This window comes from Microbacterium sp. SY138 (genome assembly GCF_039729145.1).
GTDB lineage: Bacteria > Actinomycetota > Actinomycetes > Actinomycetales > Microbacteriaceae > Microbacterium > Microbacterium maritypicum_A.
The window spans coordinates 1,756,147-1,871,489 of record NZ_CP155793.1 but is presented as its reverse complement, the minus strand read 5'-3'; the positions used below and the strand labels follow the sequence as shown (position 1 = coordinate 1,871,489).

At 68.2% G+C, this 115,343-nt stretch carries 106 protein-coding genes and 5 tRNA genes (2 of these 111 only partly in view); 31 read left to right on the top strand and 80 right to left on the bottom strand.

What is annotated here, in order from left to right; all coding sequences use genetic code 11:
• Together ABDC25_RS08880 and ABDC25_RS08875 are read right to left on the bottom strand one after the other, a co-directional pair.
• A protein-coding gene (locus ABDC25_RS08880) for a GNAT family N-acetyltransferase (RefSeq protein WP_021200577.1) crosses the window boundary here: on the bottom strand, positions 1–480 show its 5' end (the start). Its footprint begins 579 nt before the window's first position; 480 of the gene's 1,059 nt are visible here — the first part of the coding sequence; its start codon is at positions 478–480; the stop codon falls past the left edge of the window.
• Between the two features lie 47 nt (positions 481–527).
• The gene (locus tag ABDC25_RS08875) at positions 528–896 is read right to left on the bottom strand and encodes a VOC family protein (protein ID WP_031207654.1); all 369 of its coding nucleotides are present in this window, start codon (positions 894–896) and stop codon (positions 528–530) included.
• 77 nt (positions 897–973) lie between these two features.
• On the opposite strand from ABDC25_RS08875, the gene ABDC25_RS08870 reads away from it, so the two are divergent.
• Positions 974–2,299: an MFS transporter gene (locus tag ABDC25_RS08870; RefSeq protein WP_167254110.1), complete on the top strand. Its 1,326-nt coding sequence runs from the start codon at positions 974–976 to the stop codon at positions 2,297–2,299.
• 7 nt (positions 2,300–2,306) lie between these two features.
• On the opposite strand, the gene ABDC25_RS08865 is transcribed toward ABDC25_RS08870, so the two are convergent.
• The 7 genes from ABDC25_RS08865 to polA form a co-directional block, all read right to left on the bottom strand.
• The gene (locus ABDC25_RS08865; RefSeq protein WP_021200580.1) at positions 2,307–3,119 is read right to left on the bottom strand and encodes an arginase family protein; all 813 of its coding nucleotides are present in this window, start codon (positions 3,117–3,119) and stop codon (positions 2,307–2,309) included.
• A 79-nt stretch (positions 3,120–3,198) separates the two neighbouring features.
• Positions 3,199–3,945, bottom strand: a complete 747-nt coding sequence (locus tag ABDC25_RS08860; protein ID WP_167254108.1) for an SUMF1/EgtB/PvdO family nonheme iron enzyme — start codon at positions 3,943–3,945, stop codon at positions 3,199–3,201.
• Positions 3,946–3,976: 31 nt separating this feature from the next.
• On the bottom strand, positions 3,977–4,732 hold the full coding sequence (locus tag ABDC25_RS08855; RefSeq protein ID WP_021200582.1) for an SGNH/GDSL hydrolase family protein: 756 nt from the start codon (positions 4,730–4,732) through the stop codon (positions 3,977–3,979).
• A gap of 34 nt (positions 4,733–4,766) precedes the next feature.
• On the bottom strand, positions 4,767–6,119 hold the full coding sequence (locus tag ABDC25_RS08850) for an MFS transporter (protein ID WP_347125849.1): 1,353 nt from the start codon (positions 6,117–6,119) through the stop codon (positions 4,767–4,769).
• Between the two features lie 47 nt (positions 6,120–6,166).
• Positions 6,167–7,201 carry an LLM class flavin-dependent oxidoreductase gene (locus ABDC25_RS08845; protein ID WP_136024896.1) on the bottom strand — a complete coding sequence of 345 codons (1,035 nt, stop codon included), beginning with the start codon at positions 7,199–7,201 and terminating at the stop codon, positions 6,167–6,169.
• Between the two features lie 54 nt (positions 7,202–7,255).
• Positions 7,256–8,932, bottom strand: a complete 1,677-nt coding sequence (locus ABDC25_RS08840) for a DUF885 domain-containing protein (RefSeq protein ID WP_347125847.1) — start codon at positions 8,930–8,932, stop codon at positions 7,256–7,258.
• Between the two features lie 41 nt (positions 8,933–8,973).
• Positions 8,974–11,607 carry a DNA polymerase I gene (gene polA, locus ABDC25_RS08835; protein ID WP_031207658.1) on the bottom strand — a complete coding sequence of 878 codons (2,634 nt, stop codon included), beginning with the start codon at positions 11,605–11,607 and terminating at the stop codon, positions 8,974–8,976.
• 45 nt (positions 11,608–11,652) lie between these two features.
• On the opposite strand from polA, the gene ABDC25_RS08830 reads away from it, so the two are divergent.
• A complete protein-coding gene (locus ABDC25_RS08830) occupies positions 11,653–12,081 on the top strand; it encodes a hotdog fold thioesterase (protein ID WP_021200587.1) in 429 nt (142 codons plus the stop codon).
• On the opposite strand, the gene ABDC25_RS08825 is transcribed toward ABDC25_RS08830, so the two are convergent.
• Entirely contained in the window at positions 12,056–12,631 is a 576-nt protein-coding gene (locus ABDC25_RS08825; protein ID WP_347125844.1) for a GNAT family N-acetyltransferase, read from the bottom strand. The genes ABDC25_RS08830 and ABDC25_RS08825 overlap by 26 nt on opposite strands.
• Before the next feature lie 2 nt (positions 12,632–12,633).
• The gene (locus ABDC25_RS08820; RefSeq protein ID WP_017830602.1) at positions 12,634–13,254 is read right to left on the bottom strand and encodes a response regulator; all 621 of its coding nucleotides are present in this window, start codon (positions 13,252–13,254) and stop codon (positions 12,634–12,636) included.
• A gap of 100 nt (positions 13,255–13,354) precedes the next feature.
• On the opposite strand from ABDC25_RS08820, the gene ABDC25_RS08815 reads away from it, so the two are divergent.
• Positions 13,355–13,437, top strand: a tRNA-Leu gene (locus tag ABDC25_RS08815).
• 83 nt (positions 13,438–13,520) lie between these two features.
• On the top strand, positions 13,521–14,780 hold the full coding sequence (locus ABDC25_RS08810; RefSeq protein WP_347125841.1) for an alpha/beta fold hydrolase: 1,260 nt from the start codon (positions 13,521–13,523) through the stop codon (positions 14,778–14,780).
• Positions 14,781–14,802: 22 nt separating this feature from the next.
• Here the strand turns inward: ABDC25_RS08810 and ABDC25_RS08805 are convergent, their stop codons facing one another.
• The 43 genes from ABDC25_RS08805 to ABDC25_RS08595 form a co-directional block, all read right to left on the bottom strand.
• Entirely contained in the window at positions 14,803–15,489 is a 687-nt protein-coding gene (locus ABDC25_RS08805) for an alpha/beta hydrolase (protein WP_167254099.1), read from the bottom strand.
• A 79-nt stretch (positions 15,490–15,568) separates the two neighbouring features.
• Positions 15,569–17,017, bottom strand: coding sequence for a pyruvate kinase (pyk, locus tag ABDC25_RS08800; RefSeq protein ID WP_021200591.1), 1,449 nt, complete (start codon positions 17,015–17,017; stop codon positions 15,569–15,571).
• A gap of 58 nt (positions 17,018–17,075) precedes the next feature.
• The gene (locus tag ABDC25_RS08795) at positions 17,076–18,542 is read right to left on the bottom strand and encodes a glutamate synthase subunit beta (protein WP_021200592.1); all 1,467 of its coding nucleotides are present in this window, start codon (positions 18,540–18,542) and stop codon (positions 17,076–17,078) included.
• The gene (gene gltB / locus ABDC25_RS08790) at positions 18,535–23,058 is read right to left on the bottom strand and encodes a glutamate synthase large subunit (RefSeq protein WP_347125971.1); all 4,524 of its coding nucleotides are present in this window, start codon (positions 23,056–23,058) and stop codon (positions 18,535–18,537) included. The genes ABDC25_RS08795 and gltB overlap by 8 nt, the downstream gene beginning before the upstream one ends.
• A 143-nt stretch (positions 23,059–23,201) precedes the next feature.
• Positions 23,202–24,227, bottom strand: coding sequence for a prolipoprotein diacylglyceryl transferase (lgt, locus tag ABDC25_RS08785; protein WP_021200594.1), 1,026 nt, complete (start codon positions 24,225–24,227; stop codon positions 23,202–23,204).
• Between the two features lie 10 nt (positions 24,228–24,237).
• Positions 24,238–25,041, bottom strand: coding sequence for a tryptophan synthase subunit alpha (trpA, locus tag ABDC25_RS08780; protein ID WP_029259243.1), 804 nt, complete (start codon positions 25,039–25,041; stop codon positions 24,238–24,240).
• Positions 25,038–26,306, bottom strand: a complete 1,269-nt coding sequence (trpB, locus tag ABDC25_RS08775) for a tryptophan synthase subunit beta (protein ID WP_347125969.1) — start codon at positions 26,304–26,306, stop codon at positions 25,038–25,040. The genes trpA and trpB overlap by 4 nt, the downstream gene beginning before the upstream one ends.
• Complete coding sequence (gene trpC / locus ABDC25_RS08770) at positions 26,306–27,076, bottom strand: indole-3-glycerol phosphate synthase TrpC (RefSeq protein WP_029259244.1); 771 nt, start codon at positions 27,074–27,076, stop codon at positions 26,306–26,308. The genes trpB and trpC overlap by 1 nt, the downstream gene beginning before the upstream one ends.
• A 2-nt stretch (positions 27,077–27,078) precedes the next feature.
• Positions 27,079–27,309: an HGxxPAAW family protein gene (locus ABDC25_RS08765; RefSeq protein ID WP_021200598.1), complete on the bottom strand. Its 231-nt coding sequence runs from the start codon at positions 27,307–27,309 to the stop codon at positions 27,079–27,081.
• A 48-nt stretch (positions 27,310–27,357) separates the two neighbouring features.
• Positions 27,358–27,945: a Trp biosynthesis-associated membrane protein gene (locus ABDC25_RS08760; RefSeq protein WP_021200599.1), complete on the bottom strand. Its 588-nt coding sequence runs from the start codon at positions 27,943–27,945 to the stop codon at positions 27,358–27,360.
• Positions 27,942–28,322 carry a phosphoribosyl-AMP cyclohydrolase gene (hisI, locus tag ABDC25_RS08755; RefSeq protein ID WP_347125836.1) on the bottom strand — a complete coding sequence of 127 codons (381 nt, stop codon included), beginning with the start codon at positions 28,320–28,322 and terminating at the stop codon, positions 27,942–27,944. Before hisI ends, ABDC25_RS08760 begins: the two co-directional genes overlap by 4 nt.
• Positions 28,319–29,080 carry an imidazole glycerol phosphate synthase subunit HisF gene (gene hisF, locus ABDC25_RS08750; RefSeq protein WP_021200601.1) on the bottom strand — a complete coding sequence of 254 codons (762 nt, stop codon included), beginning with the start codon at positions 29,078–29,080 and terminating at the stop codon, positions 28,319–28,321. The genes hisI and hisF overlap by 4 nt, the downstream gene beginning before the upstream one ends.
• Positions 29,080–29,922 (bottom strand): ATP phosphoribosyltransferase, encoded by an 843-nt coding sequence (gene hisG, locus ABDC25_RS08745; protein WP_021200602.1) that lies wholly within the window; start codon positions 29,920–29,922, stop codon positions 29,080–29,082. The genes hisF and hisG overlap by 1 nt, the downstream gene beginning before the upstream one ends.
• A gap of 38 nt (positions 29,923–29,960) precedes the next feature.
• Entirely contained in the window at positions 29,961–30,224 is a 264-nt protein-coding gene (locus ABDC25_RS08740) for a phosphoribosyl-ATP diphosphatase (protein WP_017202142.1), read from the bottom strand.
• Positions 30,221–30,901: a ribulose-phosphate 3-epimerase gene (gene rpe, locus ABDC25_RS08735; RefSeq protein WP_021200603.1), complete on the bottom strand. Its 681-nt coding sequence runs from the start codon at positions 30,899–30,901 to the stop codon at positions 30,221–30,223. Before rpe ends, ABDC25_RS08740 begins: the two co-directional genes overlap by 4 nt.
• A 4-nt stretch (positions 30,902–30,905) precedes the next feature.
• Positions 30,906–32,294 (bottom strand): transcription antitermination factor NusB, encoded by a 1,389-nt coding sequence (locus tag ABDC25_RS08730; RefSeq protein ID WP_292774857.1) that lies wholly within the window; start codon positions 32,292–32,294, stop codon positions 30,906–30,908.
• A 107-nt stretch (positions 32,295–32,401) separates the two neighbouring features.
• A complete protein-coding gene (locus ABDC25_RS08725) occupies positions 32,402–33,322 on the bottom strand; it encodes a methionyl-tRNA formyltransferase (RefSeq protein WP_167254094.1) in 921 nt (306 codons plus the stop codon).
• Between the two features lie 18 nt (positions 33,323–33,340).
• Positions 33,341–35,299 carry a hypothetical protein gene (locus ABDC25_RS08720; protein ID WP_029265354.1) on the bottom strand — a complete coding sequence of 653 codons (1,959 nt, stop codon included), beginning with the start codon at positions 35,297–35,299 and terminating at the stop codon, positions 33,341–33,343.
• A 16-nt stretch (positions 35,300–35,315) separates the two neighbouring features.
• Positions 35,316–36,509 carry a methionine adenosyltransferase gene (gene metK, locus ABDC25_RS08715; protein WP_029259250.1) on the bottom strand — a complete coding sequence of 398 codons (1,194 nt, stop codon included), beginning with the start codon at positions 36,507–36,509 and terminating at the stop codon, positions 35,316–35,318.
• A gap of 88 nt (positions 36,510–36,597) precedes the next feature.
• Positions 36,598–36,852: a DNA-directed RNA polymerase subunit omega gene (rpoZ, locus tag ABDC25_RS08710; RefSeq protein WP_017204385.1), complete on the bottom strand. Its 255-nt coding sequence runs from the start codon at positions 36,850–36,852 to the stop codon at positions 36,598–36,600.
• Positions 36,853–36,917: 65 nt separating this feature from the next.
• Positions 36,918–37,829: a guanylate kinase gene (gmk, locus tag ABDC25_RS08705; protein ID WP_347125831.1), complete on the bottom strand. Its 912-nt coding sequence runs from the start codon at positions 37,827–37,829 to the stop codon at positions 36,918–36,920.
• Positions 37,822–38,667, bottom strand: coding sequence for an orotidine-5'-phosphate decarboxylase (gene pyrF / locus ABDC25_RS08700; RefSeq protein WP_029259251.1), 846 nt, complete (start codon positions 38,665–38,667; stop codon positions 37,822–37,824). Before pyrF ends, gmk begins: the two co-directional genes overlap by 8 nt.
• Positions 38,664–41,951 carry a carbamoyl-phosphate synthase large subunit gene (gene carB / locus ABDC25_RS08695; protein ID WP_029259252.1) on the bottom strand — a complete coding sequence of 1,096 codons (3,288 nt, stop codon included), beginning with the start codon at positions 41,949–41,951 and terminating at the stop codon, positions 38,664–38,666. The genes pyrF and carB overlap by 4 nt, the downstream gene beginning before the upstream one ends.
• Positions 41,951–43,129: a glutamine-hydrolyzing carbamoyl-phosphate synthase small subunit gene (carA, locus tag ABDC25_RS08690; RefSeq protein ID WP_021200611.1), complete on the bottom strand. Its 1,179-nt coding sequence runs from the start codon at positions 43,127–43,129 to the stop codon at positions 41,951–41,953. Before carA ends, carB begins: the two co-directional genes overlap by 1 nt.
• Positions 43,126–43,638 carry a hypothetical protein gene (locus tag ABDC25_RS08685; protein WP_021200612.1) on the bottom strand — a complete coding sequence of 171 codons (513 nt, stop codon included), beginning with the start codon at positions 43,636–43,638 and terminating at the stop codon, positions 43,126–43,128. Before ABDC25_RS08685 ends, carA begins: the two co-directional genes overlap by 4 nt.
• A complete protein-coding gene (locus tag ABDC25_RS08680) occupies positions 43,635–44,939 on the bottom strand; it encodes a dihydroorotase (protein WP_029259254.1) in 1,305 nt (434 codons plus the stop codon). The genes ABDC25_RS08685 and ABDC25_RS08680 overlap by 4 nt, the downstream gene beginning before the upstream one ends.
• Positions 44,936–45,901 carry an aspartate carbamoyltransferase catalytic subunit gene (locus ABDC25_RS08675; protein WP_021200614.1) on the bottom strand — a complete coding sequence of 322 codons (966 nt, stop codon included), beginning with the start codon at positions 45,899–45,901 and terminating at the stop codon, positions 44,936–44,938. The genes ABDC25_RS08680 and ABDC25_RS08675 overlap by 4 nt, the downstream gene beginning before the upstream one ends.
• Complete coding sequence (gene pyrR, locus ABDC25_RS08670) at positions 45,898–46,428, bottom strand: bifunctional pyr operon transcriptional regulator/uracil phosphoribosyltransferase PyrR (protein WP_021200615.1); 531 nt, start codon at positions 46,426–46,428, stop codon at positions 45,898–45,900. The genes ABDC25_RS08675 and pyrR overlap by 4 nt, the downstream gene beginning before the upstream one ends.
• Before the next feature lie 84 nt (positions 46,429–46,512).
• On the bottom strand, positions 46,513–48,090 hold the full coding sequence (locus ABDC25_RS08665) for a Rieske 2Fe-2S domain-containing protein (protein WP_021200616.1): 1,578 nt from the start codon (positions 48,088–48,090) through the stop codon (positions 46,513–46,515).
• Between the two features lie 81 nt (positions 48,091–48,171).
• Complete coding sequence (locus ABDC25_RS08660) at positions 48,172–51,132, bottom strand: SNF2-related protein (protein WP_347125826.1); 2,961 nt, start codon at positions 51,130–51,132, stop codon at positions 48,172–48,174.
• A 48-nt stretch (positions 51,133–51,180) separates the two neighbouring features.
• Complete coding sequence (nusB, locus tag ABDC25_RS08655) at positions 51,181–51,591, bottom strand: transcription antitermination factor NusB (RefSeq protein WP_021200618.1); 411 nt, start codon at positions 51,589–51,591, stop codon at positions 51,181–51,183.
• Positions 51,592–51,594: 3 nt separating this feature from the next.
• Complete coding sequence (gene efp / locus ABDC25_RS08650; protein ID WP_021200619.1) at positions 51,595–52,155, bottom strand: elongation factor P; 561 nt, start codon at positions 52,153–52,155, stop codon at positions 51,595–51,597.
• Between the two features lie 55 nt (positions 52,156–52,210).
• Complete coding sequence (gene aroQ, locus ABDC25_RS08645; RefSeq protein WP_021200620.1) at positions 52,211–52,648, bottom strand: type II 3-dehydroquinate dehydratase; 438 nt, start codon at positions 52,646–52,648, stop codon at positions 52,211–52,213.
• Positions 52,645–53,733 (bottom strand): 3-dehydroquinate synthase, encoded by a 1,089-nt coding sequence (gene aroB, locus ABDC25_RS08640; protein ID WP_021200621.1) that lies wholly within the window; start codon positions 53,731–53,733, stop codon positions 52,645–52,647. Before aroB ends, aroQ begins: the two co-directional genes overlap by 4 nt.
• On the bottom strand, positions 53,730–54,248 hold the full coding sequence (locus ABDC25_RS08635; RefSeq protein WP_021200622.1) for a shikimate kinase: 519 nt from the start codon (positions 54,246–54,248) through the stop codon (positions 53,730–53,732). Before ABDC25_RS08635 ends, aroB begins: the two co-directional genes overlap by 4 nt.
• A complete protein-coding gene (gene aroC, locus ABDC25_RS08630) occupies positions 54,232–55,461 on the bottom strand; it encodes a chorismate synthase (RefSeq protein WP_021200623.1) in 1,230 nt (409 codons plus the stop codon). The genes ABDC25_RS08635 and aroC overlap by 17 nt, the downstream gene beginning before the upstream one ends.
• Positions 55,462–55,524: 63 nt before the next feature.
• Entirely contained in the window at positions 55,525–56,367 is an 843-nt protein-coding gene (locus ABDC25_RS08625; protein ID WP_046398998.1) for a shikimate dehydrogenase, read from the bottom strand.
• Positions 56,342–57,862 carry an endolytic transglycosylase MltG gene (gene mltG, locus ABDC25_RS08620; RefSeq protein WP_021200625.1) on the bottom strand — a complete coding sequence of 507 codons (1,521 nt, stop codon included), beginning with the start codon at positions 57,860–57,862 and terminating at the stop codon, positions 56,342–56,344. The genes ABDC25_RS08625 and mltG overlap by 26 nt, the downstream gene beginning before the upstream one ends.
• Before the next feature lie 2 nt (positions 57,863–57,864).
• Positions 57,865–58,338 (bottom strand): Holliday junction resolvase RuvX, encoded by a 474-nt coding sequence (gene ruvX / locus ABDC25_RS08615; protein WP_021200626.1) that lies wholly within the window; start codon positions 58,336–58,338, stop codon positions 57,865–57,867.
• A complete protein-coding gene (gene alaS, locus ABDC25_RS08610; protein WP_021200627.1) occupies positions 58,335–60,995 on the bottom strand; it encodes an alanine--tRNA ligase in 2,661 nt (886 codons plus the stop codon). The genes ruvX and alaS overlap by 4 nt, the downstream gene beginning before the upstream one ends.
• A gap of 55 nt (positions 60,996–61,050) precedes the next feature.
• A complete protein-coding gene (locus tag ABDC25_RS08605) occupies positions 61,051–61,239 on the bottom strand; it encodes a hypothetical protein (protein ID WP_021200628.1) in 189 nt (62 codons plus the stop codon).
• A 111-nt stretch (positions 61,240–61,350) separates the two neighbouring features.
• Complete coding sequence (gene rpsD / locus ABDC25_RS08600) at positions 61,351–61,980, bottom strand: 30S ribosomal protein S4 (protein WP_017830546.1); 630 nt, start codon at positions 61,978–61,980, stop codon at positions 61,351–61,353.
• Positions 61,981–62,162: 182 nt separating this feature from the next.
• Positions 62,163–63,551: a replication-associated recombination protein A gene (locus ABDC25_RS08595; protein WP_029265345.1), complete on the bottom strand. Its 1,389-nt coding sequence runs from the start codon at positions 63,549–63,551 to the stop codon at positions 62,163–62,165.
• A 102-nt stretch (positions 63,552–63,653) separates the two neighbouring features.
• On the opposite strand from ABDC25_RS08595, the gene ABDC25_RS08590 reads away from it, so the two are divergent.
• On the top strand, positions 63,654–63,956 hold the full coding sequence (locus tag ABDC25_RS08590; protein ID WP_029259264.1) for a hypothetical protein: 303 nt from the start codon (positions 63,654–63,656) through the stop codon (positions 63,954–63,956).
• A 42-nt stretch (positions 63,957–63,998) separates the two neighbouring features.
• Here the strand turns inward: ABDC25_RS08590 and ABDC25_RS08585 are convergent, their stop codons facing one another.
• Together ABDC25_RS08585 and ABDC25_RS08580 are read right to left on the bottom strand one after the other, a co-directional pair.
• On the bottom strand, positions 63,999–64,757 hold the full coding sequence (locus ABDC25_RS08585; protein ID WP_347125819.1) for a winged helix-turn-helix domain-containing protein: 759 nt from the start codon (positions 64,755–64,757) through the stop codon (positions 63,999–64,001).
• Entirely contained in the window at positions 64,757–66,649 is a 1,893-nt protein-coding gene (locus ABDC25_RS08580) for an FAD-dependent oxidoreductase (RefSeq protein ID WP_347125817.1), read from the bottom strand. The genes ABDC25_RS08585 and ABDC25_RS08580 overlap by 1 nt, the downstream gene beginning before the upstream one ends.
• A 213-nt stretch (positions 66,650–66,862) precedes the next feature.
• On the opposite strand from ABDC25_RS08580, the gene ABDC25_RS08575 reads away from it, so the two are divergent.
• The gene (locus tag ABDC25_RS08575) at positions 66,863–68,215 is read left to right on the top strand and encodes a DUF349 domain-containing protein (RefSeq protein WP_021200632.1); all 1,353 of its coding nucleotides are present in this window, start codon (positions 66,863–66,865) and stop codon (positions 68,213–68,215) included.
• Positions 68,216–68,279: 64 nt separating this feature from the next.
• Positions 68,280–68,831 (top strand): type IV toxin-antitoxin system AbiEi family antitoxin, encoded by a 552-nt coding sequence (locus ABDC25_RS08570; RefSeq protein ID WP_021200633.1) that lies wholly within the window; start codon positions 68,280–68,282, stop codon positions 68,829–68,831.
• Here ABDC25_RS08570 and ABDC25_RS08565 read toward each other — a convergent pair.
• The 8 genes from ABDC25_RS08565 to ABDC25_RS08530 form a co-directional block, all read right to left on the bottom strand.
• The gene (locus ABDC25_RS08565; protein ID WP_347125814.1) at positions 68,818–71,070 is read right to left on the bottom strand and encodes a bifunctional (p)ppGpp synthetase/guanosine-3',5'-bis(diphosphate) 3'-pyrophosphohydrolase; all 2,253 of its coding nucleotides are present in this window, start codon (positions 71,068–71,070) and stop codon (positions 68,818–68,820) included. The two genes, ABDC25_RS08570 and ABDC25_RS08565, sit on opposite strands and share 14 nt — an antisense overlap.
• A 66-nt stretch (positions 71,071–71,136) precedes the next feature.
• Positions 71,137–72,126 carry a protein translocase subunit SecF gene (gene secF / locus ABDC25_RS08560; protein ID WP_021200635.1) on the bottom strand — a complete coding sequence of 330 codons (990 nt, stop codon included), beginning with the start codon at positions 72,124–72,126 and terminating at the stop codon, positions 71,137–71,139.
• Positions 72,126–73,874: a protein translocase subunit SecD gene (gene secD / locus ABDC25_RS08555; RefSeq protein ID WP_021200636.1), complete on the bottom strand. Its 1,749-nt coding sequence runs from the start codon at positions 73,872–73,874 to the stop codon at positions 72,126–72,128. The genes secF and secD overlap by 1 nt, the downstream gene beginning before the upstream one ends.
• 55 nt (positions 73,875–73,929) lie before the next feature.
• Positions 73,930–74,328, bottom strand: a complete 399-nt coding sequence (locus tag ABDC25_RS08550) for a preprotein translocase subunit YajC (RefSeq protein WP_021200637.1) — start codon at positions 74,326–74,328, stop codon at positions 73,930–73,932.
• Between the two features lie 78 nt (positions 74,329–74,406).
• On the bottom strand, positions 74,407–75,432 hold the full coding sequence (gene ruvB, locus ABDC25_RS08545) for a Holliday junction branch migration DNA helicase RuvB (protein ID WP_021200638.1): 1,026 nt from the start codon (positions 75,430–75,432) through the stop codon (positions 74,407–74,409).
• A complete protein-coding gene (ruvA, locus tag ABDC25_RS08540) occupies positions 75,425–76,045 on the bottom strand; it encodes a Holliday junction branch migration protein RuvA (protein ID WP_029259270.1) in 621 nt (206 codons plus the stop codon). The genes ruvB and ruvA overlap by 8 nt, the downstream gene beginning before the upstream one ends.
• A gap of 9 nt (positions 76,046–76,054) precedes the next feature.
• Positions 76,055–76,639: a crossover junction endodeoxyribonuclease RuvC gene (gene ruvC / locus ABDC25_RS08535; RefSeq protein ID WP_167254068.1), complete on the bottom strand. Its 585-nt coding sequence runs from the start codon at positions 76,637–76,639 to the stop codon at positions 76,055–76,057.
• A gap of 45 nt (positions 76,640–76,684) precedes the next feature.
• The gene (locus ABDC25_RS08530; RefSeq protein WP_021200641.1) at positions 76,685–77,446 is read right to left on the bottom strand and encodes a YebC/PmpR family DNA-binding transcriptional regulator; all 762 of its coding nucleotides are present in this window, start codon (positions 77,444–77,446) and stop codon (positions 76,685–76,687) included.
• 86 nt (positions 77,447–77,532) lie between these two features.
• On the opposite strand from ABDC25_RS08530, the gene ABDC25_RS08525 reads away from it, so the two are divergent.
• Together ABDC25_RS08525 and ABDC25_RS08520 are read left to right on the top strand one after the other, a co-directional pair.
• The gene (locus ABDC25_RS08525; RefSeq protein WP_347125810.1) at positions 77,533–78,243 is read left to right on the top strand and encodes a PHB depolymerase family esterase; all 711 of its coding nucleotides are present in this window, start codon (positions 77,533–77,535) and stop codon (positions 78,241–78,243) included.
• Positions 78,240–79,163, top strand: coding sequence for an aminoglycoside phosphotransferase family protein (locus tag ABDC25_RS08520; RefSeq protein ID WP_347125808.1), 924 nt, complete (start codon positions 78,240–78,242; stop codon positions 79,161–79,163). The genes ABDC25_RS08525 and ABDC25_RS08520 overlap by 4 nt, the downstream gene beginning before the upstream one ends.
• On the opposite strand, the gene pdxT is transcribed toward ABDC25_RS08520, so the two are convergent.
• Positions 79,164–79,784, bottom strand: coding sequence for a pyridoxal 5'-phosphate synthase glutaminase subunit PdxT (gene pdxT / locus ABDC25_RS08515; protein ID WP_021200644.1), 621 nt, complete (start codon positions 79,782–79,784; stop codon positions 79,164–79,166). It lies immediately after the preceding gene.
• Positions 79,774–80,667 carry a pyridoxal 5'-phosphate synthase lyase subunit PdxS gene (gene pdxS / locus ABDC25_RS08510; RefSeq protein ID WP_021200645.1) on the bottom strand — a complete coding sequence of 298 codons (894 nt, stop codon included), beginning with the start codon at positions 80,665–80,667 and terminating at the stop codon, positions 79,774–79,776. Before pdxS ends, pdxT begins: the two co-directional genes overlap by 11 nt.
• Positions 80,668–80,757: 90 nt before the next feature.
• Between pdxS and ABDC25_RS08505 the strand changes: the two genes are divergently transcribed.
• Positions 80,758–82,065, top strand: a complete 1,308-nt coding sequence (locus tag ABDC25_RS08505) for an aminotransferase class I/II-fold pyridoxal phosphate-dependent enzyme (RefSeq protein ID WP_347125806.1) — start codon at positions 80,758–80,760, stop codon at positions 82,063–82,065.
• 46 nt (positions 82,066–82,111) lie between these two features.
• Positions 82,112–82,963 carry a pyridoxal kinase PdxY gene (gene pdxY / locus ABDC25_RS08500; protein WP_029259275.1) on the top strand — a complete coding sequence of 284 codons (852 nt, stop codon included), beginning with the start codon at positions 82,112–82,114 and terminating at the stop codon, positions 82,961–82,963.
• 81 nt (positions 82,964–83,044) lie between these two features.
• Here pdxY and ABDC25_RS08495 read toward each other — a convergent pair whose 3' ends face one another.
• The gene (locus ABDC25_RS08495) at positions 83,045–83,599 is read right to left on the bottom strand and encodes an HIT domain-containing protein (protein WP_021200648.1); all 555 of its coding nucleotides are present in this window, start codon (positions 83,597–83,599) and stop codon (positions 83,045–83,047) included.
• On the bottom strand, positions 83,596–85,521 hold the full coding sequence (gene thrS, locus ABDC25_RS08490) for a threonine--tRNA ligase (protein ID WP_347125966.1): 1,926 nt from the start codon (positions 85,519–85,521) through the stop codon (positions 83,596–83,598). The genes ABDC25_RS08495 and thrS overlap by 4 nt, the downstream gene beginning before the upstream one ends.
• A 181-nt stretch (positions 85,522–85,702) precedes the next feature.
• On the opposite strand from thrS, the gene ABDC25_RS08485 reads away from it, so the two are divergent.
• The 6 genes from ABDC25_RS08485 to ABDC25_RS08460 all read left to right on the top strand — a co-directional run bounded on the left by ABDC25_RS08485 (position 85,703) and on the right by ABDC25_RS08460 (position 90,683).
• Entirely contained in the window at positions 85,703–86,116 is a 414-nt protein-coding gene (locus ABDC25_RS08485; protein ID WP_021200650.1) for a hypothetical protein, read from the top strand.
• 34 nt (positions 86,117–86,150) lie between these two features.
• Complete coding sequence (locus ABDC25_RS08480) at positions 86,151–87,503, top strand: deoxyribodipyrimidine photo-lyase (protein ID WP_347125803.1); 1,353 nt, start codon at positions 86,151–86,153, stop codon at positions 87,501–87,503.
• A 64-nt stretch (positions 87,504–87,567) separates the two neighbouring features.
• On the top strand, positions 87,568–88,173 hold the full coding sequence (locus ABDC25_RS08475) for a hypothetical protein (protein ID WP_297553803.1): 606 nt from the start codon (positions 87,568–87,570) through the stop codon (positions 88,171–88,173).
• Between the two features lie 121 nt (positions 88,174–88,294).
• Positions 88,295–88,912, top strand: coding sequence for a copper resistance CopC family protein (locus tag ABDC25_RS08470; RefSeq protein WP_347125800.1), 618 nt, complete (start codon positions 88,295–88,297; stop codon positions 88,910–88,912).
• Entirely contained in the window at positions 88,909–89,457 is a 549-nt protein-coding gene (locus ABDC25_RS08465; RefSeq protein ID WP_347125799.1) for a copper chaperone PCu(A)C, read from the top strand. The genes ABDC25_RS08470 and ABDC25_RS08465 overlap by 4 nt, the downstream gene beginning before the upstream one ends.
• Entirely contained in the window at positions 89,457–90,683 is a 1,227-nt protein-coding gene (locus ABDC25_RS08460) for a Dyp-type peroxidase (RefSeq protein WP_347125797.1), read from the top strand. The genes ABDC25_RS08465 and ABDC25_RS08460 overlap by 1 nt, the downstream gene beginning before the upstream one ends.
• A 160-nt stretch (positions 90,684–90,843) precedes the next feature.
• Here the strand turns inward: ABDC25_RS08460 and ABDC25_RS08455 are convergent.
• The 3 genes from ABDC25_RS08455 to ABDC25_RS08445 form a co-directional block, all read right to left on the bottom strand.
• Positions 90,844–90,915 (bottom strand) — tRNA-Val (locus ABDC25_RS08455).
• Positions 90,916–90,941: 26 nt separating this feature from the next.
• Positions 90,942–91,012: transfer RNA gene (locus tag ABDC25_RS08450), tRNA-Cys, on the bottom strand.
• Between the two features lie 54 nt (positions 91,013–91,066).
• Positions 91,067–91,139, bottom strand: a tRNA-Gly gene (locus ABDC25_RS08445).
• Between the two features lie 151 nt (positions 91,140–91,290).
• Here ABDC25_RS08445 and ABDC25_RS08440 point away from each other — a divergent pair.
• From ABDC25_RS08440 to ABDC25_RS08430, 3 genes are all read left to right on the top strand, one after another.
• Positions 91,291–91,366 (top strand) — tRNA-Val (locus ABDC25_RS08440).
• A gap of 463 nt (positions 91,367–91,829) precedes the next feature.
• Entirely contained in the window at positions 91,830–93,476 is a 1,647-nt protein-coding gene (locus ABDC25_RS08435; RefSeq protein ID WP_347125964.1) for a sodium:solute symporter family protein, read from the top strand.
• The gene (locus ABDC25_RS08430) at positions 93,476–93,607 is read left to right on the top strand and encodes a putative transporter small subunit (protein WP_029259283.1); all 132 of its coding nucleotides are present in this window, start codon (positions 93,476–93,478) and stop codon (positions 93,605–93,607) included. Before ABDC25_RS08435 ends, ABDC25_RS08430 begins: the two co-directional genes overlap by 1 nt.
• 141 nt (positions 93,608–93,748) lie before the next feature.
• Here the strand turns inward: ABDC25_RS08430 and ABDC25_RS08425 are convergent, their stop codons facing one another.
• A complete protein-coding gene (locus ABDC25_RS08425) occupies positions 93,749–94,906 on the bottom strand; it encodes a PQQ-dependent sugar dehydrogenase (RefSeq protein ID WP_347125795.1) in 1,158 nt (385 codons plus the stop codon).
• Between the two features lie 90 nt (positions 94,907–94,996).
• Here ABDC25_RS08425 and ABDC25_RS08420 point away from each other — a divergent pair, with 90 nt between their 5' ends.
• On the top strand, positions 94,997–95,434 hold the full coding sequence (locus tag ABDC25_RS08420) for a GIY-YIG nuclease family protein (protein WP_021200659.1): 438 nt from the start codon (positions 94,997–94,999) through the stop codon (positions 95,432–95,434).
• A gap of 75 nt (positions 95,435–95,509) precedes the next feature.
• On the opposite strand, the gene ABDC25_RS08415 is transcribed toward ABDC25_RS08420, so the two are convergent.
• Positions 95,510–95,896: an SPW repeat protein gene (locus tag ABDC25_RS08415; RefSeq protein WP_021200660.1), complete on the bottom strand. Its 387-nt coding sequence runs from the start codon at positions 95,894–95,896 to the stop codon at positions 95,510–95,512.
• A 276-nt stretch (positions 95,897–96,172) separates the two neighbouring features.
• On the opposite strand from ABDC25_RS08415, the gene ABDC25_RS08410 reads away from it, so the two are divergent.
• Positions 96,173–97,330, top strand: a complete 1,158-nt coding sequence (locus ABDC25_RS08410; protein WP_021200661.1) for a DUF1611 domain-containing protein — start codon at positions 96,173–96,175, stop codon at positions 97,328–97,330.
• Here ABDC25_RS08410 and ABDC25_RS08405 read toward each other — a convergent pair.
• The 3 genes from ABDC25_RS08405 to zapE form a co-directional block, all read right to left on the bottom strand.
• The gene (locus tag ABDC25_RS08405) at positions 97,296–97,880 is read right to left on the bottom strand and encodes a type II toxin-antitoxin system PemK/MazF family toxin (RefSeq protein WP_021200662.1); all 585 of its coding nucleotides are present in this window, start codon (positions 97,878–97,880) and stop codon (positions 97,296–97,298) included. The two genes, ABDC25_RS08410 and ABDC25_RS08405, sit on opposite strands and share 35 nt — an antisense overlap.
• Before the next feature lie 20 nt (positions 97,881–97,900).
• The gene (locus tag ABDC25_RS08400) at positions 97,901–99,139 is read right to left on the bottom strand and encodes an ammonium transporter (RefSeq protein ID WP_021200663.1); all 1,239 of its coding nucleotides are present in this window, start codon (positions 99,137–99,139) and stop codon (positions 97,901–97,903) included.
• 134 nt (positions 99,140–99,273) lie between these two features.
• On the bottom strand, positions 99,274–100,311 hold the full coding sequence (zapE, locus tag ABDC25_RS08395; protein ID WP_347125791.1) for a cell division protein ZapE: 1,038 nt from the start codon (positions 100,309–100,311) through the stop codon (positions 99,274–99,276).
• Positions 100,312–100,457: 146 nt separating this feature from the next.
• On the opposite strand from zapE, the gene ABDC25_RS08390 reads away from it, so the two are divergent.
• Positions 100,458–101,351 (top strand): sulfurtransferase, encoded by an 894-nt coding sequence (locus ABDC25_RS08390; protein WP_021200665.1) that lies wholly within the window; start codon positions 100,458–100,460, stop codon positions 101,349–101,351.
• 19 nt (positions 101,352–101,370) lie between these two features.
• Entirely contained in the window at positions 101,371–101,802 is a 432-nt protein-coding gene (locus ABDC25_RS08385; protein ID WP_021200666.1) for a SufE family protein, read from the top strand.
• On the opposite strand, the gene ABDC25_RS08380 is transcribed toward ABDC25_RS08385, so the two are convergent.
• Positions 101,786–102,940: an alpha/beta fold hydrolase gene (locus ABDC25_RS08380; protein WP_021200667.1), complete on the bottom strand. Its 1,155-nt coding sequence runs from the start codon at positions 102,938–102,940 to the stop codon at positions 101,786–101,788. The two genes, ABDC25_RS08385 and ABDC25_RS08380, sit on opposite strands and share 17 nt — an antisense overlap.
• 25 nt (positions 102,941–102,965) lie before the next feature.
• On the opposite strand from ABDC25_RS08380, the gene ABDC25_RS08375 reads away from it, so the two are divergent.
• The 4 genes from ABDC25_RS08375 to ABDC25_RS08360 all read left to right on the top strand — a co-directional run bounded on the left by ABDC25_RS08375 (position 102,966) and on the right by ABDC25_RS08360 (position 108,164).
• The gene (locus tag ABDC25_RS08375) at positions 102,966–103,547 is read left to right on the top strand and encodes a DUF3000 domain-containing protein (RefSeq protein WP_021200668.1); all 582 of its coding nucleotides are present in this window, start codon (positions 102,966–102,968) and stop codon (positions 103,545–103,547) included.
• Positions 103,540–104,733 carry an HRDC domain-containing protein gene (locus ABDC25_RS08370; protein ID WP_031207679.1) on the top strand — a complete coding sequence of 398 codons (1,194 nt, stop codon included), beginning with the start codon at positions 103,540–103,542 and terminating at the stop codon, positions 104,731–104,733. The genes ABDC25_RS08375 and ABDC25_RS08370 overlap by 8 nt, the downstream gene beginning before the upstream one ends.
• A gap of 72 nt (positions 104,734–104,805) precedes the next feature.
• Positions 104,806–106,011, top strand: a complete 1,206-nt coding sequence (locus ABDC25_RS08365; protein ID WP_021200670.1) for a thiolase family protein — start codon at positions 104,806–104,808, stop codon at positions 106,009–106,011.
• An 8-nt stretch (positions 106,012–106,019) separates the two neighbouring features.
• Entirely contained in the window at positions 106,020–108,164 is a 2,145-nt protein-coding gene (locus ABDC25_RS08360; protein ID WP_031207681.1) for a 3-hydroxyacyl-CoA dehydrogenase NAD-binding domain-containing protein, read from the top strand.
• Positions 108,165–108,378: 214 nt separating this feature from the next.
• Here ABDC25_RS08360 and ABDC25_RS08355 read toward each other — a convergent pair whose 3' ends face one another.
• The 3 genes from ABDC25_RS08355 to ABDC25_RS08345 are packed head-to-tail and all read right to left on the bottom strand — an operon-like array spanning position 108,379 to position 112,532.
• Entirely contained in the window at positions 108,379–110,010 is a 1,632-nt protein-coding gene (locus ABDC25_RS08355; protein ID WP_347125787.1) for a GMC family oxidoreductase, read from the bottom strand.
• On the bottom strand, positions 110,003–110,908 hold the full coding sequence (locus ABDC25_RS08350; RefSeq protein WP_021200674.1) for a YegS/Rv2252/BmrU family lipid kinase: 906 nt from the start codon (positions 110,906–110,908) through the stop codon (positions 110,003–110,005). The genes ABDC25_RS08355 and ABDC25_RS08350 overlap by 8 nt, the downstream gene beginning before the upstream one ends.
• Position 110,909: 1 nt before the next feature.
• The gene (locus ABDC25_RS08345; RefSeq protein ID WP_235045239.1) at positions 110,910–112,532 is read right to left on the bottom strand and encodes an FAD-binding oxidoreductase; all 1,623 of its coding nucleotides are present in this window, start codon (positions 112,530–112,532) and stop codon (positions 110,910–110,912) included.
• Between the two features lie 20 nt (positions 112,533–112,552).
• On the opposite strand from ABDC25_RS08345, the gene ABDC25_RS08340 reads away from it, so the two are divergent.
• From ABDC25_RS08340 to ABDC25_RS08330, 3 genes are all read left to right on the top strand, one after another.
• Entirely contained in the window at positions 112,553–113,131 is a 579-nt protein-coding gene (locus ABDC25_RS08340) for a TetR/AcrR family transcriptional regulator (RefSeq protein ID WP_021200676.1), read from the top strand.
• Positions 113,128–114,579, top strand: coding sequence for a glycerol-3-phosphate dehydrogenase/oxidase (locus tag ABDC25_RS08335; RefSeq protein WP_347125784.1), 1,452 nt, complete (start codon positions 113,128–113,130; stop codon positions 114,577–114,579). The genes ABDC25_RS08340 and ABDC25_RS08335 overlap by 4 nt, the downstream gene beginning before the upstream one ends.
• Positions 114,580–114,776: 197 nt before the next feature.
• Positions 114,777–115,343, top strand: partial view of an SPFH domain-containing protein gene (locus ABDC25_RS08330; RefSeq protein WP_347125782.1) — the 5' portion only. Its footprint extends 129 nt past the window's final position; only the first 567 of its 696 coding nucleotides appear in the window; it begins with the start codon at positions 114,777–114,779; its stop codon lies beyond the right edge, outside the window.

The window sequence follows — 115,343 nt, the reverse complement described above, 5'->3', positions numbered from 1 at the left end:
GATCGCTCCGCTGTGCGGATCGACGAGATCACGGCGATAGGTGATCATGGGCTCGCCGCCGAGCGGGTGCGGGACAGGCTCCGAGACCGCCGCGAAGCCCTCCGATTCGTAGAGCGGGATGGCGGCGTTCCCTCGCCGCACCGCGAGTTCGAGGCTGAAGAAGCCGGCACCCGTCGAATACTGAATCGCATCGCGCAGCAGGGCACGACCACGTCCCTGCCCGGCGGATGACGGCATCACGGCGATCCGCTCCAACACGGCCGTCGTCTCGTCGTGTGTCTTCGGCGTGGTGAGAGCGAAACCCGCCAGAGGCTCCCCCGTGAGCGCGAACCGGAGGACATGGCCATCGAACAGCTTTCGCATGCGATCGGCGATCGAGCGGGAGTCGACATCCCCGTCACGGTGCCGGAGCGCGTGAATCCAGACGTCCACGCATCTCTCGATGTCCTCGGGGATGTCGCCCGCCACGATGTCCGTCATACCGGCAATAGTCGCACGCGCGACACCGGCGAAGCCACGGCTGACTCCTACTGCGTCGACCAGACTCCGAGCTCCGTGCCCGTCGGGTCGGCGAAGTGCAGGCGTCGCCCCCCGGGGAACGCGTACGGCTCTTGGAGGATCGTTCCGCCGGCCTTCTCGATAGCCGCCTTCGTGGCGTCGAGGTCTTCCGAATAGAGCAGTACGAGCGGACCTCCGACGGGACGCGGCTCGTCGGCCAGCATCAGACCGCCGGCTTCGTTGCCGTCGCCTCGTGGCGACACGATCCCGGCGTATCCGGGGCCGTAGTCGTTGAAGCTCCAGCCGAAGGCGTCACCGAAAAAGCTCTTCGACGCCTCCAGATCGGTGACGACGAGCTCGACGTAGTCGAGTGAGTGGTGCAAAGGGGAACTGGTCATGGCGCCACCGTAGCGACCCCGACCGACATCGAGCGGAGGTCGCCGAATGCGCGCCGTCGGAGGAGTAGCGTTGAGGCGTGCCGCAGGTCTCCCCCTCCCCCGTCTCGACACCGGGGTGGAGAGCCTGGGTGATCTGGTCGGTCGGAGTCGCCGCTTACGTGTTGGCCATCACGAACCGCACATCGCTCGGCGCTGTCGGCGTCGAAGCGGCCGACCGCTTCCAGGCGGATGCATCGACGCTCGCTCTTTTCGCCGTGGTCCAGCTCGCCGTGTACGGCGGAATGCAGATCCCGATCGGAGTGCTCCTCGATCGCTTCGGCTCGCGCCCGATCATGACCGTCGGCATGCTGCTGATGGCCGCGGGCCAGCTGACCATGGCCCTCTCCCCCAGCATCGGCATCGCGATCTTCGCGCGTGTCCTGCTCGGTGCCGGTGATGCCGCTATCTTCCCCGCGGTGCTACGACTCGTCGCGACCTGGTTTCCCGCTCAACGCGGGCCGCTCATGGTCCAGTTCACCGGCATCATCGGTCAAGCCGGCCAGCTGATCGCCCTGGTCCCGCTGGCCGCACTCCTGCACGCCACCAACTGGACCATCACCTTCGGCAGCATCGCGGGCCTCGGTGTGCTGTTCACCATCCTCGTGGCGCTGGTGATTCGCAACCATCCCGCAGAGCGCGGCGCCGACGTCACGGTGAACACCGATACCGGTGTCGTCCGCGTCGTCACCTCCGCCATAGATACCGGTGTCGGCATACGTGCCGCCTGGGCACACCCGGGCACGCGGCTGGCCTTCTGGTCGCACTTCACGACCCCGTTCGCGGGTACCGCGTTCGTGCTGCTCTGGGGAATGCCCTTCCTCACCGCGGCGGAAGGGCTCGACACGGCCCACGCCGCGGGAATCATCTCCGTATATGTCGTGGCCGGCATGCTTCTGGGACCCCTCATCGGCGACCTCTCCCGGCGGCTTCCGAATCACCGGTCGCTCGCGCTGGTGCTCCCCGCCGTCGGGGTGCAGATGGCAGCGTGGGTCGCTGTCATCGCTGTGCCCGACACCGCGCCCATCTGGCTCCTCTATGTGCTGGCGATCGCCCTCGCGACCGGAGGGCCCGCCTCCATGATCGCGTTCGACCATGCGCGGACGCACAACCCCACCCACCGTCTGAGCACCGCCACCGGTGTGACGAACGCGGGAGGGTTCATCGCCGCGCTCATCGCCATCTTCCTCATCGGCCTCGCACTCGACCTGCAGGGCGCCGGCACTCCCGAGACATACTCGCTCGGGGCCTTCCGGATCGCGTTCCTGATGCCGATCCCCCTCTGGATCATCGGCACGGTGTTCATCCTCATCGAACGCAAGCGGACGCGCATCCGGATGGGCCTCGATCCGGAACGTCGGCACTGAGCGCACCCTATCGGAGCAGGTGCTGCAGCGTCTCCACGATGAGCTCGACGCTGACGCGCTCCGGCACCTCATCGTCGCCCGCTTCGAACTCCGCGAGTTCGATCCCCCGGACCGAGTCGGACGGCAGCGCCGCGAAAATCGCCGCCACGTGGTGAGGCAGCAAGCCGCCTCCGACCCGGTAGGCGGCGGGGATGTACCCGGGTTCGAGCACGTCCCAATCGACGTGGATCCACACGGGACGTCCGGCGACGAGTTCGAGGACGCGCTCCGGCGTGCTCTCGGAAGGAGCGAGAACGGTGACCCCCGCTTCGGCGAGCAACTCACCCTCAGCGACGTCGATGTCGCGACCGCCGACCACGATCACCTGCTTCGGATCGATGCCGTCGCCGTGCCCACTGTCCCAGAGTCCGCACGCCGCGGCCAGGACCATACCGCCGAGATAGCCCGAATCCGTCGTATCCGGAGTGTTGAAGTCGCCGTGTGCGTCGATCCAGAGCACGACGGCGTCGGGATGATGCTCGGCAGCAGTGGGAAGAGTGCCGAGGCTCGCCGCGCAGGTGTTCGTGATCAGGAGGGGTGTCGCGCCCGTAGAGATGGCGTCGTGCACCGCTGCGCGCAATCCGCTCAGAGTCGCCTCCGCTTCGGGAAGAGCGACGGACCAGTCATCGACCAGGCCCGGTGTCGGGGTGCCGACGACGTGCGGTTCGATCTCCAGCAATGCCGAGACCGCGTCACCCACGCGTCGTGCCCCCACGAGCGCTCCGTCGGTGCGATCGGCCACTCGGCCTTGGGAGACGATGAGCGCGTAGGAAGGTGCCATGTCCCCAGCTTTCCATCCGCGGGATGTCAGGACAAAACGTGGACTGATGCGGACACCGAGGCCGCGCGGTACCGGCGTCTCAGCTCCGACGAGGCGTCCATCCGGAAGGCAACGGTCCATTCCGGACAGCACGTTCGCGGTCCGCGCGCGCGGACCAGCCCTGTGCACCGTCGACCGTGTCGAACGCACCCCGCGCCAGTCGGAGCCCGACATCCTCGTGATGCATGCGCGGCGCGCCCCCGCGACGCACCGATGCCCGCACGCTCCACGCGTCGTCGGCGAACCCGCCGCCGCGGAAGACACGGTAGTCGTCATAACGGGCGGGATCCAACAGGTCCCAGCACCACTCCCAGACGTTGCCGAGCGTGTCGAAGAGACCGTTGAGGTTCGGCAGCTTGCCGCCGATGTCCTGCGGAGAGGACACCCCGTCCGCACTCGTCCATGCCGCATCGGCAAGAGGCGCATAGTGCGGACCTGTCGACCCGGCGCGGCAGGCGAACTCCCACTCCGCTTCTGTGGGGAGCCGGTACCCGTCGGCGGTCGTGTCCCAGGTCACCTCCTCGCCATCGAACAGATAGACCCGATCCAGGCCCTCCCATTCGGATGCGGCGTTGCAGAAGTGGACCGCGCGCAACCAACTGAGGTCGGCGGCGGGGCGACGCGGGTGGCGCACCGGGATGCCCAGCACCTCGGTGAGCTGCTCCTCCGTCACCGGATACACACCGATCCGGAACGGCTCGAGTGTCACATCACGCCGCTCGTCACGACGCGCATCGTGCAGCGTCAGAACACCGGCGGGTATACGCGCCAATTCGAAGTCGCTCACCGATCCCCCGCAACCGAGGAACCGCTTCGCATCACGAGGGCACTCGTTCGACCCAGGACGGGTACTTCGCCGTGCGGCCATCGCCCGACGAGGTGCGCGTCACGCGTCGGCGGACCCAGGGACCGACGAACTCCCGGTAGTAGGCGAGCCCCGATGGCCCGGTACCCAGTCGATCATTCGGGGCCCACCATGTCGCCGGGGGCTCGAAACCGAGCGCGTGCAGCACGCGGGCAGCGACACGGTGGTGACCCGCAGCGTTCATGTGCAGACGGTCATCCGCCCAGTACGCACCGCGCGAGAGCTCACGATCCGGCCAATTGAGTGCTCGGACCACGTCGGGGCGCTCTTCGATCCGCCGGAGCACCGCGTCGGAGAGCAGATCGCCGCGCCGCTGGACGAGGGAGCCCATCGGGAGCTGCCCGCTGGGATTGGCACCCGAGAGCAGGATCATGGTCACGCCCTCCTCATCGCACCGACGCAGCACTCGGCTGAAGGCATCGGCGATGTGCTCGACATCGGTGCGCGGGCGCAGCATGTCGTTGCCACCGCCGTTGAAGGAGAGATGCGTCGGGCGCAGGGCGAGCGCGGGTTCGAGCTGCTGCTCGACGATCGGCCAGGCGAGCTTGCCCCTGATCGCGAGGTTCGCGTACTGGATGGAGTGGCCCGCCGCGTCCGCCCAGCCTTGGGCCGCGAGATCGGCCCAGCCGCGCTCCCGCCCATCCGGAAGAACGTCACCGACCCCCTCGGTGAACGAGTCGCCGATCGCCACGAACCGCACATCTGCCATCGTCCCAGCCTATTGCGGCTCACGACGCGCGGCGTCAACGGTCGTCGAGAGCCTGACCACCCCGATCGACGAGCCCCCATGCCGCGGCGGCCGCACCGAGGAAGCACACGCCGAACACGGCGAACAGCAGCGGAGCCCCACCGGCGATCAGAAGGACCGGTACGGAAAGCGGCGCCACGATCGATGCGATGCGGCCGACCCCGGCGGCCCAGCCCGCGCCCGTTCCCCGCAACGACGTCGGATAGATCTCGGGCGTGACGGCGTACAGCGCGCCCCAGGCACCGAGGTTGAAGAAAGACAGAGCCATGCCCGCAGCGATGATCGCCCCCTCGGTCGTGGCCGTGCCGAAGATCACAGCCGAGACGGCCGACCCCAGAAGGAACACCGACAGGGTCAGCCGTCGCCCCCAGACCTCGATCAGCCACGCGGCGACCGCGTATCCCGGAAGCTGCGCGAGCGTGATGATCAGTGTGAATCCGAACGAGCGGACGAGATCGAACCCGGCGTCCACGAGGATGCTCGGAATCCAGATGAACGCGCCGTAGTAGGCGAAGTTCACGCCCAGCCACACCACCCAGAGGCAGAGGGTGCGCAGGCGGAACTCGGGGTTCCAGAGCGTGGCGAGGCGGGCCCGAGCCGTGACCGCGATCGCGCGGGACGCCGGCTCCTTCCGAATGGCCGGGGCCGTCCCCACACCGGCATCAGCCTCGAAGGCCGAGACGATTCGTTCAGCTTCCGCGATGCGTCCGCGCGAGGCGAGCCATCGCGGAGACTCGGGCATCCGCCACCGCACGAACAGGGCATACACGGCAGGAATCGCGCCGAGCGCGAAGGCCCAGCGCCAACCGTCGTCGGACGCCGGGATGACCAGGAACCCGATGACGGCGGCTGCCGTCCATCCGAGCGCCCAGAAGGCCTCCAACACGACGATCAGACGACCGCGGATTCGAGCAGGAGCGAACTCGCTCACGTACGTCGACGCGACCGGGAGCTCGGCACCGAGACCAAGCCCGACGAGGAATCGCAGCACGAGGAGTGCTGCGATTCCGCCGACGAGCGCGCTGGCCCCGGTCGCGATGCCGTACACGAGCAGGGTGAGGGCGAACACCTGGCGGCGACCGAAGCGATCGGCCAGCAGACCGCCGAGCGTCGCACCGATGGCCATCCCAATGAAACCGACCGAGGCGATCCACCCCGCCTCGCCCTTGGTCAGTCCCCACTGCTGCGTGAGGGCCGCGAGGATGAAGGAGATCAGACCGACATCCATCGCGTCCAGGGCCCATCCGAGCCCGGATCCGGTGAGCAGCCGGAGGTGTCGACGCGTGAACGGCAGGACGTCCAGGCGCTCGGCCAGCGATGAGCGGCTCGGCAGGGCGGTGTTGGCCATGCTCCTCATCGTAGAGCCGAGCGCCGGACAGGCCGCGCGAGATGTCGTCAGTCGTGCGCGGCGAGGATCTTGCGCACCCGCGGGATGACCTCGGTGCCGTACAGCTCGATACTGCGCATCATCGACTCGTGCGACAGGGTACCTGTCGCGTACTTCAGGTCGAACCGTCCGAGACCCAAGGTCGTGATCGTGTCGGCGATCTTCGCGGCGACTCGATCCGGTGAGCCCGCGTAGATCGCCCCTTCCGGACCGACATCGTTCTGGAAACGCGCGCGGCTGTATGCCGGCCAGCCGCGCTCGCGGCCGATGGTGTTGTTCATCGCCTCGAATCCGGAGTACGCCGCGTCCCAGGCCTCCGCGTCGGTCTCGGCGATGTGGCCCGGGGAATGAACGGAGACGGGGTGCGAGGTCGTGCCGAACGACGCCACGGAGCGGTGGTAGAGGTCGACGAACGGCTTGAACCGATGGGCCGGTCCCCCGATGATCGCGAGCATCAGCCCCAGGCCGTGACGCGCGACGCGCACGACGGACTCCGGGCTTCCACCGACACCGACCCAGGTACGCAGGCCCTTCTCGGTCTTGGGGAACACATTTGCGTTGTCGAGCGACGCCCGCATCGTGCCCGACCACGTCACGGGCTCTTCCTTGAGCAGCTCGACGAAGAGCTCCAGCTTCTGCTCGAACAGTGCGTCGTAGTCGCGGAGGTCGTAGCCGAACAGGGGGAAAGACTCGATGAAGGATCCGCGCCCGAGAACGACCTCGGCGCGACCGTCCGAAAGCGCGTCCAGCGTCGAGAAGCGTTCGAACACGCGTACCGGATCGTCGGAGGACAACACGGTCACCGCGGTGCCCAGTCGGATGTGTTCCGTGCGAGCCGCGATCGCGGCCAGCACCATCTCCGGCGCGGACACCGCGAACTCGGCGCGGTGGTGCTCCCCCACCCCGAAGAAGTCCACGCCCACCGTGTCGGCGAGCTCTGCCTGCTCCACGACGTTGCGGATGGTCTGCGCTCCGGTGAGGAGCTCTCCGTCTGTGTCCCTCGTGATGTCCCCGAAGGTGTCCAGCCCGAATTCGATGCCCATGTCATCCCTCTCTATTCAGGTGAATGAACACGCGGCGATCGAATCGCATTCCCGTCAGCGCGGAAGCAGCGCGCTGCGCAGCGTGTCGAGGCCGACCCCGCCCATGTCGAGCGCGCGCTTGTGGAAGCCCTTGAAGGAGAAGGCGTCGCCCTCCGCCGCACGGACGCCGTCACGCACCTGCTCCCAGATGCGCTGACCGACCTTGTACGACGGAGCCTGCCCCGGCCAGCCGAGGTAGCGGTTCACCTCGAACTGCACGAACTGATCCGACATGTTCACGTTCTGGCGCATGAAGTCGAGCGCATACTCCGCATCCCACACTCCCGTGCCATCGAGACGTGGCTTGCCCAGGTGTACGCCGATGTCGAGCACCACACGGGCCGCCCGCATACGCTGCCCGTCGAGCATGCCGAGTCGATCGGCGGGATCGTCGAGGTAGCCGAGCTGCTCCATCAGACGCTCGGCGTACAGGGCCCACCCCTCGGCGTGGCCCGAGGTGCCGGCCAACAGCCGGCGCCAGGAGTTGAGCTCGGCCCGGTTGTACACGGCCTGGGCGATCTGCAGGTGGTGGCCCGGCACGCCCTCATGAAAGACGGTGGTGAGCTCTCGCCAGGTGTCGAACTCCGTGACGCCCTCGGGAACGGACCACCACATACGACCGGGACGCGAGAAGTCGTCGGTCGGGCCCGTGTAGTAGATGCCACCTTCCTGGGTGGGCGCGATCATGCACTCGAGCGTGTGGATCGCCTCGGGGATGTCGAAGTGGGAGGCTCCGAGTTCGGCGACCGCGCGATCGCTCGTCTCCTGCATCCACTTCTGGAGAGCGTCGGTGCCCACGAGCTTGCGGGCGGGGTCGGCTTCGAGGTGGGCCACGGCCTCTTCGACGGAGGCCCCCGGCAGGATCTCATTCGCGATCGCGGTCTGCTCCGCCACCATGCGCGCGAGCTCTTCGCGGCCCCACTCGTAAGTTTCGTCGAGGTCGATCGTCGCCCCGAGGAAGCGACGGGAGTTGAGCGCGTACAGGTCGCGTCCGACGGCGTCGACCTCTCCGGCGGCAGGGGCGAGTTCCTCCGCGAGGAAGCGGCGCAGCTCGTCGTACGCGACGCGTGCGGCGGCGGAGTTGTCGGCGAGAGTACGCGCGAGCGAGGCGGGCAGCTGGCCTTCTTCGGGGTCGGCCTCCGCGACGAACGCGGCGAAGAATCCGTCATCCGCGGTGTAACGGTCGATCTGCGTCGCGACCTCGATCACTTGACGACGTGCCGGCGTCACCCCCTCGGCGATACCGGTGCGCAGCGTCTCGACGTAGCCACGGAGGGCGTCGGGAACAGCGGCGAGCCTCGTCGCGATCACGTCCCAGTTCTCGACGGTCGCGGTCGGCATCAGATCGAAGGCCGCGCGCACATCCTGCGCCGCCGAGGCGATGACGTTGAGATCGCGCAGATGCCACTTCGCGTCGTGCAACTCGAGATCGAGACGCAGCTCCGCGCCCAGGTCGGTCTTGGTCACCTCGTCGATCGCGTCGACGGGCTCGAGGGCCGAGAGCCTGTCGAGTGTCGCGCGAGTCGCAGCGGCGATCTCTTCCTGCCCCGCGGGACTCAGGTCACCGAAGCGATCGTTCACCTCGTCGCGGCCGATGTAGGTCCCGAGAGTGGGCGCCAGTACCGCGATCGTGTCGACCCATTCATCGGCGACGGCGTCGATGGCGGAGGGAGTGCGGGGAGCTGAAGTCATAGTTGTCAGCCTAATCCCCGACCCCCTCTCGCCGCCGGGTCTCAGTGCGCTGCTTCGTTCCAGTCGCGTCCGCGTCCGACCTGCACGTCGAGCGGCACCGAGAGCTCGGCCGCATCCCCCATCCGGGCGCGCACGATCCGCTCCGTGGCATCCCACTCCCCCGGAGCGACCTCGACCACGAGTTCGTCGTGGATCTGCAGCAGCACGCGAGAGGAGAGCTGCTCGGACCGGAGATCGTCGTGGATGTGCAGGAGCGCGATCTTCATGATGTCGGCCGCACTGCCCTGGATCGGAGCGTTGAGCGCCGCACGCTCGGCGTTCTCGCGCAGCACCCGGTTCGGACTCGCCAGGTCAGGGAACGGGCGACGGCGACCGAAGATCGTCTCGGTGTAACCGACCTCCTTCGCCTTCATCACCGAGGCCCGCAGATAGTCGCGCACGGCGCCGAAACGTGCGAAGTACTCGACCATGAGCTGCTTGGCCTCGGACTGCTCGATACGCAGCTGCTTGGAGAGACCGAAGGCGGAGAGGCCATAGACGAGACCGTACGACATGGCCTTCACCTTGGTGCGCATGGCCGCAGTGACGTCGCTCGGCTCGACGCCGAACACCCGCGCGCCGACGAAGCGGTGAAGGTCTTCTCCGCTGTTGAACGCTTCGATCAATCCTTCGTCACCGGACAGGTGCGCCATGATGCGCATCTCGATCTGCGAGTAGTCAGCCGTGAGCAGAGACTCGTACCCCTCGCCGACTTCGAAAGCACTGCGGATGCGGCGAGATTCCTCGGTGCGCACCGGGATGTTCTGCAGGTTCGGATCGGTGCTGGAGAGACGACCGGTCTGGCTTCCGGTCTGCACATAGGTCGTGTGCACACGGTGGTCGTCGCCGATGGCCGTGTCGAGCGACTCGATGATCTGGCGCAGCTTTGTGGCTTCGCGATGCTGCAGCAGAAGGCTCAGGAAGGGATGGGGATTGCTCTCCTGCAGGTCGGCCAGCACCGCGGCATCCGTCGAGTAGCCGGTCTTGGTCTTGCGGGTCTTGGGGAGCTGGAGGTCTTCGAACAGGACCTCTTGGAGCTGCTTGGGCGAGCCGAGGTTGAACTCCCGTCCCACGACGGAGAACGCCTCCTGCGCGAGCCCTTCGGCTCGGGTGGCGAGCTCACCGGAGAACGTCGACAGCACGTCGTGAGAAACCGCCACGCCCGCGACCTCCATATCGGCGAGGGTGAGCAGTGTCGGGAGCTCGATGTCGACCAGGACCGCGGCGACCGGCTCGGGGATGTCTTCACGAAGCGCATCGGCGACGCGAAGCGCGAACCATGCCTCCTGCGACGGGGTGGCCCCCTCCGTCTCGGGGACGAGCTGCGTCGGATCGGCCTCGGGAAGCTTCTCGCCGAGGTAGCGTTCGACCAGATCGGAGAGCGTCTTGTCGGGGAAGCTGGGGCGCAGGAGCCAGCCAGCCAGGCTCGTGTCGTAGGCGAGCCCGCCGAGGCGGATGCCCTGGCGGATCAGCGCCTTCACCTGCGGCTTCGCATCGTGGAGCACCTTCGGCGCGTCGGACTCGATCCATCCGCGCAACGCTTCGGCGGCGGCGTCTGCCCAGTCGGTCTCGCGGAGCTCGGTCAGCGTGGCGGCACCGATGCGCACGGGGACCCCGCCTTGGGTCGTGATGCGCAGAGAGACGTCGCCTTCCTGGGCCGCGGCCCACGTGGCGAGATCGGTCGGCGTCACCTCAGCGGGGACGGGAAGGACGACGACGGATGCGGGGTCGTCGGCGACCTCGCCTGCGCCCACGGCCTCGAACACGCGAGGCAACAGGGTGCGGAACTCGAGGCGCGCGAAGATGTCACGCACAGCCTGCGGATCGATCGGTGCCACCGCGAGATCGGCGGGGCCGACCGGAAGCTCGACGTCGGTGAGCAGGCGGTTGAGCTTGCGGTTGCGACGGACGTCCTCGATGTGGTCGCGGAGGTTGCCGCCGACCACACCCTTGATCTCATCGGCACGGGCGATCAGCTCATCGAGCGAGCCGAACTGCGTGAGCCACTTGACCGCGGTCTTCTCGCCGACCTTCGGCACGCCGGGGAGGTTGTCGCTCGTCTCCCCGACGAGTGCCGCGATGTCGGGGTACTGCTCTGGTCGCACCCCGTAGCGCTCCTGAACGGTGGACGGGTCGTAGCGCTTGAGCTGGGAGACACCCTGCACCGACGGGTACAGCAGGGTGACATCGTCGTTGACGAGCTGGATCGTGTCGCGGTCGCCGGAGACGACGAGCACTTCGAAGCCCTGCTCCGCGCCCTGCGACGCGAGGGTCGCGAGGATGTCATCGGCCTCGATCCCCTCTTTCGTCAGGACCGGGATGGACATGGCGGCGAGGCAATCCTGAAGGAGAGGGATCTGACCCTTGAACTCCTGCGGCGACTCCGACCGCGTCGCCTTGTATTCCGGGTACTCATCCGTGCGGAACGAATGACGCGAGGTGTCGAAGGCGATCGCCAGATGCGTCGGCTGCTCGGCCTTGATGAGGTTCACCAGCATCGACAGGAAGCCGTAGATGCCGTTGGTGTGCTGATTGTCCTTGGTCGTGAAATTGTCGACCGGGAGGGCGAAGAAGGCACGATAGGCGAGCGAGTGGCCGTCGACGACCATGAGGGTAGGCTTTGCGGAGTCCGTCACCCTGTCAGCCTAACGAGGACGACAGACACCCGCTGAGGAGGATGCATGAGCGACGTCGCGATGAGCGAGGGACTCGACTGGGCCACGGCCCGTGGAATGGGTGCTCTGGCCGAGAAGATGGGCATGGAGTTCGTCGAGTTCAGCGTCGAGCGCTGCGTCGCGACCATGCCCGTCGAAGGCAACACCCAGCCGGTGGGACTCATGCACGGCGGCGCCTACGTGGTGCTCGGGGAATCCCTCGGATCGATGGCGGCGAACCTGCACGCCGGTGCCGGCCGACTCGCCGTCGGTGTCGACATCAACGCGACGCACACGCGGTCGGCGACCTCGGGTGTCGTCACAGGAGTGTGCACGCCCGTGCACCTGGGCAGGAGCATCACCGTTCACGAGATCGTGGTCACGGACGATCAGGGGCGCCGCTGCTCGACGATCCGCATCACCAACATGATCAAGGACCTTCCCGCCGAGCGCTGAGCGGTTCCTCCAGCAGTCGCTGGAACAGCAGGTGGTCCTGCCACTCCCCCGCGATGCGGAGGTAGTTCGGCGCCATACCGATGCGCTCGAAGCCGTTTCCGAGCAGCACCCGTTGTGACCCGAGATTGTGCAGCAGCGTCGCCGCCTGCAGCCGATGGAGGCGCAGTTCCGCGCGCGAGTACTCGATGATCTGCGCGACCCCGCGGCTCGCGAGCCCACGGTGCAGCCTCGACCTGTCGACCCAGTATCCGAGGTCGGCGCTCCAGAACGCGCCACGGACGATGTTGTTGATGTTCATCCGTCCGCGGATCTCTCCGTCATCGGATTCGATGACGAAGCGGATGCTGCGGCCACTGGCCGCATCATCCACGCATTGCTGCACATGCTGCTCTTGCGAGTCGACGGAGAAGAACGCCTCGCTGCGGGTGGGTTCCCACGGTGCGAGATGCTCGCGGTTCGCGAGATAAGCGCGTGAGAGCGCAGCGCCATCGCCCCGCCGTACGGGCCGCAGGATGTGCTCGGTATCGAGCCGGAGGATCCCGGCGTCCACCGCTACTTCTTGGGAGCGAGCTGTTCGATGATCGCCTTGGCGACGTCCTGCATCGTCAGACGGCGGTCCATGGACGCCTTCTGGATCCATCGGAACGCCTCGGGCTCGCTCAGGCCCATCTTCTCGTTGAGGAGGCCCTTTGCACGGTCGACGAGCTTGCGGGTCTCGAAGCGCTCCACCATGTCGGCGACCTCGGCCTCGAGCGTGATGATCTGCTCGTGGCGGGCCAGCGCGATCTCGATCGCGGGCAGGAGGTCGTTCGGGGTGAACGGCTTCACGACGTACGCGAGAGCACCCGCCTCGCTGGCGCGCTCGACGAGCTCCTTCTGGCTGAATGCCGTGAGGAGGACGACGGGGGCGATGTTGCCCTTGTGCAGCTTCTCGGCGGCACTGATGCCGTCGAGCTGAGGCATCTTGACGTCCATGATGACCAGGTCGGGACGCAGCTCGGTCGCCAGAGCGACAGCGGTCTCTCCGTCACCGGCCTCACCGACCACATCGAAGCCGTTGTCGCGGAGGATCTCGACGATGTCGAGACGGATCAGCGACTCATCTTCGGCGACGACGACGCGTCGGGGTGCGGATGACGTGGGCTGCTCAGCCTGCTCTTCTTGCTCTGTCACACAACCATCCTAGTGGAGTGCCCCTGTCCGCAGGCCCTCGGCGCTCGGCGCGGACGTTCACGCGCCTCGCCTGCGCTAAAGTCGTAAACGCGACACACGAGCCGGCGTGGCGGAATGGCAGACGCGGAGCACTCAAAATGCTTTGTCCGAAAGGGCGTGTGGGTTCGAGTCCCACCGCCGGCACCCTCGATGAGACTCCCTCCGTCGTCTCCTCCGCGCCCACCGGCCCCCTCCCTCGAAACGGCCCCGTGCGCTAGAAAGTCCTTATGCACGAAGGCGACGACCTGCCTGCCGCACACGCTGCGCGTCCGCGACGTCGGCGCCGTGCCCTCATCGCCATCGGCGCCGTCCTCGCCGTGGCTCTCATGCTCCTCGCCGCCGAGGTGACACGGAGAACCCTCGCCGAGCAGGACGAAGCCCGAGCGGATCCCGCGTTCTACACCCTCCCCTCTCCCCCACCCCGGGGAGATCCGGGCGAGATCATCCGCATCGAGTCGATCGAGAGCGCACCCGCGGGCGCCGTCGCGTGGCGCGTGATCTACCACTCCCGCGATCTCGTGGGGGCGGACATCCCTGTCTCCGGCGTGGTGATCGTCCCGGACGGGCCTGCTCCCGAGGGCGGACGCACCGTGATCTCCTGGGGCCATCCCACCACCGGTGCGGCATCGACGTGTGCGCCTTCACGCGACCTGGATCCGTTCCAGTACATCGAGGGGATGCATGAGCTGCTCGCCGAGGGCTACGCGGTCGTGGCCACCGACTATCCGGGGCTCGGCGTCGAAGGCGCGTCGTCGTATCTGCTCGGCGTGCCCGAGTCCAACAGTGTGCTCGACATCGTCCGGGCGGCGCGACGGATCGACGACGCACACGTGAGCGACCGGGTCGTGCTGTGGGGACACTCGCAGGGCGGGCAGGCTGTGCTCTTCGCTGCGGAACGTGCAGCGGAGTACGCGCACGAGCTCACGATCGAAGGGGTCGCCGTGGCGGCCCCGGCGGCGAATCTGAACGCCCTGATGACCGACGACATCGTGAACCTCTCCGGCGTCACGATCGCTTCCCTCGCCGTTCCGGCCTACGAGGCCGCCTACGCCGAGCAGTACGGCGCCACGGAGATCACCGGCATCCTCACCCCCGCCGGGCTGAAGGCGACACCGGCGATGGCCGCCCTGTGCCTGCTCACCCAGAACGATGAGATCCACGCGATCGCCGATCCCCTGGTCGGCGGATACGTCCGGAGCGATCCCGCCACGACGGAACCGTGGCAGACGATGTTGCAGGAGAACAGTGCGGGGAACAGTCCCGTCAGAGTGCCCGTCTTCGTCGGCCAGGGAGAAGCCGACGAACTCGTGCTGCCGAGCGCGACCGAGGACTACGTGAAGCTGCTGTGCACGCAGAACGCCGAGGTGACGTTCCACCGCTACCCCGGCGTCACCCACGGCCTCGCCGCCTATGCCTCCCTGCCGGACCTGCTGCTGTGGCTCCCGACGCTGGACGGAGACCGCGCAGAGGCTGACGGCTGCCGGTGACCTTCTGATCCTCGGCGACGAACTATTCCGCGAGGACCGCGAGTTCCGCCAGGACCCGAGGATTCGCGAGGATCCGGAAGTGCCCGCCCGTGTCGAGGCGGACGTTCTTGGCTCCGGCGAGTTCGCTCCCCTCCGGGATATGGGGGTCGAACGTCGCATAGACCGACACGATCCGCCCGTTCACCGTGAGCTGCTGCGCGAGGCTCACGATCGACGGGTCTTCCGGTGAGAACTCCCGCAGAGTGCGCGACAGCATGAGCCGGGCATAGCGCGAACCCCCGAACGGGGTCGCGATCGCGAGCATCGAACGCACTCGCTCGCCCGCGGGACCCGTCATCACGACCTTTCCTGCGAGACCCCCTTTGCTGTGGGCGACGAGGATCACATCGTCGAGCCCGTTCTCCGTCAGGAACGCCTCCACGGCTCGCGCCATGTCCGCCACCGGTCGCTGATTCCGGTGAAGCGTATCGACGATGTGGACCGGATGCCCGCGGTCGTGCATGGCGGCGACGAGCGGCTGCAGGAACCGCCACGTCTCATAGACGCCCGGGAGGACGACGATGTGCGCCGCACTCCCGGATGCGAAGGATGCCGGATCGGTGCGGTCGAACATCGCGCGCACCTGCCAGTACCCGGCGTACACGTAGTCGGCGATCCACCACCCCGCGTTCTTCAGCACGCCGATGACGGGCTCCTCCGACGACACCACGGCTCCATGAGTGAAAACTACCCGATGCGCATGACAGAGGGGGCGGGACCGAAGTCCCGCCCCCTCTGGATGCTGTGCGTCAGACGCCGGCCTTGTAGATCGGAGCTGCACCGCGGATCGCATCGCCGACCTTGTGCACACGAAGGTCGTTCGTCGATCCGACGATTCCGGGAGGGGAGCCGGAGATCACGACGACCTTGTCCCCTTCCTCGGCGAGACCGTTGCCGAGCAGATACTCGTCGACCTGGTGATACATCAGGTCGGTGTGCTGCACCATGTCGACCAGGGTCGAACGGATGCCCCAGGTCAGCGCCATTCGGCGACGGATGCCCGGCTCGGGCGTGAACGCGATCATCGGGATGCGCGAGCGCAGGCGCGACAGACGACGCGCGGAGTCGCCCGACTGGGTGAACACGCAGAGGAACTTCGCGTCGACGAACTCGGCGACCTCGAGAGCAGCAAGCGTGATGGCACCACCCTGGGTGCGGGGCTTGGTCGTGAGGGGCGCGATGCGCTCCAAGCCGTGCTCTTCCGTGGACGCGATGATCCGCGCCATGGTCTCGACGACGACCACCGGGTAGTCGCCGACGCTGGTCTCACCCGACAGCATGACCGCGTCCGCGCCGTCGAGCACGGCGTTCGCGACATCCGAGGTCTCGGCGCGGGTCGGCACCGGGCTGCTGATCATCGACTCGAGCATCTGCGTCGCGACGATGACCGGCTTGGCCATGCGACGCGCGATCTCGACGGCGCGCTTCTGCACGATCGGCACGGCCTCGAGCGGAAGTTCCACACCGAGGTCGCCACGAGCGACCATGATCGCGTCGAACGCGTCGACGATCTCTTCGAGCGCATCGACGGCCTGCGGCTTCTCGACCTTGGCGATGACAGGGACGCGGACGCCCTCTTCCGCCATGATCTCGTGCACACGCTCGACGTCGGCGGCGTTGCGCACGAACGACAGGGCGATCAGGTCGGCACCGATGCGCAGACCCCAGCGAAGGTCGTCTTCGTCCTTCTCGCTCAGCGCGGGGACGTTGACGGCGACGCCGGGCAGGTTGATGCCCTTGTTGTTGGACACGGCACCGGCGACGATGACCTTGGTCGTGACGGTGACGCCGTCGGTCTCGACGACCTCGACCCGGACCTTGCCGTCGTCGATCAGGAGGAAGTCTCCCGGCTTGACGTCATGCGGCAGCCCCTTGAAGGTCGTCCCGCTGATGTCCTTGTTGCCGATGATGTCCTCGGTGGTGATCTTGAAGATGTCGCCCTTGGCGAGTTCGTAGGGGCCGTTCTCGAACTTGCCGAGACGGATCTTCGGACCCTGCAGGTCGACGAGGATGGCGACGGCACGGCCGGCGTCTTCTGCGGCACGACGCACATTGGCGTAGTTGTTCTCGTGCACGGAGTAGTCGCCGTGGCTGAGGTTCAGTCGAGCGACATCCACCCCCGCATCGATCAGTGCGCGCACCGTCTCATAGGTGGAGGTGGCGGGGCCCAGGGTGGCGACGATTTTCGCGCGTCTCAAAGATTTCTCCAGGGTAGAAGTGGGGGAAGGTAAATCAGGCGACGGTGCCGGCCTCAGCCTACGCGGGCTGGAGACCGATCGCGACATCACTCGGGCGCACCGGCTCGGGGAGCACGGTGGTGCCCATCAGGAACCGGTCGACGTTCGCCGCCGCCGCACGCCCTTCGGCGATGGCCCACACGATGAGCGACTGTCCGCGTCCGGCGTCACCGGCCACGAACACGCCGGGAACCGTCGACTCGTACGAGGAGTCGCGACGGAACGCACCCCGGTCGGTCACCTGCGGAAGCGTGTCCTCGGTGTATCCGCCCTGCTCGGGACCGGTGAATCCCATCGCGATCAGGATGAGGTCGGCCGGGATCTCCCTCTCGGTGCCGCTCTTGGGCACACGGCGTCCATCGACGTACTCGGTCTCGGCGACACGCAGGGCGCGGACCTCGCCGACCTCGTTGCCGAGGAACTCGACGGTGGATGCGAGGAAGACCCGCTCGCCGCCCTCCTCATGCGCAGACGACACCTCGAACACGGTCGGCATCATCGGCCACGGCTGGTGGTCGGGACGCGTGTCACCCGGCTGCTTGCCGATCGCGAGGTTGGTGACGCTGAGTGCGCCCTGACGGTGAGCGGTGCCGATGCAGTCCGCTCCGGTGTCACCGCCGCCGATCACGATGACGTGCTTGCCCTCGGCGCTGATCTGATCGGCGACCTTGTCTCCCGCGACCGCGTGGTTCGACTCCACGAGGTACTCCATGGCGAAATGCACCCCGTCGAGGTCACGGCCGGGGATGGCGAGGTCACGCGGCACGGTCGAGCCGGTGGCGATGACGACCGCGTCGTACCGCGCGCGCAGATCGGGCCAGGAGATGTCCTTGCCGATCTCGACACCGGCACGGAAGCGGGTGCCCTCCTCCTGCATCTGACGAAGACGCGACTCGAGCTGGGTCTTCTCCATCTTGAAGTCGGGGATGCCGTAGCGGAGCAGACCTCCGATGCGGTCGTCACGCTCGAAGACCGCGACGGTGTGCCCGGCACGGGTGAGCTGCTGCGCGGCGGCGAGACCCGCCGGTCCCGATCCGACGACAGCGACAGTCTTGCCCGTCAGTCGCTCCGGCGGCTCGGGTTCGACCCAGCCCTTCGCGAACGCCTCGTCGATGATCGAGACCTCGATCTGCTTGATGGTCACGGCCGGCTGGTTGATGCCAAGCACGCACGAGCTCTCGCACGGCGCAGGGCACAGCCGTCCCGTGAACTCAGGGAAGTTGTTCGTGGCGTGCAGACGCTCGATCGCCGCGCGACCCTCACCGCGCCACGTCAGGTCGTTCCACTCCGGGATCAGGTTGCCGAGCGGGCACCCCTGGTGGCAGAACGGCACACCGCAGTCCATGCAACGGCCGGCCTGACGACGGAGCACCTGCTTGTCACCGGGCTCGTAGACCTCTTTCCAGTCCATGATGCGCACCGGCACCGGACGTCGTGCGGGGAGTTCCCGCTCGGTCACCTTCAGAAAGCCTTTGGGATCAGCCACCGGTCACCTCCAGGATGCGGTTCCACACGATGTCGCCGTCGGGGTCGATCCCCTCGGCCAGCGCCTCCTCGCGCATGCTCCGCACGGCGGCGAAGTCACGAGGCAGCACCTTCACGAACTCTGCAGCGGTCTCCTCGAAGCTCTCGAGGAAGGACGAGGCCAACGGCGACGCCGTGCGCTCGACATGCGCGACCAGCAGGCTGCGCAGTACCTCGAGGTCCGCTCGATCGAGCGGTTCGAGCAGCAGCTCTCCACTCCCGAAGGATTGCGCGTTCACCTTGCTCGTGTCGAGCGCGTGCACATACGCCACTCCCCCGGACATGCCGGCGCCGAAGTTGCGCCCGGTCGACCCGAGGATCACGGCCAGACCACCCGTCATGTACTCCAGAGCGTGGTCACCCACGCCCTCGACGACAGCGGTCGCACCGGAGTTGCGCACGAGGAAGCGCTCGCCGACGACGCCCGAGATGAACATCGTCCCCGAGGTCGCGCCGTAGCCGATCACGTTGCCGGCGATCACGTTCTCGTGCGGAGCGATCGCGGAGCCGCGCGGCGGGCGGATCGTGATGTCGCCGCCGGAGAGCCCCTTGCCGACGTAGTCGTTCGCATCGCCCTCGAGGCGGAGCACGATCCCCGGCGGCAGGAACGCGCCGAGCGACTGTCCGGCGGTGCCGTGCAGCGTGACGTCGATCGTGCCCTGCGGCAGACCCGCCGCCCCGTGCCGCGAGGTCACCTGGTGACCCAGCATCGTGCCCACGGCGCGCTCGGTGTTGGCGATGGGCAGCTCCACCACGACGGGTTCGCCGTTGAGGAGCGCCCCCTTCGCGATGTCGATGAGCTGCACGTCGAAGTGCTTCTCGAGCTCGTGATCCTGTGTGCGCCCGCTGCGACGCGGCTCACCCGCAGGGAACACCGGTCCTTCGAGCACCGGAGTGAGGTCGAGCCCCTCGGCCTTCCAGTGCTCGACAGCGGCGTTCACCTCGATGAGGTCGGCACGGCCGACGATCTCGTCGATCGAGCGGTATCCGAGTTCGGCGAGGAGCTCGCGCACCTCCTCCGCGATGAACTCCATGAAGTTCACGACGAACTCGGGCTTGCCCGTGAACCGCTCGCGCAGCACCGGGTTCTGGGTCGCGACGCCCACCGGGCAGGTGTCGAGGTGGCATACGCGCATCATGATGCAGCCGCTGACCACGAGCGGAGCCGTGGCGAAGCCGAACTCCTCGGCTCCCAGCAGGGCTCCGATGATCACATCGCGACCGGTCTTGAGCTGCCCGTCGACCTGCACGACCACACGGTCGCGCATGCCGTTGAGCATGAGCGTCTGCTGCGTCTCGGCGAGACCGAGCTCCCACGGCGTACCCGCGTGCTTGAGCGAGTTCAGCGGGCTGGCACCCGTTCCCCCATCGTGACCGGAGACCAGGATGACGTCGCTCAGTGCCTTCGCGACACCCGCCGACACCGCACCGATGCCCGACTGGCTCACCAGCTTGGTGTGGATGCGTGCCTCGGGATTCGCCCTCTTCAGGTCGAAGATCAACTGCTTGAGGTCTTCGATCGAGTAGATGTCGTGATGCGGCGGCGGCGAGATCAGGCCCACCCCGGCGGTCGCGTGACGCGTGCGTGCCACCCAGGGGTACACCTTGGTCGGGGGCAGCTGACCTCCCTCGCCGGGCTTGGCACCCTGCGCGAGCTTGATCTGGATGTCGTCCGCCTCGGTGAGGTAGAGGCTCGTGACGCCGAAGCGTCCGGAGGCGACCTGCTTGATCGAGCTGCGGCGCTCGGGGTCGACCAGCCGATCGGGGTCCTCGCCGCCCTCGCCCGTGTTCGACTTGGCCCCGATGCTGTTCATCGCGATCGCGAGGGTCTCGTGCGCTTCCCGGGAGATCGAGCCGTAGCTCATCGCCCCCGTGGAGAACCGCTTGACGATCGCGGAGACCGGTTCGACCTCGTCGAGCGGCACGGGCTTGCGTGTGCCGGTGCGCAGGGTGAAGAGTCCGCGCAGGGTCTTCAGCTCTGCGGCCTGCTCGTCGACGAGCTTCGTGTACTCGCGGAAGATGTCGTACCGCCGTGTGCGGGTCGAGTGCTGCAGCTTGAACACCGTCTCCGGATTGAACAGGTGCGGAGAACCGTCCCGACGCCACTGGTACTCGCCGCCGGTCCACAGACGCTCGTGCGCACGTGCGGCCGCATCCTCGGGATACGCGTAGTCGTGGCGCGCCTGGTTCTCGGCGAAGATCTCCTCGATGCCGATACCGCCGAGCTTTGATTCGGTGCGCGTGAAGTACGCGTCGATGAACTCCTGGCTGAGGCCGACCGCCTCGAACACCTGAGCGCCCGCGTACGACGACACCGTGGAGATGCCCATCTTCGACATGATCTTGAGCACGCCCTTGCCGAGCGCGTAGATCAGGTTCTTGACCGCCTTCTCGGGCGTGATGCCGTTGATGTAGCCGGTGCGCACGAGGTGCTCGACCGTCTCCATAGCGAGGTACGGGTTGACGGCGGAGGCGCCGTAGCCGATCAGCGTGGCGACGTGGTGCACCTCGCGGACGTCACCCGCTTCGACGATGAGACCGACCTTCATGCGGTTCTCGCGCCGGATGAGATGGTGATGGATCGCCGACACCATGAGGAGAGACGGGATCGGGGTGAGGTCCTTGTTGGAGTCGCGGTCCGACAGGATGATGAACTCGGCGCCGTTCTCGATCGCCTCGTCCACCTCTGCGCACATCTCGGAGAGCCGGTCCTGCAGCGTCTGGGGGCCGGCATCGAAGTGGTAGAGACCCCGGATGGTCGCGCTCGACCGGCCGGGCATGGCCTTGTCGATGTGGCGGATCTTCGCGAGCTCGTCGTTGTCGATCACCGGGAAGTCGAGCGAGACCGTGCGGGTGTGCTCCGGCCCCCACGACAGCAGGTTGCTCTCCGGGCCGAGGCCCAGCTTGAGGCTCGTCACGACCTCTTCGCGGATCGAGTCGAGAGGCGGGTTGGTCACCTGCGCGAACTGCTGCGTGAAGTAGTCGAACAACAGCCGCGGACGCTTGCTCAGCACAGCGATCGGCGTGTCCGATCCCATGGCGCCGAGCGGCTCGACGCCGGTCTGCCCCATGGGGGTGAGGAGGATGCGGACCTCTTCCTCGGTGTAGCCGAAGGTGCGCTGACGGCGAGTGATCGATGCCGGCGGGTGCACGATGTGCTCGCGCTCCGGCAGCTCGGCAAGACGCACGGCACCGGCGTCCAGCCACTCCTGCCACGGATGCATCGTGGCGAGGTCGTGCTTGATCTCGCTGTCCTCGACGATGCGGCGCTGCGCGGTGTCGACGAGGAACATCTTCCCGGGCTGCAGGCGACCACGGCGCTTGATGCGCTCCGGCTCGAACTGCAGCACGCCGGTCTCGGAACCGATGACCACGAGCCCGTCGGTCGTCTCGGTCCAGCGTCCGGGACGCAGGCCGTTGCGGTCGAGCGTGGCACCGACGAGCGTGCCGTCGGTGAAGATCAGAGCGGCAGGGCCGTCCCACGGTTCCATCTGGTTGGAGTGGTACTCGTAGAACGAGCGCAGCTCCGGCGTGATGTCGGCCTGCTTCTCGTAGGCCTCAGGAACCATCATCATGATGGCGTGCGGCAGGCTGCGGCCGGTGAGGGTCAGCAGTTCGAGCACCTCGTCGAACGAGGCCGAGTCGCTGGCACCGTCGGTGCAGATGGGCAGGAGCGGCGTGATGTCGCCCAGCAGTTCGGATTCGAGCTGAGACTGGCGGGCGCGCATCCAGTTGCGGTTGCCTCCGACCGTGTTGATCTCACCGTTGTGGGCGAGCATGCGCAGCGGCTGCGCGAGCGGCCACGAGGGGAACGTGTTCGTGGAGTACCGGGAGTGCACCACGGCGAGTTCGGACGCGAAGCGCTCATCCTGCAGGTCGGGGTAGAACGGCTCGAGCTGCAGCGTCGTGACCATGCCCTTGTAGCCGAGCGTGCGCGCCGAGAGCGAGACGAAGTAGGCGCCGAGTTCGTGACCGGCGCGCTTGCGCAGACGGTAGGCGACGCGGTCGAGGGCGATGCCCGTGAGCGGCGCATCGGTGTGGGTCGCCCCGCCGGCGCTCACGAAGAGCTGCTCGAAGGCAGGACGGGCCTCATCGGCGAGCTTGCCGAGGTTCTCGTTGGCGGTGGGGACGTCGCGCCAGCCGAGGACCCGGAGGCCCTCGGAGCGGGCGATCTTCTCGATCCCGGCCTTCTGCTGGCGGCGCTCGCTCGAATCGCGGGGCAGGAACGCCAGTCCGGCCGCGTACTCCCCCACGGGCGGCAGTTCGAAGCCGACGACGGCGCGGAGGAACGCATCGGGCATCTGCGTCAGGATGCCGGCGCCGTCCCCGGTGCCCGCATCCGAGCCGATGGCTCCGCGGTGCTCCAGGTTGCGCAGGGCCTCGAGGGCCAACGCGATGATGTCGTGCCCGGCTTCGCCGCGCAGGGTCGCGACCATGGCGAGGCCGCAGGCGTCCTTCTCGAACGCCGGGTTGTACATGCCCTGCTTCGGGGGGTATGCGCCGGAGGCGCCGTAAGGGGGCTGGAAGTACACCAGTTACCGTCCTCAGATCTTCGAGTGAAACCCGGGGACGACGTCGGCCCGCTCGTTCAGTGCAATGGTTCTCCCGCCACGAGGCGGCGTTATCGAGAGCCGTCCTCGCTCGTGGGAGCAGTGCTTGTGGCGGTGGCTCCTGCGGTGACTTCTTCGGTCGGAGGCTCGCTCACGTCCACGAAGTCAGAGGGATTGTTCTGCGATTGTACATCAGCGTCCACGTCCGTCCGTTCGCGGCCCGGCTGGTACGGCGAAGGCTCGAGTCCGGGGTGTCGACGTGTCTGGACGATGAGGATCGCGAGACCGACGAGGACGCCGATGATCGCGGCAAGGACGTTGCTGCGCAGGCCGAGGATGATCTCGCTCGGATCGATGCGGATCGACTCCCAGACGATGCGGCCTGCGCTGTACCAGATCAGGTAGATGGCGAACAGACGGCCCCACTGGAAGAAGAGCTTGCGGCCGAGCCAGAGCAGGACGATGACTCCCAGTCCGTTCCAGAGAACCTCGTAGAGGAAGGTCGGGTGGAACAGCGTGCCCTCGGGCAGCCCCGGGGGGAAGGCCGAGTTCGTGGACGGGATCTCCAGCCCCCAGGGCAGGTCCGTGGGAAGACCGAAGAGCTCGTTGTTGAACCAGTTGCCGAAGCGGCCCATGGCCTGCGCCAACAGCAGGCCGGGGGCCAGGGCGTCGGCGAACGTCCAGAAGCGGATACCGGTCCAACGGCACCCGAGGTACGCACCGATCGCACCGCCGATGAGGGCACCGAAGATCGCGATTCCGCCCTCCCAGATCGCCCACACCGAGCCGGGCTGGAAGGGGTTCCAGGTGTTGATCCCCTCCCCGAAGTAGTCGTTCGGGTGGGTCAGGACGTGGAAGATGCGCGCACCGATGATCGCCAGGGGCACGGCCAGGATCGAGATGTCGATGACGACCCACGGCTCCGCGCCGCGCTTGGTGAGACGGTGATTCGTCAGGAAGGTCGCCACGATGATGCCGGCGATGATGCACAGCGCGTAGAAGTGGATCCGAATGGGCCCGAGGTCGAAGTACGAGACCGTGGGGCTCGGGATGCTGGCGAGCACGTTCGTGAAGGTGCTGTGGAGCGCGAGTGACATGAGTGCGATTCTAGTTCTCGTGATCGGGGCGTGCCGACGAGGTGCCGGAGGCCAGGTTTCGGGTGACTTCCGCAAGGGCGGGCACGCCGCCGTCACGCAGGGCGCGGACGAGCGCGGTGCCGACGATCGCGCCGTCGGCATACTCCGACACCCCGGCGATCTGCTCGGCGGTGGAGATGCCGATGCCGACGCATGCACGGTGAGCGCCGTGCGCGCGAAGACGCCCGACCAGGGTGCGGGCGGCGCGATCGAGCTCAGCGCGCTCCCCGGTGATGCCCATGGTCGAGACCGTGTAGACGAACCCGGTGGACGACTTCACCACAAGGTCGAGACGCTCGTCGGAAGAGGTCGGAGCGGCGAGGAATACCCGGTCCAGGCCCGTCCGCTCGCTCGCGGCGATCCACTCCCCTGCCGCGTCGGGTGTGATGTCGGGCGTGATCAATCCGGCGCCGCCCGCAGCGAGCAGGTCGTCCGCGTAGCGGTCGATGCCGTACTGCATGACCGGGTTCCAGTACGTCATCACGAGGACGGGCACATCGGTCGCCGCCGTGATCGCGCGGATCGCCGTGAAGAGGTCGGCCATCCGGAAACCCGCCGCCAGGGCCTTGGTGGTCGCCTCCTGGATGATCGCGCCGTCCATCACCGGGTCGCTATACGGCGGGCCCAGCTCGATGATGTCGACACCGTTCTCGGCGAGGGCGATGGCCGCCTGGATGCTCGTCTCGAGGTCGGGGAAGCCCACGGGCAGATAGCCGACGAAGGCACTGCGCCCGGCGTCCTGTGCGCGCTGGATCGCCTGTTCGACGCGGCTCATAGCTGCGGCTCCCCCTTCGCGGCCAGTTCTTCCTCTTCGCTCTCCGCGGCGACATCGTGGGCCAGAGCGGCCTCGTCGTAAAGCTGGAAGTAGCGCGCCGCGGTGTCCATGTCCTTGTCGCCGCGGCCGGACAGACACACGGCGATCAGTCCGTCGGGGCCGAGCTCGCGGCCGATGCGCAGGGCACCGGCGAGAGCGTGCGCCGACTCGATGGCGGGGATGATCCCCTCTGTCCGGCTGAGCAGACGCAGCGCCTGCATCGCCTCGTCGTCGGTGGCCGGGATGTACTCGGCACGACCGATGTCGGCGAGCCACGAGTGCTCCGGACCGACGCCCGGGTAGTCGAGTCCGGCGGAGATCGAGTGCGACTCGACGGTCTGACCGTCGGCGTCCTGGAGGACGTAGGTCTTCGCACCGTGCAGCACACCGGGGCGGCCCCGCTCGATCGACGCCGCGTGCTTCTCGGTGTCGACGCCGTCGCCCGCCGCCTCGACGCCGTAGAGCTTGACGCCCTCGTCATCGAGGAACGCGTCGAACATGCCGATCGCGTTGGATCCGCCGCCGACGCACGCCATGACGGCGTCCGGCAGACGACCGACCTCGTCGAGCAGCTGGGCACGCGCCTCTTCGCCGATGATCTTCTGGAAATCACGGACCATCACGGGGAACGGGTGCGGTCCCGCCGCGGTACCGAAGATGTAGTTGGTGGTCTCGACCGACGCCACCCAGTCGCGGTAGGCGTCGTTGATCGCGTCCTTGAGCGTTCGCGAACCCGAGGTGACCGGAACGACCTCCGCGCCCAGAAGGCGCATGCGGGCGACGTTGAGCGCCTGACGCTCGGTATCGACCTCGCCCATGTAGATGGTGCACTCCAGACCGAACAGCGCCGCTGCGGTCGCCGTCGCGACGCCGTGCTGACCGGCACCGGTCTCGGCGATCACGCGGGTCTTGCCCAGACGCTTGGTCAGCAGCGCCTGACCGAGCACGTTGTTGATCTTGTGCGAGCCGGTGTGGTTGAGGTCTTCGCGCTTGAGGAAGATGCGCGCACCCCCGGCGTGCTCGGCGAACCGCGGTACCTCGGTGATGGCGGAAGGGCGGCCGGCGTACGAGCTGAGCAGGTGCGCGAGCTCGGCTCGGAACTCCGGATCGACGATCGCCGCCTCATAGGCCACCGTCAGCTCATCGATCGCGGCGATGAGCGACTCAGGCATGTAGCGCCCGCCGAACTCGCCGAAGAACGGGCCGTGCTGGTCGCGCAGGCTCATCATGCCTCCAGGAAACTCTTGAGGGTGGCGACCGGGTCGCCGGTCACGAGCGCCTCGCCGATCAAGACGACATCGGCGCCGGCGGAGCGGTAGTGCACGACATCGGCGGGCGTCAGCACCGCGGACTCCGCGATCTTCACCGCCGTGTCGGGGATTCGATCGACCAGGCGCCCGAAGAGGTCGCGGTCGAGTTCGAGGGTCTTGAGGTCTCGCGCGTTCACGCCGATCAGCGGCGCGCCGAGATCGATCGCGGCCTCGAGCTCATCCGCGGAATGCGTCTCCACGAGAGGGGTCATGCCCAGCTCGCCGATGAAGCCGAAGAGATCACGGAGCACCGCGGGCTCGAGGCCCGCGACGATCAGCAGAACGAGGTCGGCACCCGCCGCACGGGCTTCGAGCACCTGGTAGCGGGTGGCGATGAAGTCCTTGCGCAGCACCGGCAGCGACACCCGGGCCGTGACGGCCTCGAGGTCGGCGAGGCTTCCGCCGAAACGACGCTCCTCCGTGAGGACGCTGATCGCGGAGGCGCCGCCCGCCTCGTACAGGGAAGCCTGCAGCGCGGGATCGGGGATGTCGGCGAGAGCTCCTCGCGAGGGGCTCGCGCGTTTGACCTCCGCGATGATCTTCACCCGATCCGACGGTGCGAGGAACGACAGGGCGTCCTTGGCCGCGGGGCGTGCGAGAGCGTCTCGCTCGACAGTGGCCAGCGGGCGCGACAGGGAGCGACGCTCAGCGTCTGCGACAGCGCCGGCCGTCAGGTCGGCGAGCACCATTAGTGCGCCTTCGGAGCGTACTTCGGACCCTTCACGCCGTAACCGGCCTTCGCGAGCGCCCAGCCGACGATCGCACCGATCGGGATGAGCGCGACCGAGGCCACGACGAGGGCGGGCTGCTCGAAGCAGAAGGCGACGGTGCCGGCGGCGACGCCGACCAGCATGATCACGACGGCGGTCCAGGCGGCAGGCGAGTGTCCGTGGCCGGGGTCGGCGATCGGGTTGGTCATGTTCTCCTCCGGGGGGACGACGTGCGGTTCGGAATCAGTCTATCGGGGTCAGCGCGTCGGATCGGTGCCCCGGGACAGCTCGTCCCAGGAATCCACGGCGTCGACGGGACCGTCATGCGCGACCTCGACGTGTTCGGTCCGGTAGCGCCGTCCTCCAGCCTTCCATCCCCGCCACGTGATCAGGACGACCAGGGACGCGACGAGCAGGATCGCCCAGCCCACGAGGGCGATGTACGGCCAGGCGGACGGCACGATGCTCGCCACGACCTCGTGGACGGCGAGTCCCCCGGCGAGACCGGTGACCTCGGTCACCGTCGCCGCGACCGCGTCGAAGGGTTCGGCGATCAGCAGCTGGAGAGTCGACCAGCCGAGGAACAGCGCCGTCGCCGCCGCGAGGACACCGAAGATCAGGCGCACGACCTTGCCGGAGATCGACAGCGCCGCGCCGAGGGCCAGAACCGCGAGACTGAGCGGAGCGAGCAGCACCATGGCGGAGGCACCGGGTACCAGGATCGCCTCGCCCGCATCCGCGCGCTCGACCGTCAGCCAGGTCTGGGTCGACGAGATGATGCCGATCGCACCGGCGAGAAGGAATCCGGAGACGGAGAGGGCGCGACCGCGCTGCGCGAAGCTCACGACTGATCCGTCCCGACGATCGCCTCGAGATCGTTCGTGTCGAAGCACGTGCGTGTGCCGGTGTGACAGGCCGGTCCGGTCTGCGCGACGAGGAGAAGGATCGCGTCCCCGTCGCAGTCCAGACGCGCCTCGTGCACGACCTGGATGTTCCCTGACGTGTCCCCCTTGCGCCAGTACTCCTGGCGGGAACGCGACCAGTACGTCGCCCGTCCGGATGTCAGGGTGCGTCGAAGCGCCTCCGCATCGACCCAAGCCATCATGAGCACCTCGCGGGTGTCCCATTGCTGCACGATCACGGGGGCCAGGCCGTCGGCGTTGAAGACGACCTGTGCCATGCGCTCCTCCACCGAAGCCGCCTGCCCGTCTGCATCGCTCATCGTACGAGCACTCCTTCCGCGCGAAGCGCGTCCTTGACATCTCCGACCGTGAGCGCGCCGGTGTGGAACACGCTCGCCGCCAGGACGGCATCCGCGCCCGCTTTGATCGCGGGAGCGAAGTCGGAAGCCCGCCCCGCACCGCCCGAAGCGATGACCGGCACGGAGGCTGCTTCGCGCATCAATCGGACGAGCTCCAGATCGAAGCCGTCACGCGTGCCGTCGGCGTCGATCGAGTTCACCAGCAGCTCACCCGCGCCGCGTTCCGCAGCCTCCCGTGCCCAGTCGAGCGCATCGAGGGTGGTCTGGGTCCGACCGCCGTGTGTCGTCACGACGAAGCCCGAGCGCGTTGTCGGAGCACGCTTAACGTCCAGCGACAGCACGAGCACCTGTGCACCGAACCGGTCGGCGATCTCGCCGATGAGCTCAGGGCGCGCGATCGCAGCGGAGTTGACCCCCACCTTGTCCGCACCCACCGCGAGGAGACGTGCGACATCGTCGACGCTGCGCACGCCCCCGCCCACGGTCAGCGGGACGAACACCTGCTCGGCGGTGCGCTGCACGACATCGTAGGTCGTCGCACGGGCGTCGACCGTGGCGGTGACGTCGAGGAAAGTGATTTCGTCCGCGCCCTGGGCGGCGTAATGCCGGGCGAGCTCGACCGGGTCGCCCATGTCGCGCAGGTTCTCGAAGTTGACTCCCTTGACGACGCGGCCATCGGCCACGTCGAGGCACGGGATCACCCGACTGGCGAGCGTCATCAGAGTCTCGCGTTGTGGATCGCGGTGACCAGGATGGCCCGCGCACCCAGCGCGTACAGCGCATCCATCACGGGGTTCACGCGGGAGCGCGCCACCATGACCCGCACCGCCACCCACTCGGGGTCGCGCAGCGGAGAGACGGTCGGCGATTCGACGCCGCCGGCGATCTTCACGGCGTCATCGAGGAGGGCGACCGGCAGGTCGTAGTCGATCATCACGAAGCGACGTGCGACCATCACGCCGCGGAGGCGACGAAGAAGCGTGTCCGCGCCCTCGGCATCCACCGGTCCCGCGATGAGTACCGCCTCGGATTCCAGGATGACCGGACCGAAGACCTCGAGCCCGGCCTGGCGCAGGGTCGTCCCGGTCTCGACGACATCGGCGACCGCGTCGGCGACGCCGAGGCGGACCGCGGACTCCACGGCTCCGTCGAGCGGCACCAGATCGACGGCGATGTCGCGTTCGTCGAGGAAGGCGTCCACCAGGCCGGGATACGAGGTGGCGATGCGCAGACCGTCGAGCTCGCTCACGTCGGTGTAGCGTCCGGTCGGAGCGGCGAAGCGGAACGTCGAGCCGGCGAAACCGAGCGCCTCGATCTCCCGCGCACCCGGCATGCGGGCGTCGAGCAGCAGATCACGTCCGGTGATGCCGACATCGATCGCGCCGGAGCCGACATAGGTGGCGATGTCCTTGGGGCGGAGGAAGAAGAACTCGACGTCGTTCTCGGCGTCGATGACGTGCAGGGTCTTGGGGTCGCGGCGACCGGCGTAGCCCGCCTCGGCGAGCATGTCGGCGGCGGTCTCGGAGAGCGAGCCCTTGTTGGGAACAGCGATGCGCAGCATGGATGGCTTTCAGTTCGAGGAGATCGGAACGGAGCGCATCACAGATGTCGGTAGACGTCCTGCAGGCTGAGGCCCTTCGCGAGCATCATCACCTGGACGTGGTACAGCAGCTGGGAGATCTCCTCGGCGGCGGCTTCGTCGGACTCGTACTCCGACGCCATCCACACCTCGGCGGCCTCTTCCACGATCTTCTTGCCGATCGTGTGCACGCCGCCGTCGAGTTCGGCGACCGTCCCCGATCCCTCAGGACGGGTCTCGGCCTTGACGCTGAGCTCGGCGAACAGCTCGTCGAAAGTCTTCACGGTTCCAGGCTAGCGGCTCTGGCGAGGTCTCTCAGCCGGGTGACGGCCGCCTCGATGTCATCGGCGCCGTATACGGCCGAGCCCGCGACGAACGTGTCGGCGCCCGCATCGGCGGCGATCTCGATCGTGCGGTCGGAGATACCGCCGTCGACCTGGAGCCAGACGCGGGATCCTCGCCGACGCGCCTCGTCTGCGAGGGCACGGAGCTTCGGCATCGTCTCGGGCATGAAGCCCTGTCCCCCGAAGCCGGGCTCGACCGTCATCACGAGGATCTGATCGAACTCGTCGAGCACGTCGTACAGCGATTCCACGGGAGTCGCCGGCTTGACCGCGACCCCCGCCCGCGAGCCGATGTCACGCAACCGGCGTGCGAGGGCCACGGGATCGCTCGACGCTTCGAGATGGAAGGTCACGCTCGCCGCGCCGATCTCGGCGTATCCGGGAGCCCAGCGCTCCGGGTCGGTGATCATCAGATGCACGTCGAGCGGAATCGGACTGGTCGCCTGGATGCGTTCCACCATCTGCGGGCCGAACGTCAGGTTGGGGACGAAGTGGTTGTCCATGACATCCACGTGCGCGAAGTCGGCTGTCGCGATCCGGGCGAGGTCCGCCTGCATGTTCACGAAATCGGCAGCGAGGATACTCGGGTTGATGCGCGGGGCGCGGGGCAGTTCCACGGTCCTAGTCTTCCTTCCCAGATGAGTGGTTCCCGGTCGATGAGCGTTGCAGGAGTGCGAGGAACATCGCGTCCGTCCCGTGTCGGTGCGGCCACAGCTGGGCGCTACCCGACCCCTCCCGCCCCTCCTCGGCCAGATCGATCGGTGAGCGAGCGACATCGGCGATGGCCGCGCGCGCATCGAGTTCGACGACGTCGGTGCGGTCGCGCAGGACCTCCTTGACGACGCCCGTCGTCTCGGCGAGGTGAGGAGAGCACGTGACGTACGCGACGATCCCGCCCGGGGCCAGAGCATCGACGGCGGAGGAGAGCAGCTCCACCTGGAGCGGAACGAGCTCGGCGACGTCGGCCGGAGACTTGCGCCACCGTGCTTCCGGACGGCGGCGCAGCGCACCGAGGCCCGTGCAGGGGGCGTCCACGAGGATGCGGTCGAACTCGCCCGGCCGCGATGCGGCGAGGGTGCGCCCGTCCTGCTCGTGCACCACGACGTCACCGGGAACCGCCCTGAGCGCCTTGCGGACGAGTCGCGCGCGGACCGGGACGATCTCGTTCGCCTCCAGCGTCGCCTCGTGCTGACGCGCGATCGCGGCGAGGAGTGCCGTCTTGCCGCCGGGACCGGCGCACAGGTCGAGCCAGCGCTCCCCCGTCTTGATGGGCGCGGCGCCCGCGAGCGCGAGCGCGACGAGCTGGGACCCCTCGTCCTGCACGCGCACGGTACCGCCCGTGGCTTCCACCGGCCGACGCGGATCGCCTCCGGGAGACGCGAAGGCGGTCGGCGCGTAGGGAAGTCGGGGCTCATCGGGCTCCGCCAGGCCGGGGAGGGCGACGAGGGTGACCTCGGGCGAGGCGTTGTCGGCATCGAGAAGAGCGTCCAGTTCCTCTCCGCGCCCCTCGGCCGCCAGAGCGCGACGCAAGGCGCGGATCACCCAGACCGGGTGTGCGGAACGCAGAGCGAGGCGCTCGTCGTCGGAGCGTGCCCCGCTCTCGATGCGTTCCTGCCAGTCCTCGCTCGATTCGCGCGTGATACGTCGGAGCACCGCGTTCGCGAAGCTCGATGCGCCGCGGCCGGACTCTGTGGCCACGAGGTTCACCGACTCGTTGACAGCCGCATGCGAGGCGACGCGGGTGGCGAGCAGCTGGTGCACCGCGAGGCGCAGCGCATCGAGCACGGCCGGATCGATGCTGTCGGTCGAACGATCCGCCGCAGCGGCGATGATCGCATCATACGTGCCGAGTCGTCGCAGCGTGCCGTAGGTCAGCTCGGTCGCGAGGGCCGCGTCCTGCGGAGAGAGCCGCGCATCGGCGATCGCCGGAGGAAGGACGAGGTTCGCATAGGCATCCGTCTCGGACACCGCGCGCAGCACGTCGTAAGCCACCCGTCGCGCGGGTTGCACGGCACGGACGGGGCCACGCTGAACGTCGCGACGAGCCTCTGTCGCTCCCCGCCCGCCACGCGGCCGTCCGTTCGGCGGCTGCGGCCGCCGGGGTCGTCCGTCTTCGCTCATGATCCCGCCACCAATTCATCGACCCCGCGCACACCGCGCCACCAGTCGACGGCATTCATCGCTCCCTTGCCCGCGGGCTGAACCCTGGTGACGGCCAGCGGTCCGGTGGACGTGCCGATGTGGAGCGCCGTCTTGGCTCCACGAAGACGTCCTGGGGCCAGCGCTTCGGCCTCCGGCGCAGGGACCGCTTCCAGCACCTTCAGCGGCTGCCCGGCGACGGTGGTGTGCGCGCCCGGTTCCGGGGTCACCCCACGGAACCGGGCGAACACGACATCGAGCGGCTGGTTCCAGTCGAGCAGTCCGTCGGCGAGCGTCAGCTTGGCGGCGAAGGTCGGCTCGCCCTGCTGAGGCACCGCTACCGCTGTACCGTCCGCGATCCCCGAGACCACGTCGGCCGTGAGTTCGGCGCCGTCCAGCGCGAGCGCCTCGAGCGCCTCTCCCGCCGTCGCCGTCGCGGGAAGGTCGACCGTGCGGCTCGCGAAGACGTCGCCGGCATCCAGCTCCGCGACGAGCTGGAAGACGCTGGCACCGAGAACCTCGTCGCCGGCGATCAGTGCGCGCTGCACCGGAGCCGCGCCCCGCCAGGCGGGCAGCACGGAGAAGTGCAGGTTGATCCAGCCCGCGGTCGGCGCCGAGAGCAGCGGCTCGCGCACGAGCCCGCCGTAGGCCACGATCACACCGAGGTCCGCCCGCAGGGCCGAGATCGCTTCGGTCGCGGCGTCATCGAGCCGAGCGGCCTTGATCACGGGGAGGCCCAGTTCGACGGCCGCTTGAGCCACGGGCGACGGAGTCAGCACCCGACGACGCCCGAGAGGTGCGTCCGGTCGGGTGACGACCGCTGCGATGTCGTGGGACACCGCGAGGCGACGAAGGGTGGGCACGGCCGCAGCGGGGGTGCCGGCGAAGACGAGGCGCATGAAGGTTCTCCGGAAGGGTCAGAGCTCTGGTTCGAGGATATCGAGGCGGACGGAGAGCGTGCTCTTGGTCGCACGTCCCTTTCGGCGACGCCCGCTCACTGCTTCGGCCACGACCGCGGCGCGCAGTGCGGTCGCCACCCGCGCTCCGGCGCCGTAGTCGAACCGAACGAGCGCCCGCACCCGTGGAGGGACGTCGTCGGATTCGACCGGGACGGGCCCGAGCACCGCGTCGGGAGGCAGCGCGAGCTCGGTCAGCGCGGCGAGAGCGCCGGAGACCGCGGGAGCCGACCCCTGGACCAGGGCCACCCGGGTCGTCGGCGGCATGTGCAGAGGTGCCCTGCTGTCGAGCTCCATGCGGGCGTGGCCCGCCTGATTCCAGGTCGCGAGCGCCTTCGCGGCCGCGCCGTTCACTCCGACCAGATGGATCGGTGCGCCGGGTGCGGCGAGGGCCGCCGCGTTCGACCACCAGCGCAGGCAGGACTCGGCGACGCGCAGATCGGGTGCCTGGAGCATCCGTGGGCCGTCGAGCAGGACGACGGCACGATATCCGCCGTCGGCGATCGGCTCGGCACCACGGGTCGCCACCACGAGCGCGGGCTTGGAGGGAACCCGCTCCACCGGGTGCGCACTGTCGGCGACGATCACACGCACGCCCGGGAACGCCCGACCCAGTTCGTCGGCGGTGCGCTCGCTCCCGGATGAGGCCAACCGCAGCTTGGTGGAGGAGCACGTCGGGCACGACCATGCGCTGGCCGATCGACCGCACCAGGCGCACACCGGCACGGCACCGCGATGCTTCGCCCCGAGCGGACCGCCGCAGTGCGCGCATCGAGCCGGAGCCCGGCATTCCGCACACACCAGCGACGGCGAGAAACCCGGTCGCGAGACCTGCACGAGCACCGGTCCCTCTGCTGCGGCGGAACGGGCGGCGAGAAACGCGGAAGACGGCATCCGCTGGGCGGTGGGCTGTTCCATCTCCTGGGGCGTGCTGAGCACGACGCGGGGCAGCACGCGGCGCGTTGCTCTGACGTCCTGCAACCAGCCGAGGGCGACCAGACGTTCCACATCGGTCGTCCGGGTGTGCCCGGCGAAGAGCAGCGCCGATCCCTCGAGCTCCTGACGCAGCAGCGCAGCATCACGCGCATTGACGTACGGGGCCAGCGGCTCCCCCAGGAGAGGATCGCCGTCGTCCCAGATCGCCACCATGCCGGCGACGACCGGCGAGTAGACCGCCGAACGGTTTCCCACCACGACGCACGGCGCGTCCTCGAGCGTGCGCAGGAAGCCGCGATAGCGATCGGGGTTGGTCTGACGGGAGTCATGGCGCACGATCGCTGCGACGGGCACGAGGACCTCGAGCGCGGCGAGAAGTCGATCGAGGTCACGGCTGTCGGGGACCACGATGATCGACGACTTCCCCGCGGCGAGCATCCGCGCCGCCGAGGCCGCCAGCAACCGGGACCATCCCTGAACCCCGTCGACGAGTTGCGGAATCGCCTCGACGGCCGCCCGTCCACCCGCATCGAGCACGACATCGAGGCCCTCGTAGAGACCGACGGTCTCTTCTGCCGCGATGAGCGCATCCGCCGTCGGCGCCTCGGCCGGCGTGTCGGCGGTCCAGGCCTTCTCGACGCGCACCTGGCGCTTGGGGATGACGAGCCGAAGCACATCGGAGGCCGAACCCGCGGCGCGATCCGCCACGCGGCGTGCGAGCGTGTGCAGGCGCTCCGGAAGCACCGGCACCAGCGACACCACGCTCTCGACTTCCGAGAGCGCCCGGTCGGCGTCGTCCTCGGTGTCGACGTCGACGACATAGCCGTCGATCACACGCCCGGCGGAGCGCAGCGGGACCTGCACGCGAACACCACGCGGCACCTCGCCCCACTCGGGAGGCAACGCGTAGTCGAAGAGCCGATCGAGCTGCGGCAGGGGCGAATCGAGGAGCACGCGCGCGATGCGCCGGCTCTCCGGAGGCATCAGGACCGCGGTCCCATCAGAGCCCGGCAGCGCGACGCAGCTCTTCGGCGCGGTCGGTGCGCTCCCAGGTGAAGTCGGGGAGCTCGCGGCCGAAGTGCCCGTAGGCGGCCGTCTGGGCGTAGATCGGACGCAGCAGGTCGAGCTGCTCGATGATCGCCTGCGGGCGCAGGTCGAACACCTCGTTGATCGCCCGCGTGATGACTTCATCCGACACCGTGCCGGTCCCGAAGGACTCGACGTAGAGACCGACGGGACGGGCGACGCCGATGGCATAGGCGACCTGTACCTCGAGACGCTCCGCCAAGCCTGCGGCGACGGCGTTCTTCGCCACCCAGCGCGTGGCGTATGCACCGGAACGGTCGACCTTGGACGGGTCTTTGCCGCTGAACGCCCCACCGCCGTGACGCGATGCTCCGCCGTAGGTGTCGATGATGATCTTGCGACCGGTCAGACCCGCGTCGCCCTTGGGGCCACCGGTGACGAAGGGACCCGCGGGGTTGATGTAGAGGGTGACGTCGTCGAGATCGAGACCTGTCGTCGCGAGCACCGGGTCGATCACGTGCGCACGGACCTGAGCCTGAAGCTCTTCCTGCGAGATGTCGGGGTGGTGCTGCGTGGAGACCACGACGGCATCGACGGTCTTCGGAGTGAAGCCGTCGTACCCGAGGGTGACCTGGGTCTTGCCGTCGGGGCGCAGGAAGGGCAGCTCCCCGCTGCGACGCACCTCGGCGAGACGCTCCGACAGACGGTGAGCGGTCCACGCGGCCATCGGCATGAGCTGAGGCGTCTCGTTGGTCGCGAAGCCGAACATGATGCCCTGATCGCCGGCACCGAGGCCGTCGAGCGGGTCCACCGAGGACCCGTCGCGGTGCTCCTGCGCGCTGTCGACGCCATGGGCGATGTCGGTCGACTGCTCGCCGACCGAGATGCTGACGCCGCACGAGGAGCCGTCGAAGCCGGTGTCGCTCGAGGTGTATCCGATGCCGTTCACGACCTGACGGACGATCGTGGGGATGTCGACGTATGCCTCGGTCCGGATCTCACCTGCCACATGGACGAGGCCCGTCGTGACGAGCGTCTCGACTGCGACGCGCGAGCCCGTGTCCTTCGCGATGAGGCCGTCGAGGATGCTGTCCGAGATCTGGTCGCAGATCTTGTCCGGGTGCCCTTCGGTGACGGACTCGGACGTGAACAGACGCAGGGCGCTCATCGGTACTCCAGAACGGGACGGACGGAAGGAGGGTGTTGCACCCATTCTGGACCGCGCCTCCGACAGACGGGAGGCGCGGTCTCGAATATCACTCTGCGTGACGCAGACGGAGCTTGTCCTCGTTGATCTCGTGCAGGGCGATCGTGAGCGGCTTGTCCTCGACGGACGAGTCCACGAGCGGGCCGACGTTGTCGAAGAGGTTTCCCTCGTGCAGGTCGGAGTAGTAGTCGTTGATCTGACGCGCACGCTTGGCGGCGTAGATGACGAGCTCGTACTTCGAGTCGACGCGGTCGAGCAGGTTGTCGATGGGGGGATCGATGATTCCGTTGTTGTGTCCGGCCATGGTGAGACCTCCTGATCAGGCGACGGGATCGTCGCGAAGACGGTGCGAAAGGCGCGCGAAGACGCTCAGCGCGCAGAGCTTGTGGACAATTCTACGACCTCGCGAGCCGCGGTGGCGACGTCCTCGTTCACGACGAGGTGGTCGAACTCGTTCTGGGCGGCGAGTTCGACCTTCGCGGTGCGCAGTCGTCTGGCCCGTTCCTCGGCGTCTTCCGTGCCTCGCCCGACCAGTCGATGCACCAGTTCATCCCAACTCGGGGGCAGCAGGAATATCAGCGTCGCCGACGGCTCTGCACGACGCACCTGACGGGCGCCCTGGAGGTCGATCTCGAGGAGCACGGTCTTGCCCTCGGCCAGTGCGGCGTCGATCGGCGCGCGTGGCGTGCCGTAGCGGGAGCGGTTGTGCACCACGGCGTACTCGAGCAGCTCGTCGTCGGCGATCAGCCGGTCGAACTCGGCGTCGTCCACGAAGTAGTAGTGCACGCCGTCGATCTCACCGGGGCGGGGCGGCCGGGTCGTGGCCGATACCGACAGGTGGATCTCCGGGTTGTGCTCGCGGATATGCGCGGCGACGGTCCCCTTCCCCACAGCGGTGGGGCCGGCGAGCACCAACAGGTGGCTCCGTGCGTCGCGCGGGGTCGGCACCGGGAAGCGCGAATCGAGCCAGGCCTCCAGCACCCGGCGCTGGCGCGCGCCGAGACCGCCGAGACGCTTGACCGGGGAGATGTGCAGCTCATCGAGCACGCGGTCACGCTTGCCCGCACCGATCGCGGGGAGCGCCAGCAGGAAGTCGGTGATGCGCATCGACCCCTCCACCGAGTCGGCATCGGCCGTCGCGCGGTGCAGGACGGTCTGCGGGGTCACCACGCGCATCGTCAGGTCGCGTTTGACCGATGCCCTGGCGCGGCGCCGTTCCACGGCACGGCGGGCGGCCGCGGCCCTGTCGACCTCGGGAACCGTACGCTGCGCGTCAGGCACGCGCCACCTCCAAGTACTCGGCCGCACGCGCGGTGATGGCGGTCGCCAGGTCGGCGGGACCGGCGGAGAGGATGCTGCGGCTCTCGCTCGCGATCACGGCATCCGCCATCGAGCCGAAGCGAAGGCGGAGATCAGCGGGAGTCGCGCCCTGCGCGCCGAACCCCGGAGCGAGGATGGGGGCGACCGGGCCGAACGGCGAAAGGCCTGCGGCCGCCCAGTCCACGGTCGCGCCGACGACGAAGCCGAAGCTCCCCCACTCGCCTGTGCCTGAGGCTGCGGCATTGCGTGCGGAGACCTCCGCGATGATCGCGGCAGACACCGTCTCATCGCTCGCAGTGATCGAACGCTGGATGCCCGCTGCCTCGGGGTTGCTGGTGGCGGCGAGCACGAACACGCCCTTGCCGTGCTCTTCGGCGAGGGCGAAGGACCCGTCGAGGGCACCGACGCCGAGGAATGGATTCACCGTGAGCGCGTCGGCTTCGAGCGAGGATCCCGGCGTCAACCACGCCTTCGCGTAGTCGTCCATGGTCGATCCGATGTCGCCACGCTTCGCATCGGCGATCACGAGCAGATCTGCGGCACGTGCCGCCGCGAGCACCTCTTCGAGAGCTGCGAAGCCTGCGGAACCGAAGCGCTCGAAGAACGAGACCTGAGGCTTCACGAAGCCCACCCGACCGGCCGCCGCCTCGACGGTGCGGAGGCCGAACTCACGGACACCGTGCGCGTCGTCGGTCAGCCCCCACGCGGCGAGCAGCGCCGCGTGGGGGTCGACGCCGACACAGAGCGGCCCCCGCGCACTCAGCGCGGACCGTGTGCGTTCGCCGAAGCGTTCGCTCACAGTGCCGCCTTCCGGTCCAGCGCGTACTCCTGCAGGCTCTTGACCTGGAAGCCCTCGTGGGCCGCGTCCATCCCGCTCACGGCCGCGCCGAGCACAGCCATCGTGGTGAACAGCGCCTTGTCGGCGGCGACGGCGGCAGCGCGGATCTCGTAGCCGTCCGCTCGCGCGGCACCACCGGACGGAGTGTTCACGACGATGTCGATCGAGCCCTCGTTGATGAGATCCACGATGTTCTTCGCGCCCGACTCCTGCGTCTCGCTGTACTTCTCGACGACCGTGACGGCGATGCCGTTGCGCGAGAGGATCTCGGCGGTGCCCTCCGTCGCGACGATCGTGAAGCCGAGCTGCTGCAGACGGTGGGCGGGGAGGATGACGGCGCGCTTGTCCGAGTCGGCCACCGAGATGAACACGGTTCCCGAGGTGGGCATGCCGCCGTAGGCCGCGGCCTGGCTCTTGGCGAACGCGGTCGGGAAGTCGCGGTCGATGCCCATGACCTCACCCGTGGAACGCATCTCCGGGCCGAGCACGGAATCGACGGTCTTGCCGTCGGCGGTGCGGAAGCGCTTGAACGGGAGCACGGCCTCCTTGACCGACACGGGTGCGTCGAGCGGAACGCGCGAACCGTCCTGCTCGGGAAGCATCCCTTCGGCGCGCAGCTCGGCGACCGTCGAGCCCGTCATGATGCGGCTCGCAGCCTTGGCCATCGGGATGCCGAGTGCCTTCGACACGAACGGCACGGTGCGGCTGGCGCGCGGGTTGGCCTCGATCACGTAGAGCACGCCGGCGCTGATGGCGAACTGCACGTTCAGGAGTCCGCGCACGCCCACGCCCTCGGCGATGGCCAGCGTGGCCTCGCGCACGCGGTCGACATCGGTCCGGCCGAGCGATACCGGCGGCAGCGTGCAGCTGGAGTCGCCGGAGTGGATGCCGGCCTCTTCGAGGTGCTCCATGACGCCACCGATGTACAGGTCGGTGCCATCGTAGAGCGCATCGACGTCGAGCTCGATCGCGTCGTCGAGGAAGCGGTCGACCAGGAGGGGCTTGCCCTCCTCGATGACGACCTCGCCCGCGGTGCGCACGAAGTAGTCGCGCAGCGACGCGGTGTCGTACACGATCTCCATGCCGCGTCCGCCGAGCACGAAGCTCGGACGCACCAGCACCGGGTACCCGATCTCCTCGGCGATACGCACGGCACCCTCGACGTCGATCGCCGTGCCGTTGCGCGGTGCGACAAGACCGGCCTCGTCGAGCAGCCGCGAGAAGAGCTCGCGCTCCTCCGCGAGGTCGATCGCCTCGGGGCTCGTGCCGAGCACCGTATAGCCGGCGGCCTCGATGCCCTTCGCGAGTCCCAGGGGGGTCTGACCGCCGAGCTGGCAGACGACACCGAGGATGGTGCCGCTCGCGGCCTCCGCATCGAGCACCTCCAGCACGTCTTCGAGCGTGAGCGGCTCGAAGTACAGGCGGTCGGAGGTGTCGTAGTCGGTCGAGACCGTCTCCGGGTTGCAGTTGACCATGACGGTCTCGAAGCCGGCATCGGACAGCGCGAACGATGCGTGCACGCATGAGTAGTCGAACTCGACGCCCTGCCCGATGCGGTTCGGGCCCGATCCGATGATGACGACCTTGGTGCGTTCGGACGGCTCGACCTCGGTCTCGAAGTCGTAGCTCGAGTAGTGGTACGGCGTGAGAGCCGGGAACTCGCCGGCGCAGGTGTCGACCGTCTTGTACACCGGGCGGATGCCGAGACCGTGGCGCACGCCGCGGACCTCGGCCTCAGAGGTTCCGCGGAGCTCGGCGAGCTGCGCGTCGGAGAAGCCGTGTTCCTTGGCGTAGCGGAGCGTCGCCGCATCCAGTTCGGATGCCTGGTGCACGACCTCGGCGACCTCGTTGATCAGCACGATCTGGTCGAGGAACCACGGGTCGATCGCCGTCGCATCGAAGGCCTGCTCCACGGTCGCGCCCTTGCGCAGCGCCTGCTGGAGGGTGACGATCCGACCGTCGGTGGGGATCTTCGAGATCTCGAGCAGCTCCTCGACGGAGCGGTCCTCCACGCCCCAGTGGAAGCTCGATCCGCGCTTCTCGAGCGAGCGGAGCGCCTTCTGCAGCGCGGTCGCGTAGTTGCGGCCGATGGCCATGGCCTCGCCTACCGACTTCATGGTCGTGGTCAGCGTCGCGTCGGCGGCCGGGAACTTCTCGAAGGCGAACCGCGGCACCTTGACGACCACATAGTCGAGCGTGGGCTCGAAGCTCGCCGGCGTCACGCCCGTGATGTCGTTCGGGATCTCGTCGAGGCGGTAGCCGAGCGCGAGCTTGGCCGCGAGCTTCGCGATCGGGAATCCGGTGGCCTTCGAGGCGAGGGCGCTGGACCGCGAGACGCGCGGGTTCATCTCGATCACGATGATGCGGCCGTTGGTCGGGTCGACCGCGAACTGGATGTTGCAGCCTCCGGTGTCGACGCCGACGGCGCGGATGATGTCGATCCCGATGTCGCGCATCTTTTGGTACTCGCGGTCGGTGAGGGTGAGCGCCGGGGCGACCGTGATCGAGTCGCCCGTGTGCACGCCGACCGGGTCGACGTTCTCGATGGAGCAGACGACGACCGTGTTGTCGGCTGTGTCGCGCATGAGCTCGAGCTCGTACTCCTTCCAGCCGAGGATGGACTCCTCCAGGAGCACCTCGGTGGTCGGCGAGTCTCGCAGGCCGGCGCCGGCGATGCGGCGCAGGTCTTCCTCGTCGTAGGCGAAGCCCGACCCCAGGCCCCCCATCGTGAAGCTCGGGCGGACCACCATCGGGTAGCCCAGCTCGTCGGCAGCCGCCAGCACTTCGTCCATGGTGTGCGCGATGCGGGAGTCCGCCACGTCGGCACCGGCGTCGAGCACCAGCTGCTTGAAGATCTGGCGGTCCTCGCCCTTGTTGATCGCCTCGAAGTTGGCGCCGATCAGCTCGACGTCGTACTTCTCGAGGATGCCGTGGTTGTGCAGCTCGATCGCCGCGTTCAGCGCGGTCTGACCACCCAGTGTGGGCAGGATCGCGTCAGGACGCTCCTTCGCGATGATCGTCTCGATGACCTGCCAGGTGATCGGCTCGATGTACGTCGCGTCGGCGAAGTCGGGATCGGTCATGATGGTCGCCGGGTTGGAGTTGACCAGGATGACCCGGACGCCCTCCTCGCGCAGCACACGGCACGCCTGGGTGCCGGAATAGTCGAACTCGCAGGCCTGACCGATGACGATCGGGCCGGAGCCGATGACGAGGACGGAGTTGATGTCGTCGCGCTTGGGCATTACTTGGAGTCCTTCTGGCTTGCGATGACCAGGTCGCGGAACCTGTCGAAGAGGTAGTTGGCGTCGTGGGGGCCGGCCGCCGCCTCGGGGTGGTACTGCACCGAGAACGCCGGGATGTCGAGGGCGCGAAGCCCCTCGACGACGTTGTCGTTGAGGCCGACGTGGCTGACCTCGACCTTGCCGTAGCCGTTCGGGCTGTCGAAGGTGCCCTCGATCGGAGCCTCGACCGCGAAACCGTGGTTGTGCGCGGTGATCTCGACCTTGCCGGTCTGCTTGTCCAGCACCGGCTGGTTGATGCCGCGGTGACCGAACGGCAGCTTGTAGGTGCCGAGGCCCAGCGCACGACCGAGGAGCTGGTTGCCGAAGCAGATCCCGAAGAACGGCAGCCCGTCATCGAGCACCGCACGCAGCAGCTCGACATGGTCGCCGGAGGCCGCGGGGTCTCCGGGGCCGTTCGAGTAGAAGACGGCGACCGGGTCGACCGCACGGATCTCGTCGATCGTCACGTCCTGCGGAAGGACGTGCACCTCGAAACCGCGGGCGGCGAGGTTGTCGATCGTCGCCTGCTTCACACCGAGGTCGAGCACGGCGAGGTTTCCGATCCGCTCCCCCATCGCCGTCGTCACGGTGGCCACGTCGACCGAGACCTCGGCGGACAGGTTGCGCCCGGCCATCTCCGGTGCTTCGCGGACGATGCGCACCTGCTCCTCGGCATCGAGCGCCGCATCGGCACCGGAGAAGATCCCGCCGCGCATGGAGCCGGCCGACCGGATGTGGCGGGTGATCGATCGGGTGTCGATACCGCTGATCCCCACGACGCCGTCTTCGACGAGCACGTCGTCGAGCGAGGCGTTCGCGCGCCAGTTCGACACGACGCGGGAGGGGTCACGCACGATGTAGCCGGCGACCCAGATGCGACGTGATTCGGCGTCTTCGTCATTCATGCCCGTGTTGCCGATGTGCGGCGCCGTCTGCAGGACGATCTGGCCCGCGTAGGACGGATCGGTGATCGTCTCCTGGTATCCGGACATGCCGGTCGCGAAGACGACCTCGCCGAGGGTGCGGCCGCGGGCGCCGTAGGCGCGTCCGATGTGACGTGTGCCGTCTTCCAGGACGAGGACGGCGGGATCGGGAAGCGAGGCCGCGGGGGCCTGCCCGGAGGTTGTCGAGAGTGTCATGACTGTGCTCCTGTGTCGGGGGCGGCGGGGACGAGCCGCTGCAGGTCGGAGATGAGGTTCTGGGGATCGCCGGTGGCGAGGCGCAGGTAGCTGTCGACGATGGTGTCGTCGTCGATGTTCCAGGCGATGCGCACGAGGCCGCCGGGCTCCACGACGCGGTCGATGGTGACCGTAGCGCGGTCGACGGCGACGAGCCGGTCGTTCGCGAGGAAGACCGTCGGGGTACCGTCGAGGCAGAGGGCGATGCCGCGATCCGTGAGCGCGAGCTCGCCGCGGGCCCGGTACGCGAGAGGTGACACCGCGAGACGCTCGAGCGGCTGCTCGTGCCGTGTCGTCGACACGTACAGCACCTCGTCGCGGCGGGCGACCTCCGCGTGCTCAGGCACACCCAGCGGGGCCGTGAACACGGAATCGCGGCGGACTCGTCGTCGCCAGGCGAGAAGCATCACCAGCAGCACCAGGAGCGCGACGGCGATCGTGATCGCGACGGCGAGGTCCCGAGCGCTCATGCGCGGAGCTCCTCGACGACGCTGCCGCCGTCGACCGTGAGCACGCCGCCGTGGATCGTGTACTCCACTCGTCCGGGAAGCGCGCGGCCGAGGTACGGCGAGTTCACGCTCCGGCCGTGGAGGTCGGCCTCCGTGAAGACACCGTCGACCGCGGCGTCGTACAGTGTGAGCTGTGCCGGCTGTCCGACTTCGAGCGGCGTGCCGTGTCCGGAGAGACGTCCGATGCGAGCGGGCGCCGCGCTCATCACACGCGCGATGTCGGCCCAGTCGAGCAGGCCGGTCTGCACCATCGACTGGTGCACGACGCGCAGCGCGCTCTCGAGACCCACCATGCCGTTCGCCGCTGCCTGCCACTCGCAGGCCTTGTGCTCGCTGGGATGCGGGGCATGATCGGTCGCGACGATGTCGATGGTTCCGTCGGCGAGACCCTCGCGCACCGCGAGCACATCCTCTTCGCGACGCAGCGGAGGATTGACCTTGTAGCGCGCGTCGTACCCGCGCACGAGTTCGTCGGTCAGCAGGAGGTGGTGAGGGGTGACCTCGGCCGTGACGTCGATGCCGCGCTTCTTGGCCCAGCGGATGATGTCCACCGAGCCCGCGGTCGAGAGATGGCACACGTGCAGTCGCGAGCCGACGTGCTCGGCCAGCAGCACGTCGCGGGCGATGATCGACTCCTCGGCGACCGCGGGCCAGCCGGCGAGACCCAGCTCGGCCGACACCGTGCCCTCGTTCATCTGCGCGCCCTCCGTGAGGCGAGGGTCCTGCGCATGCTGGGCGATCACGCCGCCGAACGACTTCACGTATTCCAGCGCGCGACGCATGATGAGCGGGTCGAACACGCAGAAGCCGTCGTCGCTGAAGACACGGACCTGCGCGCGGGAGGTGGCCATCGCGCCCAGCTCGGCGAGCCGCTCGCCCTTCTGCCCGACGGTGACGGCGCCGATGGGCTGCACCGTGGCGTAGCCCGCCGCTTCACCGAGCGCGAGCTCCTGCTCCACGACACCAGCGGTGTCGGCGACCGGCGAGGTGTTGGGCATCGCGAAGACAGCGGTGAAACCGCCGGCCGCGGCGGCGCGCGTTCCGGTGAGGATCGTCTCGGACGCTTCGTAGCCGGGCTCGCGCAGATGCGTGTGCAGGTCGACCAGTCCGGGCAGGGCGACGAGACCCGCTGCGTCGATGACCCGAGCACCCGAGCGCTGCAGTCCGCTCCCGATCTCGGCGATCCGGCCGTCCTCGATGATGATGTCGGCGCTCTCGGCACCGAGCAGTCGTGCACCGGTGATGACGAGGGTCTCGCTCACAGGTCTCCCCCTCGTTCGTCGTCTCGTTCTCCTGCCAACAGCAGGTACAGCACCGCCATGCGGACGGATACCCCGTTCGTGACCTGTTCCAGCACCGTCGAGCGGGGGGAATCGGCAGCTTCCGAGGAGATCTCCAGTCCCCGGTTCATGGGTCCGGGGTGCATGACAATGCTACCTGCCGGAAGACCGGCCACACGCCGTGCGTCCAGGCCCCAGCGTCGGGAATACTCCCGCTCAGTCGGGAAATACGCCGCATTCATCCGTTCCAGCTGGATGCGCAGCATCATCACGGCGTCCGGCTCTTCCGCCAACGCCTCATCGAGGTCGTAGACGACCCGCACCGGCCAGAGCGACACGTTCTGCGGAACCAGCGTGGGCGGCGAGACGAGCGTGACATCGGCGCCGAGCGTGGTGAGCAGCCAGACGTTGGAGCGCGCGACCCGAGAGTGCAGCACGTCACCGACGATCACCACGCGCAGACCGCTCAGGTCACGACCGCGACTGTCGGCGCCGAACCGGCGCTTGCGGATCGTGAAGGCGTCGAGCAGCGCCTGCGTCGGGTGCTCGTGGGTGCCGTCGCCGGCGTTCACGACACCGGCCGAGATCCAACCGCTGGTGGCGAGCGTCTGCGGCGCGCCGGAACCCGGGTGCCGGACCACGACCGCGTCAGCACCGATCGCCTCCAGGGTCTGCGCCGTGTCCTTCAGGCTCTCGCCCTTGGAGACGCTGGATCCCTTCGCCGCGAAGTTGATCACATCGGCGGAGAGGCGTTTGGCGGCCGCCTCGAACGAGATGCGCGTGCGCGTCGAATCCTCGAAGAAGAGGTTCACGACGGTCTTGCCACGCAGCGTCGGAAGCTTCTTGACCTCACGCGACTGCGTGTCGGACATGTCTTCGGCGACGTCGAGGATGCGCAGGGCGGTGGCCCTGTCGAGGGTGCGGGTGTCGAGGAGGTGTCTCATTCGCCGATCGTCACCTCCTCCGCACCGTCGTTCTCGAAGAGGCGCACGTTGACCCGCTCGGTGCGGGCGGAGGGGATGTTCTTGCCGACGAAATCGGGACGGATCGGGAGCTCACGGTGCCCGCGGTCGACGAGGATCGCGAGGCGCACGACCGAGGGGCGCCCGATCGACTGGATCGCGTCCAACGCTGCCCGGATGCTGCGACCGGAGAAGAGCACATCGTCGATGAGCACGACGGTCTTGCCGTCGATGCCGCCGACCGGGATCTCGGTGGGTTGCGGGGAGCGTGTCGGGTGCTGGGCGAGGTCGTCGCGGAAGAGCGTGACGTCGAGAGCGCCGACCGGGACGGACTGCTGCGCGATCTCGCTGATCAGCAGCCCGAGGCGATGGGCGAGGGTCACACCGCGGGTCGGGATGCCCAGCAGGACCAGATTCTCGGCTCCTCGATTGGACTCGAGGATCTCGTGCGCGATACGGGTCAGCGCTCGTGAGATGTCGGCTTCGTGCAGCACGGTGCGCATGCTCATCGGCCGCTCCCTTCTCCGCCTCACAGGACGGTGTTAAAGGTTGCTTGTGATGTCAGTCTATCGGAGCGCGGGGACTCCGGCGGATCAGCTGGCCTCCTGCAGCACGGGGTCGGTGACCTCATCGATCTTGGAGGAACGGATCGGGTGACCGGCGGTCGACAGACAGCGCCCCGTCTTCAGGTCCCACTTCCAGTCGTGCATGCTGCACGTGAGGATGCCGTCTTCGTCGACCGTGCCCGTGCGGGTGAGGTCGGCACGCAGGTGCGGGCACCGGCGCTGCACGACCCAGTCGCCGATCTCGGCATCCTCGGTCTGGTCGGTCTGCTCCTGGTACCAGTTCTCGACGTACTCGATCCGATCCACGGAGAGGCACTTGAGGAACGTGGTGAGGAACTCGTTGAACTTGCCGCTGCGCCCCACGGAGAACTGCATCGAGAGGAAGATCGAGTTCGACCAGTCGATCTCGTGATCGACGATGTTCGTCGAGACCAGGTCTGCGGGGATGGTGTACCAGTAGATGCACTCCTCCCCGGCGTACTCCCGGACCTTCGCGCGGGGGAAGTCGACCACCATGTCGAGCTCGCCGATGCGGAAGCGCACGCACCCGCCGACGCCGAGTCGGATCGTGCGGGACTTCTTCAGCAGCGGCTCCCACCAGTTCTTGATCGCCTCGAGCATCTCGGCGGGCGGGATGATCGCGGCACGAGAAGCCTCCTCGTCGCGGATCTCCTGCTGTCGACTCGCCCGCTGCTCCTCGAGGTAGTCCCACTTCTCGTCGAAGATGTGGGAGATCTCGGCCTCGGTGTAGAGCGTCTGCTCGCTCGTGACGGATCCGTCCTCGACCGTGACGACCGTGCCGGGGATGAAGAGCTGCCCGTCGTACTGCGGCGCCAGCTCCTTCATGTGCGCGAGGAACTGCTTCTGGTCGGTGAAGATCGACTCGCCGTTCTTACCGAGGCCGTTGAAGTCGAACAGGTCGTCACGCAGGAACATGGGCGGGCCCGCCATCGGGAAGACGTGCGGAGCGTCGACCTTCTCGATGTAGTACATGGCGCGCTTGTTCTGCGCTTCGCGCTTGAGACGGGCGAAGTTCTGCTTGGCATCGAGAGGCAGGTCGTAGACCATGGGCCACCAGATCGCGCCGGACACCTGAGTGAAGTACGCGTCGGGCTTGCCGAAATCGAGCAGCTTCTCGAGATCGAGCGGGTGGGAGTCGTTCTGGTTCAGCATCGAGCCGGTGCCGTCGTCGACGCTCAGCGAGGAGTCGCCGATCGGACCGTCGCTGGGGGCTCGCAGCGGCGTGATCATCATCTTGAGCTCGCCGCGCTGGATCACCTGCCCGGCCGGGGCGTACGTGATGTTCGTGTAGCCGAGTGCCCGGATGTCCTTCTCGAGGTCATCGGTCGGGTACTCCGGAAGCAGCACCTCGATGTCCTTGCGGATGTAGCGTTCGAGGAGCCGCGGGTCGAAGTGGTCGCGGTGCCGGTGCGAGATCCAGAGGAAATCGGCTTCACGCCCGAAACGCTCCCAGTCCAGGCCTCGGTTGTCGGGGAACGGGAACCAGGATCCGTAGAACGAGGGTCCGAGGACCGGGTCGCAGATGATGTTCCCGCCGACCGTCTCGATGAACATCCCGGCGTGGCCGAGTCCCGTGATCCGCATTGCATTCCTCCCGAAAGTGAACCGTTCGATTGTACCGACGGCTCCCTGAACGCCCGGTCGACCGGGCCGTGAGTATTCCGGTCAGCCCTCGAACAGCCCGCGGATGTCGTCGGCGGAGAGCGATTGCGCGAACAGCGCCTCGTCGTCGAGCACGGCGGTGAACAGCCGGGCCTTGCGGCGTTGCAGGTCGAGCACCTTCTCCTCGATCGTGCCGGTGGAGATCATGCGATACACGAACACCTGGCTGTCCTGACCGATGCGGTGTGTGCGATCGACGGCCTGCGCCTCGGCTGCGGGGTTCCACCACGGATCGAGCAGGAAGACGTAATCGGCCTCGGTCAACGTGAGGCCGAAGCCGCCGGCCTTCAGACTGATGAGGAACACCGGCTGCTCCCCCGAGGTGAAGCTCTCGACGACCTTCTGCCGGTGACGTGTCGACCCGTCGAGATGCGCATAAGGAATGCCGGCGGCATCGAGGCGCGCCGCGGCCAGATCGAGGAACGAGGTGAACTGGCTGAACACGAGCGCCCGATGGCCCTCCGCCTGGAGCTCGATCACCCGCTCGATCAGCACGTCGAGCTTGCGCGAACCGATCTTCGCATCTTCGGGGTCGATGAGCCCGGGGGCCAGGCTGAGCATGCGCATCAGTGTGAGCGAGCGGAAGACAATGAAGCGGTTGCGATCGAGGTCTTCCAGCAGTCGGAGAACCTTCTGCCGTTCGCGCTGCAGGACCACGTCGTAGAGCGCGCGATGAGACGAGCTGAGCTCGACCTCGAGGATCTGCTCCTGCTTCGCCGGGAGGTCGGGGGCCACGAGCTCCTTCGTCCGTCGCAGCAGCAGGGGCCGGATGCGCCGCCGCAGCTGCTCGAGGCGTCGCTGCCGATAGGCGCCGCCCTCCTCGTTCTCCGGGACCTTTCCCTGCTCGATCGGCTGGATGTAGTGTTCGCGGAACTTCCGCGCAGAGGCGAACAGGCCGGGAGCGGTGAGCTTCAGCAGCGCCCACAGCTCGCTGAGGCTGTTCTCCATCGGGGTGCCGGTGACCGCGAACGTCACGTCCGCACGGAACGAGGCCACAGCACGATGCAGCTTGGTCGCCGGGTTCTTCACGAACTGCGCCTCGTCGAGGATGAGTCCCGCCCACTCGACACGGGCGTACTCGGCCTCGTCAAGACGGGCGACCGCGTAGGTCGTGATGACGAGATCGGCGTCACCGATGCTGTCATCGAGCGAGCGACCCTGTGTGCTCCCCCGGAGCAGCACCCGGAGCGCAGGCGCGAAGCGCTCGGCCTCGCTCCGCCAGGTGGCGAGCACCGACGTCGGGACGACCACGAGGAACGGCCGCTGCTCCCCCGTCTCTCGGGCATGCGCGATGAGAGCCAGGAGCTGGAGCGTCTTTCCGAGCCCCATGTCGTCGGCGAGGATACCGCCCAGACGATGACTCCACAGGAAGGCGAGCCAGTCCAGGCCCTCCTTCTGGTACGGCCGGAGCGCGGCGGTGATGCCCGACGGCATCGACACCGCAGGCACGGAGGTGGCTGTGCGCAGGCCGTCGGCGGTCGCGCGCCACGTGACCGCGGGAACCGCCTCATCAGCGAGATCCTCGAACTCCTCCCAGAGATCGGTCTGGTAGCGGCTGATCCGCGGGCCGGTCTCCCATTCTTCGAGCTCGCCGGACTCGTCGATCAGCTCCCGGAGACGATCGAGCGCTCGATGGTTCAGGGAGAAGTAGCTGCCATCCACGAGGAGGAGCTTCTTGCGGCCCTTGCTGAGCGCCGTGAACAGCGGTTCGAACGGGATGGTGCGCCCGTCGATCTTTACCAGGACTCCCAGGTCGAACCAGTCGGGGTCGCTGCTCTCGACGGTGGATACGGTGATCTGCGGCTCGCCCGTGAGCTCGTGATAGCTCTTGCGACGACCGGATACGGAGACCATGACGCCCTCTGCCTCGAGCGCCGGCACCATGCGAGTGACGAACTCGGCGGCGGCGACGTCGTGGAAGGAACCCGCCGAAGTGAGTTCTTCGCCCAGCTGCTCCATCCAGACGGCCTGGAGCGCGTCTCGGAGCATCTCCTCCGCGACCGCGTCGCGCACGGCGTCTCCTCCGGGAGCGAACGGGACGCGCCCGAACCCGCGATAGTCCCATTCGAACGTGTACTTCACCGTGTCGCCGCGCAGGAACGACAGTTCGAGCACCGGTCGGGGTGCGGGCAGCACCGGCAGCTCGACGCGACCGACCGGACGCACCTCGACCCGCCGGGCAAGCAGCGGGTAGGCGTCACGGAAGAACGCGGCTTCGTCACGCGCGGGCACCTCGAGCCCCGTCCTTGCGGCGAGCAGTGCGTGCACCGGCTCGGCGATCGGCGCCTCGGCGAGCGTCACGCGCAGCTTCGTGCCGTGTTGAGCGACCTCGTAGAGCCCTCTGTGCCCGATCGTCTGCACGTCGGCGGGGTCTGCATCGCGGCCGTCGATCGTGATGTCAGGGCGCACGAGGAGTCCGCCCGCGTCGTCACGGCCGACCGTCGCGCCGATCGTGGCGCGATCAGCGAGAACGACGGTCGTGCTCTTCTGCGTGGCGATCAGCGGGACGTCGACGTCGGCCGCCGCGCGCAGATGCCCCCACAGCAGGCCGGACTCGATCAGATCGGCGACCAGCCAGTCGCCCGCCGTGCCGGACAGCAGCGTGTCGCGCGCGATGCTGAGCAGATCGGCGAACCATCGGGAGCGGTCGCGTCCGTACTGCGTCGGGGAACGTCTCACCGCGTCCCAGGTTGCCGCACCCTGCACCCAGGCACCGGTCGCCGCGCTCTTCTCGAGCGGACGGATGCCGAGCAGGATCTCCCCCGTGCGCTTGGCGACGTCGCGCGCAGTAGCGGTCCGCTGCGGGCGGGAGGCCCAGGGGTTCGCTCCGCGACCGTCGCGCACGCGGAGCTCGACCCCGAGCGCGAGCTGCGTCACCGCATCTTCGCGCGGCGCTCCGAGGATCGAACGCCAGTCTGCGGATGACGCGCCATCGGGACGGGACGGGTCGTTCGGCAGGGGCATGCCCCCATCCTCTCCGACACCGCCGACAGTGCCTCCCCGTCGGACGGATCAGGCGGCGCGGGCGACTCGCGCGAGGACGCCGTGCACGAAGGCGCCGGAGTCATCGGTCGAGAACTCCTTGGCGAGTTCCACGGCCTCATCGATCGCGACAGCCGTCGGAACGTCGTCGTTGTAGAGGATCTCCCACACGCCGATCCGGAGCAGCGCGCGGTCGACCGCGGGCATCCGCTCCAGCTTCCAGTCGCGGCTGTGCGTCGTGATCTGCTCGTCGATCTCATCGCGCGAGTCGATGATGCCGTCGACGATCTCGCGGGCGTAGAGCCAGGACGCCTCGCGGGCGGGCTCGCTCGCGGCGCGCTTCGCCTCGGCGGCCAGCGTGACCGCGAGGTCGTCCCCGCGCACATCGGCGGAGAACAGGATGTCGAGAGCGCGCTTGCGCGCCTTCGTCCGGGCGCTCACGCCTTACTTCTCGCGGCCGAGGTAGTCACCCGTGCGGGTGTCGACCTTGACCTTGGTGCCGGCCTCGACGAAGAGCGGCACCTGGATCTCATAGCCGGTCTCGAGCGTGGCGGGCTTGGTGCCGGCCGACGAGCGGTCGCCCTGCAGGCCGGGCTCCGTGTAGGTGATCTCGAGGACCACGGACGCCGGGAGGTCGATGTAGAGCGGGTTGCCGTTGTTCAGGGCGATCGTGACGGCCTGGTTCTCGAGCAGGAAGTTCTTCGCGTCGCCGACCGTAGCGGCGCCGACCGTGATCTGGTCGAAGTCTGTCTGGTCCATGAAGACGTAACCGTCGCCGTCGGTGTACAGGTACGTGTAGTCGCGGCGGTCGACGTTCTCGATCTCGATCTTGGCGCCGGCGTTGTACGTACGGTCGACGACCTTGCCCGAGACGACGTTCTTCAGCTTGGTGCGCACGAAGGCGCCACCCTTGCCGGGCTTGACGTGCTGGAACTCGATGACGCTCCAGAGCTGACCGTCGATGCTGAGGACGACGCCGTTCTTGATGTCTGCGGTAGATGCCATGCGCTGCGAGTTCCGTTCGTGAGTCTGCGGGGTCGGACGAGACCGACAGTCGATTCTAAGGGATGAGTGCTGCGAGCTGCCGCACGGCATCCGCGTAGCCGTCGACACCGCGTCCGACGACGCGCACGGCCGCGACGTCGTCGAGGTAGGAGTGGTGCCGGAATTCCTCCCGTGCGTACACATCGGAGATGTGCACCTCGGCGAACGGCAGCGAGACTCCGGTGAGAGCGTCGCGCAGCACCACCGACGTGTGCGTGAGTCCGCCGGGATTGATCACGATCGCGGCGCAGTCCTCACGGGCGGCGTGGATCGCGTCGATCAGCACCCCCTCGTGGTTGCTCTGCACCGCACGCACCTCGAAGCCGTGTTCTGCGGCGGCGTCGATGGTGATGCGCTCCACGTCGGCGAGCGTGGCCGTGCCGTACACCTCGGGTTCGCGCGAACCGAGCAGGTTCAGGTTGGGTCCGTTGACCAGGAGGATGCGTCGGCTCACGCGCCGACCTCCTGGTAGGCGGCGAACATCAGCGATTCGTCCGGGGCCTGCAGCACCGTCGGCTTCGCGATGTCGTCGAGAAGGATGAAGCGCAGCATTCCGCCGCGGCTCTTCTTGTCGCGCTGCATCGTGGCGAGCAGCTGCGGCCATGCTCCTGCGCGGTACGAGGTCGGAAGCCCCAGCGACTCGAGGATGGTGCGGTGACGCTCCGCCGCGGCGTCGGAGAGGCGTCCGGCGAGACGCGAGAGCTCGGCCGCGTACAGCATGCCGACCGAGATCGCGGCGCCGTGACGCCAGCGGTATCGCTCTGCGTGCTCGATGGCGTGCCCGAGGGTGTGGCCGTAGTTGAGGATCTCCCGCAGGCCCGCCTCCCGGAAGTCGTCCGAGACGACCTCGGCTTTCATCGCGATCGCAAGTTCGATGGCACGCCGGAACTCGTCCGTCGTGGGGTCAACGGCACGAGCGGGATCCGCCTCGACGATGTCGAGGATCTCCGGCGCCCAGATGAATCCGGCCTTCACCACCTCGGCGAAACCGGCGGTCGCCTCGTTCGGGCTGAGGCTCGCGAGCTCGTCGAGGTCGCCCACGACGGCGCGCGGCGCCCAGAACGCACCGACGAGGTTCTTGCCCTCCGCGGTGTTCACCCCGGTCTTGCCGCCGACCGCCGCGTCGACGAGGCCGAGGACCGTGGTCGGCACCTGGATCAGCTGCACACCGCGCAGCCACGTCGCCGCCACGAAGCCGGCGAGATCGGTGACCGAGCCGCCGCCGTAGCCGATGACGGCGTCACTGCGCGTGAAGTCGGCCTGCCCCATCACCTGCCAGCAGAAGGCCGCGACCTCGATGCGCTTGCCCTGCTCCGCATCCGGGATCTCGGCGAGCAGCACCTCACGCGGCCCGTCCGAGGTGTCGGCGAGCAGGCGATCGCGCAGCTCGGCGGCCCGGGCGGCCAGCGTCGGGGGGTGCACGACCAGGATCTTGCGCACCCCCGGAGCCAGCGCAGCCGAGACCCGTTCGAGGATCCCCCGCCCGATCGTGATGTCGTAGGCGTCGCTACCGGTGACGCTGATGGTCGTCGTGCTCATCGCTGCTCTCTCCTCCATGCCACGATCTCGTCCGCGATCTTCTGCATCGGACGACGTGAGGTGTCGAAGGTCGCCGATGACACCTCGGCGTACCACCCCCGACGTTCCTCGAAGATCTTCTTCCAGCGCTCCAGGGGGTCCTCCCCCGCCAGCAGCGGACGATTGCTCCCACGGAGCCGATCGGCCACCGCGTCGGGGCTCACGGTCAGGAACACGACCGGGTGCTCTGCCAGCAGCTCCCGGGTCGCCGCTTCCGTCACCGCCCCGCCACCGAGGGAGATCACCCCGCCCTCGGCGAGGGCCTCTGCCACCGCGGCCCGCTCGAGGGCACGGAAGTGCGCCTCGCCGTGGGCCTCGAAGATGCCGGCGATGGGTCCGTGGGCGGCCACGATGCGCTTGTCGGTGTCGATGAACGCGACGCCGAGCCGACGAGCGACGCGTCTGCCGACGCTGGTCTTGCCGGCGGCCATCGGGCCGACCAGCACCAGCGTCAGCGGATCAGCCGCGCTCGTCATGCGCGATGAGCGCCGCCTCGGACGCGGGGGTCGTGCGCAGCTCGGCAGGGATGCCCGCCAGGTACCCGTCGAGGTTCCGTCGCGTCTCCCGGATGCTGTCGCCGCCGAACTTCTCCAGCACGGCGTTCGCGAGCTCGACCGCGACCATCGCCTCGGCGACCACACCGGCGGCTGGTACCGCGCACACGTCGGAGCGCTGGTGGTGGGCAGTGGCGTCGTCTCCTGTCGCGATGTCGATCGTCCGCAGCGCGTGCGGCACCGTCGCGATCGGCTTCATGCCGGCACGCACGCGCAGGACGGTGCCCGTCGACATGCCGCCCTCGGTGCCGCCGGCACGGTCGGATCCGCGCGTGATGCCGTCGGCGGTCGCGAAGAGCTCGTCGTGCGCGGCCGAGCCGCGACGACGGGTGGTCTCGAAGCCGTCGCCGACCTCGACACCCTTGATCGCCTGGATGCTCATCAGGGCCTGGGCCAGACGCGCGTCGAGGCGCCGGTCCCAGTGCACGTGGGAGCCGAGTCCCGGAGGCAGCCCGTACGCGAGGACCTCGACGATCCCGCCGAGCGTGTCGCCGTCCTTCTTGGCGTCGTCGACCTCGGCCACCATCAGCGCGGAGGTCGCCGCGTCGAAGCACCGGAGCGGATCGGCGTCCAGCGCCTCGACGTCATCCGGCGTGGGCAGCGCAGAACCCTCGGGTACGCGCACCGGGCCGATCGACAACGTGTGGCTGACGAGACGGATCCCGAGCTCACCGAGGAAGGAGCGGGCGATCGCTCCCAACGCGACACGAGCGGCCGTCTCGCGGGCGCTCGCACGCTCGAGGATCGGACGCGCCTCGTCGAAGTCGTATTTCTGCATGCCCACCAGATCGGCGTGCCCTGGACGCGGACGGGTGAGAGGCGCGCTGCGTCCGCGAGACTTGTCCGTGAGCTCGACGGGCTCGGGGTTCATGACCTCGATCCACTTGGGCCATTCGGTGTTGCCGATGCGCAGCGCGATCGGACTGCCGAGGCTCCGGCCGTGGCGCACACCGCCGGAGATCGTCAGCTCATCCTGCTCGAACTTCATCCGCGAGCCGCGGCCATAGCCCAACTTGCGACGGGCGAGGTCGGCCTGGATGGCCTCGGAGGACACAGGGACGCCGGAGGGAAGACCCTCCATGACGGCGATGAGTTCTGGGCCGTGCGATTCGCCGGCCGTGAGCACGCGGAGCATTGCTCCAGTCTCCCACGGGTTCGCACCCCCGCAGCGCCGCGTTTCGTCGAGCGAGCGGTTCGGTCAGAGCGCGGCGCGCATCGCGGTGATCACCGCGGCCTCGTCGCGGAGCTCCATCGTCGGATCGCCGTGCCGGAAGATACGGATCTGGCGCACGGCCTGATGCAGCAGCATGCCGAGTCCGGAGATGGCCGGGCCATCGCTCCAGGTCATCGCGAGAGCTGACGGCCACGGGGCGTAGGCGGCGTCGAAGAGCGACCCGCCACTCGACGACAGCACCGAGGCGATCTCCGCGGGGAGAGCGGTGCCGCTGGGCAGCGTGGCCACGGTCAGCTCGACGGCCGGAGCAGGCGCATCGAACGCGCGTACTTCCACGACGAGGCCGAGCCGCTCCCCGAGATCCACCAGCGCCGCCGCGGCAGCAGCGCGCCGAGCACGCACGTCGACGCGCGCGGCCCCGATCTCGGCTGCGGCGACGAGAGCCGACGCCGCCGTGGCCCCGGCCCCGAGTATCCGGACCCGTTCGACCTCGGCGATGTGCGCCTCGGCGAGGGCATCGACGATCCCTCCGACATCGGTGTTGAACCCGGCCGGCTCGTCTCCCAGGAGGAGCGTGTTGACGGCGCCCGTGAGCCGCGCGTGACGATCCCGTGTCGCCGCCGCGCGGAACGCCTCTTCCTTCAACGGCATCGTGAGGGAGAGACCACGCCAGGTGTCGTCCAGTTCGGCGATCGCCGAGGCGAATCCCTCCGCCGAGACCCGACGCCGTCCGTACTCCCAGTCCAGGCCGAGCACACGATAGGCGGCCGCATGCAGCTCCGGGGACTTGGAGTGCGCGATCGGATCGCCCCAGACCGCCAACCGTGAGCGCGTCACCGTCTCAGCAGCCGCCGTCGGGGTTCGCACGGCACCACTCACGCCACTTCTCGATTCCCTGCTCGTGCTCCGCCATGGTCTCGGAGAACTGCGTCTCCCCCGTGGCGAGGTTGATCGTGACGAAGTACAGCCACGGGCCGTCAGCAGGCTGCATCGCCGCCTTGATGGCCGCGTCGCTCGGGCTGGCGATCGGTGTCGCCGGCAGGCCGGTGCGCACGTAGGTGTTCCACTCGTTGTCGTCCTCGAGCGCTTCCTTCGAGCTCGACACGACGCCTTCGTGCAGCGACCCGTAGCCGTACTGGGCGGTCGAATCCATCTGCAGCTTCATGTCGATGTCGAGGCGGTTCTGAATGACGCGGGACACCTTCGCGAAGTCGTCGAGACGGCCCTCGCGCTGGATGATCGAGGCGATCGTCAGGATCCGTTCGGCATCAGCCGCCGGCACACCTGCCGCGTCGAGCGACTCTCTGGTGCGGTCGACCATCCGCTGGATCACCTGAGGTGCGGTGACCCCGGGATCGAATTCGTACACTGCGGGGAACAGCCAGCCCTCCAGGCTCGGCGCGTCCACGCCGTAGGCCGAGGGGTCCTGGACCGCAGCCTCGAAGTCGGCGAGCGGAAGCCCGAGAGTCTCGGCCATGCCGGGCAACGAGGAGACGATCGTGCCTCCCTCGGAGACCGAGACGGCATTCGCCATCTTGTTCGCGTCGTCCTTGAGCGCGGCGAGGGCGGCCTCTGCCGTCATCTTCTTCTGCAGGCGGTAGACGCCCGGATAGAACGTGACCGCGAGGTTCTCTTCGACGATGTAGTCGTAGAACACGTCCTCGGTCTTCGTGACGCCGGCCTCATAGAGCGCCGTCGACACCGGCCCCCCGGTGTCGCCCTGCTTGATCGTGACGAGGGCTTCGCCGTTCGCGAGACCGGGCTCCCAGTCCTTCGACTCGCCCCAGCCCATGGCATCGCTGATCTTGTCGCCGTAGGTGTTCCAGGCCCAGGCGCCAGCCGCCGCGATGCCGCCGAGCACGGCGAGCACGATGATCAGCGCGATCAGGCAGCCCTTGCGGCGCTTCTTCTTCGGCGCCGCGGGAACATGGTCGTCGTGCGGGGCGAACAGATCGTCGAGCCCGCCTCCGATCACCGGTTCGGGCGTTTCGGCCGCTGCCGAGGTACGACCGGTGCCCGCCGCGGGCACCGCTTGCGGGAGAGCACGCGTGGGAGTCTCTGCGGCGTCGGCCGAAGCGCGAACGGGCGTCGGCGACGGCGCCGCATCCGCGGTGACGGCATCGTCCGCGGACCCACGTACCGGCACAGGGGACGGCTCGGCCGGCGTGCGGGCCGTGCCTCCCACCGGAGTCGCGGTTCCCTCTCCGGCTGCTGCCTCTCGGGCGGCGCGGCGCGAACCGGGCGCCGGAGCACTGTTGTCGACGGTCGGGATCTGCTGCGTCGGGTCCGGCAGATTCTCGAACAGATCCCCCAGGCGGGAATCAGGATCGTGCCGGGGGGTGGCGCTGTCACGTTCAGACATCGTCAGGCGTGCTCCTCGTCAGGCGAGATGGTGGCGCCGGCCGGGTTTCCGGTGCTCTTCTCCATGTCGATCGCCTGCTGCAGAAGCACCACGGCGGCGACCTGATCCACAATGCTACGAGAGTTCTTCTGAGATCTCCCGGAACTGCGCAAAGCGGCGTGCGCGCTCACGGTGCTGAGGCGCTCGTCCACGAGGCGCACGGGGATCCCGCTGCGCACCTGAAGCGCAGCGGCGAACTCTCGCGCATCCGTGGTCGACGGTGTGTCGGCACCCTGCATGTTCACCGGGAGGCCGACCACGAACTCCAACGGGTCGTACTCCCCTGCGATCTGCACGAGGCGGTCGATCGATGCGTCGTCCCGAGGGACCGTCTCGACCGGGACGGCGAGCATGCCATCGGGATCGCAGCGCGCGACACCGACCCTCGCCCTGCCGACGTCGATGCCGAGTCGCACGCCGCGGCGGAACCCGCTCACGCGGCGTGCAGCTCCTGTGAGATGGCCTCGAGCGCCGCGGGAAGAGCCGCGGCATCCGCGCCACCGCCCTGCGCGACGTCGTCACGACCGCCGCCGCCGCCGCCGAGCACACCGGCAGCGCGTTTCGCCAACGCGCCGGCCTTCGCGCCCGCAGACCGAGCGGCATCGTTGGTGGCGACGACCACGACCGGACGACCGTTGACCACAGCTCCCAATGCCACGACCGCGGCATCGGAACCGAGCCGATCGCGCACGCCGTTCACGAGATCGCGCACATCGTCCGCGGACGCCACCTCGCCCAGGTTCTGGGCAGCCAGGCGGAACGCTCCAGCGCGGGTCGCGGCCTCGACGATGGCGGGAACCTGACCCGCCCTCTCCTTGGCCTCGAACTGCGCGATGCGCTTCTCCGCCGCCTTCAGACTCGCGGCGAGGTCGGCGATCCGCTCCGGAAGCTGTTCGCGCGGCGTCTTCAGGGAACTGGTCAGCTGCGAGACGATCGCCCGCTCCGCGGCGAGCTCCCGGAAGGCATCGGCACCGACGAGCGCCTCGATGCGACGATTGGATGCGCCGACGGAAGACTCTCCGACCAGGCTCACCAGACCGATCTCCGCGCTCGTGCTGACGTGCGTGCCCGCACACAGCTCACGCGACCAGGGGCCGCCGATGTCGACCATTCGCACGACGTCGCCGTACTTCTCGCCGAACAGAGCCATGGCTCCGGCTTCCTTCGCCTCGTCGAGGGAGACGATGCGCGTGGTCACCTCGAGGGAGTCCTGCACCGCGCGGTTGGTGATCTCCTCGATCTCGCTCCGCGTATCCGTCGAGAGCGCCTGCGACCAGGCGAAGTCGAAGCGCATGTAGCCGGCACGGTTCAACGAGCCCGCCTGCGTCGCGGTCGGACCGAGCGTGTCGCGCAGAGCGGCATGCACGAGGTGGGTGGCCGAGTGCGCCTGGCGGGCGGCACGACGGTTTGCCGCGTCCACCACCGTGGTCGCGATGTCGTCGACGGCGACGCTGCCGCGCGTGACCTCGACGGTGTGACTGATCAGACCGGGAACCGGCTTCTGCACATCGAGCACCTCGAGCGTGTATCCCGGGCCCACGATCGTGCCCTTGTCGGCCACCTGTCCACCCGACTCCGCGTAGAGCGTCGTCTCGGCGAGCACGACCTCGGCGATCTGGCCCTCGGCGGCGCTGCGCACGGGGACACCGTCGACGAGGAGACCGAGCACACGGGATTCGACCTCGAGCGCGGTGTAACCGTCGAATCCGGTCTCTCCCAGCGCGCGCAGATCGCGATAGACGGACACGTCGGCGAGCTGACGCTTGCGGTTGCGGGCGTCGTCCTTCGCGCGCTGGCGCTGCTCCTGCATGAGGGTGTCGAAAGCGGCTCGATCGACGTCGAGCCCTGCTTCCTCGGCGACCTCGAGCGTGAGGTCGATCGGGAAGCCGTAGGTGTCGTGCAGCAGGAAGGCCTCGGGACCGCTCAGGGTCTTCCCGCCGCCCTTCCTGGTCTCGTCCAGAGCCAGGTCGAGAATCGTCGACCCGGCGACGAGGGTGCGACGGAAGGTCTCCTCCTCGGCGAACGCCGATGCCGAGAGCACAGACCAGTCCCTCTCGAGTTCCGGATAGGTGGTCTTCATCACATCGCGGGACGCGGCGAACAGCTCGGGGAACACCGGCTCGTCGACACCGAGCAGGCGCATCGAGCGGACCGTGCGACGCATCAGACGGCGCAGGATGTACCCGCGTCCCTCGTTGGAGGGACGCACGCCGTCGGAGAGGAGCATGAGCGAGGAGCGCACGTGGTCCGCGACGACACGGAACCGCACGTCGTCCTCGTGCTGCGCCCCGTAGGGCCGTCCGGAGAGCTCGACCGCACGGTCCAGCACCGGCCGCACCTGATCGGACTCGTACATGTTGTCGACACCCTGCTTGAGGAAGGCGACGCGTTCGAGGCCCATGCCGGTGTCGATGTTCTTCATCGGCAGCTCGCCGACGATGTCGAACTCCGTCTTGCTGCGGATGTTCTCGATGAAGTCCTGCATGAACACGAGGTTCCAGATCTCCAGGAACCGCGAGTCGTCGACAGCCGGGCCGCCGTCCTTGCCGTAGGCGGGACCGCGATCGAAGAAGATCTCCGAGTCGGGACCACCCGGTCCGGGCTGGCCGGTGTTCCAGTAGTTGTCCGCCCGGCCCAGGCGCTGGATGCGCTCCGGCTTGAGCCCGATGATGTCGCGCCAGATCGCCTCGGCCTCGTCGTCGGTCTCGTAGACGGTGACCCACAGGTCCTTCTCGTCGAAGCCGAGACCGCCGTCGGACTCGGAGCTCGTCAACAGCTCCCAGGCATAGCGGATCGCGCCTTCCTTGAAGTAGTCGCCGAACGACCAGTTGCCGAGCATCTGGAAGAACGTGCCATGACGGGCAGTGCGGCCGACCTCTTCGATGTCGTTCGTGCGGATGCACTTCTGCACGTCGGCGATACGCGAGTGCGGAGCAGGGACGACACCTGTGAGGTACGGGATCATCGGCACCATTCCGGCGACCGTGAACAGCAGGGACGGGTCGTCACTGACCAGGGAGGCCGAGGGGACGATGAGGTGGTCGTTCTTCTCGAAGAAGTCGAGATAGCGCTGCGCGATTTCCGCAGTTTTCATAAGGTTCCGGGTGTCCTTGCGTGAAGATGCCGCGCCGAGGCGCCGCTGCGGTGGTTCAGTTGTCGCCCGGCTCCGTGAGCCGTGCCTCCTGCTCGCGGTAGGCGTCGCTGAGGATCGCGGTGAACCCGTTGATCCGGGCGTCGACCTCGGCGAGGATGTCATGACCGCGCGGGTCCTTGTTCATGAAGTGAGCCGCGACGAAGCCGCCGATCACACCGATCAGGAACCACAGCACGTTCTTCATGTCGTCATCCTTGCCCTTGACCCGCGAAGGCGCGGTGTCACCATCGTATGCGGAAACGACAGGAGGCGTCGGGAATCCCGACGCCTCCTGCCTGATTGCTCGATCGCTGGATCAGCGAGCCGCGTAGTACTCGACGACGAGCTGCACTTCACAGGTCACGGGGACCTCGGCGCGCTTCGGACGACGAACCAGACGCGACTGGAGCTTGTCGAGCTCGACCTCGAGGTAGCCCGGAACGGGGGGCAGGACCTCGGCGTGACCGCCGGCTGCCGCCACCTGGAAGGGCTCGGTGCCCTCGCTCTTGGCCTTGACGTGGATGAGCTGACCCGGCTTCACGCGGAACGACGGGCGGTCGACGAGCTGGCCGTCGACCAGGATGTGGCGGTGCACGACGAGCTGGCGAGCCTGTGCGGTGGTGCGGGCGAAGCCCGAACGCACGACGAGAGCGTCGAGACGCATCTCAAGGAGCTCGACCAGGTTCTCACCGGTCAGGCCGTCCTGACGACGAGCCTCGTTGAAGGTGTTGCGCATCTGCTTCTCGCGGATGCCGTACTGCTCGCGAAGACGCTGCTTCTCACGCAGACGGACGGCGTAGTCGCTGTCTGCCTTGCGCTTGGTGCGGCCGTGCTCACCCGGAGCGTACGGACGCTTCTCGAGGTAGCGGGCGGCCTTCGGGGTGAGAGCGACGCCGAGGGCGCGGCTGAGACGCACCTTGCGGCGGTCCTGGGACTTCGTGGTCACGAAGTTTTCCTTCCGATGACGTGGTCGCGTCTTTCACGACTCACGGACGTATCGTCCGCGTTCTGCCTTGGAGCGCACGCCGGGGCGCCAGCAAGGTGTGGTGTGAACGAGGAGATGCCCGAAAACTCGGTTTCGAGCCGCTCAAGTCTAACAGATCGCTTTTCCGCGCCGGATCCGCAGGGTCAGCGGTCTCCGAGGATGCGGCGGATCCGCTCGAGGCGCGCACCGATGTCGCGCTCCGCACCGAGGTTCTTGGGCTCGTAGTAGTGCCGACCGTCGAGTTCGTCCGGCAGATACTGCTGGGGCACGACGCCGAACTCGCTATCGTGCGAATAGACGTAGCCGCGGCCGTGGCCCAGACGTTTGGCGCCCGGGTAGTGCGCATCACGGAGATGCAGCGGAACCCGACCGAAACCGCCGGCGCGGATGTCGGCGATCGCCGCGTCGATCCCGACGTACGCGGCGTTCGATTTGGCGGTGGTGGCCAGGTAGACGGTCGCTTCTGCAAGGGGGATGCGACCTTCCGGCATGCCGATGAACGCCACGGCATCTGCGGCCGCCACGGCGATGGCCAGGGCCTGCGGGTCGGCGAGACCGACGTCTTCCGATGCCGAGATCACCAGGCGCCGGGCGATGAAGCGCGGGTCCTCCCCTGCCTCGATCATGCGGGCGAGGTAGTGCAACGCGGCATCGGGGTCGGACCCTCTGATCGACTTGATGAAGGCGCTGATGACGTCGTAATGCTCGTCGCCTTGCCGGTCGTAACGCAGCAGGGCCTTGTCGACCGCCTGGGAGATGTCATCGGCCGAGACCTCGGGCACCGACGCACCGGGCACCGACGCACCGGGCGCCGACGCATCGTTCCCCTCGTCGTCCGCGTCCGCGGCCGTCGCGTGGGACAGTGCGACCGCGGCGCCGGCCTCCAGCCCGGTCAGGGCGCGCCGTGCGTCACCCGAGGCCAGCCGCACCAGAGCCGACCTCGCTTCGTCGCTGAGAGCGACGGATGCGTTCAGACCGCGGGGGTCGGTGACCGCACGATCGACGAGGAGGCCGATGTCGTCGTCGGTGAGCGGCTGCAGCGTCAACAGCAGCGAACGCGAGAGCAGCGGTGAGATGACGGAGAACGACGGGTTCTCTGTCGTCGCGGCGATCAGGATCACCCAGCCGTTCTCGACTCCGGGGAGAAGGGCATCCTGCTGCGCCTTGGTGAAGCGGTGGATCTCGTCGAGGAAGAGGATGGTCGTCTGCCCGTAGAGGTCGCGCTGCGTGACGGCTTCCTGCATGACCTCGCGCACGTCTTTCACCCCCGCCGTGATGGCGGAGAGTTCGACGAATCGCCGACCGGACGATCGTGCGATGGCCTGAGCGAGAGTCGTCTTCCCGGTTCCCGGCGGTCCCCACAGGATGATCGACACGGCCCCGGGGGCTGTCGCTTCGGGGTCGGCGAGTGCGACGATCGGCGATCCCGCACGCAGCAGATGACGCTGGCCCGCGACCTCCGCGAGGGACACCGGACGCATGCGCACGGCGAGGGGCGTCTGCCCGGAGAGCAGCGCAGCAGGGGACGTCATCCCTCCAGGCTAACGTCGGCCCCCGACACTTCGGTGAACCTCCGCATCCGGGTAGGCTCTCAGGCGACGTCGTGGAGCGGCGTTCGGATGGGAGAGCAGGGCATGGCCGCACGCGGTTCCAAGAACGCACAGGCGCGCACATCGGCGGAGCGCGCGCGACTGCACACCGCACGCACCCAGTGGCACGAAGGGCAGATCCGCCGCCGTGTCCGTGACAACACGATCGCCGCCGTCGTCGGCAGCCTCATCGTCGTCGCAGCGATCGGCAGCCAGGTCGTGCACGCCCAGGTCACCGCGCCCGAACCGGAGCCCACCCCCACTCCCTCCGTCGAGCCGACCACCGCTCCGACCGAGACACCCGCGGAGACGCCGGCCCCCGTCCCCTCGGACGCACCGGCGGAGTGACCGCCGACGCGGTTGATCGCCCCGACCACCGATGCCCTCGGCTCACGACTCCGATACGGCGAGGCGATAGCCCCGCTTGACGACGGTCTGGACCAGGTCGACGCCACCCAACGACTCCCGCAACCGGGCGACGGCCACCTCCACCGCCCGTCCGCTGCGCTCGCCGCCGGGTAGCTCACGACCGAGCTCCCTTCGCGAGAGCACGCGTCCGCGGGCAAGGAACAGGGCCTCGATCAGGCCCGCTGCGCCACGGGACAGCGGAAGGAAGCGCCCGTCCAGCACGACGCCCCCGCTGCGCACCTCGAGGCTTCCGGCATCGGTGCGCACCGATCCTGCACCGCTTCCGTAGTGTGCGACGACGCATCCGACGAGACCCGTCGGTCTCTCCCGCTCGACGTATCGTGCGATCAGGCCGGCGTCCTGAAGGCGGCGAGCCTCGCGCTCGTCATCCGAGACCAGGAGCAACCGGCCCGCTTCGGCACGACGACGATGCGCTTCGAGCGCGCCGCTCCTCGTCGCCGCGTCGATCCATGACGCGGACGACGCGGTGAAGATCACGGCGTCGGCGCCCCCGGACCCCGCGCGATGCACCGCACGGTGCAGCACGCCCGTCGGGGTGGTCATCGGACGGGATGTCACGACGCGCATCACGTCCGCGCCCGCGGCGCCGAGTACGCGGTCGAGCTCATCCGCTCCGGCGGAACGATTCCCGGCCGCGGATGCTCCTGCCGCCCTCGCCTGGGCGGAGATGATGATCCTGCATCCTGCGAGCACCGGGCGTGCCCCCGAACGCCCGGTCATCACGCGGGATTCTCGGCGCGAAGGGAGACGACCCGCCGCGGATCGGCGCTCCGACCCCGATCCCTCCAGCCGATCGCGATCGTCGTGCCGTCACCGCGATGCGGGGACTCGGATGAACTCGGATCCGCCGATACCGCGCCGTGTGCGCGCCGCGTCGGTGACGCGGAGTTCGGGTCGGCTCCGTCCGGCAGAGGGGGTGAGGACGCGAGGCCCGCGGCGGTGAGGCCATGCCGCAACCGCGCCTGCTGGTCGTGGGAGACGCCCTGCAGTTCGATCCGGGAGTCGACGATCCGCAACGTCAGGCCCAGGTCCTCCGCAAGACGCCCGATGTCGACGAGATGCCCCGGCGTGAGCTCCGTCCCCGTCACCGTCGACAGCCGCACTCGGCTCCCCTCCGATCGGACCGGGCCCGTGTGCGAATCGAGCCCCTCCTGTGCGCCGCGCGTGCTGAGCGGAGAGCGCTCCGTCGCCAGTTCCGCGAGCGCGCGTGCCACAGCCAGGGTGCAGCGCTCGCACTCCGGGTCGCGCCCGAAGCAGGCTCCGACCGCGCTGAACGTGAACACCTCGTCCGCGCGGAGCACCGCCAGGAGCTCCTGCGACGACATGCCGATGTGCACGCAGACCGCACGGGAGTCGTCGGGATGCGCTGCCCGGCGCAGTTCGGCAGCGAGCTCGCCACGCGCCGGTCCACCGACGAGCCGACGAAGAACGCCAAGACCGCTCGTATCGCCCATGAGAATTCCGCCGAGGAGCGTCTGCGCATCGTCGGTGAGCACGAGCTTTCGGTAGACACCGGTGCCTCGCGAGCGATGCGTGACGACCTCGACGGCGTCGGGATCGGCGTCGCGCGTCGCCGGCTCGCCGAAGCACGCGAGATCGACGCCCGCGATGGTGCGGTGCACGTCTCGTCGGTGCCCGCCGAAGCGCTCCCCTCCCCCGAGCAGACGCGCGGCCGCCACCTCCGCCATGGCATATGCGGAAGCGGCGGCGTCGACGCAGCGTCCGTCGACGCAGGCCGCCTCACCGATCGCGAGGATGCGCGGATCCGATGTCGTGCAGCGATCGTCGACGATCACTCCTCCCTGCGGGTGCACGTCGAGTCCGGCATTGCGCGCGAGTTCGTCCCGAGGTCGCACGCCGACGGTGAAGACGACGAGGTCGGCGCGTTGGAAGGTACCGTCCTGGAACTCGAGCGCCGTGACGGCTCCCGAGTCGTCCGGATCGAGCCGCGTCGTCCTGGTCCGAGTGCGGACAGCGATGCCCCGTTCTTCGAGGGCGCCGCGCAGGACGTCTGCTGCAGCTTCGTCCAGCAGGGAGGGAAGGAGACGATCCGCGTACTGCACGATCGTCGCGCCGACGCCGGCGTCGTCGAGTGCTACAACGGTGTCGATTCCGTGCTGCCCGCCACCGATGACAACGCCTCGCAGCGGACGGCCGAGGGCACGCGATCGCGAATCGACGAAATCCCGCACCGACTCCGCGTCCTCGATGGTGCGCAGGACGAAGCAGCCGGGGAGGCGAGCCCCTGACACCGCCACCCGCGCCGCGAACGACCCGGTGGCCAGCACGAGCACGTCGTAGGAATAGGAGCGTCGGGATCGTGTGCGCACCACCCGCGCCGACCGGTCGATGCGGAGCACGCGGTCGTCACGGATCAACCGCACACGGTCGTCGCGGAACACCGTTCGGTCGAGCTGGAGATCCTCGACCTCCCGGCCGGTGAGGACACCCACGAGAGCGGATCGGTCGTACGGGCCATGTCCCTCATCGCCGATGACCGTGACCCGCACCGCCGCACCCGGGTCGCGAAGCAGGCGCTCCACGAAACGGTGCGCCGCCATCCCCGCGCCGACGACCAGGATCTCGTGCGGCGGGGAAGTCGTGTCCTTCATACTGCTCCTGTCGACCGGAAGACTGTCGTGCTCGCGACGATAGGAGCATCGTGTTTCCCGGAGATGACGGAGAATGTGTCCTGCGTCGAAAGTTCTCCTCACAGAACGGTAACGATCATCGAAGTCCTGGGACCTCACCCGCGACGCTCCGGCGTACTAGGCTGAGCCTCGTCCTTTCCGCCTCCCGCGGCCCGACCGCGCAAGGAGAATCACGTGTCTGCCAACGAGCCCACGAAGCCGACTCCCCCCGTCCCCGGCCCCCCTGCCGTACCGATGCCGCGCAAGGCGCCGACGCCGGCCGCCGTCGCGCCCGTCGCCCCGGTGCCTGCGGCATCCTCGACATCAGCGGAATGGGGTCGCGTATCCGAAGACGGGACCGTCGAGGTCAAGGAGGGCGAGGCCTGGCGCGTCGTCGGCCAGTACCCCGATGGGACTCCCGACGAGGCCCTCGCCTACTTCGTCCGCAAGTTCGATGACATCGCCTTCAAGGTGCACGCTCTCGAACAGCGTCATCAGGCCGGCGGAGCGTCGGCGAGCGATCTCGCCAAGCAGGCCTCGCACCTGATCGACGAAGCGACCGATGCCGCTGCCGTCGGCGACCTCGCCGGCCTGCGCGATCGACTCAACGCCTTGACCTCGTCCCTCTCCGAGGCGACCGAGCAGGAGGCACAGCACGCCAAGGAGCTCGTCGACAAGGCGATCGCCGAGCGCACGGTCCTCGTCGAACGTGCCGAGGCCATCGCCGCCCGCGATCTCAGCAAGGTGCAGTGGAAGCAGGTCACGGCCGAGCTCGGCGAACTGTTCGATGCCTGGCAGGCGCAGCAGCAGAACGGGCCGCGCCTGTCGAAGGGCATCTCCCAGCAGCTCTGGAAGCGATTCCGCGACGCTCGCGCCGTCGTCGACAAGCAGCGCCGCGCGTTCTACTCCGAGCTCGACGACGCGCACAAGGTCGCCCGCGACGCGAAGACCCGTCTGGTCGAGCGTGCCGAGGCACTCGCCCCGCGTGGCACGGACGGCATTCCCGCGTACCGGAACCTGCTCGACGAGTGGAAGGCATCGGGCCGCGCCGGCCGCAAGGCCGACGACGCTCTCTGGGCGCGCTTCAAGGCTGCCGGCGACGCGCTCTACGCCGCCCGCGCCGAGCAGGCCGCCGCAGAGGAAGCGGATTCCGCCCCGAAGATCGAAGCCCGCGAGGCGCTCCTCGAAGAGGCGAAGGCCGTGGCCGACGAGTCGAACATCAAGCGTGCCCGCGCTCTCCTCACCCGCATCCAGCGGCAGTGGGACGAGATCGGTCGCATCTTCCCTCGGGAGAAGGAACGTGCGCTCGACGACAAGCTCCGCGCCATCGAACAGGGGCTCAAGGGCCGCGAAGACGTGGACTGGAAGAAGAACAACCCCGAGACCAAGGCTCGCGCGAACGACATGAGCTCGCAGCTGCTCGAGGCCATCGAGAAGCTCGAGGCCGAAGTCGCCGCGGCAGAGAAGTCGGGCGACAAGAAGGCGGCCAAGGCGGCAACGGATGCCCTCGAGGCACGCCGCGCGTGGCTCAGCGCCCTCGGGAGCTGACCCGTTCTCCACAGGTGGCTCAGCACTGCTGAAGAGACGGGGTGCACTACGTCAGACTGACGTGATGCACCCCGTCTTCCTGTATGTCCCCGGCGATCGGCTGAGCCTGTCCGAACTCAGCGCCGCGCGGATCGACGGCCATGTGGTCGAGGTCGGCGAGGTCTACGTCCCGGCTGACCTCATCGAAGGGCCGGATGTCAGGGCAGGTGCAGTCGGGTCCCTCGTGCAACCGGGAACCGCAGCCGCGGGTCCGACTGCTGCCTGGATCCACGGCGCCGGTGACACCCCGCCCGTCGTGCACCATGTGCGACGCTGCGTCGAGAGACGGATCCGCGCGAGCACCAGCGCACGCCTCGTGTTCCACGACACCGTGCTCCCGGCGTCTGACGTGCAGGTGCTCGGCGGAGTCCGAGTGGCGCGGCCGGAACGGACGATGCTCGATCTCGCAACGGCTCTCCATCGCGACCCCCGAATGCTGACCTGGATGGAACGACTCGCGCTGGTGTTCCCCGATGCCCCGGCGGCCGCAGCCGACGTACTGCGCGGCATGAGCCGCGTTCCGGGAAGCAGAGCGGGATCGGCGGTGCTCGAGAGACTCGCCCTCAGGAGGAGGTGACGCGGTAGACGTCGTACACGGCATCGATCCTGCGTACGGCGTTGAGCACACGGTCGAGGTGCACCGCATCGCCCATCTCGAACACGAACCGGCTCAGCGCCAGACGCTCGTCGGTCGTCGTGACCGTCGCCGACAGGATGTTGACGTGGTGCTCGCTCAGCACGCGGGTGACGTCGGAGAGCAACCCGGAGCGGTCGAGCGCCTCGACCTGGATCTGCACACGGAACACACTCTTGGTGGTCGGAGCCCACGACACCTCGACGAAGCGGTCCTGCTCCGCACCGAGGGCCTTCACGTTCACGCAGTCCGCCCTGTGCACGGAGACACCACTGCCGCGGGTCACGAATCCGACGATCTGGTCCCCGGGGACCGGGGTACAGCACTTGGCGAGCTTCACGAGGATGTCGTTGGCTCCGCGCACGAGCACGCCCGAGTCGCCGGATCGCGGCTCACGGGTCTGGACGCTGCCGGGAAGGTCGATGGCACCGGTGGTCGGATCGTTCGCCGCGACGAGAGCGGTCACCTTCTCCAGCACCGACTGCGTGGACACGTGGCCTTCACCGACAGCGGCGTAGAGCGCCGAGACGTCTTCGTAGTGCATGCCCCGCGCCACCTCGGTGAACGAGTCATGGCTCATCAGGCGCTGCAACGGCAGGTTCTGTCGGCGCATCGCGCGCGCGATGGCCTCCTTGCCCTGCTCGATCGCCTCTTCGCGGCGCTCCTTCGTGAACCACCCGCGGATCTTGTTGCGGGCGCGGGTACTCGCGACGAAGCCGAGCCAGTCCTGGCTGGGACCGGCATCGGGGTTCTTCGAGGTGAAGACCTCGACGACGTCACCGCTCTTGAGCTCGGACTCCAACGGCACCAGGCGTCCGTTGACCTTCGCGCCCATCGTGCGGTGCCCGATCTCGGTGTGCACGGCATACGCGAAGTCCACGGGAGTGGCGCCGGTGGGGAGTCCGATCACCCGCCCCTTCGGCGTGAAGACGTAGACCTCCTTCGCGCCGATCTCGAACCGGAGCGATTCGAGGAACTCGCCCGGATCGGCGGTCTCCGCCTGCCAGTCGGAGATGTGCGCGAGCCACGCCATGTCGGTGTCGGAGGCACGGACCTCGGTCTTGCCACCGCCGTTCATCCGCTCCTTGTACATCCAATGCGCCGCCACACCGTACTCGGCCTGCTGGTGCATCTCGTGGGTGCGGATCTGGATCTCGACGGTGCGGCCGGCGGGGCCGATGACGGTGGTGTGCAGCGACTGGTAGAGGTTGAACTTCGGCGTCGCGATGTAGTCCTTGAAGCGGCCGGGCAACGGGGTCCAGCGCGCGTGGATGGCGCCCAGCACCGCGTAGCAGTCGCGCACGGAGGCGACCAGGACGCGGATGCCGATCAGGTCGTAGATGTCGTCGAACTCACGCCCGCGGATGACCATCTTCTGGTACACCGAGTAGAGCTGCTTCGGACGCCCGACGACCTTGCCGCGGATGCGGAGGTCGCGCAGATCCTCGTCGATCTCCTCGACGACCTGGTTCAGGTACTTCTCGCGCTGCGGAGTGCGCTGCGCGATGAGACTGTGGATCTCGTTGTAGATCTTGGGATGCAGCACCGCGAAGGAGAGATCCTCGAGCTCCGACTTGATCGCCTGAATACCGAGACGATTCGCCAGCGGAGCATAGATCTCCAGGGTCTCCTTGGCCTTCTTCGCTGCTTTCTCGGGGGGGACGAAGCCCCAGGTCCGCGCGTTGTGGAGGCGGTCGGCGAGCTTGATCAGCAGCACCCGGATGTCCTTCGACATCGCCACGATCATCTTGCGCACGGTCTCGGCTTGGGCGCTCTCGCCGTACTTGACCTTGTCGAGCTTGGTGACGCCGTCGACGAGCATCGCCACCTCGTCGCCGAACTCGGCGGTGAGGTCCGTCAGGGCATAGCCCGTGTCCTCGACGGTGTCGTGCAGCAGCGCAGCCGCGATCGCCCGTGGGCCGAGTCCGAGCTCCGCGAGGATCTGCGCGACAGCGAGCGGATGCGTGATGTACGGCTCGCCGCTCTGCCGCTTCTGCCCCTCGTGCTTCTCCTTCGCGACGGCGTAGGCCCGTTCGATGACAGAGAAATCACCCTTCGGGTGATTCGCGCGGACGGTGCGGATCAGGTTGTCGAGATCGTTGATCCTCGACGCGCGGGAGAAGATGCGGGGAACCAGCCGTCGCAGACTCGAGCCCTGCGATGACGTCTGCGGTTCCGCCATCTACTCACCTCCTGATCGATCAATCCTACGCGTGCTGTGCGGGACCGGGCCCGCTGAGGAGCCCGATCAGACCTCGACGGCCGCCCTGCTGCGAGCCTCGCGGATGCGGGCGTCGCGGGCTTTCAGCTGCGGCTCGTTCTCGCGGAACAGCGAGTAGAGCGGAGCAGCCACGAAGAGCGTCGAGTAGGTCGCCACCAGGATGCCGACGAAGATCGACAGCGAGATGTCGGTGAGCGACTCCGCACCGAGCCAGAAGGCGCCGATGAAGAGCACCGCGCCGACCGGCAGCGCTGCGACCACAGAGGTGTTGATGGAACGCACGAGCGTCTGGTTGACCGCGAGGTTCACCGACTCCCCGAACAGCCGGGCGGACTTCTCCCCGTCTTCCGTGGTGTTCTCCCGGATCTTGTCGAACACGACCGTGGTGTCGTACAGCGAGTACGCCAGGATCGTCAGGAAGCCGATCACCGCCGCGGGCGAGATCTCGAAGCCGGCCAGCGCATAAACGCCCACCGTGATCACCAGCACGTCGAGAAGACCGATGATGGCGGCGGCCGACATCTTCCACGTGCGGAAGTAGATCGCGAGGATCAGGAACGTGAGGGCCAGGAAGATCGCGAGGCCCCACAGGGACTGCTTCGTGACGTTCTCACCCCACGCGGGTCCGATGAACGACGACGTGACGTCGGAAGGATCCACACCATAGGCCTCTGCCAGAGCTTCGCCGACCTGCTGGGTCTCGGCCGCACTCATCTGGTCGGTCTGGACGCGCACGTCCTTGCCGCTGACGACGACGACCTTGGTGGCGGCCCCCGGTACGACCGACTGCACGGCGGTGGTGGCGGTCTCCTGGTCGAGGCTGTCCGGTGCCTGCACCGTGAACTGCGATCCGCCGGTGAACTCGATCGAGAACTGGATCGGACGAATGAGCGGTACGAGTGCCGAACCGACGACGAGGGCGATCGCGATGATGAACCACAGCCGGCGCTTGCCGACGAACGGGAAAGACGTCTTGCCCGAATAGAGGTTGTTGCCGAACTCATTCATGGAAGGCATCAGGCGTCTCCCTCACTTCCGGCGTTGGTGGGTTTGTCGCCCGCGAGGGCCTCGGCACGTTTACGTTCGGCGATGGTCTGTCGACGATCCGCCTCACCGCGCGAGCGGGCGTTCTTCGCACCCCGACCTGCGGATGCAGTGGTGACCTCGCGGTACTGCGACCGGCTGCGGTACACGGCACCGAGCGCTTCGGGGTCGAGACCGGAGAGCTTGTGTCCGCCGCCGAAGAAACGCGTGCGAGCGAGCAGCTGCATGACCGGGTGCGTGAAGATCACGAAGATGAACACGTCGATGAGCGTCGTGAGTCCGAGCGTGAACGCGAAACCCTTCACCGTGGCGTCGGCAAGGATGTAGAGCACGAGCGCGGCCAGGATGTTGATCGACTTGGAGATGTAGATCGTCCGCTTCGCGCGGCCCCAGCCGTCCTCCACCGCGGCGGTGATGGACTTGCCGTCACGGAGCTCGTCTCGTATTCGCTCGAAGTACACGATGAACGAGTCCGCCGTGAAGCCGATGGAGACGATCAGACCGGCGACTCCCGCGAGCGAGAGCCGGAAGCCGATGCGCCACGCCAGGATGCAGATGATGATGTAGGTCAGGATCGCCATCACCGCGATCGACGCGATGATCACCGACCCGAGCGCTCGATAGACGATCAGGGAGTAGATCGCCACCAGCGCGAGACCGATGAGCCCGGCGATCAGACCGATCTGCAGCTGCTGGGTACCCAGCGTCGCCGAGATCGTGTCCGAGCTCTGGACCGTGAAGCTGAGCGGAAGGGCACCGAACTTGAGCTGGTCGGCCAGGGTGGTCGCCGACTCCTGCGTGAAGCTGCCCGAGATGCTGGGGCGCCCGTCGAGGATCTGCCCGTTCATGCGCGGGGCGCTGATCACGTTGCCGTCGAGCACGAACGCGAACTGGTCACGCGGGGTGAGACCGTCGATGCGGTTCTGGTTCAGCCGCGTGCTCACCTTGCCGAACGCATCGGCACCATCGGCGTTCATCGTGAGCTGGACGAGCCATGCACCCGACTTCGGGTCGCGGCCGGCTGCGGCATCGGTGATCGCGGTGCCGTCGAGCTCGGCCGGTCCGAGGAGGTACTTCGCTGACCCATCGGCCGAGCACGCGATGAGCGGCTCGTCCTTCGGCGCCTTCGCGGCGTCGTTGTCCGGGTTCGCGCAGTCGTAAGCCTGGAACTCCGCTGCCAGCTTGTCCGTCACCCAGGAGAGGTCGCTCGCGTCGGTCGGCTCAGCCGTCGGCGTCGAGTTGAGTCCCGGGTCCGGGCTGGGGTACGGCGTGGAGTTCCCGTCCTCGCCGACGAACTCGTTGGTCGCCGCCGTCGTGTACAGCACGGGCCGGAACTCGAGCTGCGCACTGGACTGGATCCGCTCCCGTGTCTGCGCGTCCGCCTCGCCAGGGATCTGGACGACGATGTTCTGGCCGCCCTCGGTGGTGATGTCCGCCTCGGCGACACCGGAAGCGTCGACGCGCTGACGGATGATCGCCGCCGCCTGGTCGAGCTGCTCGGAGGACGGCGCCGCGCCGTCCTCGGTCTCCGCGCTCAGAACGATCTGCGTGCCGCCCTGCAGGTCGAGGGCGAGCTCAGGCGACCACGAGCTCGCAGCCTCCCCGTTGCTGTCCTTGAAGACGTAGACGCCCAGCGCATTGATGCCGAAGAGCACGCCCGTCACGAGGAGCAGGCCGAGAAGGACCCGCCAGGCGTGACGGACGGGAGAGGATGAAGCCACGTGTGTTCAGCTTTCTGGAAGGACGGAGATCCGAGCGGCCGTGTCGGCCCCGGGCTTACTTGTCGTCGGCGTCGCGCTCGAGGCGGGCGCGGGTCTCCTCGGGGGTCTCGACGGCCGGAGCGATCGACTCGTCGGCGACCGACGGGTCGACGACCTCATCGGCCGGAGCGTCGACGATGGCGTCCTTGGGCTCGACGACGCGCAGGATGGCCTGGCTGTGGACGTCGATGATGGTGCCGGGAGCGATCTCGACGAGTGCCGGCGTGTCGAGGTCCTCGGGGTCGTAGGAGACGATCGTCCCGTAGATGCCTCCCTGAAGGAGCACCTTGGCGCCCGGAACGGTCTTGGTGGCCTTCTCCTCCTGCTCGGCCTTCATCTGCTTCGTGCGCTTGCGCGTGTTGAAGATCATGAAGACGAGGAGGACGGCGAGAAGGCCGAAGAGCAGGAATTCCATGGGCATGGGGGAAGCGCCTTTCTCAGGTGCACGCTCCAGCCTTTGGGCGCGCGAAGGTAACCGGGAAGTCTTCAGTGATTATAGGTCATCCAACTTAAGCATCCCGTCCGGATGCGGGACGCCCAGATGCGAGTACGCCTCGGGCATAGCCACGCGGCCCCGAGGAGTGCGCCCGAGGAAGCCGATCCGCACGAGATACGGCTCCACCACGCTCTCCACGGTCTCCGCCTCCTCGCCGACGGCCACCGCGAGCGTGCTGAGCCCGACCGGGCCGCCACGGAACCGCCGGACGAGCGCTTCCAGGACCGCGCGGTCCAGGCGGTCCAGACCGATCGGGTCGACGTCGTACAGCTCCAGAGCCGCGCGCACCTCGCGGATCGTGGCCACTCCCCCCGTGTGCACCAGGGCGTAGTCGCGCACGCGGCGGAGCAGGCGGTTCGCGATGCGTGGTGTGCCCCGCGAACGCCGGGCGATCTCGGAGAGCGAGTCGGTCGGCAGATCCACACCGAGGACCGCAGCCGACCGGGCGATCACCTGCTCCAGCTCCGACTCCTCGTAGAACTCGAGGTGCCCGGTGAATCCGAAGCGGTCGCGGAGCGGGTTGGGCAGCAGCCCGGAGCGCGTCGTCGCGCCGACCAGGGTGAACGGCGAGAGCTCGAGCGGGATACTCGTGGCCCCCGCGCCCTTTCCCACCATGATGTCGATGCGGTAATCCTCCATCGCGAGGTAGAGCATCTCTTCTGCGGAGCGCGCCATGCGGTGGATCTCATCGATGAAGAGGACCTCGCCGGGGACCAGGCTCGACAGCAGGGCGGCGAGGTCACCGGCATGCTGGATCGCCGGGCCGCTCGAGAGACGCAGCGGACGCTCGCTCTCGTGCGCCACGATCATCGCGAGCGTCGTCTTGCCGAGTCCCGGAGGGCCCGCCAGGAGGATGTGATCAGCGGGACGGCTCTGGATGCGGGCCGCTTCCAGGAGCAGCTGCAGCTGACCGCGGACCTTCTGCTGTCCGACGAACTCCCCCAGGCTCGTCGGGCGCAGGGCGCCCTCGATCGCGAGTTCGGTCTCGTCGGACGGCTCACTGGCGTCGAACGGATCAGACACGCGCCTGGCCTCCCTGAGCCGGCCCGAGAAGGGCGAGAGTGCGTCGGAGCAGCGCGGCGACCGATGCACTCTCCGCCTCGGTAGCCTCTGCCGCGGTCTGGGCTGCGGCTTCCGCGGCCACCTTCTCCGACCAGCCGAGGCCGACGAGCGCTGCGGCCACCTGCGTCACGACGTCCGTGCCTCCCGTGGCGGCCGGCCTCGACGGCGCGGCGAAGGCCTGCACCTTGCCGGCGAGCTGCAGCACGATGAGCTTGGCGGTCTTGGGACCGATCCCGGACACCCGCCGGAACGGGGCGTCGTCTTCGGCCGTGACGGCTTCGGCGATCTGATCACCCGTGAGGTGCGAGAGCACACCGAGCGCCGACTTCGGACCGACACCGGTCACACCGATCAGCAGACCGAAGATCTCCAGCTCACCCCGGTCGGCGAAGCCGAACAGCGACAGCGAGTCCTCGCGGACGATGAGACTGGTGTGCAGCAGGAGCTTCTCCCCCACCACGGCCGTGTGCGCCACATCAGTGGGGACGGCGACGGCGAATCCGACTCCGCCCACGTCGATGACGACCTGATCGGATGTCGCGTGCAGGACGACACCGTGCAGAGAGGAGATCATTCTCTCAGCCTACGGCGTCGCTCGTAGGTATGTTCGACCGACACGCTTCTCGGCATCGGCCCAGGCCTGTTGCGCCGGAGTCAGCGCTCCCTGGCCGGGGGATGCAACGCCTCCGCGTCGCCAGGCGTGGCACAGGGCGATCGCCAGGGCGTCGGCCGCGTCGGCCGGCTGCGGGAGGGCGTCCAGCCGCAGGATGCGGGCGATCATCGTCTGCACCTGCCGCTTGTCCGCCGCGCCGTATCCGGTGACGGCCGCCTTCACCTCGCTGGGGGTGTGCGTCGCCGCGGGGAGCCCGGACTCGGAGGCGATCAGCAGCGCGACGCCGCTGGCCTGCGCCGTGCCCATCACCGAGTGCGTGTTCTGCTGAGCGAACACACGCTCGACGGCCACCGCATCCGGGCGATGCTCGGCGATCACGGCACGGATCCCGGCGGCGACGATCGCGAGGCGATCGCCGGGCTCGGCATCCGGGGACGAGCGGATCACCCCCACGTGCACCAGCGTTCCTCGACGCGAGGTGTCGACGTCGACGACGCCGACACCGCACCGGGTGAGCCCGGGGTCGATGCCGAGCACGCGCAGAGAGGAGGTCACTTCCCCAGGCTAGGCCGCGGCACCGACATGGACCGTCCGGCGCGCCTACGCCTCGTCGTTCTCCAGCTCGGCCTGCACCTCGGGGGTGAGGTCGAAGTTCGTGAACACGTTCTGCACGTCTTCGCTGTCTTCCAGAGCGTCGATCAGACGGAAGATCTTGCGAGCAGTGTCGGCGTCGATCTCGACCTTGAGGTTCGGAACGAACTCGACGTCGGCGGATTCGTAGTCGATACCCGCCTCCTGGAGCGCGGTGCGCACGGCCACCAGGTCGGTGGCTTCGGTGATGACCTCGAAACCCTCGGCATGCGGCTCGATCTCCTCGGCGCCGGCCTCGAGTGCCGCCATCATGACGTCATCCTCGGTGGTGCCCTCGGAGCCGACGACGATGACGCCCTTGCGGCTGAAGTTGTAGGCGACGCTGCCCGGGTCCGCCAGCGTGCCGCCGTTGCGGCTGAGAGCCGTGCGCACCTCTGCGGCCGCGCGGTTCTTGTTGTCGGTCAGACACTCGATCATGAGAGCGACACCGTTGGGTCCGTAGCCTTCATACATGATCGAGAGGTACTCGACGGCCTCGCCGCCGATGCCCGCACCGCGCTTCACCGCGCGGTCGATGTTGTCCTTGGGGACGGAGGTCTTCTTGGCCTTCTGCACCGCGTCGAAGAGCGTCGGGTTGCCCGCAAGGTCGGGCCCGCCGAGCTTCGCGGCGACCTCGATGTTCTTGATGAGCTTGGCCCAGGACTTCGCGCGCCTGGAGTCGATGATGGCCTTCTTGTGCTTCGTGGTCGCCCACTTGGAATGCCCGGACATAAGTCTCCGCTCGTCGTATCCGCGTGAGCTCGCACTCAGCGCGTCGTCCAGTCTAACGAACCGCGCAAGTGGAGCAGGATGGATGCATGCGCCGATCGCGACACATCACCCCTGCATCCCATTCGTCGGACGTGCATGACGGCGAGCCGTCACCGGCCGACTCCTTGCGGTATCTGGTGCATCTGCCGAACGACTACGAAACGGATCCGGACAGGCTCTGGCCCCTCGTGCTGTTCCTGCACGGTGCGGGCGAACGAGGATCCGACGTCGATCTCGCCGCGGTGCACGGGCCGCCGAGGCTGGCAGATGCCGGCCACGAGTTCCCCTTCATCCTCGTCACACCGCAGTGCCCCGAATCGAGTCAGTGGGTCGCCGAGCTCACGACGTTGTCCGTGCTGCTCGACGAGGTCGCCGCGGCGCACCGCATCGATCCCGCCCGCGTAGCCGTGACCGGACTCAGCATGGGCGGGTTCGGGACCTGGAGCCTCGCCGTGCGCTACCCCGATCGGTTCGCGGCGATCGCCCCGATCTGCGGAGGACTGTGGATGCAGAGCGCTGTCCCTATCCGCGCCCTGCCCACGTGGGCGTTCCACGGCGACGCCGACGACGTCGTGCCGATCTCCGCGACGGAGCAGATCGTGGCGGAGCTCAGATCGCTCGACGCCGACGTGCGGTTCACGCGCTATGCGGGCGTCGGTCACGATTCCTGGACCGAGACGTACGCGAACCCCGAGCTCTACAGCTGGCTGCTCTCCCACCGGCAGAACGATCACGACACGGAGCGAGCGGCACCATGAAACCGGGAGCGGACCGCCTCCGACCAGCCTGGAGTGCCCTCCCCGCTTCGCTGCGCACGCAGATCGTCGGCGTGATCGGTGGCGACTTCGTGGGGGACGAACCCGCTCATGGCGGCTTCAGCGCGTCCTATGCGGGCGTCGTGACGACCACCGCCGGTCACGCTTTCGTCAAGGCCTGCGGCGCAGACTGGCACGCGGACTCTCTGCACTTCCTTCGCGAGGAGATGCGCACGCTCGCACATCTGCCGCCATCTGTCGCCCCGCGTCTCCGTGGCGCCATCGACGACGCCGTCGGTACCGCGCTCGTGATCGAGGCCATCGACGGACGCCATCCCGGCCGACCCTGGACGACCGAGGACCTGCATTCCGTGGCACGATCCCTTCGCACCCTGTCGACCACCCCCGCGCCATCGGCGATGCCCCGCGCGGAGGACGGCATGATCCCGGGTTTCACACGATGGCGCGAGATCGCAGCGGATCCACCGCTCCTGGAGGCTCTCCCCCACGGCCTGTCCAGCCGCGTGCGCGCGCTCCTCTCGATGGAGGACTGCTTCCAGGACGCGCTGCACGGCGACGTCATCGTGCACGACGACGTGCGATCAGACAACATCCTGATCAGCGACGGGCGCGCCCATCTCCTGGACTGGCCACACGCGCGACGAGGTGCCGCGTGGATCGATCTCCCCTGTCTGCTGCCGAGCGTCGAGGCGTCCGGAGGGCCGTCCTGCGAAGAGGCCTGGGCCATCTTCGAAGAGCACGGCGCGCCACCTCAGGTTGCACTGCTCCCCGTCATCTCGGCGTTCGCTTCGTTCCTCTGGTATCAACAGGCGCAGCCCGAGATCTCTCAGCTTCCGGGCCTCCGAGAGTTTCAGCGTGCACAGGCGGATCCGGCTCTGCGCTGGCTCGCCACACTGATCTGATCACACCTGCGGCGGTGCCGTCACTCCTCGACGTGCTTCCACCCGTGCGAGGAAGCGCTGGTGAAAGCGCCTCTCCCCCGTGATCTCGGGGTGGAAGCTCAGCCCGAGCAGATTTCCCTGCTCCACCGCGACCACGCGGCCGTCGTCCAGCGCAGCCAGCACCTCTGCACCCGGGCCGACCGATTCGACCACGGGACCGCGGATGAATGCCGCGGAAACGGGTTCGCCCTCGAAGGCGGGAACATCGAGCACAGCCTCGAACGACTCGACCTGACGGCCGAAGGCGTTCCGGCGCACGACGACGTCGAGTCCGCCGAATGACTCCTGGCCGTCGATCGCGTCGACGACGTCATCGGCGAGCATGATCAGTCCCGCGCATGTTCCCAACACCGGCATCCCCGCCGCGATCGCGTCACGGATCGGTTGCTGCATGCCGAAGATGCGGGAGAGCTTGTCGATCACGCTCGACTCGCCGCCCGGGATCACGAGTCCGTCGACGGAGGAGAGCTCGTCGGGTCGACGGACCAGGACCGCATCGGCACCCAACTGCGCGAGCAGGGCGGCGTGCTCTCGCACGTCGCCCTGCAGCGCGAGGACGCCGACGCGGGTCTTACCAGCCACGCTCGGCGAGGCGGTGCGGGGCCGGGAGATCGCTGACGTTGATGCCGACCATGGCCTCGCCCAGTCCGCGCGAGACTTCGGCGATGACCTTGGCGTCGTCGAAGAAGGTCGTCGCCTTGACGATCGCCTTCGCGCGCTCAGCCGGGTTGCCCGACTTGAAGATGCCCGATCCGACGAACACGCCGTCGGCACCGAGCTGCATCATCATCGCGGCATCCGCCGGGGTCGCGACCCCGCCGGCGACGAACAGCACGACGGGGAGCTTGCCCGTCTCGGCGATCTCCGCCACGAGCTCGTACGGCGCCTGCAGCTCCTTCGCGGCGACGAAGAGCTCGTCCTTGGGCAGCGCCGTGAGCGCGGCGATCTCGCCGCGGATCTTGCGGATGTGCTTCATCGCCTCGGAGACGTCGCCGGTGCCAGCCTCGCCCTTGGAGCGGATCATCGCCGCCCCCTCGTTGATGCGACGCAATGCCTCGCCGAGGTTGGTCGCTCCGCACACGAACGGAACCGTGAAGCCGTACTTGTCGATGTGGTTCACGTAGTCGGCCGGCGAGAGCACCTCGGACTCGTCGATGTAGTCGACACCGAGCTCCTGCAGCACCTGCGCCTCGACGAAATGACCGATGCGCGCCTTCGCCATCACGGGGATGGAGACGGCATCGATGATGCTGTCGATCATGTCGGGGTCGCTCATGCGGGAGACCCCACCCTGCGCGCGGATGTCGGCCGGGACGCGCTCGAGGGCCATCACGGCGACCGCGCCGGCGTCTTCGGCGATCTTCGCCTGCTCTGCCGTGACGACGTCCATGATGACGCCGCCCTTGAGCATCTCGGCGAGGCCGCGCTTGACGCGCGCGGATCCGGTGGTTGTCTGCTCTGCCATGGGGAACTCCTGTCGGATGCACCGAAGTCGGTTTTGATCTAGATCAAACATAGCACTGTCCGATTCGACCTAGAATCGCTGAGGAGGACCATGAGCGACCAGATCACAGGCAGCACCGCATCGGACATCGCCGACAGCGTGCGTTCCCTGCGCGACCGCGGAATCCTCCAGGCCGGTGCAGTGCTCCCCCCGGTGCGGGAGCTGGCTGCCACCCTCGGCGTCAATCGGAATACTGCCGTCGCCGCCTATCGACAGCTCGCGCAGGCGGGCCTCGTGATCTCCCGTGGGCGCGCCGGAACCGTCGTCGCCGGGATCGAGGCCGTGGCTCAGGAGGGCTATGCCCCCGACACCGTGCTCCGCGACATCGGCACGGGGAACCCCGATCCGCGCCTCATCCCCGACCCGGCGCCGGCGCTCATGACCATCGCGTCCCGTCCCGTCCTCTACGGCGAGCCCGTGATCGACCGCGGTCTCGAAGAGTGGTCCCGGCGCTGGATCTCGACCGACCTCGACGACGTCGACTTCCGCATCACCGTGACCAGCGGCGCCGTCGACGCTGTCGAGAGGCTGCTCGCCCAGGCGCTCATGCGTGACGACGCGGTGGCTCTGGAAGACCCGTGCTTCCTGGCGAGCATCCACACCGTGCGCCTGGGCGGATACCGGGCCGTCCCCGTGCCTGTCGATGCCGAGGGGATGACGGTCGACGGCCTGCGTTCCGCGCTGGATGCCGGCGTCCGCGCCATCATCTGCACCCCGCGCGCTCAGAATCCGACCGGCGCGAGCCTCACCGCGTCGCGTGCCGCCGACCTTCGTGCCGTGCTCGCCGACCACCCGTACGTGCTGATCATCGAGGACGACCATTTCTCGATGCTGTCGCAGCGCCCCTATGAGTCCCTCATCGGCCCCGACCACCGTCGTTTCGCCCTCGTGCGCTCGGTGTCGAAGTTCCTGGGACCGGACATGTGCCTGGCCATCGCCGCCACCGATCCGGAGACCGCGGAACGCCTCGCGATGCGGCTGAGCCCCGGCACCACCTGGGTGAGCCATCTCCTTCAGCGACTCGCCCTCACGCAGTTGACCGACGATGCGGTGATGGCCGAGGTCGCCGCCGCCGCCGCGCACTACGCGCAGCGCAACGCGGCGTTCGCCGCGCGACTGCGTGAGAGCGGCGTCGATGCGACGGTGTCCGACGGCATGAGCCTGTGGATCGAGTTCCCCCGGCCCGCGCGGACCGTCGCCGACCGGCTCATGCGCCGCGGTTGGCTCGCCCGCACCGGAGACGACTTCGCGCTCGATGAGAAGGCCGGGCCGTCGCATCACCTGCGCCTGACGGTGCACGACCTCTCGGACGACGAGGCCGAATCACTGGTCGCAGACCTCGTCGCCGCCGGGCGATGACCATCCGTCGCGGGCACCGGCCCGCCCTGAACGAAAGAGTCGGAGAATGAAGATCCTCTCCATCCAGTCAGCCGTGGCCTTCGGACACGTGGGAAACTCCGCCGCCGTGTTCCCTCTGCAGCGCATCGGCGTCGAAGTTCTCCCGGTCTACACCGTGAACTTCTCGAATCACACCGGCTACGGCGCCTGGCGCGGACCGATGATCGCTCCCGACGATGTGCGCGAGGTCATCACGGGCATCGAGGAACGCGGCGTCTTCGGCCAGATCGACGCCGTCCTCAGCGGCTACCAGGGCGGAGAGGGCATCGGCGACGTGATCATCGACGCCGTCGCGCGCGTCAAGTCCGCGAACCCGAACGCCGTGTACGCCTGCGACCCGGTCATGGGCAACGCGAAGTCGGGTTGCTTCGTGGCGCCGGCCATCCCGGTGCTGCTGCGCGAGCGCGTCGTTCCGGTCGCCGACATCATCACGCCGAACCAGTTCGAGCTCGGCTTCCTCACCGACACCGAGCCCGACACGCTCGAGTCCACGCTCGCCTCGGTCGATCTCGCGCACGCGATGGGTCCGCGCACCGTGCTCGTGACGAGTGTCGAGCGCCCCGACCGCGAAGAGGGCACGATCGAGATGCTCGCCGCCGACGGGGAGGGCGCCTGGCTCGTGCAGACCCCGCACCTGCCGATGAAGGCGAACGGCTCAGGAGATGTGACCGCGGCACTGTTCACCGCCCACTACGTCGAGACGGGCAGCGCGAGGATCGCGCTCGAGCGCACGGCATCGAGCGTGTACGACCTGCTCAAGGCCACGCTCGAATCCGGTGAGCGCGAGCTGCAGCTCGTCGAGGCACAGGAGTTCTACGCGAACCCGCAGATGCAGTTCACCGCCCGCCAGGTGCGCTGAGGCCCGTACTCGCTCTCGCCGCTCCCCCGCTCGACGGATGCCCGCCGGACGGGTGGGCGGTGAGGGACGAAGCCGTCGGCCTCAGTGGTCGGATTCCGGCCAGGCCGCTGCCACGGCCTCGCGCACCTCTCCGAGGAGCTGGGGAAGCGCCTTGGTCTTCGCGATGATCGGGAAGAAGTTCGCGTCCGACGTCCAACGCGGCACCACATGCTGGTGCAGGTGGGCGTCGACGCCGGCGCCGGCGACCGCGCCCTGGTTCATGCCCAGGTTGAAGCCGTCGCATCGGGACACCTCACGGAGAACCCGCATGGCCGTCTGCGTCAGCGCTCCGATCTCGGCGACCTCTTCCGGCGTCGCCTGGTCGTAGGTGCCGATGTGGCGGTACGGGCAGACCAGGAGATGTCCCGAGTTGTAGGGGAAGAGGTTCAGCAGCACGTAGGCCGTCTCGCCCCGGGCGACGACCAACCGCTCGGCATCCGGGAACTTCGGGGCCTCGCAGAACGGGCACTCCTCGCGCAGCGGCTCCGGCCCCGCCTGGATGTACGCCATCCGGTGCGGGGTCCACAGCCGCTGGAACTCGTCCGGTACGCCGGCGAGACGTCCGGCGTCCTCCAGCGGCTGCTCCCCTTCGGTCACGCCAGATCCCCTGCCTTCAGCACGAGCGCGTGCGAAGCGATGGCGGCGTTGATCCGGCGCACCGCGTCCGCGACCGGGACGCCGTTCTCCTGCGTGCCGTCGCGGAAGCGGAACGACACCGTCCCCGCGGCACGATCCTGTTCGCCGACGATGAGGATGACGGGCACCTTCGCCGTCGTGTGGGTGCGGATCTTCTTCTGCATACGGTCATCCGAGTGGTCGACGTCTGCCCGGACGCCCGCAGCGCGCAACTGCCCGATGACGTCGTCCAGGTAGTCGCCGTACTGCTCGGCGACCGGGACGCCGACCACCTGGCTGGGTGCGAGCCAGAGCGGGAAGTCGCCGGCATAGTGCTCGAGGAGGATCGCGAAGAAGCGCTCGACGGAGCCGAGGAGTGCGCGATGGATCATCACCGGCCGGTGCTTCTGCCCGTCGGGTCCGGTGTACTCCAGTTCGAAGCGCTCCGGCTGGTTGAAGTCGAGCTGGATGGTCGACATCTGCCAGGTGCGGCCGATCGCGTCACGCGCCTGGACGGAGATCTTCGGCCCGTAGAAGGCCGCACCGCCGGGATCGGCGACGAGTTCGAGCCCGGACTCGATCGCGACCTCACGCAGCGTGTCGATCGCCGTCGACCACTGCTCCGGCTCGCCGAGGAACTTCGGGTTCCCCTCCTCGTTCGTCGACAGTTCGAGATAGAAGTCGTTGAGGCCGTAGTCGCGGAGCAGGTCGAGGACGAGGTTCAGGTTGGTGGTGAGTTCTTCTTTGACCTGGTCCTGCGCGACGTAGATGTGGGCGTCGTCCTGCGTCAGACCGCGCACTCGGGTCAGTCCCGACAGCGTGCCGCTCTTCTCGTAGCGGTAGACCGTCCCGAACTCGGCCAGACGCAGCGGCAGCTCGCGGTAGGAGCGCCCGCGCGAACGGAAGACGAGGTTGTGGAACGGGCAGTTCATCGGCTTCAGGTAGTAGTCCTGACCCTGGCGGGTGATGTTCCCCTCCTCGTCGACGATCTCGTCGAGGTGCATCGGCGGGAACATGCCGTCGGCATAGGTCTGCAGGTGACCCGACGTCATGAAGAGATCCTTCTTCGTGATGTGCGGGCTGTTCACGAGGTCGTACCCGTTGCGCAGCAGGTGCTTGCGCAGATTCTCCTCGATCTCGTAGCGGATGATGCCGCCCTTGGGATGGAACACCGCGAGTCCCGAGCCGATCTCGTCGGGGAAGGAGAACAGGTCCATCTCCGCACCGAGCTTGCGGTGGTCGCGGCGCTCCGCCTCGGCGATGCGCTCCTGATAGGCACGCAGCTCGTCCTTGGTCGGCCATGCCGTGCCGTAGATGCGCTGCAGCTGCGGGTTCTTCTCGCTGCCGCGCCAATACGCGGCGGCGATGCGCGTGAGGTCCCAACCGTTGCCGATCATGCGCGTGTTGGGCAGGTGCGGGCCGCGGCAGAGGTCCTTCCAGACGACCTCGCCATCACGGGTGGTGTTGTCGTAGATCGTCAGCTCGCCTTCGCCGACCTCGACGGAGGCGCCCTCTGCGGCTTCCTTCCTGCCCTTGAGACCGATGAGCTCGAGCTTGAACGGCTCGTCCGCGAGCTCGGCCCTGGCCTCGTCGTCGGTCACGACACGGCGGACGAAGCGCTGTCCCTCGCGGACGATGCGCTGCATCTCCTTGGAGATCGCCTTGATGTCCTCCGGCGTGAACGGGGTCTCGACCCCGAAGTCGTAGTAGAAGCCGTCGGTGACGGGCGGGCCGATGCCGAGGTTCGCCTGCGGGTTGATGCGCTGCACCGCCTGCGCCAGCACATGGGCTGCCGAGTGACGGAGGATGTTCAGCCCGTCCGCACTGTCGATCGTGACCGCTTCGACCACATCGGTGTCGGTCACGGTCGTGGCGAGATCCTTGAGGTCGCCGTTGACGCGCATCGCGACGACGTTTCGGTCAGTGAACAGGGCGAAGCCGTCATTCGGCCGGGCGTTTTCAGGCACAGAAACTCTCCATCTGGGTCGATACCCAGGTTACTCGCATGACCCGGTCCTCCTGACCGTCCTCGTCCGCGCCGCACGACGTCCACGCCGCCTCGCGAGCATCACGTAACGTGAACGGATGGACAGAGCAGTCGCACGATGGATCCTCGCGATCGCGCTCGGCGCGATCGGGGTCGGCCACTTCCTCAGCACCCGCGGATTCCGGGTGGTGGTGCCGGACTGGGCGACCCGCCTGACCAAGCTGGACAAGGACACGATCGTGATCGCCTCCGGTGCCACGGAGGTCGCTCTCGCCACCGGCCTGCTCACGCTGCCGAAAGAGCGGCGCCGCATCGGCTGGGCGACCGCCGCGTTCTTCGTCGCCGTGCTGCCGGGGAACATCCACCAGTGGCGCACGAAGCGCTCGACCCCGGGACTCGACACGGATGCTCGCCGATTCGGCAGGCTCTTCCTGCAGCCGCTTCTCGTTCTGTGGGCGCTGTGGGCGACCGGAGACGAGAACCCGCGCCGCCGCGACCGCCGTCGTCGTTGAACGACCGAGCCCGACCTCCAGGAGAATTGTCCCCATGACGTCCCCCTCCATCGTGTGGTTCCGCGATGATCTCCGACTCGCCGACAACCTTGCGCTGCGGGCCGCGATCGAACGAGGCGAAGCGGTCATCGCGCTGTATGTGCTCGACGAGGAGTCACCGGGCATCCGTGCGCTCGGTGGCGCTGCGCGCTGGTGGCTGCACCACTCTCTGGCGTCGCTGGACGAGCGGCTCCGCGAGCGCGGTGGCGCACTCGTGCTCCGTCGCGGCCCGGCCGAGCGCATCGTGCGTGAGATGGTGACGGAAGTCGGAGCGGGTGCCGTCTACTGGAATCGCCGTTACGGAGGTGCCGAGCGCGCGATCGACTCCGCGCTGAAGGCGTCCCTCCGTGCCGAGGGACTCGAGGTCACCTCCTTCGCCGGCTCTCTGCTGCATGAGCCGTGGACGGTCACGACGGGCAGCGGCACGCACTACTCCGTCTTCACTCCCTTCTGGCGGGCGTGCCTCGCGCTCCCCGCGCCCCGCGCTCCGCTCCCGGAGCCGCGAACGGTCGAGGGCCCGCAACGCACTCCGGCAACCGAGTCCCTCGAGGACTGGAGCCTGCTGCCCACCGGTCCCGACTGGGCCGACGGCCTGCGCGAGACCTGGGAGCCCGGCGAACCCGCCGCGCGACGGCGCCTGCGCCACTTCCTCGACGAGGACCTGGGGCACTACGATCGCGCACGCGATGAGCCCGCCTCCGGTGCCACGTCGCGGTTGTCACCGCACCTCCGCTGGGGCGAGATCAGCCCGTTCACGGTCTGGCACGAGGCGGTGGGTGTGGACGGTGCGGGAGGTTTCCTCTCCGAGCTGGGCTGGCGCGAGTTCGCCTGGCATACGTTCTACCACTCCCCCGATCTCGCCTCGGAGAACCTGCGACCGGAGTTCGACGCCTTCCCCTGGCCGCCGCTGGACCCCACCCACCTCGATGCCTGGCAGCACGGCGAGACGGGCGTGCCGATCGTGGACGCCGGGATGCGAGAGCTCTGGCACACCGGCTATATGCACAACCGGGTGCGGATGGTCGTGGCATCCTTCCTCGTGAAGAACCTGCTCATCGACTGGCGCCGGGGTGAAGAGTGGTTCTGGGACACGCTCGTCGACGCTGATGAAGCCAACAATCCCTTCAATTGGCAGTGGGTCGCCGGATCCGGCGCCGACGCCGCTCCGTACTTCCGTGTGTTCAACCCCGAACTCCAGGCGAAGAAGTTCGACCCACAGAACCTCTACATCTCGCGCTGGGCCGCAGACGCCCCCGCCGAGCCGATCGTCGACCTGGGTGACACACGCAAGGCGGCACTCGCCGCGTACGACGTCGTCAAGCGCACCCCACGCACTCGCCGCGAGTGACCGGAGGGCCTGTCACCTGATGGTCGGAGAACGACGCGCGCGCCGTCCGTGCCAGACTGGAGCCGTGACCGAGTCCAGGAAGCCAGCCGTCATCCGCGGCTTCGCTGCCTCGTCGCTGGCGATCTTCGTCGCACTCGCGGGGCACGTGTCGGGTGGCGGACAGATGCCCGGTGCGCTCGGCATCGTGGTGCCGTGGGTGTTCTCCTTCATGATCTGCGTGCTGCTCGCCGGGCGCACGCTCTCGCTCCTTCGCCTCGGCATCTCCGTCGCGGTGAGCCAGTTCCTGTTCCACACCCTCTTCGTGCTCGGAACCGTCACGCCCTCCGGTGTCTCCGTCCCGCACGTGCACGGTGCGCCTCTCGTGATCCCCGCGACGCCCGGCCTCCCTGAGGCTGTCACCGCCGACGCATCGATGTGGCTGGGCCACGCGCTCGCGGCGCTGCTGACAGTGTCCGCGCTGTATCGAGGCGAGCGGTTGATCATCGCCGCACGCAACCTCGCCGTGCAGCTGGGGCGATGGCTGCGCCGCCGGGTCGATCACGTGCTGGTCCTCCCGGCTCTCCGCCTCCCGCGCGCTCTCCGCGGCATCTTCGACGTCGCACGCACGGGCGATCTCGTTCTCCTCGCGACCCTCAGAGGCCGCGCTCCTCCCCTCTCCGCAGCGATCTGATCCGCGCCCTGGGCTTTCACCGGTCCTGTGGTGCGTCACCTCCGTGCGCCGTTCCTCGCGCACGGGTTCTGAACGCATGCATGCACGTCGCTCACGCGACGTCTGATGAGAGGCCATTCCCATGTCCCCTGTCCGCAGGATTGCGGCCGGGCTGGCGTTGGCGACGGTCGCGACCCTCGCGATCGCCACGCCCGCGTCCGCCCACGATCAATTGATCTCCAGCTCCCCGGCCGCCGACGAGCAGTTGGCGGCCGGGCCGGAGAGCATCACGATGACCTTCTCCGGTGAACTCCTGGTGCTCGACGAGTCACTGACCGGGGCTGTCGTCCTGGTCGTCGACGCCTCGGGGAAGGACTGGGTCTCCGGTGACGTCACGGTCGCCGGCCGCACGGTGACCGCCCCCCTCGAGCCAGGCATGCCGACCGCCGGCTACCAGGTGCGGTGGCAGGTCGTGTCGGAAGACGGCCATCCGATCGCCGGCGTCGTCCCGTTCACCGTGGGCGATGCCGAGCCGATGGCGGCCCCCGCGCCCGGCGGCGCGGCGGAGACCCCGTCGGCATCCGCAGAACAGCCGGATCAGAACGCAGCAGATTCCGGCGGCACCGTCAGGGTGCTGCTCATCGGCGCAGGCGGGGCGGCAGTGGCCGTCCTCGTCCTCGTCCTCATCCGATTCCTCCGCCGTCCTCGGACGGCAGCCGCTCCGCCGGAAGACGGCGGTTCCGCGGCAGATGACCTGTGAAAGGCACCATTGTGAACACCAGCAAGAACCTTCCCCGCCTCGCGGCCGTTATCGCGGTCTCCCTCCTCGCGCTCACCGGGTGCACCCCGGAGAGCTCCCCGACCGAATCCGCATCCCGCCCCGCCGGTGACGCCGTCACGATCGAGGATGCGTGGGTGAAGTCGGCGGAAGAGGGCATGTCCGCCGGTTTCGGCACCCTCGTCAACAGCGGTGACGACGACGTGACCGTCGTCTCCGTCACGTCCGAGGCGTCGAACATGCTCGAGCTGCACGAGACGGTCGAGAACGAGGCCGGTGAGATGGTGATGCGCGAGAAGGACGGCGGGTTCGTCATTCCCGCCGGCGGGAAGCTCGCCCTGGAGCCGGGAGGCAACCACATCATGATGATGGACCTGACCGGTCCTCTCACGGCAGGCAGCGACGTGACCTTCACCCTCACGTTCTCCGACGACTCCACGTATGAGTTCACCGCTCCCGTCAAGGACTACTCCGGCGCGAACGAGAACTACGAGGGCGGCGAAGAGCAAGACGGCTCGGGGCAGTGATGTCGGCGCCCGCCGAGGGCGCCCGCTCCCGCCGCGCCGGGTCGACCCGGCGACAGTTCCTCCTCGGGGGAGCCGTCGCCGGCGTCGGCGCGGTCGCGGCCGTCGGAGTGGACCTCGCCCTGAACAGTCAGGAGAACGGTGCGAAGCCGGTCTCCACGCCGATGAACGGCGAGCAGACCGTTCCGTTCTTCGGCACCCACCAAGCCGGTGTCGACACCGCGGCGCAAGCCCACGGTGTCTTCCTCGGGCTCGATCTCCGCGAGGATGTGGACCGCGACGGGCTCACTCGCCTGATGCGGATCCTGACGGACGACGCGGCTCGTCTGACGCAGGGGCTCCCCGCCCTCGCCGATTCCGAGCCGGAGCTCGCGCTCTCGCCGGCGCGGCTCACGATCACCTTCGGCTTCGGACCCGGTCTCGTCGCGCGCGCCGCGGGCTCCGGCCCTGCGTGGCTCGCACCGCTCCCGGCTTTCGGGGTGGATCAACTGCGACCGGAATTCTCGGATGGAGACCTGCTGTTGCAGATCGCCGGGGACGATCCGTTGACGGTTGCCCACGCGACACGGATGCTCCTGAAGGACGCCCGCGGCTTCGCGAGCATCCGATGGACGCAGCAGGGGTTCCGCCGCGCGTACGGCACGGAACGCCCCGGGACGACGATGCGCAACCTCTTCGGACAGGTGGACGGCACGACCAACCCCGAACCGGGCACACCGGACTTCGACGAGGTCGTGTGGAGTGCGGACGGCTGGCTGGCAGGCGGCACCGGCATGGTGATCCGCCGCATCCGCATGGACCTCGACAAGTGGGACCGCCTGGACCGCGGCGGCCGCGATGCCTCTGTGGGGCGAACACTCGCCAACGGGGCACCGTTGACGGGGACGGACGAGTTCGACGAACCCGATTTCGAGGCGACGACGTCGATAGGGTTCCCCGTGATCCCGCAGTTCGCACATATCCGGCGGGCCCGCGGCGACGGGGAGGAGCGCATCTTCCGGCGCGCGTACAACTACGACGAGCGTCCGATCGGCGCCGAGGTCTCCGAGTCGGGGCTGATCTTCGTCTCGTTCCAAGCCGACGTCGAGCGGCAGTTCATCCCGATGCAGCGCCGGCTCGACGAGCTCGACCTGCTGAACGAGTGGACCGTGCCGATCGGCTCCGCCGTGTTCGCGATCCCGCCGGGATGCGCGGAAGACGGATTCATCGGCGACACGCTTCTGACGTGATCGGCTGCGGGCGTGCCCGGGCCCATCCGGGCACGCCCGCAGCGGCGGGCGGCACTCCCCCGACGAGGAACGGCCAGCTTCGGAAACCGATGCGACATCCTCGGAGTACGAGAGACTTTCGAGACACGAAAAAACCCCCGGAGATCCGGGGGTTTCAGTGTGCGCGATACTGGGATCGAACCAGTGACCTCTTCCGTGTCAGGGAAGCGCGCTACCGCTGCGCCAATCGCGCCCGTTGGGGCTTTTCAGTTTTCCGTGAGGTGGCGACGGGATTCGAACCCGTGTAAACGGCTTTGCAGGCCGGTGCCTAGCCGCTCGGCCACGCCACCGTGTGGATTGACCCCACGTGCGGCAGACCTTCCGAAGAAGACCTACTGCACTCGAGCGGATGACGAGACTCGAACTCGCGACCCCAACCTTGGCAAGGTTGTGCGCTACCAACTGCGCTACATCCGCATTTCGTTCCCGGTTGTCCCGGGCACTCATGAAACATTAGCCGAAGATCCGCACTCCGCCAAACCGGCAGCGAATCTCGCGCGTGTCTCGCCGAGTGGTCCGCGAGGCCTCCGAGCGTCCGGTAGTATCGGTTGACGTACCCCACGGGTATGGGCGATTGGCGCAGTTGGTAGCGCGCTTCCTTCACACGGAAGAGGTCATCGGTTCGAGTCCGGTATCGCCCACCACATCGCCCCCGGTTCTCCCGGGGGCTTTTTCGTCCCCTGCCCGCTCCCCCGGCGGCGTTCCTGGGAACTTGCTATGGTCGAGAGACGCTCTCACCCCCTGAGCGATGGTCGTGGCTCCGCCGCGATCTCACGCGTCAGACGCCGACCGGCGACCACGCGATCACCGAATCCCGTTCGAGGATGCACCGCTGTTCGGTGCGCCCGGAAACGGACGTCCTCGAAAGGAGCCGCACCCCGGGCTACTCGTCTGTGTGCTGTGATGCGCCTCAGTGGTCCAGGTTCGTTCTCGCCATGCCGACCCTTCTCCACTCCCCGCAGAACCCTCAACACCAGACGACGCATTACTCCCCCACTTAGCGGGACTCCTTCTCCATCGACAGGCGGCATCGCCGCACCAAGACGAGAAAGCGAGTACCCGGTGGAAGACTTCCACACACTGTCAGGACCGGTCGTGATCCTGCTCATGCTGCTGTTCTTCGGCGGCAGCCTCTACATGTCCATCCGCATCTCCCGCAGAAAGGAGAACGCCGACGGATACATGACCGGTGGCGGCAAGATCGGGTTCGGCATCTCCGCCGCCTCGATGACCGCTACCTGGATCTGGGCATCCTCGATGTACGCCTCCGCGACATCCGGATACACCTACGGCATCTCCGGCCCCATTCACTACGGCCTCTGGGGTGCACTGATGATCCTCCTCATCTATCCGTTCGGGCGCCGCATCCGCACGGTCGCACCCCACGCGCACACCATCGCCGAGGTCATGTTCGCCCGCCACGGACGTTCGAGTCAGCTCATGCTCGCCGGCTCCAATGTGCTCGGCAGCCTGATCAGCCTCACGTCGAATCTGATCGCCGGAGGCGCGCTCGTCTCGATGCTGTCGCCGTTCACCTTCACACAGGGCATCGTCGCCATCGCGATCGGCGTGCTCGCCTACACGCTGTGGTCGGGCTTCAGGGCGTCGGTGCTCACCGACTTCGCGCAGGTCATCGCCATGCTGGGGGCCGTCGCGATCATCGTTCCGGTGATCTTCTTCGCCGCGGGTGGCCCCGAGCTGTTCGTCACCGGCGCAGCGAACCTCACCCCGCAGCAGGGCGACTTCTTCTCTTCCGACGCGTTCTTCAACCAGGGCGCTCCCTACATCGCCGCGGTGCTCGCCTACGCGATCGGCAACCAGACCATCGCGCAACGACTGTTCGCCGTGCGAGAGGACCTGATCAAGAAGACATTCGTCACCGCGACATTCGGGTACGGCGCGTCTATCATCGGGATCGGCATGCTGGGAGTGCTCGCCCTGTACGCAGGGATCCAGCCGATGGACGGCGACGTCAACAATCTGATCCCGCAGATGGCGTCGACATACCTGCCCCCGCTGCTGATCTGCGTGTTCTTCGTCATGATCATCGGCTCGTTGTCGTCGACCGCGGATGCCGACATGACGGCTCTCTCGTCGATCATGATGGCTGACATCTACGGGCAGAACATCGCGGGCAAGAAGAACGCCAATCCGAAGACGATGCTGCTCATCGGCAGACTCACCATGATCGGCGCAACCGCCGCGGCACTCGGCTTCGCATCGATGCAGTTCAACATCCTCGACCTCCTGGTGTTCGTCGGTGCACTGTGGGGAGCGCTCGTGTTCCCGGTCATCGCGAGCTTCTACTGGGACCGCGTGACGAACGCCGCGTTCAGCATCGCCGTGATCGCCGCGCTCGCCGCGTTCCTGCCCGTGCGTTTCGAGTGGATCTCCCTGTCGGGGGGCTGGGGTCTCGCGAGTGACGTCCTCTCCGTCGTCGGGATCGGGGTGGTCCTGGCCCTGATGTCGTTCGGCTTCTTCGGTCTGCGGGTGGCGCTTGTGGTCGGGACGCTGGCCACGCTGGTGTCGGCGCCGTTCGCGATCGGCTTCCTGCACCAGTACCCGGTGTTGTCGGGGTCGCTGGTCGCATACGCGGTGAGCACGTTGGTCTGCGTCGCCCTCACGATGATGAACAGGACGCGGAGATTCGACTTCGACCTGATCAAGGAGCGCACCGGCAGCTTCGACACCGGGGATATCACACGAAGCGCCGATGTGAAGGGCGACGCCACGCTCGCCGGGAAGGACGCCTGATGGAGACCATTCTGTTGACCGCGTACGTACTGGTGTGGCCGATCATCGTCGTCGGGGTGCTCACCGTCGTGATTCGGGCTTTCGTGAAGGACGCCAAGGAGGCGAAACGCGAAGGGCGCGACATCATCTGATCATCGATGGCTCCGCACAGATGTCGACAAGGCGTGTGCGGAGCCATCGGCGCACTGCCCCCGCGCCTGCACCTCTCCCGCTCGGACGAAGCGGATTGCCCCGATGCCGCCCGTCGTCGCGCGTCGCCGCCCTCCGTGGCCCTACTCGATCGGAATACGCAGGACCCGGTCGTCGCGCTCGCGGGGATCGCCCCGCCCGTCCGTGTTGTTCGTGAGAACCCAGAGTGCCCCGTCTGGCGCGACCACGACGTCGCGAAGCCTCCCGAGCGATTCGACGAAGTATTCCCCGGCGGTGCGCACGTCGGAGAGCGGCACCTCCCTGAGCCGCTCTCCGCGGAGATTCGCGATGAAGATCGATCCCGATGCGATCGTGATGCCGCTCGGACTCGCGGTGTCCGGCGACCACTGCTGGACCGGATCGACGAACCCTTCATGATCGGCGATCCCCTCGACCGTCGGCCACCCGTAGTTCCCACCGGCCTCGATCACGTTCAGTTCGTCCCAGGTGTCCTGGCCGAACTCGCTCGCGTAGAGCGTGCCCTCGTCGTCCCACGCCAGGCCCTGAGGATTGCGGTGGCCCAGGCTGTAGATGGGTGATCCCGGGAAGGGGTTGTCCTCCGGCACGTCCCCGTCCGGTGTGATGCGGAGGATCTTCCCGGCCAGCGAGTCCCGATCCTGAGCCCCCTCACGGTCGCCCGCGTCGCCGACCGTCACGTAGAGCATGTCGTCGGGGCCGAACGCGATGCGTCCGCCGTTGTGATTCCCGGCGGCGGGGATCCCGGAGAGGATCGTCTCGGATTCGCCGAGCTCGAACGAACCCGGCGCCCCCGACAACGCGAAGCGCTGCACCCTGTTCTCGCCGACAGCCGTCGAGTACGCGTACAGCCAATCGTCCCGCAGCGCGATACCGAGCAGTCCCCCCTCTCCTCGAGGCGCGACGCCGTCGATCATCCCGAGCTCGCGAAGCCTCCCGTCGCCGGAAACCTCGACGATGCGGGCGGTGTCCCGTTCGCTGATCAGCGCCGTGCTCCCGAAGAAGGCGATGGACCATGGGGCCTCCAGTCCAGCCGCGACCGTAGACGCGCGCCCCGGAACGATGCTTCCCGATCCGGCGGACGGCGAGGGTGCGAGCGGCGCGGGAGAGGACGAGGCGGGGGACGTAGGAGCGCACGCGGCGAGAGCGATCGCGATGAGAGCAGTCGAGACGAGAGCAGTCGAGACGAGAGCGCCCGCCCCGCGAGCGACCGCGGCGACACGCGGATCGGCCGGCGTCCTCTGCGCCCTCCGCGTCGTCGTCATCGCCGATCCCTTCATCCTCCGTTCGAGAGTAGGCGAGCGGCGCGCACCGCAGAAGAGGCAGGTGTCCGAGGGGGCGCGTAGCCTGCCACGGTGTCGAAGGAACAAGCTCTCCCGGGCCCGTGCACCCTCTGCGGAGGAACGGTCGGTGCCCGCGGTGACGACTCCTGGCGCTGCGCCTCCTGCGGATGGCGTTACGGGGACGTCCCCGACGCCGATCTCCCGCTCCCCCGTATCGACATCGTCTACTACATCCGTTTCGACCGTCGGGTGAAGATCGGCACGAGCCGACGACCGCGACAACGGCTGGCGAGCATCCGACACGACGAGCTCCTCGCCTTCGAGCGAGGCGGACGCCCGGTCGAGCAGCAGCGACACCGCGAGTTCGCCTCGGTCCGCGAAGGCGGAGAGTGGTTCACGTTGACGGACGATCTGCGGACGCACGTCGACGCCCTCCGCCGCGAGGGTGAGCCGTGGCTGCTCTACGGGCGATGGCTGAGCAACGCGCTCCGCGGTCTCGATGCCTCGTGACCTGCGCCAGGACATGACGATGCCGGGCGACCGCTTCGGGAAGTCCAGTCGCCCGGCACCGCGTCTCTGCGGGGATCAGGCCGTGGCCGCATGCCCCCTGGTGGTCGCCGGCTGCGGCTGCGAGAACAGCACCACGACGATCACGGCGACGCCGACGACGACGTGCGGGAGCCAGACGTTCAGCGCCTCGCCCGCGAACCCGAAGATCCACGGCGAGAGGGCGAGGAAGAGGCTGGCGACGATGTCGAACACCAGGTGGACGGGCATCGGGATGAAACCGAAGGGACCCCATTCGTACTTCGTGAAGAGGCTGTACACGATCAGCCCGACACCGAGGACGATCGGGATGATGACCGCCGCTCCGCCCACGTTCGCGAAGCCGAACAGCCAGGGAGCGGCGATCAACGCGACGCCGACGATGTAGTCGAGAATTCCGTGGACCTTGGTGGGGATGAAACGCATGATTCCTCCTTGTGTGGCGCCGCTTCCGCGACTCACCACTGGTTCGAAGCCCGCCACGGATCGGATTGCCTCCCCGCCTCGAGGACGAACGACCTGCGGGCCGGGGAGCTCGACTCGAGTCTCTCGACGGCGCACTCGCGGCCCGGTCCCAGGCAGCCCTGCTACGTTGAGCATGCCGGTATCTCGCCGGCATCAGGGAAGACTTCTCGTCGACCAACGGGCCTCCTGGGTCATTTCGTTCTCCGTCGCCTCCTCTGTGTGAGCCCGAGGAGCATCATGCCCACCCCGTCAGTCCCCTCTTTTCTCGACCCTGCGCACGCCTGGGCGGCGCCCACCGCCCTCCCCGTCGGCACCACGGCCATCGTGTATTGCGAGGGCCAGTTCGGCGAGCAGGACGGCAAGACCGCGAACGGTCTGGTCCGACACTCGGAGAAGTACGAGATCCTCAGCGTCATCGACAGCACCCACGCGGGTGCGGACGCCGGGGTGCTCCTGGACGGTCTCGCGAACGACATCCCGATCCTCGACGGACTCCCGACGGCGATCGCTCATGCAGGTCACGTGCCGGACTACCTGATCTGCGGTGTCGCACCGGCTGATGGGCTGCTCTCCGCCGACCAGCGCACCGTGCTGCTGGACGGCATCGCCCGCGGGATGCACATCATCAACGGCCTGCACGAGTTCCTCACCGACGATGCCGAGTTCGTCGCGGCTGCCCTTCTCGCCCAGGTCACGATCACCGATATCCGTCGCCCCCGGGACAAGAAGGATCTCCATCTGTTCTCCGGCCGCATCTTCGACGTGACCTGTCCGCGGATCACCATCCTCGGGACCGACGGCGCGATCGGCAAGCGCACCACCGCGACGATCCTCGTGAAGGCCCTCAACGATCGTGGCGTCCACGCCGTGATGGTCGGCACCGGACAGACCACGATCATCCAGGGCGGCCGCTACGGCGTCGCGCTCGACGCCCTCGTGCCCCAGTTCTGCTCGGGTGAGGTCGAGAACCAGGTGGTCGCGGCATTCGAAGGCGAAGACCCGGACGTCATCATCGTGGAGGGCCAGGGCGCGCTCAGCCACCCCGCATACATCACCTCGGCGCACATCCTCCGCGGCAGTCAGCCTGCGGGGGTCATCGTGCAGCACGCCCCGGGCCGGACGGTCCTGGGCGACTTCCCGATGGTCGCTATGCCGACGGTCACGAGTGAGATCGCCCTGATCGAGGCTTTCGCCGACACGAAGGTCATCGGCGTCACGGTGAACCATGAGAACCTCACGGCGGAGCAGCTCGCCGCCGCCATCGACGAGATCGAGCTCGACACCGGACTCCCCGCCACCGACCCGCTGACCCGACCGCTGGCGGAGCTCGTGGAGATGGTGCTGCAGGCGTTCCCGACGCTCAGCCCGCGACGGACCACCCGTAGCGCCGCGTGAGAGCCGCTCCGACCCGGTCATAGCGCCCCCGATCGAGAACGGCGGCCTCTCGCCGCAACCCGCGCTCGTGCACGCTGTACAGCTGCTCGACATCCACCCAGGACTCTCGACCCTGAGAGTCCCAGTCGCCCGTACCGATCGACAGGTAGTCGCGGTCACCGTCATGGGGCTTGCTCGTCATCCGCACCGCGTACACGCGCTCTGCGGACTCCCGTCCGATGACGAGCACGGGACGATCCTTCCCGCGACCGTCGTTCTCCTCGTAGGGAACCCAGGTCCAGACGATCTCTCCCGCGTCCGGTGCGCCGTCCCGCTGCGGTGCGTAACCGACCTGCAGGTGCGTGATCCGATCCGGATCGATGCGGACGGTGTCGGTGCCGCGCGCCCGTCCCGGGTCGGTGCCGCCACCCGCGGGCGTCGGGCGCTCCTGCGGGGTCCGTAGACGCGCGTCCGGGCGTCTCGGATCTGATGTCCGAGACGCCCGGCCGGAGCCCACTGCCTTGAGCAGGATCTCCGCGAGTGTTGCCAGGATGCCGTTGGTCTTGCTCACACGGTCACCCTAACCGCTGATCACGCGTCTGCGAGTGCGTAGCCCTCCTCGCCGTGCACGACCTGGTCGACACCGGCGATCTCGTCTTCGTTCGTGACGCGGAAGCCGATGGTCTTCTCGATCGCGAAGCCGATGATGAACGCGACGATGAAGGAGTAGATCAGCACTCCGAGCGCCGCGATCAGCTGCACGGCGAGCTGGCGGGCGTCGCCGCCGACGAACAGTCCCGTCTCGGTGGCGAAGAAGCCGAGGTACAGCGTTCCGATGAGACCGCCGACGAGGTGGATGCCGACCACGTCGAGCGAGTCGTCGAATCCGAGGCGGAACTTCAACTCGATCGCGAGGGCGCACACGACACCGGCGAGTGCGCCGAGAAGCAGAGCCCAACCCGGCGTCAGGTTGGCGCAGGCCGGGGTGATCGCGACCAGACCGGCGACGGCACCGGACGCTGCACCGACCGAGGTGGGCTTGCCGTCCTTGATCTTCTCGACGAGGATCCAGCCGAGGATGGCGGCCGCCGTGGCGCCCAGGGTGTTCAGACCGATGAGTCCGACGCCGCCCATGTCTTCGGCCAGCCATTCCGCTCCCGCGTTGAAACCGAACCAGCCGAACCACAGCAGGGCGGCCCCGAGGAGCGTGAGCGGCACGTTGTGCGGCTTCAGGATGCCCTTCTGGAACCCGATGCGCTTGCCGAGGACCAGGGCGAGTGCCAGAGCCGCGGCGCCCGCGTTGATGTGCACGGCGGTACCGCCGGCGTAGTCGATCACGCCGATGCCGCTGTCCTCGCCGAAGAGCGTGGTGCCGAGGTTCATGATCCAGCCACCGCCCCAGACCCACGCGGCGACCGGGAAGTAGCCGACGGTCGCGAAGATGCCGGCGAAGATGAGCCAGCTGCCGAACTTCGCACGATCCGCGATCGCTCCGGAGATCAGCGCGACCGTGATGATCGCGAATGTGGCACCGTAGGCCACCCCCAGGAGCGCGACGTTCGAGCCCTCACCGGCCGCCAGGCTCGACAGCCCGAAGTCCGCGAAGGGGTTGCCAGCGAACGCGGTCGGGCTGTCGACCGCGCTCATCGAGAAACCGAAGAGAATCCAGAGCACGGCGACGAGTCCGATGGAGCCGAAGCTCATCATCATCATGCTGACGACGCTCTTCGCCTTGACGAGACCGCCATAGAAGAAGGCGACGCCGGGCGTCATGAGCAGCACCAGCGCTGTCGCGGTGATCGCCCACGAGATGTTGCCGGGAGCATCCATAGGAAAACCTCACATCCGAAGTAATTGAGAGCTTCAGTGTGACGACCTGCGGTTTCGTCAATGCGTGAGGTTTGTTTCCCCGCTGTTACAGCGCGGCTCCGCCCGTGAACATCGCGTTACGCGCGCCTGCAGGCTTACGCAGAATGTGTCAGGGCATTGAGTCGGGAGATGGCGCGGAGGTACTTCTTGCGGTACCCGCCGGCGAGCATCTCGTCGGAGAAGACCGCGTCGAGGCCGAGCCCGGTGGCCACGATCGGGATCTGCGCGTCGTACACACGATCGACGAACGCGACGAAGCGCAGCGCCTCCGACTGATCGGTGAGCTGGCGCACGCTGCGCAGGCCCACGCTTCCCAGTCCGTCGATCAGCCTGATGTAGCGCGAGGGGTGCACCTGCGCGAGATGACGGATCAGGTCGTCGAACCGGTCGTCGGACGCTGCGCCCGCGGCGCCGGCCTTTTCGATCGCCGTCTCGTACGCGTCGTCGTCGAGCACCACCGCGTGTCCGTCGAGGGCGCGCTGGCGGAAGTCGACGCCGTCGATGCGCAGCGTCTGGAAGCTGTCGGACATCGCATGGATCTCGCGCAGGAAGTCCTGTGCGGCGAATCGTCCCTCGCCGAGCGCGTTCGGCGGGGTGTTCGAGGTCGCGGCGAGCCGGGTCCCCGTCGGCACGAGCTCTCCCAGAAGGCGGGTCATCACCATCGTGTCGCCCGGGTCGTCGAGCTCGAACTCGTCGATGCACAGCAGGTCGGCACCTTTGAGCAGATCGACGGTGTTCTTGTAGCCGAGTGCGCCGACCAGGGCGGTGTACTCGATGAACGAGCCGAAGTATTTCCGGCGGGCGGGCATCGCGTGATAGATCGAGGCGAGCAGGTGCGTCTTCCCGACGCCGAAACCACCGTCGAGGTAGACGCCGGGCTTCAGCTCGGGCTCCTTCTTCGCCCGGCTGAACAGCCCTCCGCGCTTCGCGGGGGTGCCGCGCCCGGCGAAGCGCATCAGCGTCTCCTTCGCCTCCTCCTGCGAGGGATATGCGGGATCGGCGCGATAGCTGTCGAACGTCGCGGTGTCGAACTGCGGCGGCGGCACCAGGCTCGCCAGCATCTCGGGTCCGCTGACGGTCGGCTGGCGCTCGGTGAGGTGCACGATTCCCGTGCGGCTGGTCGGGTCGGTCATCACGGTCCTGAATCAGGTGCTCACCTGTGTCGAAGTCTTACGAATCGGGCGCAGGGTGCTCGGCGGGGATCTATCGTCGAAGGGACGGATCAACACTACGCCGTCTGCAGCCGCACCCTCGTCCGCTCAAACGCTTCGGAGATCCCATGGCCATCGAGTTCGATTCCTCCTCCCCCAAGTTCGCCGAGTACGCCGAACCCGGCCGGCTCGTCACCACCGAGTGGCTCGCGGAACGGCTGGGGACTCCTGGACTCGTGGTCGTCGAGTCCGACGAAGACGTGCTCCTCTACGAAACCGGCCACATCCCGGGCGCGGTGAAGGTCGACTGGCACACCGAACTCAACGACCCGGTCGTGCGCGACTACGTCGACGGCGAGGGCTTCGCCGAGCTGCTCAGCCGCAAGGGCATCGCACGCGACGACACGGTCGTCATCTACGGCGACAAGAACAACTGGTGGGCCGCCTACGCCCTCTGGGTGTTCTCGCTGTTCGGCCACGAAGACGTGCGTCTGCTCGACGGCGGACGCGATCGGTGGATCGCCGAGGGGCGCGAGCTCACGCGTGAGGCAACGAACCGGCCGCCCACGGAGTACCCCGTCGTCGAGCGCGACGACTCGATCATCCGTGCATACAAGGAAGATGTCCTGGCCCACATCGGCAGCCCGCTGATCGATGTGCGCTCCCCAGAGGAGTACAGCGGAGAGCGCACGACGGCGCCCGCGTATCCCGAGGAGGGAACCCTCCGCGCCGGTCACATCCCGACCGCGCAGAGCGTGCCGTGGGCGAAGGCGGTGGCCGAGGACGGCGGCTTCCGCAGCCGTGCGGAGCTCGACGCGATCTACCGCGACGGCGCAGGGCTCCGCGACGGGGATGATGTCGTCGCCTACTGCCGGATCGGCGAGCGGTCGAGCCACACCTGGTTCGTGCTCAAGCACCTCCTCGGCTTCGAGAACGTGCGCAACTACGACGGATCCTGGACAGAGTGGGGCAGCGCGGTACGCGTGCCCATCGTCACCGGTTCCGAGCCCGGCACACTCTGAACATGTGACAATGACAGGGATGAGCACAAGCGACGTTCCTGACACTCTCGCCGAGATCCGCGACGGCTTCCTGGAGACCCCGGAGCCCGATCGCCTCCTGCTGCTGCTCGAGTTCTCGGACGAGCTTCCCGACGTCTCCGACGAGGTCGCGGCCCACCCGGAGATGTACGAGCGCGTCGCGGAGTGCCAGTCGCCGGTGTACATCCATGTCGAGGTGAACGATGACATCGTGACGATGCACGCGACAGCCCCGCCCGAAGCTCCGACGACCCGCGGGTTCGCAAGCATCCTGGTGCAGGGTCTCACCGGCCTCACCGCAGACGAGGTGCTCGCGATTCCGAATGACTACCCGCAGTCGATCGGTCTCACGAAGGCCGTGTCCCCTCTGCGCATCGGGGGCATGACCGGGATGCTGATGCGGGCGAAGAACCAGGTCAGCCAGAAACGCTGAGAGCCTGTGATTCGAGCCAGTCCGTGATCGCGGTCGTCCAGCCGGTCTGGTCGTAGTTCCACAGCTTCGTGTGGCGTGCCACCGTGAACTTCGGCATCGTCACGAGATCCGGACGTGCCTCCTGCAGCGCGTGCGATGAATCCGCCGGCACGAAGCCGTCGTCGTCGCTGTGCAGGATCAGCACGGGCGCGGTCAGTTCGTCGGCACGAGCGACCATGTCCAGACGATCGAAGTGGATCGGTTCGTCCGCTCCGCTCAGGCGCGCGGTCAGAGGCATCTGGAGTGCCCCCATCGCGAGTTCCGGCAGCGGCGCACGCACGCCGGCCAGTTTCGCCTGGAACCGCAGCACCGTGCGCCAGTCGACCACGGGAGACTCGAGGATGATCCCGGCGATGCGCTCCCGGTGGCCGGACGTCACTGCGGCCTGCAGCGATACGGCGCCCCCCATGGACCAGCCCATCAGGATCACCCGCTCGGCGCCGTGTCGGAGCGCATAGGCGATGGCGGCGTCGACGTCACGCCACTCCGAGGCTCCGAGGGCGTAGGCACCCGCCCTCGTGCGCGGGGCCTCGCCGTCGTTGCGGTACGACACGACCAGGTTCGGCAACCCCGCGGCGTGCAGCACCGGCACCGCCCGCAGGCACTCGGCGCGGGTCGCTCCGCGTCCGTGAACCTGGATCACCCAGGTCGACGACGACGCCGGGAAGTACCAGGCAGGGCATGGCCCTGCGGGAGAGCCGATCAGCAGGTTCTCCCAGCGCAGATGGAGCTCGCTCGGAGACGAGTAGTAGTAGCCGCTGAAGGCCGCGGCACGATCGACACGTGCGCCGGGTTCGATCTGGGTGAGGAGCTTGCGCCGTACGGCCGAACCATCGGCGCTGAGCACCGCCCCGAGTTTGACGTAGCCGTAGGTGCCCGTCGTGAACAGGCCGTAGCGACCGGGAAGCTCGGTGTCGGGTGTGCGCTTCAGCTCGATGGTCTGGGCACCCGTGTCGACCGAGAGGATCTCCGTGTCGGTCGCGCGGCGCATGGGCGTGACGACCCGACGGGCCACGGCGAACACGACGAGAGCGAGCGCTGCTCCGAACGCGAACAGGGCAGGGACAAGGAGCGTAACGGCGTGCCTGAGACTCTTCATCGCTTCCTGACTCTAGCCTGTTGCCGTGACCGCACACCCCGAGGCCGGGACGCCTTTCGAGAGCGCCGTGGCCGAACTGCGCGAGACCGAGTTCCGCGATGACATCACGGTGCGCGAGATCGCCACGCCACAGGGCCTCGCGCCTTTCGCCATCGCCCTCGCCGCCGACGTGCGCCCGGAGGGTGACGGCGAGTCCGTGTACGGCACCGGCCGGTTCGTCCTGCTGCACGATCCGGACGAGCCGGGAGCCTGGGGAGGCTCGTGGCGCATCGTCATCTTCGCGCAGGCGCCGCTCGAGACCGAGATCGGCACCGATCCGCTTCTCGCCGACGTGACGTGGTCATGGCTGGTCGATGCTCTCGACTCGCGCCAAGCGGTCTATCACTCGGAATCGGGCACGTCGACGAAGACGCTGTCGAAGGGATTCGGCGGGCTCGCCGTCGAAGGAGACGGCGCCCAGATAGAATTGCGGGCGTCCTGGACTCCGGAGGGCCCGTTCCGACCGCACGTCGAAGCATGGGCCGAGCTGGTCGGAATGCTGGCGGGGCTTCCGCCCGGCTCCGAGGGCATCGCCGTGATCGGCGCGCGAAAGGCTGTACGTGACTGAATACTCCGTGATCTCGGATGCCGAGGAGTTCCGCGCAGCCTGCGCCGTGCTCGCCGCCGGTACCGGACCCGTCGCCGTGGACGTCGAGCGGGCGTCCGGCTTCCGCTATTCGCAGCGCGCCTATCTGGTGCAGGTGTTCCGTCGCGAGGCCGGCGTCTTCCTCTTCGACCCGCCGGCGATCGGCGATTTCGCACCTCTCCAGGAGGCGATCGGTGACGTGGAGTGGGTGCTCCACGCAGCGAGCCAGGACCTGCCGTCCCTTCGCGAACTGCGCCTCGAACCGCCGGTGATCTTCGACACCGAGCTCGCCTCGCGCCTGCTCGGCCACGAGCGTGTCGGCCTCGGTGCCGTCGTCGAGGACACGCTGGGCATCATGCTCAAGAAGGAGCACTCCGCCGCCGACTGGTCGACACGCCCGCTCCCCGATTCCTGGCTCGAGTACGCCGCCCTCGACGTCCTGCACCTGATCGACGTCCGCGACGTCCTCGTTCTCGAGCTCGAAGAGCAGGGCAAGACCGAGTTCGCCGCCGAGGAGTTCGCCGCCACCCTCGCCCGCGCTCCCAAACCGCCGCGCGAAGATCCCTGGCGCCGCCTCAGCGGCCTGCACCAGGTGCGTGGAGCCCGGAACCTCGCCGTCGCCCGTGCCCTCTGGCAGGCACGCGAAGCGTACGCGCAGGAGCAGGATGTCTCCCCCGGACGACTCGTGCCCGACCGCTCCCTGGTGGCGGCGGTGCTGGCGAACCCGCAGTCGAAGCAGGCGCTGGCCGGCCTCAAGGAGTTCCAGGGCCGCGCGAGCCGCACGCAGCTCGACCGCTGGTGGCAGGCGATCGTCGAAGGCAGGGCGTCGGAAGAGCTTCCCCGCGAACGCGTTCCGAGCGACACCCTTCCGCCCCCTCGCGCGTGGGCTGACCGGAATCCCGAGGCGGATGCACGACTCAAGGCCGCCCGTCCGGTCGTGGAGGCCGTCGCCGAGGAGCTGGGCATGCCCACCGAGAACCTCCTCACTCCGGAGCACCTGCGCCGCGTGGCCTGGGACCTGCCCGGTGAAACCCCCGAGGCGATCGCGGACGCGTTGGCAGCGCTGGGTGCCCGACCCTGGCAGATTGCACAGACCGCACAGAAGATCGCTGCCGCCTTTGTAGAGGCGGCGCAAACGCCCGACACGACGCCCGCACCGGCTTCGTAGGTTCGACCCAACCGATTCCTCCCCGTTTCGCGGGCTTCATAGACTGAGGCCACGCACTAACTTGGAGGCAGAGTGGCCGAGATCTCGGACGTCTTCTTCGTCGATGGAGTACGCACCCCCTTCGGGCGCGCCGGCGAAAAAGGCATGTACTGGAACACCCGCGCAGATGACCTCGCCGTGAAGGCGACCATCGGCCTGATGGAGCGCAACGCCGCCGTCCCGGCAGACCGCATCGATGACGTCGCGATCGCCGCGACGAGCCAGACCGGCGACCAGGGGCTGACGCTCGGACGCTCGGTGGCGATCCTCGCCGGGCTTCCGCAGACCGTGCCCGGCCTCGCGGTCGAGCGCATGTGCGCCGGCGCCATGACGAGCGTCACGACCATGGGAGCCTCGATCGGCGTCGGCATGTACGACTTCGCCCTCGCCGGCGGTGTCGAGCACATGGGTCATCACCCGATCGGTGGCAACGCGGATCCGAACCCGCGCTTCGTCGCCGAGAAGATGGTCGACCCCGGTGCACTCAACATGGGCGTCACCGCCGAGCGCATCTTCGACCGGTTCCCGCACCTGACCAAGGAGCGCTCCGACCGGTTCGGCATGCTGAGCCAGCACAAGGTGCAGGCGGCGTACGACGCCGGCAAGATCCAGCCCGACCTCGTGTCGGTCGCCACCAAGGGTGCCGACGGCGCCTGGGGTCTCGCGACCGAAGACGAGGGCCGTCGCCCGCAGACGACGATGGAAGACCTCGCGGCCCTCAAGACTCCCTTCCGTCCGCACGGGCGTGTCACGGCCGGCACCTCCTCCCCCCTCACCGACGGCGCCACGATGTCGCTGCTCGCCGGAGGTGGCGCGGTGAAGGAGTTCGGACTCGCGCCGAAGATGCGGATGGTCTCGTTCGCGTTCGCCGGCGTGCAGCCGGAGATCATGGGCATCGGACCGATTCCGTCGACCGAGAAGGCGCTCAAGAAGGCCGGACTGACGATCGCCGACATCGGGCTGTTCGAACTCAACGAGGCGTTCGCCATCCAGGTGATCTCGCTGCTCGACCACTTCGGCATCGCCGATGACGATCCCCGCGTCAACCAGTGGGGTGGCGCGATCGCACTCGGACACCCGCTCGCGGCGTCCGGTGTGCGTCTGATGATCCAGCTCGCCGCGCAGTTCGCCGAGCGTCCCGACGTCCGCTACGGTCTGACCGCCATGTGCGTCGGTCTCGGTCAGGGCGGTTCGGTCATCTGGGAGAACCCGCACTACGACGGCAAGAAGAAGAAGTGAGCGCGAACGTGACCAACTACGACGAGATCGACTTCTCCCCCATCCAGGCACTCACCGAGGGCGAGGTCATCACGCAGTCGCCGGTGCGCGACATCCGTCTCGCGTCCGGCAAGGTGCTCGCCCTGATCACGCTCGACAACGGCCGTGACCACACGCGACCGAACACGCTCGGTCCCGCGACGCTGACGCAGCTGGGCGAGACGCTCGACGGCCTCAAGGCGCGAGCCGCGGCCGGCGAGATCCAGGCTGTCGGCATCACCGGCAAGCAGTACATCCTCGCGGCCGGCGCCGACCTGTCCGACATCAGCAAGGTCGGATCGCGCGACAACGCCCGCCTGATCGCGCAGCTCGGACACAAGGTCCTCGGCACGCTCAGCGACCTCGGCGTGCCGTCGTTCGCCTTCGTGAACGGCCTCGCCCTGGGCGGCGGCCTGGAGATCGCGCTGAACTCCAGCTACCGCACCGTCGACTCCTCTGCTGCGGCGGTGGCACTGCCCGAGGTCTTCCTCGGCATCATCCCCGGTTGGGGCGGCGCCTACCTGCTGCCGAACCTGATCGGCATCGAGAACGCCCTCGAGGTCGTCATCTCCAACCCGCTCAAGCAGAACCGGATGCTGAAGCCGCAGCAGGCGTTCGACCTGGGCATCTTCGACGCGATCTTCCCCGCGGCGAACTACCTCGAGAACTCGCTGGCCTGGGCGGATGCCGTCCTGGGTGGCAAGAAGGTCGAGCGCAAGAACGAGCCCGGCAAGATCGAGCGTCTCACCAAGTGGCCGATCGCCATCAAGATGGCGCGCGGGATGCTGGAGTCGAAGATCGGCACCATGCCGAAGTCGCCGTATGCGGCCCTCGACCTGCTCGACAAGGCCAAGGGCGGCACCAAGGCCGAAGGCTTCGCCCGCGAGGACGAGGCACTCGCCGAACTCGTCACGGGCGACCAGTTCGCTGCATCCATGTACGCCTTCGACCTCGTGCAGAAGCGCGCGAAGCGACCGGTCGGAGCTCCCGACAAGGCGCTCGCGAAGAAGGTCACCAAGGTCGGCATCATCGGCGCCGGTCTCATGGCGAGCCAGTTCGCACTGCTCTTCGTGCGCAAGCTCCAGGTGCCCGTGCTCATCACCGACCTGGATCAGGCACGCGTCGACAAGGGCGTCGCCTACATCCACGAGGAGATCGGCAAGCTCGAAGCGAAGGGACGCCTAGACTCCGATTCGGCGAACAAGCTGCGCGCGCTCGTCACCGGCACCACCGACAAGAGCCTGTACGCGGACTGCGACTTCGTGATCGAGGCCGTGTTCGAAGAGGTCGGGGTCAAGCAGCAGGTGTTCGGCGAGATCGAGAAGATCATCGCCGAGGACGCGATCCTCGCGACCAACACGTCGTCGCTCTCCGTCGAGGAGATCGGATCGAAGCTCGCTCACCCCGAACGCCTGGTCGGCTTCCACTTCTTCAACCCTGTCGCGGTGATGCCGCTGATCGAGATCGTGAAGACACCGGCGACGGACGATGCGGCTCTGTCGACGGCGTTCGTGGTCGCGAAGAACCTCGGAAAGAACGCGGTCCTCACCGCCGACGCCCCCGGCTTCGTCGTGAACCGACTGCTCGCCAAGGTCATGGGCGAGGCGGCTCGCGCCGTCTACGAGGGCACCCCCATCGCCGATGTCGAGAAGGCCTTCGGCCCGCTCGGCCTGCCGATGGGCCCGTTCCAGTTGATCGACCTCGTCGGCTGGAAGGTCGCCGCCCACGTGCAGGACACGATGGTGAAGGCCTTCCCCGACCGCTTCTACGCCAACGAGAACTTCCATGCGCTCGCGGAGCTCGACACCGTCGTGGAGAAGGACAAGGGCGGGCGCGTCATCGGCTGGAGCAAGCAGGCGGAGAAGGTTCTGAAGCCCGCCGTCGGCAAGAACCCCGCAACGGCGGCGACGATCCTCCAGCGGGTGCAGGACGGTCTGGCGCAGGAGATCAAGCTGATGCTCGACGAGGGCGTCGTGCCCGAGGTCGAGGACATCGACCTGTGCCTGATCCTCGGCGCCGGCTGGCCGTTCATCGACGGTGGTGCTTCACCGTACCTCGACCGTGAGGGAGCCTCGGAGCGGGCCTTCGGCGGCTCGTTCCACACCCCGCAGATCCGCGGCGTCGAGAGCCGCTGATCGTCGGACGCCATCCCGCGAAGCGCTCCACAGGATTCCTGGCGAATCCGGTGGAGCGCTTCGTCGTCCGCCGCATAAGCACGCACACCTCCGAGCCGCACATCGCGCTGCCGCTCCCTGGCGTGAGCCCCGTCGGCGTGGCCCACTGCCGGCGCTGGCCGGCGTCGTGGGCCCTGCATGATGCCCCTGCGCCGCAGGCCCCGATCGCCGAGACTCAGCTCGCGGGCTGAGCCGGTCGGGGGTCTTCGTCACCACGTCGAGGCCAGTACGACAGCGCCCGTTCGGCCAGCGCGGTGATCGTGAGCGAGGGGTTCACGCCGGGATTCGCGGGAACGGCCGCCCCGTCGACGACGTGCAGGCCGGGGTGTCCCCAGACCCGGTGATATGCGTCGACGACCCCTTCCGCGGGCGACGCCGAGATCACCGCACCGCCGAGGAAGTGCGCCGTGAGCGGGATGCCGAACACCTCCGGCCAGGATCCGCGTGCGGCCGCAGACACCCCGCCGTCCGCCTCGACCCGCGCGGCGATCGCCGCAGCAGCCGTATGGGCTTGGGGCAGATAGCTCGGGTTCGGCTCCCCGTGTCCCTGCGCACTCGTCATCACGAGGCGACCGAAGCGGCGGCGCAGCGAGAGGGTGAGCGAATTGTCCGCCGTCTGCATCACCAGCGCGATGATTCCACGCTCGCTCCAACGGCGGAGACTCCCGAGCCGCCACTGTCTCACCGGTGAGCGGAGCACCTGCGCGACCAGACGGCGCAGGCGCACGCCCAGCGGCTGTCCGCCGGGGACGATGACGGTCGCCAGCGCACCCATCAGGTTCGATCCCGGACCGTAGCGGACGTTCTCGACGTGCGTGCGATCGTCTATGTGGAACGAGGTCGTGATCGCGACGCCCCGGGCGAGCTCGAGCGATTCCGGGACGCTCGTGGCGACCGCGCCGTCCAGCGCCTCGGAGTTGGTTCGGGTCAGCTGCCCCACGGCGTCGGAGACCCGCGGCAGCGCCCCGGACGCCTTCATACGGTGCAGCAGCTGCTGCGTACCCCAGGTGCCGGCGGCCAGCACCACCTGCCGGGCGGTCACGGTTCTCCGCTCATGCCGGAACCAGGCTCCGCTGCGCTGCGTCGTCACCGCGAACCCACCCCCGGGGAGCTCCCGCACCTCGCTCACCGTTCGCAGCGCCTCGATCGCGACCCCTCGGCGCTCCGCGAGATGCAGGTAGTTCTTCATGAGCGTGTTCTTCGCGCCGACGCGGCAGCCCACCATGCAGTTGCCGCAGAGGGTGCAACCGGTGCGATCAGGGCCCTCACCGCCGAAGAACGGATCCGGAGTGCGCTCCCCCGGCTTCCCGAACCAGACCCCGACGGGCGCGTGGCGGAACGTCGCACCGACGCCGAGGTCGTCCGCGGCGCCGGCCATGATCCGCTCCACCGGACCCGTGTGCGGGTAGCGCTCCACGACGCCGAGCATCCGCTTCGCCGTGGCATAGTGGGGTGCCAACTCGGACTCCCAGTCCGCGATGCCCTGCCACTGGGGGTCCGCGAAGAAGGCCGCCCCCGGCTGGTACAGCGTGTTCGCGTAGTTGAGTGATCCGCCACCCACCCCGGCGCCCGCCAGAATCATCACGTGCGGCAGTCGGTGGATGCGCTGCACACCGTAACAGCCGAGCACTGGTGCCCACAGGTACCGGCGGACGTTCCAGTTGGTCTTCGCGAAGTCATCGTCCTCGAAGCGGCGACCCGCCTCGTAGACGCGGACGCGGTAGCCCTTCTCCGCAAGTCGCAGAGCGGCCACGGAACCTCCGAATCCGGAACCCACGACCACGACATCCTCGTCGAACTCAGTCATCGCTCCCCTTCGGCACCATCATCGTGAGCGCGCCCGGCAGCACCGCGATGGTGCACTCATCCTCGCCGATCCGCTCGCCGTCGGCATAGACCACCAGGCCGGTGGCCGACACCGTGACGGACCGTGCACGACGATGCGCCACCTCGTCGCGCGCGAGATGCGTCCCGCGGAGCAGCAGGGGGAAGAGACGAAGCAGGCGCAGCCGGCCCAACGGGGCGACATGGACGATGTCGAGGAGCCCGTCGTCGGGGACGGCCCCGGCGCAGATCGGCATCCCGCCGCCGTAGCTGGAGGTGCTGCCGGCCGCGATCAGCGTACCCGGCTCGCTTCTCGGCGGCTCGCCATCGATGGCGAGGGTGAACTCCATGGGACGCAGCCGCACGAGTTCGATCAGCAGGGCGAGGTAATAGCGAGGCGCACCGTGCGGCCAGCGGAGCCGGTTGGTGCGATCGCTGACCTTCGCGTCGAAACCCAGCGCCGCGATGGTCAGGAATTTCCTGCTGCCCTTCCCGGTGCGGACCACGCCGACGTCGATCGACCGGGGCACGCCCGTGAGAGCGAGTTCGGCGGCAGCCCGTGCGTCGCTGCGTGGGAGTCCGAGAGCGCGGGCGAGGTCGTTCCCGGTCCCGGCCGCGACCAGCACCACGGGGACCGATGCCGCACATACCGTGTCGAGCACACCGGACAGTGTGCCATCACCACCGACGACGACCAGCGCTCGCGGATCGTCTGCCACGGCCGCGACCGCGAGCCGTGCGGTGTCTTCTGCGGATCCTCCCGCATAGGCCCGCACCTCGACACCACGATCACGAAGATGCAGAACAGCAGCTTCCGCCGCTCGCCCGCCCCGCCCTTTGCCGGAGAACGGATTCGCGAGCACGGCGATGTGCTCGGCCATGTCAGAGCGTCCGCTCGATGGGGATCACAGCACCCGGGTTGAGGATGCCCGACGGATCGAGTTCGCGCTTGATCGCACGGAGGATACGGACGCCCGTCTCGCCGATCTCCGCACGGAGCCAGGGCGCATGATCCCTGCCGACCGCGTGGTGATGGCTGATGGTCCCCCCCGACGCGACGATCGCATCGTTGACGCGCGCCTTCACGACTTCCCACACACCGAGCGGGTCCGAACGGATGCCGGCGAGCACGGTGAAGTACAGGGAAGCCCCGGTCGGGTAGATGTGGGAGACGTGGCACATGATGTACGACTTCGCCCCGGCGTCGGCGAAGCCGTCTTTGAGTGCAGAGTCGACCGCCGAACGCAGTGTCTGCAGGTTCGACCATGTGGTCGCGGTCTCGAGCGTCTCGCAGAAGACACCGGCGTCGAGCAGCGAATCCCGCAGGTAGGGGCCGTCGAACCGACCTTTCAGCCAGTCCTCCGCTGCCCCTTCACCTGCCGAGACTCCGCCGGCCGCAGCGAGCTGGATGCTGGCGCGGGCACGCCGCTCGGCGATACCGTCACCTTCGTACACGGTCACCACGCTGGCGCCCTTCGCGAGAGCCCTGCCGATCTTGCCGACCTGCGCGAGACTCACCGCCGTCTCCGCTTCGTCGGAGAGCCGGATGACGGTGGGGCCGTCGCCCTGCTGCGCGACCCGCCGCAGCCCCTCGGCGCCGCTGGTGAAGTCGGGGAAGGACCAGGATTCGAACACGCGGTCGCGCGGGATCCGATGCACCCGCACCCGTACCTCGGTGATCACGCCGAAGATGCCCTCGGAGCCGAGGAACACCCTGATCAGGTCTGGCCCTGCGGCGGAACCGGGCGAGCGCCCGAGCTCGATGTCGCCGGTCGGCGTCGCCACTCTGATCCCGGTCACCATCGTGTCGAAGCGCCCGTTGCCCGCCGAGTTCTGTCCCGAAGACCGGGCCGCCGCGAATCCGCCGATCGTGGCGTAGCGGAAGCTCTGAGGGAAGTGGCCGAGTTCGAAGCCGTGCGCGGACAGCGCTGCTTCCGCCTCCGGGCCTGTCGTCCCCGCCGCGAACAGGGCTTCGCCGCTGAACTCATCCAGCCGGATCAGACCGCTGAGACGTCGCAGGTCGAGGCTCACGACCGCGTGATGCGCGCCCCGGTCGGGGTCCAGTGCGCCGACGACACTAGTGCCGCCCCCGAAGGGGATCACCGCGATCCCTCGCGCGACCGCGATGTCGAGGCACGCGCGCACCTCGTCGTGATCGGCAGGACGGAGGACGGCATCCGGCGCCTCCTGACGCACCTCGCGACGACGGAGGAGGTCGGGTGTCGAACGCCCACCTGCGTGGCGGATGCGTGCCTCGGCGGCATCATCGATGTTCGTCGGGCCGAGCGCGGCGCTGAATGCCGCATGATCCTCAGCGGTCAAGCGCGGCGGATCGAGCTGCACGTGCCCGAGCTCGATCGCCGGTCCGGGCTTGCGCACTCGCCCCAGCAGCATCGGCAGCAGCGCGCGCACCGCCAGGGGCAGGTCCTTCGCCTTGGCCGGATCACCCCAGCCGTTCCATCTCATCGACGGGTCCGCATCGACCCTGCCACTGTCTTGGCCCATGCGTTACAGTGTGACACATCATGGAAGAACGTCAACCACAATGGGATGCGACACAGACGCGGATCCTCGACGCGGCCGACGCGCTGATCGAGCGTCGCGGCGTGCACGGCGTCACCATCGCCGAGCTCGCCCGTCGCGCCGATCTCAGTCGCCCCACGATCTACCGCAACTGGAGCGATGCCGATGATGTCGTCCGCGCCGCGCTGCTGCGGCGCGTCGACGGCATCCTGGGCACCTTCCCCGCGGAAGCGCGCACCCGGACGGTCCTCGTCAACGACGTCCTCCATTTCACGACGCTCTTCCGCAATGACACCCTCTACGGGCGTCTGCTCGCCGATGAACCCGAAGCCTTCACCCGCTACACGCTGCAGCGGGTGGGATCGAGTCAGCGCTTGATCCTCGACTGGCTCGCCACGGCGATCGGCACCGCACAGGCCGACGGCTCGGTCAGATCGGGACCACCGCAGGAGATCGCGGTCATGCTGCTGCTCATCGCACAGTCCGCGGTCCTCTCCCACGGCACCGTGGCAGACCTCATCTCGGAGAACGCGTGGGAGCGCGAACTGCGAGCCGCACTCGACGGGCTGCTCCGCCCATGACCCGGGAGTCATCCGCGCTCAACGTCGCGCGACGGAGGATCGAACTCGCACGCGCAGCCGACGAGACGGTCGACGTCCTCGTCGTCGGGGGCGGTATCACGGGCGTGGGTGTCGCTCTGGACGCCGTCTCGCGCGGGCTCCGTGTGACGCTGATAGAAGCCGAGGATCTCGCCTTCGGGACCAGCCGATTCAGCTCGAAGCTCGTGCACGGCGGCCTGCGCTACCTCGCGACCGGTGACATCGCGACCGCGCGAGAGAGCGCACACGAGCGACATCTCCTGATGACCACGATCGCCCCGCATCTGATCCGCCCGCTCGGACAGCTCCTGCCCTTCTCCCGCGGAGTCACGCTCCGCCAGCGCACTGCGGGCGCCGTCGGGATGGGGCTGGGAGATCTGCTCCGCATGCGCGCGCACACCACCCGGACGACGCTGCCTGCCCCCGCTCTCGTGTCCGCGCGCTCCGCCACCCGCCTGGTGCCTGCGCTCGACCCTCACGGCCTCCGCGGCGGAATGCTGTCCTTCGACGGCCAGCTGGTCGACGACGCGCGGCTCGTGGCGACCGTCGCCCGCACGGCGGCATCTCTTGGCGCTCGCATCCTCACCCGCGTCCGCGCGGTCGTGTTGCGGGAAGACGGCGCATCGGTCGAGGAGACGTCCACGGGCGAGCGGTTCGAGGTCAGAGCCCGCGCCGTCATCAACGCGACCGGCGTCTGGGCCGGTGCGCTCGATCAGACGATCCACGTGCGCCCGAGCCGAGGGACGCACATCGTCCTCGCCGCCGCCGACCTGGGTTCGCCGTCGGCCGCGCTCACCATCCCGCACGAGGGATCGATCAGTCGCTACGTCTTCGCGCTGCCGCAGGCCTTCGGCCGCGTGATCGTCGGCCTCACCGACGAAGACTCCCCCGGTGTCGTACCGCGTGTCGCCCGGCCGACGGAGCCGGAGATCGATTTCCTGCTGCAGAACCTCAATCGCGTGATCGCTGCTCCCCTCGGCCGCGATCGGGTGCGGGGCGCGTTCGCCGGCCTGCGTCCGCTGGTCGACAGCGGGACCGACTCCACCGCCGATGTCTCTCGCCGGCATCTGGTGACGGTATCCACCGCCGGATTCGTCACGGTGCTCGGGGGAAAGCTGACCACCTACCGCCGGATGGCCGAGGATGCCGTGGACCTTGCGGGACGCACCCGCGGACTGCAGTCGGGGCCGAGCCGCACGGCGTCGTTGCGCCTCGTCGATCGGTCGGTGCCCGCCTCGGATGACGTGCTCGACGACGCCACGGGCTTGACCGCCGCGGAGGTCGAGTTCGCCGTTCGCACGGAGGGCGCGATGACCGTCGATGACGTCCTCGACAGGCGCACCCGTGTCGGACTCGTGGATGCCGATCGCGCACGCTGCCACGCGGCGGTCGAGAACGTCGTCGCCCGCACTCTCGCCGACCTCGCCTGACCCGCCGCGGCGAATCCTGGCCCGCCGCGGCGAATCCTGGCCCGCCGCGGCGAATCCTGGCCCGCCGCGGCGAATCCTGAGCGGTGCGTATCCAGCGCACAGCGCCGCGGGTAACGTGCGCGGAACAGCGCATGAACTCCCCCGCCCGACCCGTCCCGAAGGCACCCCGGACCCCGGCGACCCTGCACAGTGGTGACATGGACATGCTCTTCACGATGCTGGGCAGCAAGGGGATGTCGGGTCTGCTGAAGACCGGAACGGCGATCCTCACCACCCTTCTGGTCCTCCCCGCCCTCCTCAAGCTCTTCATCGTCACCGTCGACGAGGGGTGGGCGGCGATCCGGACGCGCAACGGCAAGCCGATCATCCGCAACCGCCCGCAGCGTCGTCCGCGGAACCGCGGCGGGGCCGTCGGAGAGGTCGTCGTTCTTGACCCGGGCTCGCACGGAGCATTCCCGCTGTTCTACTGGTACAAGCTCATCGACGTCCGTTGCCGTGCGACCGATCTGCCCGCGCGAGAGATGAGCGGCGCGAGCGGACACCAGCACCGCGTGCATGCCTCGTTCGAGTGGCGTCCGATACCGACGGGAAGCGATCTTCGGGTGTTCGAGCTCGACGTCGTGAACGTCAAGGAGCGAGCCTCGAACATCGTCGGCGCCGCGCTGAGAGACGTGATCCGTGGGCTCGAGGGAGCCGAGCTGCCGCACAACGACGAGATCAACACCCGAGTGATCGCGGCCAGCGCCGCGGAGGTGCGTCGCGCC

Coding starts and splice junctions, on each gene's coding strand:
- secF (WP_021200635.1), bottom strand. CDS start 72,126: ATGCCTTCCATGAATGAGTTCGGCAACAACCTCTATTCGGGCAAGACG.
- pdxY (WP_029259275.1), top strand. CDS start 82,112: ATGAAGATCCTCTCCATCCAGTCAGCCGTGGCCTTCGGACACGTGGGA.
- ABDC25_RS08485 (WP_021200650.1), top strand. CDS start 85,703: ATGGACAGAGCAGTCGCACGATGGATCCTCGCGATCGCGCTCGGCGCG.
- hisF (WP_021200601.1), bottom strand. CDS start 29,080: ATGACGCTCGCCAGTCGGGTGATCCCGTGCCTCGACGTGGCCGATGGC.
- ABDC25_RS08385 (WP_021200666.1), top strand. CDS start 101,371: ATGAGCACAAGCGACGTTCCTGACACTCTCGCCGAGATCCGCGACGGC.
- ruvA (WP_029259270.1), bottom strand. CDS start 76,045: ATGATCTCCTCTCTGCACGGTGTCGTCCTGCACGCGACATCCGATCAG.
- zapE (WP_347125791.1), bottom strand. CDS start 100,311: ATGACCGACCCGACCAGCCGCACGGGAATCGTGCACCTCACCGAGCGC.
- ABDC25_RS08340 (WP_021200676.1), top strand. CDS start 112,553: ATGGAAGAACGTCAACCACAATGGGATGCGACACAGACGCGGATCCTC.
- ABDC25_RS08635 (WP_021200622.1), bottom strand. CDS start 54,248: ATGACGAGCGCGGCTGATCCGCTGACGCTGGTGCTGGTCGGCCCGATG.
- metK (WP_029259250.1), bottom strand. CDS start 36,509: ATGAGCGCCCTGCGTCTGTTCACGTCCGAGTCCGTCACCGAAGGGCAC.
- ABDC25_RS08845 (WP_136024896.1), bottom strand. CDS start 7,201: ATGGGCATCGAATTCGGGCTGGACACCTTCGGGGACATCACGAGGGAC.
- ABDC25_RS08810 (WP_347125841.1), top strand. CDS start 13,521: ATGCACGAAGGCGACGACCTGCCTGCCGCACACGCTGCGCGTCCGCGA.
- hisG (WP_021200602.1), bottom strand. CDS start 29,922: ATGCTGCGCATCGCTGTTCCCAACAAGGGCTCGCTCTCCGAGACCGCC.
- ABDC25_RS08390 (WP_021200665.1), top strand. CDS start 100,458: ATGGCCATCGAGTTCGATTCCTCCTCCCCCAAGTTCGCCGAGTACGCC.
- trpB (WP_347125969.1), bottom strand. CDS start 26,306: ATGAGCCTGCGCGACCAGCACGGCCCGTTCTTCGGCGAGTTCGGCGGG.
- ABDC25_RS08580 (WP_347125817.1), bottom strand. CDS start 66,649: ATGAAGGACACGACTTCCCCGCCGCACGAGATCCTGGTCGTCGGCGCG.
- ABDC25_RS08595 (WP_029265345.1), bottom strand. CDS start 63,551: ATGACGTCCCCTGCTGCGCTGCTCTCCGGGCAGACGCCCCTCGCCGTG.
- ABDC25_RS08830 (WP_021200587.1), top strand. CDS start 11,653: ATGAGCGACGTCGCGATGAGCGAGGGACTCGACTGGGCCACGGCCCGT.
- ABDC25_RS08435 (WP_347125964.1), top strand. CDS start 91,830: ATGCTGCTGTTCTTCGGCGGCAGCCTCTACATGTCCATCCGCATCTCC.
- efp (WP_021200619.1), bottom strand. CDS start 52,155: ATGGCATCTACCGCAGACATCAAGAACGGCGTCGTCCTCAGCATCGAC.
- ABDC25_RS08675 (WP_021200614.1), bottom strand. CDS start 45,901: ATGAGACACCTCCTCGACACCCGCACCCTCGACAGGGCCACCGCCCTG.
- ABDC25_RS08525 (WP_347125810.1), top strand. CDS start 77,533: ATGCGCCGATCGCGACACATCACCCCTGCATCCCATTCGTCGGACGTG.
- ABDC25_RS08850 (WP_347125849.1), bottom strand. CDS start 6,119: ATGGCCAACACCGCCCTGCCGAGCCGCTCATCGCTGGCCGAGCGCCTG.
- trpA (WP_029259243.1), bottom strand. CDS start 25,041: ATGAGCCGCGTCGAACAGGCGATCCAGCGCGCACAGGACGCCGGGCGC.
- ABDC25_RS08480 (WP_347125803.1), top strand. CDS start 86,151: ATGACGTCCCCCTCCATCGTGTGGTTCCGCGATGATCTCCGACTCGCC.
- ABDC25_RS08350 (WP_021200674.1), bottom strand. CDS start 110,908: ATGGCCGAGCACATCGCCGTGCTCGCGAATCCGTTCTCCGGCAAAGGG.
- ABDC25_RS08660 (WP_347125826.1), bottom strand. CDS start 51,132: ATGCCCCTGCCGAACGACCCGTCCCGTCCCGATGGCGCGTCATCCGCA.
- ABDC25_RS08725 (WP_167254094.1), bottom strand. CDS start 33,322: ATGCGCCTCGTCTTCGCCGGCACCCCCGCTGCGGCCGTGCCCACCCTT.
- gltB (WP_347125971.1), bottom strand. CDS start 23,058: ATGTACAACCCGGCGTTCGAGAAGGACGCCTGCGGCCTCGCCATGGTC.
- ABDC25_RS08460 (WP_347125797.1), top strand. CDS start 89,457: ATGTCGGCGCCCGCCGAGGGCGCCCGCTCCCGCCGCGCCGGGTCGACC.
- ABDC25_RS08400 (WP_021200663.1), bottom strand. CDS start 99,139: ATGGATGCTCCCGGCAACATCTCGTGGGCGATCACCGCGACAGCGCTG.
- ABDC25_RS08665 (WP_021200616.1), bottom strand. CDS start 48,090: ATGCGGATCACGGGACTCGGCCACGCCGGGATGTTCATCGAGACGGTC.
- carB (WP_029259252.1), bottom strand. CDS start 41,951: ATGCCCAAGCGCGACGACATCAACTCCGTCCTCGTCATCGGCTCCGGC.
- pyrR (WP_021200615.1), bottom strand. CDS start 46,428: ATGAGCATGCGCACCGTGCTGCACGAAGCCGACATCTCACGAGCGCTG.
- ABDC25_RS08720 (WP_029265354.1), bottom strand. CDS start 35,299: ATGCCTCCGGAGAGCCGGCGCATCGCGCGCGTGCTCCTCGATTCGCCC.
- lgt (WP_021200594.1), bottom strand. CDS start 24,227: ATGTCACTCGCGCTCCACAGCACCTTCACGAACGTGCTCGCCAGCATC.
- ABDC25_RS08410 (WP_021200661.1), top strand. CDS start 96,173: ATGCCCACCCCGTCAGTCCCCTCTTTTCTCGACCCTGCGCACGCCTGG.
- rpoZ (WP_017204385.1), bottom strand. CDS start 36,852: ATGGCCGGACACAACAACGGAATCATCGATCCCCCCATCGACAACCTG.
- ABDC25_RS08585 (WP_347125819.1), bottom strand. CDS start 64,757: ATGACCGGGCGTTCGGGGGCACGCCCGGTGCTCGCAGGATGCAGGATC.
- ABDC25_RS08565 (WP_347125814.1), bottom strand. CDS start 71,070: ATGGCGGAACCGCAGACGTCATCGCAGGGCTCGAGTCTGCGACGGCTG.
- ABDC25_RS08355 (WP_347125787.1), bottom strand. CDS start 110,010: ATGACTGAGTTCGACGAGGATGTCGTGGTCGTGGGTTCCGGATTCGGA.
- ABDC25_RS08380 (WP_021200667.1), bottom strand. CDS start 102,940: ATGAAGAGTCTCAGGCACGCCGTTACGCTCCTTGTCCCTGCCCTGTTC.
- ABDC25_RS08425 (WP_347125795.1), bottom strand. CDS start 94,906: ATGACGACGACGCGGAGGGCGCAGAGGACGCCGGCCGATCCGCGTGTC.
- ABDC25_RS08430 (WP_029259283.1), top strand. CDS start 93,476: ATGGAGACCATTCTGTTGACCGCGTACGTACTGGTGTGGCCGATCATC.
- ABDC25_RS08415 (WP_021200660.1), bottom strand. CDS start 95,896: ATGCGTTTCATCCCCACCAAGGTCCACGGAATTCTCGACTACATCGTC.
- ABDC25_RS08855 (WP_021200582.1), bottom strand. CDS start 4,732: ATGGCAGATGTGCGGTTCGTGGCGATCGGCGACTCGTTCACCGAGGGG.
- ABDC25_RS08765 (WP_021200598.1), bottom strand. CDS start 27,309: ATGACCAACCCGATCGCCGACCCCGGCCACGGACACTCGCCTGCCGCC.
- ABDC25_RS08335 (WP_347125784.1), top strand. CDS start 113,128: ATGACCCGGGAGTCATCCGCGCTCAACGTCGCGCGACGGAGGATCGAA.
- ABDC25_RS08470 (WP_347125800.1), top strand. CDS start 88,295: ATGTCCCCTGTCCGCAGGATTGCGGCCGGGCTGGCGTTGGCGACGGTC.
- ABDC25_RS08865 (WP_021200580.1), bottom strand. CDS start 3,119: ATGGCACCTTCCTACGCGCTCATCGTCTCCCAAGGCCGAGTGGCCGAT.
- ABDC25_RS08840 (WP_347125847.1), bottom strand. CDS start 8,932: ATGACTTCAGCTCCCCGCACTCCCTCCGCCATCGACGCCGTCGCCGAT.
- alaS (WP_021200627.1), bottom strand. CDS start 60,995: ATGAAAACTGCGGAAATCGCGCAGCGCTATCTCGACTTCTTCGAGAAG.
- ABDC25_RS08685 (WP_021200612.1), bottom strand. CDS start 43,638: ATGAGCGCTCGGGACCTCGCCGTCGCGATCACGATCGCCGTCGCGCTC.
- pdxS (WP_021200645.1), bottom strand. CDS start 80,667: ATGGCAGAGCAGACAACCACCGGATCCGCGCGCGTCAAGCGCGGCCTC.
- mltG (WP_021200625.1), bottom strand. CDS start 57,862: ATGTCTGAACGTGACAGCGCCACCCCCCGGCACGATCCTGATTCCCGC.
- aroB (WP_021200621.1), bottom strand. CDS start 53,733: ATGAGCACGACGACCATCAGCGTCACCGGTAGCGACGCCTACGACATC.
- ABDC25_RS08345 (WP_235045239.1), bottom strand. CDS start 112,532: ATGGGCCAAGACAGTGGCAGGGTCGATGCGGACCCGTCGATGAGATGG.
- aroC (WP_021200623.1), bottom strand. CDS start 55,461: ATGCTCCGCGTGCTCACGGCCGGCGAATCGCACGGCCCAGAACTCATC.
- ABDC25_RS08570 (WP_021200633.1), top strand. CDS start 68,280: ATGCACCCCGTCTTCCTGTATGTCCCCGGCGATCGGCTGAGCCTGTCC.
- thrS (WP_347125966.1), bottom strand. CDS start 85,521: ATGCGCGTCAACGGCGACCTCAAGGATCTCGCCACGACCGTGACCGAC.
- hisI (WP_347125836.1), bottom strand. CDS start 28,322: ATGAGCGATGCAGACGGGCAGGCGGCTTCGGTGGAGGAGCGCATGGCA.
- carA (WP_021200611.1), bottom strand. CDS start 43,129: ATGACACTCTCGACAACCTCCGGGCAGGCCCCCGCGGCCTCGCTTCCC.
- ABDC25_RS08590 (WP_029259264.1), top strand. CDS start 63,654: ATGGCCGCACGCGGTTCCAAGAACGCACAGGCGCGCACATCGGCGGAG.
- ABDC25_RS08550 (WP_021200637.1), bottom strand. CDS start 74,328: ATGGAATTCCTGCTCTTCGGCCTTCTCGCCGTCCTCCTCGTCTTCATG.
- ABDC25_RS08875 (WP_031207654.1), bottom strand. CDS start 896: ATGACCAGTTCCCCTTTGCACCACTCACTCGACTACGTCGAGCTCGTC.
- ABDC25_RS08605 (WP_021200628.1), bottom strand. CDS start 61,239: ATGAAGAACGTGCTGTGGTTCCTGATCGGTGTGATCGGCGGCTTCGTC.
- ABDC25_RS08505 (WP_347125806.1), top strand. CDS start 80,758: ATGAGCGACCAGATCACAGGCAGCACCGCATCGGACATCGCCGACAGC.
- ABDC25_RS08520 (WP_347125808.1), top strand. CDS start 78,240: ATGAAACCGGGAGCGGACCGCCTCCGACCAGCCTGGAGTGCCCTCCCC.
- ABDC25_RS08530 (WP_021200641.1), bottom strand. CDS start 77,446: ATGTCCGGGCATTCCAAGTGGGCGACCACGAAGCACAAGAAGGCCATC.